The organism is Pseudomonas sp. Pc102 (assembly GCF_018408275.1).
GTDB lineage: Bacteria > Pseudomonadota > Gammaproteobacteria > Pseudomonadales > Pseudomonadaceae > Metapseudomonas > Metapseudomonas tohonis.
Map to the genome: position 1 here is coordinate 2,251,359 of NZ_AP021905.1, position 109,190 is coordinate 2,360,548.

120 protein-coding genes, 2 tRNA genes and 3 rRNA genes (2 of these 125 cut by a window edge) are annotated in these 109,190 nt (G+C 64.5%); 77 read left to right on the plus strand and 48 right to left on the minus strand.

The window, feature by feature from the left end:
• Both PHLH3_RS10380 and PHLH3_RS10385 read left to right on the plus strand, forming a co-directional pair.
• Positions 1–1,295: the 3' portion of an ATP-binding cassette domain-containing protein gene (locus tag PHLH3_RS10380; RefSeq protein ID WP_213629128.1), read on the plus strand. It extends 391 nt beyond the left edge of the window; 1,295 of the gene's 1,686 nt are visible here — the last part of the coding sequence; its start codon lies beyond the left edge, outside the window; the stop codon is at positions 1,293–1,295.
• Positions 1,288–2,697, plus strand: a complete 1,410-nt coding sequence (locus PHLH3_RS10385; protein WP_213629129.1) for an HlyD family type I secretion periplasmic adaptor subunit — start codon at positions 1,288–1,290, stop codon at positions 2,695–2,697. Before PHLH3_RS10380 ends, PHLH3_RS10385 begins: the two co-directional genes overlap by 8 nt.
• A 150-nt stretch (positions 2,698–2,847) precedes the next feature.
• Here the strand turns inward: PHLH3_RS10385 and PHLH3_RS10390 are convergent, their stop codons facing one another.
• The 3 genes from PHLH3_RS10390 to PHLH3_RS10400 form a co-directional block, all read right to left on the minus strand.
• Positions 2,848–3,405, minus strand: a complete 558-nt coding sequence (locus PHLH3_RS10390; protein WP_244863009.1) for a 2OG-Fe(II) oxygenase — start codon at positions 3,403–3,405, stop codon at positions 2,848–2,850.
• A 124-nt stretch (positions 3,406–3,529) separates the two neighbouring features.
• On the minus strand, positions 3,530–4,102 hold the full coding sequence (locus PHLH3_RS10395; RefSeq protein ID WP_173179444.1) for a cysteine dioxygenase family protein: 573 nt from the start codon (positions 4,100–4,102) through the stop codon (positions 3,530–3,532).
• Between the two features lie 157 nt (positions 4,103–4,259).
• Entirely contained in the window at positions 4,260–5,162 is a 903-nt protein-coding gene (locus tag PHLH3_RS10400) for a DMT family transporter (RefSeq protein WP_213629130.1), read from the minus strand.
• Positions 5,163–5,287: 125 nt separating this feature from the next.
• Between PHLH3_RS10400 and PHLH3_RS10405 the strand changes: the two genes are divergently transcribed.
• Positions 5,288–6,619, plus strand: a complete 1,332-nt coding sequence (locus tag PHLH3_RS10405) for a PLP-dependent aminotransferase family protein (RefSeq protein WP_213629131.1) — start codon at positions 5,288–5,290, stop codon at positions 6,617–6,619.
• A gap of 67 nt (positions 6,620–6,686) precedes the next feature.
• Here PHLH3_RS10405 and PHLH3_RS10410 read toward each other — a convergent pair whose 3' ends face one another.
• Positions 6,687–6,872 (minus strand): carbon storage regulator, encoded by a 186-nt coding sequence (locus PHLH3_RS10410; protein ID WP_173179450.1) that lies wholly within the window; start codon positions 6,870–6,872, stop codon positions 6,687–6,689.
• Between the two features lie 694 nt (positions 6,873–7,566).
• Here PHLH3_RS10410 and PHLH3_RS10415 point away from each other — a divergent pair.
• The 5 genes from PHLH3_RS10415 (at position 7,567) to rrf (ending at position 12,751) form a co-directional block, all read left to right on the plus strand.
• A 16S ribosomal RNA gene (locus tag PHLH3_RS10415) occupies positions 7,567–9,103 on the plus strand.
• Positions 9,104–9,198: 95 nt separating this feature from the next.
• Positions 9,199–9,275 (plus strand) — tRNA-Ile (locus tag PHLH3_RS10420).
• Positions 9,276–9,302: 27 nt separating this feature from the next.
• Positions 9,303–9,378: transfer RNA gene (locus PHLH3_RS10425), tRNA-Ala, on the plus strand.
• Between the two features lie 234 nt (positions 9,379–9,612).
• Positions 9,613–12,504, plus strand: a 23S ribosomal RNA gene (locus PHLH3_RS10430).
• A 131-nt stretch (positions 12,505–12,635) separates the two neighbouring features.
• Positions 12,636–12,751, plus strand: a 5S ribosomal RNA gene (rrf, locus tag PHLH3_RS10435).
• The 16S, 23S and 5S rRNA genes sit together here with 2 tRNA genes alongside, the layout of an rRNA operon.
• A gap of 333 nt (positions 12,752–13,084) precedes the next feature.
• Here the strand turns inward: rrf and queD are convergent.
• From queD to PHLH3_RS10560, 25 genes are all read right to left on the minus strand, one after another.
• Positions 13,085–13,441 (minus strand): 6-carboxytetrahydropterin synthase QueD, encoded by a 357-nt coding sequence (queD, locus tag PHLH3_RS10440; protein ID WP_043247051.1) that lies wholly within the window; start codon positions 13,439–13,441, stop codon positions 13,085–13,087.
• A 63-nt stretch (positions 13,442–13,504) separates the two neighbouring features.
• Positions 13,505–13,717, minus strand: a complete 213-nt coding sequence (locus PHLH3_RS10445; protein ID WP_213629132.1) for an AlpA family transcriptional regulator — start codon at positions 13,715–13,717, stop codon at positions 13,505–13,507.
• A gap of 50 nt (positions 13,718–13,767) precedes the next feature.
• Positions 13,768–13,908, minus strand: a complete 141-nt coding sequence (locus tag PHLH3_RS10450) for a hypothetical protein (protein WP_213629133.1) — start codon at positions 13,906–13,908, stop codon at positions 13,768–13,770.
• Positions 13,908–14,459, minus strand: a complete 552-nt coding sequence (locus PHLH3_RS10455) for a hypothetical protein (RefSeq protein ID WP_213629134.1) — start codon at positions 14,457–14,459, stop codon at positions 13,908–13,910. The genes PHLH3_RS10450 and PHLH3_RS10455 overlap by 1 nt, the downstream gene beginning before the upstream one ends.
• Positions 14,456–14,695 carry a hypothetical protein gene (locus PHLH3_RS10460; protein WP_213629135.1) on the minus strand — a complete coding sequence of 80 codons (240 nt, stop codon included), beginning with the start codon at positions 14,693–14,695 and terminating at the stop codon, positions 14,456–14,458. The genes PHLH3_RS10455 and PHLH3_RS10460 overlap by 4 nt, the downstream gene beginning before the upstream one ends.
• A gap of 199 nt (positions 14,696–14,894) precedes the next feature.
• Positions 14,895–15,932 carry a hypothetical protein gene (locus tag PHLH3_RS10465; RefSeq protein ID WP_213629136.1) on the minus strand — a complete coding sequence of 346 codons (1,038 nt, stop codon included), beginning with the start codon at positions 15,930–15,932 and terminating at the stop codon, positions 14,895–14,897.
• Entirely contained in the window at positions 15,929–16,126 is a 198-nt protein-coding gene (locus PHLH3_RS10470; RefSeq protein WP_213629137.1) for a hypothetical protein, read from the minus strand. The genes PHLH3_RS10465 and PHLH3_RS10470 overlap by 4 nt, the downstream gene beginning before the upstream one ends.
• Positions 16,123–16,797 (minus strand): hypothetical protein, encoded by a 675-nt coding sequence (locus tag PHLH3_RS10475; RefSeq protein ID WP_213629138.1) that lies wholly within the window; start codon positions 16,795–16,797, stop codon positions 16,123–16,125. Before PHLH3_RS10475 ends, PHLH3_RS10470 begins: the two co-directional genes overlap by 4 nt.
• Before the next feature lie 48 nt (positions 16,798–16,845).
• Positions 16,846–17,427 carry a hypothetical protein gene (locus tag PHLH3_RS10480; RefSeq protein WP_213629139.1) on the minus strand — a complete coding sequence of 194 codons (582 nt, stop codon included), beginning with the start codon at positions 17,425–17,427 and terminating at the stop codon, positions 16,846–16,848.
• A 76-nt stretch (positions 17,428–17,503) separates the two neighbouring features.
• Complete coding sequence (locus PHLH3_RS10485; RefSeq protein ID WP_213629140.1) at positions 17,504–17,953, minus strand: single-stranded DNA-binding protein; 450 nt, start codon at positions 17,951–17,953, stop codon at positions 17,504–17,506.
• Positions 17,950–18,780, minus strand: coding sequence for a hypothetical protein (locus PHLH3_RS10490; protein ID WP_213629141.1), 831 nt, complete (start codon positions 18,778–18,780; stop codon positions 17,950–17,952). Before PHLH3_RS10490 ends, PHLH3_RS10485 begins: the two co-directional genes overlap by 4 nt.
• Positions 18,777–19,586, minus strand: a complete 810-nt coding sequence (locus tag PHLH3_RS10495; RefSeq protein WP_213629142.1) for a PD-(D/E)XK nuclease-like domain-containing protein — start codon at positions 19,584–19,586, stop codon at positions 18,777–18,779. The genes PHLH3_RS10490 and PHLH3_RS10495 overlap by 4 nt, the downstream gene beginning before the upstream one ends.
• Positions 19,587–19,771: 185 nt before the next feature.
• Positions 19,772–19,951, minus strand: a complete 180-nt coding sequence (locus PHLH3_RS10500) for a hypothetical protein (RefSeq protein WP_213629143.1) — start codon at positions 19,949–19,951, stop codon at positions 19,772–19,774.
• Between the two features lie 3 nt (positions 19,952–19,954).
• A complete protein-coding gene (locus PHLH3_RS10505) occupies positions 19,955–20,218 on the minus strand; it encodes a DUF551 domain-containing protein (protein WP_213629144.1) in 264 nt (87 codons plus the stop codon).
• A gap of 249 nt (positions 20,219–20,467) precedes the next feature.
• Positions 20,468–20,968 (minus strand): hypothetical protein, encoded by a 501-nt coding sequence (locus PHLH3_RS10510; RefSeq protein WP_213629145.1) that lies wholly within the window; start codon positions 20,966–20,968, stop codon positions 20,468–20,470.
• Positions 20,965–21,204, minus strand: a complete 240-nt coding sequence (locus tag PHLH3_RS10515) for a hypothetical protein (RefSeq protein WP_213629146.1) — start codon at positions 21,202–21,204, stop codon at positions 20,965–20,967. The genes PHLH3_RS10510 and PHLH3_RS10515 overlap by 4 nt, the downstream gene beginning before the upstream one ends.
• A complete protein-coding gene (locus tag PHLH3_RS10520; RefSeq protein WP_213629147.1) occupies positions 21,201–21,404 on the minus strand; it encodes a hypothetical protein in 204 nt (67 codons plus the stop codon). The genes PHLH3_RS10515 and PHLH3_RS10520 overlap by 4 nt, the downstream gene beginning before the upstream one ends.
• A gap of 2 nt (positions 21,405–21,406) precedes the next feature.
• On the minus strand, positions 21,407–21,718 hold the full coding sequence (locus tag PHLH3_RS10525) for a hypothetical protein (protein WP_213629148.1): 312 nt from the start codon (positions 21,716–21,718) through the stop codon (positions 21,407–21,409).
• Between the two features lie 289 nt (positions 21,719–22,007).
• Positions 22,008–22,298, minus strand: a complete 291-nt coding sequence (locus tag PHLH3_RS10530; RefSeq protein WP_244863010.1) for a hypothetical protein — start codon at positions 22,296–22,298, stop codon at positions 22,008–22,010.
• Positions 22,299–22,337: 39 nt separating this feature from the next.
• Positions 22,338–22,571 carry a hypothetical protein gene (locus tag PHLH3_RS10535; RefSeq protein ID WP_213629149.1) on the minus strand — a complete coding sequence of 78 codons (234 nt, stop codon included), beginning with the start codon at positions 22,569–22,571 and terminating at the stop codon, positions 22,338–22,340.
• 224 nt (positions 22,572–22,795) lie between these two features.
• Positions 22,796–22,939 carry a hypothetical protein gene (locus PHLH3_RS10540; protein ID WP_213629150.1) on the minus strand — a complete coding sequence of 48 codons (144 nt, stop codon included), beginning with the start codon at positions 22,937–22,939 and terminating at the stop codon, positions 22,796–22,798.
• Between the two features lie 73 nt (positions 22,940–23,012).
• Positions 23,013–23,213, minus strand: a complete 201-nt coding sequence (locus tag PHLH3_RS10545; RefSeq protein ID WP_213629151.1) for a hypothetical protein — start codon at positions 23,211–23,213, stop codon at positions 23,013–23,015.
• Between the two features lie 4 nt (positions 23,214–23,217).
• Positions 23,218–23,667, minus strand: coding sequence for a TerB family tellurite resistance protein (locus PHLH3_RS10550; protein ID WP_213629152.1), 450 nt, complete (start codon positions 23,665–23,667; stop codon positions 23,218–23,220).
• A 342-nt stretch (positions 23,668–24,009) separates the two neighbouring features.
• Positions 24,010–24,369 carry a hypothetical protein gene (locus PHLH3_RS10555; RefSeq protein ID WP_213629153.1) on the minus strand — a complete coding sequence of 120 codons (360 nt, stop codon included), beginning with the start codon at positions 24,367–24,369 and terminating at the stop codon, positions 24,010–24,012.
• Entirely contained in the window at positions 24,362–25,033 is a 672-nt protein-coding gene (locus tag PHLH3_RS10560) for a LexA family transcriptional regulator (protein WP_213629154.1), read from the minus strand. The genes PHLH3_RS10555 and PHLH3_RS10560 overlap by 8 nt, the downstream gene beginning before the upstream one ends.
• Positions 25,034–25,141: 108 nt before the next feature.
• On the opposite strand from PHLH3_RS10560, the gene PHLH3_RS10565 reads away from it, so the two are divergent.
• The 29 genes from PHLH3_RS10565 (at position 25,142) to PHLH3_RS10705 (ending at position 49,549) form a co-directional block, all read left to right on the plus strand.
• Positions 25,142–25,315 (plus strand): Cro/CI family transcriptional regulator, encoded by a 174-nt coding sequence (locus PHLH3_RS10565; protein WP_213629155.1) that lies wholly within the window; start codon positions 25,142–25,144, stop codon positions 25,313–25,315.
• A 2-nt stretch (positions 25,316–25,317) separates the two neighbouring features.
• Positions 25,318–25,629, plus strand: a complete 312-nt coding sequence (locus tag PHLH3_RS10570; protein ID WP_213629156.1) for a CII family transcriptional regulator — start codon at positions 25,318–25,320, stop codon at positions 25,627–25,629.
• Between the two features lie 34 nt (positions 25,630–25,663).
• Positions 25,664–26,545, plus strand: a complete 882-nt coding sequence (locus PHLH3_RS30335) for a hypothetical protein (protein ID WP_348529843.1) — start codon at positions 25,664–25,666, stop codon at positions 26,543–26,545.
• Complete coding sequence (locus PHLH3_RS10580) at positions 26,542–27,342, plus strand: hypothetical protein (protein WP_213629157.1); 801 nt, start codon at positions 26,542–26,544, stop codon at positions 27,340–27,342. The genes PHLH3_RS30335 and PHLH3_RS10580 overlap by 4 nt, the downstream gene beginning before the upstream one ends.
• Positions 27,339–27,500: a hypothetical protein gene (locus PHLH3_RS10585; protein ID WP_213629158.1), complete on the plus strand. Its 162-nt coding sequence runs from the start codon at positions 27,339–27,341 to the stop codon at positions 27,498–27,500. The genes PHLH3_RS10580 and PHLH3_RS10585 overlap by 4 nt, the downstream gene beginning before the upstream one ends.
• Complete coding sequence (locus PHLH3_RS10590) at positions 27,493–27,708, plus strand: hypothetical protein (RefSeq protein WP_213629159.1); 216 nt, start codon at positions 27,493–27,495, stop codon at positions 27,706–27,708. Before PHLH3_RS10585 ends, PHLH3_RS10590 begins: the two co-directional genes overlap by 8 nt.
• Positions 27,701–28,114: a recombination protein NinB gene (locus PHLH3_RS10595; RefSeq protein WP_213629160.1), complete on the plus strand. Its 414-nt coding sequence runs from the start codon at positions 27,701–27,703 to the stop codon at positions 28,112–28,114. Before PHLH3_RS10590 ends, PHLH3_RS10595 begins: the two co-directional genes overlap by 8 nt.
• Positions 28,114–28,725, plus strand: coding sequence for a recombination protein NinG (locus tag PHLH3_RS10600; protein WP_213629161.1), 612 nt, complete (start codon positions 28,114–28,116; stop codon positions 28,723–28,725). Before PHLH3_RS10595 ends, PHLH3_RS10600 begins: the two co-directional genes overlap by 1 nt.
• A 333-nt stretch (positions 28,726–29,058) precedes the next feature.
• On the plus strand, positions 29,059–29,391 hold the full coding sequence (locus PHLH3_RS10605) for a hypothetical protein (RefSeq protein ID WP_213629162.1): 333 nt from the start codon (positions 29,059–29,061) through the stop codon (positions 29,389–29,391).
• A gap of 4 nt (positions 29,392–29,395) precedes the next feature.
• Positions 29,396–29,596, plus strand: a complete 201-nt coding sequence (locus PHLH3_RS10610) for a hypothetical protein (protein ID WP_213629163.1) — start codon at positions 29,396–29,398, stop codon at positions 29,594–29,596.
• Positions 29,593–31,209, plus strand: coding sequence for a portal protein (locus tag PHLH3_RS10615; RefSeq protein WP_213629164.1), 1,617 nt, complete (start codon positions 29,593–29,595; stop codon positions 31,207–31,209). The genes PHLH3_RS10610 and PHLH3_RS10615 overlap by 4 nt, the downstream gene beginning before the upstream one ends.
• Positions 31,206–31,451 (plus strand): hypothetical protein, encoded by a 246-nt coding sequence (locus tag PHLH3_RS10620; RefSeq protein WP_213629165.1) that lies wholly within the window; start codon positions 31,206–31,208, stop codon positions 31,449–31,451. Before PHLH3_RS10615 ends, PHLH3_RS10620 begins: the two co-directional genes overlap by 4 nt.
• Positions 31,448–32,284, plus strand: a complete 837-nt coding sequence (locus tag PHLH3_RS10625) for a hypothetical protein (RefSeq protein WP_213629166.1) — start codon at positions 31,448–31,450, stop codon at positions 32,282–32,284. Before PHLH3_RS10620 ends, PHLH3_RS10625 begins: the two co-directional genes overlap by 4 nt.
• A 183-nt stretch (positions 32,285–32,467) precedes the next feature.
• Complete coding sequence (locus PHLH3_RS10630; protein ID WP_213629167.1) at positions 32,468–33,331, plus strand: phage capsid protein; 864 nt, start codon at positions 32,468–32,470, stop codon at positions 33,329–33,331.
• A gap of 36 nt (positions 33,332–33,367) precedes the next feature.
• Positions 33,368–33,892, plus strand: coding sequence for a hypothetical protein (locus PHLH3_RS10635; RefSeq protein ID WP_213629168.1), 525 nt, complete (start codon positions 33,368–33,370; stop codon positions 33,890–33,892).
• Between the two features lie 60 nt (positions 33,893–33,952).
• A complete protein-coding gene (locus PHLH3_RS10640) occupies positions 33,953–34,534 on the plus strand; it encodes a hypothetical protein (protein ID WP_213629169.1) in 582 nt (193 codons plus the stop codon).
• Positions 34,534–36,699, plus strand: coding sequence for a hypothetical protein (locus tag PHLH3_RS10645; protein WP_213629170.1), 2,166 nt, complete (start codon positions 34,534–34,536; stop codon positions 36,697–36,699). Before PHLH3_RS10640 ends, PHLH3_RS10645 begins: the two co-directional genes overlap by 1 nt.
• A 7-nt stretch (positions 36,700–36,706) precedes the next feature.
• Complete coding sequence (locus PHLH3_RS10650; RefSeq protein ID WP_213629171.1) at positions 36,707–37,153, plus strand: GNAT family N-acetyltransferase; 447 nt, start codon at positions 36,707–36,709, stop codon at positions 37,151–37,153.
• Between the two features lie 2 nt (positions 37,154–37,155).
• Positions 37,156–37,644 carry a hypothetical protein gene (locus tag PHLH3_RS10655; protein WP_213629172.1) on the plus strand — a complete coding sequence of 163 codons (489 nt, stop codon included), beginning with the start codon at positions 37,156–37,158 and terminating at the stop codon, positions 37,642–37,644.
• The gene (locus tag PHLH3_RS10660; protein ID WP_213629173.1) at positions 37,644–39,680 is read left to right on the plus strand and encodes a hypothetical protein; all 2,037 of its coding nucleotides are present in this window, start codon (positions 37,644–37,646) and stop codon (positions 39,678–39,680) included. Before PHLH3_RS10655 ends, PHLH3_RS10660 begins: the two co-directional genes overlap by 1 nt.
• A complete protein-coding gene (locus tag PHLH3_RS10665; RefSeq protein WP_213629174.1) occupies positions 39,677–41,596 on the plus strand; it encodes a hypothetical protein in 1,920 nt (639 codons plus the stop codon). Before PHLH3_RS10660 ends, PHLH3_RS10665 begins: the two co-directional genes overlap by 4 nt.
• On the plus strand, positions 41,596–44,154 hold the full coding sequence (locus PHLH3_RS10670; RefSeq protein WP_213629175.1) for a hypothetical protein: 2,559 nt from the start codon (positions 41,596–41,598) through the stop codon (positions 44,152–44,154). The genes PHLH3_RS10665 and PHLH3_RS10670 overlap by 1 nt, the downstream gene beginning before the upstream one ends.
• On the plus strand, positions 44,154–44,480 hold the full coding sequence (locus tag PHLH3_RS10675) for a hypothetical protein (RefSeq protein ID WP_213629176.1): 327 nt from the start codon (positions 44,154–44,156) through the stop codon (positions 44,478–44,480). Before PHLH3_RS10670 ends, PHLH3_RS10675 begins: the two co-directional genes overlap by 1 nt.
• The gene (gene terL / locus PHLH3_RS10680; RefSeq protein WP_213629177.1) at positions 44,470–46,089 is read left to right on the plus strand and encodes a phage terminase large subunit; all 1,620 of its coding nucleotides are present in this window, start codon (positions 44,470–44,472) and stop codon (positions 46,087–46,089) included. The genes PHLH3_RS10675 and terL overlap by 11 nt, the downstream gene beginning before the upstream one ends.
• A 27-nt stretch (positions 46,090–46,116) precedes the next feature.
• Positions 46,117–48,024: a glycosyl hydrolase family 28-related protein gene (locus PHLH3_RS10685; RefSeq protein WP_213629178.1), complete on the plus strand. Its 1,908-nt coding sequence runs from the start codon at positions 46,117–46,119 to the stop codon at positions 48,022–48,024.
• A gap of 37 nt (positions 48,025–48,061) precedes the next feature.
• Positions 48,062–48,388, plus strand: a complete 327-nt coding sequence (locus tag PHLH3_RS10690) for a hypothetical protein (protein WP_213629179.1) — start codon at positions 48,062–48,064, stop codon at positions 48,386–48,388.
• Positions 48,385–48,591, plus strand: coding sequence for a hypothetical protein (locus tag PHLH3_RS10695; RefSeq protein WP_213629180.1), 207 nt, complete (start codon positions 48,385–48,387; stop codon positions 48,589–48,591). The genes PHLH3_RS10690 and PHLH3_RS10695 overlap by 4 nt, the downstream gene beginning before the upstream one ends.
• A complete protein-coding gene (locus PHLH3_RS10700) occupies positions 48,588–49,094 on the plus strand; it encodes a hypothetical protein (RefSeq protein ID WP_213629181.1) in 507 nt (168 codons plus the stop codon). Before PHLH3_RS10695 ends, PHLH3_RS10700 begins: the two co-directional genes overlap by 4 nt.
• On the plus strand, positions 49,091–49,549 hold the full coding sequence (locus tag PHLH3_RS10705) for a DUF1353 domain-containing protein (protein WP_213629182.1): 459 nt from the start codon (positions 49,091–49,093) through the stop codon (positions 49,547–49,549). Before PHLH3_RS10700 ends, PHLH3_RS10705 begins: the two co-directional genes overlap by 4 nt.
• On the opposite strand, the gene PHLH3_RS10710 is transcribed toward PHLH3_RS10705, so the two are convergent.
• On the minus strand, positions 49,534–50,736 hold the full coding sequence (locus tag PHLH3_RS10710; RefSeq protein ID WP_213629183.1) for an integrase arm-type DNA-binding domain-containing protein: 1,203 nt from the start codon (positions 50,734–50,736) through the stop codon (positions 49,534–49,536). The two genes, PHLH3_RS10705 and PHLH3_RS10710, sit on opposite strands and share 16 nt — an antisense overlap.
• A 282-nt stretch (positions 50,737–51,018) precedes the next feature.
• Complete coding sequence (gene norR, locus PHLH3_RS10715) at positions 51,019–52,572, minus strand: nitric oxide reductase transcriptional regulator NorR (protein ID WP_213629184.1); 1,554 nt, start codon at positions 52,570–52,572, stop codon at positions 51,019–51,021.
• A 154-nt stretch (positions 52,573–52,726) separates the two neighbouring features.
• Between norR and hmpA the strand changes: the two genes are divergently transcribed.
• From hmpA to PHLH3_RS10730, 3 genes are read left to right on the plus strand one after another with little or no spacing between them, the layout of a single operon-like run.
• A complete protein-coding gene (gene hmpA, locus PHLH3_RS10720; RefSeq protein ID WP_213629185.1) occupies positions 52,727–53,908 on the plus strand; it encodes an NO-inducible flavohemoprotein in 1,182 nt (393 codons plus the stop codon).
• Positions 53,909–53,960: 52 nt separating this feature from the next.
• A complete protein-coding gene (locus PHLH3_RS10725; RefSeq protein ID WP_213629186.1) occupies positions 53,961–54,206 on the plus strand; it encodes a transmembrane sensor/regulator PpyR in 246 nt (81 codons plus the stop codon).
• The gene (locus PHLH3_RS10730; RefSeq protein WP_213629187.1) at positions 54,193–55,383 is read left to right on the plus strand and encodes an NnrS family protein; all 1,191 of its coding nucleotides are present in this window, start codon (positions 54,193–54,195) and stop codon (positions 55,381–55,383) included. Before PHLH3_RS10725 ends, PHLH3_RS10730 begins: the two co-directional genes overlap by 14 nt.
• 3 nt (positions 55,384–55,386) lie before the next feature.
• Here the strand turns inward: PHLH3_RS10730 and PHLH3_RS10735 are convergent, their stop codons facing one another.
• The 3 genes from PHLH3_RS10735 to PHLH3_RS10745 form a co-directional block, all read right to left on the minus strand.
• A complete protein-coding gene (locus PHLH3_RS10735) occupies positions 55,387–55,644 on the minus strand; it encodes a DUF5329 domain-containing protein (protein ID WP_244863012.1) in 258 nt (85 codons plus the stop codon).
• Positions 55,604–56,530, minus strand: coding sequence for a hypothetical protein (locus PHLH3_RS10740; protein ID WP_244863013.1), 927 nt, complete (start codon positions 56,528–56,530; stop codon positions 55,604–55,606). Before PHLH3_RS10740 ends, PHLH3_RS10735 begins: the two co-directional genes overlap by 41 nt.
• Positions 56,531–56,596: 66 nt before the next feature.
• On the minus strand, positions 56,597–57,676 hold the full coding sequence (locus PHLH3_RS10745; RefSeq protein WP_173180168.1) for a patatin-like phospholipase family protein: 1,080 nt from the start codon (positions 57,674–57,676) through the stop codon (positions 56,597–56,599).
• 223 nt (positions 57,677–57,899) lie between these two features.
• Here PHLH3_RS10745 and PHLH3_RS10750 point away from each other — a divergent pair, with 223 nt between their 5' ends.
• The 5 genes from PHLH3_RS10750 (at position 57,900) to PHLH3_RS10770 (ending at position 61,048) form a co-directional block, all read left to right on the plus strand.
• Positions 57,900–58,208: a PepSY domain-containing protein gene (locus PHLH3_RS10750; protein WP_213629189.1), complete on the plus strand. Its 309-nt coding sequence runs from the start codon at positions 57,900–57,902 to the stop codon at positions 58,206–58,208.
• Complete coding sequence (locus PHLH3_RS10755) at positions 58,208–58,522, plus strand: PepSY domain-containing protein (RefSeq protein WP_173180166.1); 315 nt, start codon at positions 58,208–58,210, stop codon at positions 58,520–58,522. Before PHLH3_RS10750 ends, PHLH3_RS10755 begins: the two co-directional genes overlap by 1 nt.
• On the plus strand, positions 58,522–59,190 hold the full coding sequence (locus PHLH3_RS10760; RefSeq protein ID WP_173180164.1) for a response regulator transcription factor: 669 nt from the start codon (positions 58,522–58,524) through the stop codon (positions 59,188–59,190). The genes PHLH3_RS10755 and PHLH3_RS10760 overlap by 1 nt, the downstream gene beginning before the upstream one ends.
• Positions 59,187–60,506, plus strand: a complete 1,320-nt coding sequence (locus PHLH3_RS10765) for a sensor histidine kinase (protein WP_213629190.1) — start codon at positions 59,187–59,189, stop codon at positions 60,504–60,506. The genes PHLH3_RS10760 and PHLH3_RS10765 overlap by 4 nt, the downstream gene beginning before the upstream one ends.
• A 65-nt stretch (positions 60,507–60,571) precedes the next feature.
• Complete coding sequence (locus PHLH3_RS10770) at positions 60,572–61,048, plus strand: DUF3429 domain-containing protein (RefSeq protein WP_213629191.1); 477 nt, start codon at positions 60,572–60,574, stop codon at positions 61,046–61,048.
• On the opposite strand, the gene PHLH3_RS10775 is transcribed toward PHLH3_RS10770, so the two are convergent.
• The 5 genes from PHLH3_RS10775 to PHLH3_RS10795 form a co-directional block, all read right to left on the minus strand.
• Complete coding sequence (locus PHLH3_RS10775) at positions 61,028–61,552, minus strand: AAA family ATPase (protein WP_213630503.1); 525 nt, start codon at positions 61,550–61,552, stop codon at positions 61,028–61,030. The genes PHLH3_RS10770 and PHLH3_RS10775 overlap by 21 nt on opposite strands.
• Entirely contained in the window at positions 61,549–62,112 is a 564-nt protein-coding gene (pnuC, locus tag PHLH3_RS10780; protein ID WP_213629192.1) for a nicotinamide riboside transporter PnuC, read from the minus strand. Before pnuC ends, PHLH3_RS10775 begins: the two co-directional genes overlap by 4 nt.
• Positions 62,113–62,151: 39 nt before the next feature.
• The gene (locus PHLH3_RS10785) at positions 62,152–62,691 is read right to left on the minus strand and encodes a hypothetical protein (protein ID WP_213629193.1); all 540 of its coding nucleotides are present in this window, start codon (positions 62,689–62,691) and stop codon (positions 62,152–62,154) included.
• Positions 62,692–62,791: 100 nt separating this feature from the next.
• Entirely contained in the window at positions 62,792–63,406 is a 615-nt protein-coding gene (locus tag PHLH3_RS10790; protein WP_213629194.1) for a hypothetical protein, read from the minus strand.
• A gap of 8 nt (positions 63,407–63,414) precedes the next feature.
• Complete coding sequence (locus tag PHLH3_RS10795) at positions 63,415–65,046, minus strand: methyl-accepting chemotaxis protein (protein ID WP_213629195.1); 1,632 nt, start codon at positions 65,044–65,046, stop codon at positions 63,415–63,417.
• A gap of 243 nt (positions 65,047–65,289) precedes the next feature.
• Here PHLH3_RS10795 and PHLH3_RS10800 point away from each other — a divergent pair, with 243 nt between their 5' ends.
• Positions 65,290–66,120: an undecaprenyl-diphosphate phosphatase gene (locus tag PHLH3_RS10800; RefSeq protein ID WP_213629196.1), complete on the plus strand. Its 831-nt coding sequence runs from the start codon at positions 65,290–65,292 to the stop codon at positions 66,118–66,120.
• A 95-nt stretch (positions 66,121–66,215) separates the two neighbouring features.
• The gene (locus PHLH3_RS10805; protein WP_213629197.1) at positions 66,216–67,190 is read left to right on the plus strand and encodes an alpha/beta hydrolase; all 975 of its coding nucleotides are present in this window, start codon (positions 66,216–66,218) and stop codon (positions 67,188–67,190) included.
• Between the two features lie 187 nt (positions 67,191–67,377).
• On the opposite strand, the gene acnA is transcribed toward PHLH3_RS10805, so the two are convergent.
• Positions 67,378–70,119, minus strand: coding sequence for an aconitate hydratase AcnA (acnA, locus tag PHLH3_RS10810; RefSeq protein ID WP_213629198.1), 2,742 nt, complete (start codon positions 70,117–70,119; stop codon positions 67,378–67,380).
• A 214-nt stretch (positions 70,120–70,333) separates the two neighbouring features.
• On the opposite strand from acnA, the gene rlmM reads away from it, so the two are divergent.
• Together rlmM and tusA are read left to right on the plus strand one after the other, a co-directional pair.
• Complete coding sequence (gene rlmM / locus PHLH3_RS10815; protein WP_213629199.1) at positions 70,334–71,389, plus strand: 23S rRNA (cytidine(2498)-2'-O)-methyltransferase RlmM; 1,056 nt, start codon at positions 70,334–70,336, stop codon at positions 71,387–71,389.
• A gap of 88 nt (positions 71,390–71,477) precedes the next feature.
• Positions 71,478–71,717: a sulfurtransferase TusA gene (gene tusA, locus PHLH3_RS10820; RefSeq protein ID WP_021216828.1), complete on the plus strand. Its 240-nt coding sequence runs from the start codon at positions 71,478–71,480 to the stop codon at positions 71,715–71,717.
• A gap of 160 nt (positions 71,718–71,877) precedes the next feature.
• On the opposite strand, the gene PHLH3_RS10825 is transcribed toward tusA, so the two are convergent.
• The gene (locus PHLH3_RS10825) at positions 71,878–73,275 is read right to left on the minus strand and encodes an MATE family efflux transporter (RefSeq protein ID WP_244863014.1); all 1,398 of its coding nucleotides are present in this window, start codon (positions 73,273–73,275) and stop codon (positions 71,878–71,880) included.
• Positions 73,276–73,555: 280 nt separating this feature from the next.
• On the opposite strand from PHLH3_RS10825, the gene pdxB reads away from it, so the two are divergent.
• Positions 73,556–74,698, plus strand: a complete 1,143-nt coding sequence (pdxB, locus tag PHLH3_RS10830; protein ID WP_213629200.1) for a 4-phosphoerythronate dehydrogenase PdxB — start codon at positions 73,556–73,558, stop codon at positions 74,696–74,698.
• Between the two features lie 71 nt (positions 74,699–74,769).
• Here pdxB and PHLH3_RS10835 read toward each other — a convergent pair whose 3' ends face one another.
• The gene (locus PHLH3_RS10835) at positions 74,770–74,946 is read right to left on the minus strand and encodes a PA1571 family protein (protein ID WP_213629201.1); all 177 of its coding nucleotides are present in this window, start codon (positions 74,944–74,946) and stop codon (positions 74,770–74,772) included.
• Between the two features lie 194 nt (positions 74,947–75,140).
• Between PHLH3_RS10835 and PHLH3_RS10840 the strand changes: the two genes are divergently transcribed.
• From PHLH3_RS10840 to PHLH3_RS10865, 6 genes are all read left to right on the plus strand, one after another.
• On the plus strand, positions 75,141–76,280 hold the full coding sequence (locus PHLH3_RS10840) for an ATP-NAD kinase family protein (RefSeq protein ID WP_213629202.1): 1,140 nt from the start codon (positions 75,141–75,143) through the stop codon (positions 76,278–76,280).
• A gap of 292 nt (positions 76,281–76,572) precedes the next feature.
• Positions 76,573–76,971, plus strand: coding sequence for a GFA family protein (locus PHLH3_RS10845; protein ID WP_213629203.1), 399 nt, complete (start codon positions 76,573–76,575; stop codon positions 76,969–76,971).
• 2 nt (positions 76,972–76,973) lie between these two features.
• Entirely contained in the window at positions 76,974–77,552 is a 579-nt protein-coding gene (locus tag PHLH3_RS10850; protein ID WP_213629204.1) for a DUF1287 domain-containing protein, read from the plus strand.
• A gap of 50 nt (positions 77,553–77,602) precedes the next feature.
• Positions 77,603–78,043: a thiol-disulfide oxidoreductase DCC family protein gene (locus PHLH3_RS10855; protein ID WP_213629205.1), complete on the plus strand. Its 441-nt coding sequence runs from the start codon at positions 77,603–77,605 to the stop codon at positions 78,041–78,043.
• Between the two features lie 72 nt (positions 78,044–78,115).
• Positions 78,116–79,888, plus strand: coding sequence for an ABC transporter transmembrane domain-containing protein (locus PHLH3_RS10860; RefSeq protein ID WP_213629206.1), 1,773 nt, complete (start codon positions 78,116–78,118; stop codon positions 79,886–79,888).
• 114 nt (positions 79,889–80,002) lie between these two features.
• Positions 80,003–81,019 (plus strand): saccharopine dehydrogenase NADP-binding domain-containing protein, encoded by a 1,017-nt coding sequence (locus PHLH3_RS10865; RefSeq protein ID WP_244863015.1) that lies wholly within the window; start codon positions 80,003–80,005, stop codon positions 81,017–81,019.
• Between the two features lie 153 nt (positions 81,020–81,172).
• Here PHLH3_RS10865 and PHLH3_RS10870 read toward each other — a convergent pair whose 3' ends face one another.
• Both PHLH3_RS10870 and PHLH3_RS10875 read right to left on the minus strand, forming a co-directional pair.
• Positions 81,173–81,454 carry a pyrimidine/purine nucleoside phosphorylase gene (locus PHLH3_RS10870; protein ID WP_111262861.1) on the minus strand — a complete coding sequence of 94 codons (282 nt, stop codon included), beginning with the start codon at positions 81,452–81,454 and terminating at the stop codon, positions 81,173–81,175.
• Between the two features lie 89 nt (positions 81,455–81,543).
• Positions 81,544–82,092 (minus strand): exonuclease domain-containing protein, encoded by a 549-nt coding sequence (locus tag PHLH3_RS10875; RefSeq protein WP_213629207.1) that lies wholly within the window; start codon positions 82,090–82,092, stop codon positions 81,544–81,546.
• Between the two features lie 120 nt (positions 82,093–82,212).
• Between PHLH3_RS10875 and PHLH3_RS10880 the strand changes: the two genes are divergently transcribed.
• On the plus strand, positions 82,213–83,085 hold the full coding sequence (locus tag PHLH3_RS10880; protein ID WP_213629208.1) for an NAD(P)-dependent oxidoreductase: 873 nt from the start codon (positions 82,213–82,215) through the stop codon (positions 83,083–83,085).
• Positions 83,086–83,133: 48 nt separating this feature from the next.
• On the opposite strand, the gene PHLH3_RS10885 is transcribed toward PHLH3_RS10880, so the two are convergent.
• Positions 83,134–83,475: a DMT family protein gene (locus PHLH3_RS10885; protein ID WP_043247147.1), complete on the minus strand. Its 342-nt coding sequence runs from the start codon at positions 83,473–83,475 to the stop codon at positions 83,134–83,136.
• Positions 83,476–83,627: 152 nt separating this feature from the next.
• On the opposite strand from PHLH3_RS10885, the gene PHLH3_RS10890 reads away from it, so the two are divergent.
• From PHLH3_RS10890 to PHLH3_RS10900, 3 genes are all read left to right on the plus strand, one after another.
• Entirely contained in the window at positions 83,628–85,793 is a 2,166-nt protein-coding gene (locus PHLH3_RS10890) for an alpha-glucosidase (RefSeq protein WP_213629209.1), read from the plus strand.
• 144 nt (positions 85,794–85,937) lie between these two features.
• On the plus strand, positions 85,938–86,213 hold the full coding sequence (locus PHLH3_RS10895; protein WP_213629210.1) for a YkgJ family cysteine cluster protein: 276 nt from the start codon (positions 85,938–85,940) through the stop codon (positions 86,211–86,213).
• Between the two features lie 46 nt (positions 86,214–86,259).
• The gene (locus tag PHLH3_RS10900; RefSeq protein ID WP_213629211.1) at positions 86,260–86,874 is read left to right on the plus strand and encodes an START domain-containing protein; all 615 of its coding nucleotides are present in this window, start codon (positions 86,260–86,262) and stop codon (positions 86,872–86,874) included.
• A 214-nt stretch (positions 86,875–87,088) separates the two neighbouring features.
• Here the strand turns inward: PHLH3_RS10900 and gltA are convergent, their stop codons facing one another.
• On the minus strand, positions 87,089–88,378 hold the full coding sequence (gene gltA, locus PHLH3_RS10905; RefSeq protein ID WP_111262869.1) for a citrate synthase: 1,290 nt from the start codon (positions 88,376–88,378) through the stop codon (positions 87,089–87,091).
• A gap of 361 nt (positions 88,379–88,739) precedes the next feature.
• Between gltA and sdhC the strand changes: the two genes are divergently transcribed.
• The 12 genes from sdhC (at position 88,740) to PHLH3_RS10965 (ending at position 103,021) form a co-directional block, all read left to right on the plus strand.
• The gene (gene sdhC, locus PHLH3_RS10910) at positions 88,740–89,114 is read left to right on the plus strand and encodes a succinate dehydrogenase, cytochrome b556 subunit (protein ID WP_111262870.1); all 375 of its coding nucleotides are present in this window, start codon (positions 88,740–88,742) and stop codon (positions 89,112–89,114) included.
• Positions 89,108–89,476 (plus strand): succinate dehydrogenase, hydrophobic membrane anchor protein, encoded by a 369-nt coding sequence (sdhD, locus tag PHLH3_RS10915; protein WP_111262871.1) that lies wholly within the window; start codon positions 89,108–89,110, stop codon positions 89,474–89,476. Before sdhC ends, sdhD begins: the two co-directional genes overlap by 7 nt.
• Positions 89,477–89,479: 3 nt before the next feature.
• Complete coding sequence (gene sdhA, locus PHLH3_RS10920) at positions 89,480–91,252, plus strand: succinate dehydrogenase flavoprotein subunit (protein ID WP_213629212.1); 1,773 nt, start codon at positions 89,480–89,482, stop codon at positions 91,250–91,252.
• Between the two features lie 26 nt (positions 91,253–91,278).
• Complete coding sequence (locus PHLH3_RS10925; protein ID WP_111262889.1) at positions 91,279–91,986, plus strand: succinate dehydrogenase iron-sulfur subunit; 708 nt, start codon at positions 91,279–91,281, stop codon at positions 91,984–91,986.
• Between the two features lie 248 nt (positions 91,987–92,234).
• Positions 92,235–95,066, plus strand: a complete 2,832-nt coding sequence (locus tag PHLH3_RS10930; protein WP_173179517.1) for a 2-oxoglutarate dehydrogenase E1 component — start codon at positions 92,235–92,237, stop codon at positions 95,064–95,066.
• Positions 95,067–95,110: 44 nt separating this feature from the next.
• The gene (gene odhB / locus PHLH3_RS10935; protein WP_213629213.1) at positions 95,111–96,340 is read left to right on the plus strand and encodes a 2-oxoglutarate dehydrogenase complex dihydrolipoyllysine-residue succinyltransferase; all 1,230 of its coding nucleotides are present in this window, start codon (positions 95,111–95,113) and stop codon (positions 96,338–96,340) included.
• A gap of 89 nt (positions 96,341–96,429) precedes the next feature.
• Positions 96,430–97,866: a dihydrolipoyl dehydrogenase gene (gene lpdA, locus PHLH3_RS10940; protein WP_111262875.1), complete on the plus strand. Its 1,437-nt coding sequence runs from the start codon at positions 96,430–96,432 to the stop codon at positions 97,864–97,866.
• Positions 97,867–98,070: 204 nt separating this feature from the next.
• Complete coding sequence (sucC, locus tag PHLH3_RS10945) at positions 98,071–99,237, plus strand: ADP-forming succinate--CoA ligase subunit beta (RefSeq protein WP_111262876.1); 1,167 nt, start codon at positions 98,071–98,073, stop codon at positions 99,235–99,237.
• Positions 99,237–100,124 (plus strand): succinate--CoA ligase subunit alpha, encoded by an 888-nt coding sequence (gene sucD, locus PHLH3_RS10950; protein WP_111262877.1) that lies wholly within the window; start codon positions 99,237–99,239, stop codon positions 100,122–100,124. Before sucC ends, sucD begins: the two co-directional genes overlap by 1 nt.
• Before the next feature lie 277 nt (positions 100,125–100,401).
• Positions 100,402–101,715, plus strand: coding sequence for a branched-chain amino acid transport system II carrier protein (gene brnQ / locus PHLH3_RS10955; RefSeq protein ID WP_213629214.1), 1,314 nt, complete (start codon positions 100,402–100,404; stop codon positions 101,713–101,715).
• 167 nt (positions 101,716–101,882) lie between these two features.
• Positions 101,883–102,635 (plus strand): DUF599 domain-containing protein, encoded by a 753-nt coding sequence (locus tag PHLH3_RS10960; RefSeq protein ID WP_173179511.1) that lies wholly within the window; start codon positions 101,883–101,885, stop codon positions 102,633–102,635.
• On the plus strand, positions 102,632–103,021 hold the full coding sequence (locus PHLH3_RS10965) for an MAPEG family protein (protein WP_173179509.1): 390 nt from the start codon (positions 102,632–102,634) through the stop codon (positions 103,019–103,021). Before PHLH3_RS10960 ends, PHLH3_RS10965 begins: the two co-directional genes overlap by 4 nt.
• A gap of 103 nt (positions 103,022–103,124) precedes the next feature.
• On the opposite strand, the gene PHLH3_RS10970 is transcribed toward PHLH3_RS10965, so the two are convergent.
• Positions 103,125–103,415 carry a hypothetical protein gene (locus PHLH3_RS10970; RefSeq protein WP_213629215.1) on the minus strand — a complete coding sequence of 97 codons (291 nt, stop codon included), beginning with the start codon at positions 103,413–103,415 and terminating at the stop codon, positions 103,125–103,127.
• A 130-nt stretch (positions 103,416–103,545) separates the two neighbouring features.
• Positions 103,546–103,779, minus strand: coding sequence for a hypothetical protein (locus PHLH3_RS10975; protein WP_213629216.1), 234 nt, complete (start codon positions 103,777–103,779; stop codon positions 103,546–103,548).
• Positions 103,780–103,916: 137 nt separating this feature from the next.
• Between PHLH3_RS10975 and PHLH3_RS10980 the strand changes: the two genes are divergently transcribed.
• The 5 genes from PHLH3_RS10980 to PHLH3_RS11000 all read left to right on the plus strand — a co-directional run.
• Positions 103,917–104,372, plus strand: coding sequence for a PaaI family thioesterase (locus tag PHLH3_RS10980; protein WP_173179504.1), 456 nt, complete (start codon positions 103,917–103,919; stop codon positions 104,370–104,372).
• The gene (locus tag PHLH3_RS10985; protein ID WP_111262884.1) at positions 104,369–104,812 is read left to right on the plus strand and encodes a PaaI family thioesterase; all 444 of its coding nucleotides are present in this window, start codon (positions 104,369–104,371) and stop codon (positions 104,810–104,812) included. The genes PHLH3_RS10980 and PHLH3_RS10985 overlap by 4 nt, the downstream gene beginning before the upstream one ends.
• 47 nt (positions 104,813–104,859) lie before the next feature.
• Positions 104,860–106,107, plus strand: a complete 1,248-nt coding sequence (locus PHLH3_RS10990; protein WP_213629217.1) for an MFS transporter — start codon at positions 104,860–104,862, stop codon at positions 106,105–106,107.
• Between the two features lie 135 nt (positions 106,108–106,242).
• The gene (gene htpG / locus PHLH3_RS10995; RefSeq protein ID WP_213629218.1) at positions 106,243–108,147 is read left to right on the plus strand and encodes a molecular chaperone HtpG; all 1,905 of its coding nucleotides are present in this window, start codon (positions 106,243–106,245) and stop codon (positions 108,145–108,147) included.
• Positions 108,148–108,253: 106 nt separating this feature from the next.
• Positions 108,254–109,190, plus strand: a protein-coding gene (locus PHLH3_RS11000; protein WP_213629219.1) for an IS3 family transposase whose coding sequence is annotated in 2 segments (ribosomal slippage) — positions 108,254–108,617 and positions 108,617–109,190 — 1,224 coding nt in all (it continues 286 nt past the right edge of the window). Because the reading frame shifts where the segments join, the coding sequence is not laid out codon by codon here.

The window sequence follows — 109,190 nt, forward strand, 5'->3', positions numbered from 1 at the left end:
TGGTGACCCTGCTGGATACGCCCTTCGCCTTCGTCTTCGTGGTGGTGCTGGGCATGCTCAGCCCCTTCCTCGCCGGCATGACGCTGCTGGTGATGGCCGGCGTGGCGCTGGTCTCCCTGCTGGCCCAGCGCCGCCTGCGCGAGCCGATGGAGGCGCAGAGCCGCATCGCCATCCAGATGGCTGGCTACCAGCACAACCTCACCGCCGGTGGCGAGATGGTGCGGGCCTTTTCGGCGGCCGATGCGCTCAAGGAAAAATGGCGGGCCTGCGCCGACGACCAGGCCGAGCAGCGCGCGCAGCTCAACCGCCTGCAGAACACCATGCAGAACGCCAGCTACGCCGGGACGCTGATCCTGGGCATGGTGATCATGGGCCTGGGCGCGCGCCAGGTGCTGGCGGGCAACCTCGATGTCGGTTCGCTGATCGGGTGCAACATCCTCGCCAGCCGGGCCCTGGCGGCACTGACCCGGGCGCTGGGCCTGGGCGAGCAGATCGGCCGCGGCCAGCGCGCCCTCGACCTGGTGCGCCAGCTCTGCGCCATCCCCCGCGAGCGCGCCGAGGGCGTGCGCCTGGGGCAGATGCAGGGTGCCCTGCGTTTCGAAGACATGGCCTTCTCCTATCCCAAGCAAGCGGTGCCGGTGCTGGAGCACTTCGACTACCAGCTGGAGGCCGGCACGGTGCTGGCCTTCACCGGTGCCAACGGCAGCGGCAAGAGCACCATGGCGCGGCTCCTGGTGGGCCTGCTGGAACCTCTGCGCGGGCACCTGCTGGTGGACGGCATGGACCTGCGCCAGGCGGACCCGCAATGGTGGCGCCGGCAGGTGGCCTACCTGCCGCAGGAGCCGCAGTTCTTCGACGGCACCCTGCGCGAGAACCTCTGCGTGCTGGCGCCGGATACACCGGACGCGCGGGTGCTGGAGGCCTGCCGCGAGCTGGCCGTGGGCGCCTTCGTCGAAGGCGGTGCCGAAGGCCTCGGCCTGGCGCTGCGCAACGGCGGCGCGAACATTCCGCTGGGCATCCGCCGGCGCCTGGCGCTGGTGCGCGCGGTGCTGGGGGAGGGGCGCCTGGTGGTGCTGGACGACCCCACCGAGGGCGTCGATGCCGAGGGCTGCAAGGCCATCGCCGCGCTGCTCAGCCGCCTGGTGCGCGAAGGCCGCACGCTGGTGGTGATGAGCAACGAGCCCTTCATTCTCGGGGCCGCCGACGTGGTCATCGACCTCAACCAGAAGCCGGTGCCGCGCGTGCTGCGTGAACCCGCCCGCGAGCCCGCTCAAGCAGGAGCCAGCCATGTCTGAGAACAGCTTGCCCCTGGACGACCAGCCGACCCGCCTCGGCCTCGCCGCCGATCGTGTGCTGGGCGCCTTCGAGAACAACCCGGTGCTGCGCCGCCTGATCGGTATCTTCCTGCCTGGCAGGGGCGATGCGCTGCCGGGGGACGAGCTGCTGGGCAGCCGCCTGACCATCCGCCTGCTGGCGTTGCTGCTGGGGACGTTGCTGCTGTGGTCGGCGCTGTTCACCCTGGACATCGCCAGCCACTCCACGGGCGAGGTCGCCTCGATGGGGCAGACCAAGCTGGTGCAACACCTGGAGGGCGGCATCGTCCGGCGCATCCTGGTGCGCGAGGGCCAGCGCGTGGCCGCCGGCGAGCCGCTGGCCGAAGTGGAGCGCGTGGCGATGCTCTCCGAGGGCCGCGAGACCGAGGCGTTGCTGGGGTCGCTGCGCATCCGCGCCATCCGCCTGGAAGCGCAGCTCGCCGGTGCCGATGCCATGCAGGTGCCGGAGGAGCTGGCCAAGGATTACCCCGAGCAGGTGAAGGTCAACCGCGACCTGTTCATCGCCCAGAAGAGCCGGCTGGGCAGCCGCTACGAGGAGCAGCAGCAGAAGATCCTCCAGCGTGATGCCGAGGAGAAGGAACTCAAGGCGCGCAGTGCGCACCTCAACGCCAAGCTCAAGCTGCTGCGGCAACAGATCGCCATCAGCGAGAAGTTGATGAAGGAAGGCCTGGCCAACCGCTACGAGCACCTGGAGCTGCTCAAGGACGAGGAGCAGTTGCGCGGCACCCTGCAGGAAACCCAGGCCTCCCTCGGCCGCGTACTGGCGGCGCAGCGGCAGGAGCAGGCGGCGCTGACTTCGCTGGATTCCGGCGGCAACGAGGAGCTGCAGAAGGAGCTGGCGGAAGCGCGTCGGCAGATCACCGAGCTGCAGGAGCGCCTGCGCAAGTTCTCCGACAGCCGCGAGCGGCAGGTGGTGCGCTCGCCCATCGAGGGGGTGGTGATGACCCTGCAGGTGGTGACCGAGGGCGGAGTGATCCAGCCCGGCGGCACGCTGATGACCCTGGTGCCGGCCGATGAGCCGCTGATGATCGAGACCCGCCTGCCGGTGGGCGACATCGGCATGGTCAACCCGGGCCAGCAGGCGCGCATCCAGCTGGTGTCCTCGATCGCCCGGGGCTTCCAGCCGATCGATGGCGAGGTGGTGGACATCAGCCCGGACTCGGTGCTCGACGAGCAGAAGGTGCCGTACTACCGCGTGCGCATCCGCCCGGCGCAGGACGCCTTCGTCCACCGTGGCACGCGCTACCCGCTGCTGCCGGGCGTGCCGGTGAGCGTCGCGATCCTCACGGGCGAGCGCTCGCTGTTCAACTACATCGCCGGCCCGCTCACCGATGGCATGCATCGGTCGTTCAGCGAGCCGTGATGGGGATTTGAGGAGCCGCAGGTGCAAGGCCGGCGGCTCGGTGGCGATGGGTTTCGCGGGGCTCTACCCATCCTGCGGCGAGCTCGGAGGATGGGGCGGGCGGCGCTCCCGAGCGGAGCGAAACCCATGCTGCCTGAGGTCCTGTGGCGATCAGGGCAGGCGGCGGTACATCACGTCGGTGCGCAGCACGTATTTCACCCCGGACCTGATGGTGGCGCCCTGGTGCATGACCGGGTGGGGGAAGACCAGGAGCATGCCGGCCTCGGGGCGGATGCGGTCTTCGTCGCGGAACTGGGTTTCGCCGCCCTCGTAGTCGTCGTTGAGGTAGAGCAGGAAGGTCAACTGGCTGAGCTCGTCCTGGCTGCGACGGTAGAAGCCGTCCCGGTGCCATTTGAAGTACTGCTCGGGCGTGTAGCGGTAGAAGCGGAAGCGCTCGTTCAGCCCCACCAGCTCCCATTCGTTGTCCAGGCAGGCCGGCAGCCAGGGGCGCGCGCGCTCCAGCAGTTGCGCGGCCAGTGCCGGGTCATCGAAGAGGATGCGGTCGTTGTTGCGGATGTTCTTGTGGATCTCATGCGCGCCATCACGCATCTGGATGGCCGCCTCTTCGTAGCCCATGGCTTCGCTCATGCGGATATGGGCCTGGCATTCCTCGCGGGACAGAAAGCCCCGGATGAGAAAGCGAGCGACGCCGAGATCGGTCTTTTCCATGTTTCCCTTCCTTGTCGGGGCCTGGCCCTCGTTCCTCTATGGCACGGCCTCGGGCCGCCGGCGGATGCTAGGGGCGCGGCGGGGTGCTTGTCGAGAAGAGGACGAGGGCGCTGTGATGCGCTTTCTATCGTGCCGCGTTGTGTTCGACCTCGGTGAGCTGGCGGGTGCCGGAGGCGAGGTCGTAGACGTGGAAGTTGTGCATCAGCCGGCCGTAGAGGTGCAGGCTCACGGCACGCGGGCGCCCGCCGGGCACGCCGGTGATGTGGATGTGGTCGGGGTTGGGCACGAAGCTGGTGACGGCGCCGGGTGGCAGCAGGAGGGTGCCGCCGCGTGCCAGTTCGATGCCGTCGTCGCGGTCGTTGGCGGAGGAGGTGCAGATGAAGGTGTGTTCTTCCAGCATGCCTTCGAGGATGCCGACCACGCCCCAGCTGCCGTGGTCGTGCACGGGCGTCCACTGGCCTGGCAGCCAGACGATGGCGTAGAGCGAGAGCTCGTCGTTCGCGGCGCGGTGGATGAGGTTGCGGGCGTAGTGCGTGGGGTCGCTGCGGTAGTGCTCGGGTTCGAGGAAGCCGGGCGCGTTGTGCAGCAATTCGGCCATGACGGGCGCGAGGGCGGCGACGCAGTCGCAGGGGGAGGCTTGCTGGTGGCTCAGTTCGGTGGCGTGTTCGATGAAGCGGTTCAAGGCGGTCTTCGGCATGTGCGGCACCCTCCAGTGGTTGCTCCCGGCTTGTGGCCGGGGCCGAAACGGTCGCCGCCGGTAGGGCGACGACGGGTTTGCGGGCGGGACGCCGGGGTGGCCGGCGCGCCTCCGGACTCACTGTAGACGCTTTGCGACGCGCCGCCCGGGGAGGGATTCAGCGAGCGAAGCGGCGCGCGCCGGCGACGCAGAGGATCACCGCGAGGGTGACGCCGAGCATGGCGGGGCTGACCCGCTCGTGGAGCAGCCCGGCGGCCAGCGCCAGGCCGAAGAAGGGCTGCAGCAATTGCAGTTGGCCGACGGCAGCGATGCCGCCCTGGGCGAGGCCGCGGTACCAGAAGACGAAGCCGATCAGCATGCTGAACAGCGACACGTAGGCGAGGCTGGCCCAGGCCGGCGCGCTGAGGGTCGCGAGGGTCGGCGGCAGCAGTGCCACGGTGAGCAGGAGCATCACCGGTAGCGACAGGACCAGCGCCCAGCAGATCACCTGCCAGCCTCCGAGCGTGCGCGAGAGTCTCGCGCCTTCTGCATAGCCGAACCCGCAGACGACGATGGCCAGCAGCATGAGCAGGTCGCCCCGGGGGGAGGCGGTCAGCCCCTGTGACAGCGCGAAACCCACCACCAGCAGGCTGCCCAGTACCGAGAATGCCCAGAAGGCGGCAGGGGGTCGTTCGCCACCGCGCACCACGCCGAATAGGGCGGTGGCCAGGGGCAGCAGGCCGAGGAAGACGATGGAGTGGGCGGAGGTGACGTATTGCAGGGCCAGTGCGGTGAGCAGCGGGAAGCCGAGCACGACGCCCAGCGCGACGACGACCAGGGGCAGCAGTTGCTGGCGGTTGGGCCGCCGCTCGCTGGATAAGAGGAGCAGGCTCAGGGCGAGAAGCCCGGCGATGCTGGCGCGGGCGACGGTGAGGAAGGTGGGGTCGAGTTCCTGCACGGCCACGCGGGTCGCCGGCAGCGAGCCGCTGAAGATCAATACGCCGATGAAGCCGTTGATCCAGCCACGGGTGGCGTTGGCCTGGGTTCGGGAGGCGGTGAGGGGCGGTGTGCTGGCTTTCATCCTGGGCGCTCGTCGCGGGTCGCTGGGGGCCGCTGGGTTGGCCTTTTCGGGCGCTGCGCGGCTTGATGAGACGGATGCTAGGAGCAAGAATCAGCACAATCAAAATATTGTCATGGATACATCCGATGCCTCGTTCGCGCTACAAGACCCTGGTCGATGCGTTTGCCGCTGATATCCGCGCAGGGCGCCTGCTGCCGGGGGCACGCCTGCCGACCCATCGCCAGTTGGCGGCGCAGGAGGGGCTGGCGTTGGTCACGGCATCCCGGGTGTATGCGGAACTGGAGGCGATGGGGCTGGTGAGCGGGGAGACGGGGCGCGGGACGTTCGTCAGGGAGGTGTCGCTGCCGCCAGGGCTGGGGGTGGACCAGCAGGATGTCGAAGCCGGGATGGTCGATCTCAACTTCAACTACCCCTCGGTGCCGGGGCAGGCGGAGCTGTTGCGCACCGCGTTGCGCCAGCTGGCGCTGAGCGGGGACCTGGAGGCGTTGCTGCGTTACCAACCCCACGGCGGGCGTTTGCACGAGCGCGCGGTGATGGCGCGTCATCTGCTCTGCCGGGGGCTGAGGGTGGCGGCGCAGCAGGTGCTGATCGTCAATGGCGCGCAGCACGGGCTGGCGGTGGCGATGATGGCGCTGCTGCAGCCGGGGGATGTGGTGGCGACGGATGCCCTGACTTACCCGGGCTTCAAGGTGCTGGCGGAGGCGTTGCGGGTGGAACTGGTGGCCATCCCCTGTGGTGCGGCGGGGCCGGATCTCGAGGCGCTGGCGCGACTCTGCCGGGAGAGGCCGGTGCGGGTGCTGTATACGATGCCCACGCTGCACAACCCCTTGGGCTGGGTGATGGCGGCCGAGCAGCGGGAGCGATTGGTGGCGATCGCGAGACGCCATGATCTGCGCATCATCGAGGACGCGGCCTATGCCTTTCTCGTCGAGGACGCACCGCCGCCATTGGCTGCGCTGGCGCCGGAGCGGACGGTCTATGTCTCGGGGTTTTCGAAGAGCGTGGCCACGGGGTTGCGGGTCGGTTTCATGGCGGCGCCCGCATCCCTGGTGGCGGGGCTGGAGCGCACCATCCGCGCGACCGCCTGGAATACCGCTGGCGTGCTGACGGCGATTGCCTGTGGCTGGGTGGAGGACGGCACCGTGGAGCGGCTGGAGTCGGAGAAGCGCGAAGACGCCCGGGCACGGCAGGCGCTGGCCGGTGAGCTGCTGGCGGGGCTGCGCGTTGTGCGTCATCCCGATTCGTACTTCCTCTGGCTACCGCTATCCGAGGATGCCCGGGCCGACCAAGTGGCGATGGCGCTGATGCGTGAGCAGATCTCGGTATCGACCGCCGAGCCTTTCGCGACGTCCGCCCAGGTACCCCATGCGCTGAGGCTGGCATTGGGGTCTGTGGGAATGGGGGCGTTGCGCGATGCGCTGGTGAAGGTGCGCTCCACCGTGGAGGCCTTCACCTAGCCAGGCTCATGACGGCGGAGGAGGAGGGTGTGCTGCGTACTCTATCGCCTTCTATATATAGAGGGACTCAGCAGGTGCTCGATTGCTGCCGTTCCTTGCAGATGCGCTCGTAGATCTCTTCGCGGTGTACGGCGACATCCCGGGGGGCTTCGATGCCCAGCTTGGTCTGCGAGCCCTGGGTGGCGATCACTCTGACGACGATGCCATCGCCAATCTGGAAGTGCTCACCGACTTCGAATGTCAGCTCGTGCATGGAGGTTCCTCTTGTATAGGGCTGTGCCGGGGTGGCAAACGGTTCGGACCTTTGAGTAGCAAGTCGGCCATCGGTTCAGCGATTCGTTCGGCAGAGGCTCCAGGAAGCGGCGGCTGTCGCACTCTGGGGCGGTCTCGCGAAAAGATTTCAATAAAGTGTTGACGTGCCGTTTCGTATCCCTATAATGCGCACCACTTCCACAGCGGAATCCAAGAAAAACCTCTTGTAAATCAATAGGTTAAGTAACTGGAGGGTGGTCAAGCCAAGGTTTGATCGGTGCGGTGGAAGGGTGGTGCCGGGCTGGTTTCAGGTATCGCCGGTTTCGCTCGGGTGACTCCGAAAGAAACTGAAAAAGAGGTGTTGACAGCGAGTTTGAACGCTGTAGAATTCGCCTCCCGCTGATGTGAAGCGAAAGAATCACTGAGGCGCAAGTTGTTGAGTAGAAAGAAGAAATTCTTCGAAAAACAGCTTGACAGAAAGAAAGGCTGCTGTAGAATGCGCGGCCTCGGTTGAGGCGAAAGACTTGATCGAAATTGCTCTTTAACAACTTGAATCAAGCAATTCGTGTGGGTGCTTGTGATGTAAGACTGGTAGTCGACTGATTATCAGCAACACAAGTAACACTCGTGAATTCGAGAGTTTATTTGCGATTGCTGAGCCAAGTTTAGGGTTTTCTCAAAACCCAAGCAGTATTGAACTGAAGAGTTTGATCATGGCTCAGATTGAACGCTGGCGGCAGGCCTAACACATGCAAGTCGAGCGGATGAGTGGAGCTTGCTCCATGATTCAGCGGCGGACGGGTGAGTAATGCCTAGGAATCTGCCTGGTAGTGGGGGACAACGTTTCGAAAGGAACGCTAATACCGCATACGTCCTACGGGAGAAAGCAGGGGACCTTCGGGCCTTGCGCTATCAGATGAGCCTAGGTCGGATTAGCTAGTTGGTGAGGTAAAGGCTCACCAAGGCGACGATCCGTAACTGGTCTGAGAGGATGATCAGTCACACTGGAACTGAGACACGGTCCAGACTCCTACGGGAGGCAGCAGTGGGGAATATTGGACAATGGGCGAAAGCCTGATCCAGCCATGCCGCGTGTGTGAAGAAGGTCTTCGGATTGTAAAGCACTTTAAGTTGGGAGGAAGGGCAGTAAGTTAATACCTTGCTGTTTTGACGTTACCGACAGAATAAGCACCGGCTAACTTCGTGCCAGCAGCCGCGGTAATACGAAGGGTGCAAGCGTTAATCGGAATTACTGGGCGTAAAGCGCGCGTAGGTGGTTCAGCAAGTTGGATGTGAAAGCCCCGGGCTCAACCTGGGAACTGCATCCAAAACTACTGAGCTAGAGTACGGTAGAGGGTGGTGGAATTTCCTGTGTAGCGGTGAAATGCGTAGATATAGGAAGGAACACCAGTGGCGAAGGCGACCACCTGGACTGATACTGACACTGAGGTGCGAAAGCGTGGGGAGCAAACAGGATTAGATACCCTGGTAGTCCACGCCGTAAACGATGTCGACTAGCCGTTGGGATCCTTGAGATCTTAGTGGCGAAGCTAACGCGATAAGTCGACCGCCTGGGGAGTACGGCCGCAAGGTTAAAACTCAAATGAATTGACGGGGGCCCGCACAAGCGGTGGAGCATGTGGTTTAATTCGAAGCAACGCGAAGAACCTTACCTGGCCTTGACATGCTGAGAACTTTCCAGAGATGGATTGGTGCCTTCGGGAACTCAGACACAGGTGCTGCATGGCTGTCGTCAGCTCGTGTCGTGAGATGTTGGGTTAAGTCCCGTAACGAGCGCAACCCTTGTCCTTAGTTACCAGCACGTTATGGTGGGCACTCTAAGGAGACTGCCGGTGACAAACCGGAGGAAGGTGGGGATGACGTCAAGTCATCATGGCCCTTACGGCCAGGGCTACACACGTGCTACAATGGTCGGTACAAAGGGTTGCCAAACCGCGAGGTGGAGCTAATCCCATAAAACCGATCGTAGTCCGGATCGCAGTCTGCAACTCGACTGCGTGAAGTCGGAATCGCTAGTAATCGTGAATCAGAATGTCACGGTGAATACGTTCCCGGGCCTTGTACACACCGCCCGTCACACCATGGGAGTGGGTTGCTCCAGAAGTAGCTAGTCTAACCGCAAGGGGGACGGTTACCACGGAGTGATTCATGACTGGGGTGAAGTCGTAACAAGGTAGCCGTAGGGGAACCTGCGGCTGGATCACCTCCTTAATCGAAGACATCAGCTTCTTCATAAGCTCCCACACGAATTGCTTGATTCACTTGCGAAAAGCGATTGGGTTGTTAGACCCGAGAGTAAGACGATTGGGTCTGTAGCTCAGTTGGTTAGAGCGCACCCCTGATAAGGGTGAGGTCGGCAGTTCGAATCTGCCCAGACCCACCAATTGTCATGGGCGTGGCAGGTCTTCGAGGGGCCATAGCTCAGCTGGGAGAGCGCCTGCTTTGCACGCAGGAGGTCAGGAGTTCGATCCTCCTTGGCTCCACCATCCACTCTTAAATCGCTGAAAGCTCAGAAATGAGTGCCTTGAGAATGGCATTGATTTCTGGTCTTTGCGCCAGAACCGTTCTTTAAAAATTTGGGTATGTGATAGAAGTAGACTGATTAATCTCTTTCACTGGTGATTAATCAAGTCAAGGTAAAATTTGCGAGTTCAAGCGCGAATTTTCGGCGAATGTCGTCTTCACGTTAGAGACAATAACCAGATTGCTTGGGGTTATATGGTCAAGTGAAGAAGCGCATACGGTGGATGCCTTGGCAGTCAGAGGCGATGAAAGACGTGGTAGCCTGCGATAAGCTTCGGGGAGTCGGCAAACAGACTTTGATCCGGAGATCTCTGAATGGGGGAACCCACCTAGGATAACCTAGGTATCTTGTACTGAATCCATAGGTGCAAGAGGCGAACCAGGGGAACTGAAACATCTAAGTACCCTGAGGAACAGAAATCAACCGAGATTCCCTTAGTAGTGGCGAGCGAACGGGGACTAGCCCTTAAGCTTCTTTGATTTTAGCGGAACGCTCTGGAAAGTGCGGCCATAGTGGGTGATAGCCCTGTACGCGAAAGGATCTTAGAAGTGAAATCGAGTAGGACGGAGCACGAGAAACTTTGTCTGAATATGGGGGGACCATCCTCCAAGGCTAAATACTACTGACTGACCGATAGTGAACCAGTACCGTGAGGGAAAGGCGAAAAGAACCCCGGAGAGGGGAGTGAAATAGAACCTGAAACCGTATGCGTACAAGCAGTGGGAGCCCACTTTGTTGGGTGACTGCGTACCTTTTGTATAATGGGTCAGCGACTTATTTTCAGTGGCGAGCTTAACCGAATAGGGGAGGCGTAGCGAAAGCGAGTCTTAATAGGGCGTCTAGTCGCTGGGAATAGACCCGAAACCGGGCGATCTATCCATGGGCAGGTTGAAGGTTAGGTAACACTGACTGGAGGACCGAACCGACTACCGTTGAAAAGTTAGCGGATGACCTGTGGATCGGAGTGAAAGGCTAATCAAGCTCGGAGATAGCTGGTTCTCCTCGAAAGCTATTTAGGTAGCGCCTCATGTATCACTGTAGGGGGTAGAGCACTGTTTCGGCTAGGGGGTCATCCCGACTTACCAAACCGATGCAAACTCCGAATACCTACAAGTGCCGAGCATGGGAGACACACGGCGGGTGCTAACGTCCGTCGTGAAAAGGGAAACAACCCAGACCGTCAGCTAAGGTCCCAAAGTTATGGTTAAGTGGGAAACGATGTGGGAAGGCTTAGACAGCTAGGAGGTTGGCTTAGAAGCAGCCACCCTTTAAAGAAAGCGTAATAGCTCACTAGTCGAGTCGGCCTGCGCGGAAGATGTAACGGGGCTCAAACCATACACCGAAGCTACGGGTATCACGTAAGTGATGCGGTAGAGGAGCGTTCTGTAAGCCTGTGAAGGTGAGTTGAGAAGCTTGCTGGAGGTATCAGAAGTGCGAATGCTGACATGAGTAACGACAATGCGAGTGAAAAACTCGCACGCCGAAAGACCAAGGGTTCCTGCGCAACGTTAATCGACGCAGGGTTAGTCGGTCCCTAAGGCGAGGCTGAAGAGCGTAGTCGATGGGAAACAGGTTAATATTCCTGTACTTCTAGTTACTGCGATGGAGGGACGGAGAAGGCTAGGCCAGCTTGGCGTTGGTTGTCCAAGTTTAAGGTGGTAGGCAGAGTGCTTAGGTAAATCCGGGCGCTTAATGCTGAGAGCTGATGACGAGTCGTCTTTTAGACGATGAAGTGGTTGATGCCATGCTTCCAGGAAAAGCTTCTAAGCTTCAGGTAACTAGGAACCGTACCCCAAACCGACACAGGTGGTTGGGTAGAGAATACCAAGGCGCTTGAGAGAACTCGGGTGAAGGAACTAGGCAAAATGGCACCGTAACTTCGGGAGAAGGTGCGCCGGTGAGGGTGAAGGACTTGCTCCGTAAGCCCATGCCGGTCGAAGATACCAGGCCGCTGCGACTGTTTATTAAAAACACAGCACTCTGCAAACACGAAAGTGGACGTATAGGGTGTGACGCCTGCCCGGTGCCGGAAGGTTAATTGATGGGGTTAGCGCAAGCGAAGCTCTTGATCGAAGCCCCGGTAAACGGCGGCCGTAACTATAACGGTCCTAAGGTAGCGAAATTCCTTGTCGGGTAAGTTCCGACCTGCACGAATGGCGTAACGATGGCGGCGCTGTCTCCACCCGAGACTCAGTGAAATTGAAATCGCTGTGAAGATGCAGTGTATCCGCGGCTAGACGGAAAGACCCCGTGAACCTTTACTGTAGCTTTGCACTGGACTTTGAGCCTGCTTGTGTAGGATAGGTGGGAGGCTTTGAAGCGTGGACGCCAGTCTGCGTGGAGCCATCCTTGAAATACCACCCTGGCATGCTTGAGGTTCTAACTCTGGTCCGTCATCCGGATCGAGGACAGTGTATGGTGGGCAGTTTGACTGGGGCGGTCTCCTCCTAAAGAGTAACGGAGGAGTACGAAGGTGCGCTCAGACCGGTCGGAAATCGGTCGTAGAGTATAAAGGCAAAAGCGCGCTTGACTGCGAGACAGACACGTCGAGCAGGTACGAAAGTAGGTCTTAGTGATCCGGTGGTTCTGTATGGAAGGGCCATCGCTCAACGGATAAAAGGTACTCCGGGGATAACAGGCTGATACCGCCCAAGAGTTCATATCGACGGCGGTGTTTGGCACCTCGATGTCGGCTCATCACATCCTGGGGCTGAAGCCGGTCCCAAGGGTATGGCTGTTCGCCATTTAAAGTGGTACGCGAGCTGGGTTTAGAACGTCGTGAGACAGTTCGGTCCCTATCTGCCGTGGACGTTTGAGATTTGAGAGGGGCTGCTCCTAGTACGAGAGGACCGGAGTGGACGAACCTCTGGTGTTCCGGTTGTCACGCCAGTGGCATTGCCGGGTAGCTACGTTCGGAAGAGATAACCGCTGAAAGCATCTAAGCGGGAAACTCGCCTCAAGATGAGATCTCACTGGGATCTTGAATCCCCTAAAGGGCCGTCGAAGACTACGACGTTGATAGGTTGGGTGTGTAAGCGCTGTGAGGCGTTGAGCTAACCAATACTAATTGCCCGTGAGGCTTGACCATATAACACCCAAACAATCTGACGATTGTTGTTATAAGGTGAAGTCGACTTAGCCGAAAATTGGCCAGAACTTGCAAAGCCTTATCACATACCCATTCGGGGTCGCGTCCCAGACGATACCCCAACCGAATTGCTTGACGACCATAGAGCGTTGGAACCACCTGATCCCATCCCGAACTCAGTAGTGAAACGATGCATCGCCGATGGTAGTGTGGAGTTTCTCCATGTGAGAGTAGGTCATCGTCAAGCACCTATACCAAACCCCCGATCTTCGCAAGAAGGTCGGGGGTTTGACTTTGCGCCTGAGAAAATCCGCCGGGCGATGTGAGGTGTCTGCGGCGCTGGCTTGGAACAACCCTTGATCCAGCCAGGTGCAGCGGCAACGGCTCGCCGGGGCGACTGTAGGGGCGACTTGCGCCGCCAGGCAGATCTTAGGGCTGCTATTTCGATGGACCCTCATGGTTAACCTTGGAACAGCCCACGGAAAGAAGTCCGGGCTATACAGGCAGTGTGATCGACAGGAACTGCGCGCAACAAAAAGGCCACCCTAGGGTGGCCTTTTGCATTTATGCAGCAGAAGAATCAGTCGCCGCGATACTCGCACCCACTGGTGCAGGTCTCATGGATGCGCACCCGGGAGAGCTCCGGAAGCAGCGGCTTGAGCTGTTGCCAGATCCACTTGGCGAGCACTTCGCTGGTGGGGTTCTCCAGCCCAGGGATGTCGTTCAGGTAGTTGTGATCGAGCTGCTCATAGAGCGGCTTGAAGATCGCCTTGATCTCCGAGAAATCGCGTATCCAGCCGGTATAGGGATCGACTTCGCCTTCGATGTAGATGGCGACGCGGAAGGAGTGGCCGTGCAGTCGCCCGCACTTGTGGCCGGCGGGGACATGGGGGAGGCGGTGAGCCGCCTCGAAGATGAATTCCTTGAACAGTTCCATGGGATAGCCTGAAGTGCAGAGGTGAAGCGGGGGAAGGCATCCGTGCCCTATGTGATGTACTGATCAGTGTACTGATTGGTCGCTGCTGGCGGTCGGATTGGCCATCCATTCGACGATGTCCGATTGCCGCCAGGCCACGGAGTTGGTGCCGATTCTAACCTGTTTCGGGAACGTCCCGTCGCTCATTCGGCGGTAGACCGTGGCGCGACCGAGGCCAGTGATGTCCATCACGTCATCGATGCGCAGGAATCTGTCGATATGCGGTGCTGCTGACATAGAAATACCTCCCCGCCGGTATCCGGCAGGCTGTGGTGGGGTAGGGGGGGTTACTGCGGGTTCTGGTCTTCGGTGAAATCCATCAGAGCCGGGTGCGGAATGCTGTCGTGAACGATCACGCCATCTTCATCTGCGGGGAGAAAGCGGCCACAAACGACGCACCAGTAGCCGTCTTCACTCGGATCATCCATCACTCCCCCTCCTCAGCCTGGCGGGTGGAGAGGAGCGCGCGGAACTTGTCGAGTACTGGATCGACGTAGTTGTCTAGGAAACGCGCGCGACCCGGGTAGCAAGCCTGCACGATGTGAGGCTGAAGGTTTGTCAGCATGGCTTCCGCGAACCGCACGGCGTCAATCCACTCCCTCGGCACGCTTACCGCGTCGGGCTGCTGGGGTGGGAGGGCGTAGAGCGGAATGCAACGCCTGCCAGTCGTGCTCTTAGCTATAGCTCCACTTCGACCAGTCTTGACACGCTCCATGCCTATTTCGCTGACGAATCCGAAAGGCTCCTGCCCCCTGATCGCGGCGAGCTCGGCGCGGAGCTGGTCGCGTTCGGCCTGCAGGGAGTCGCTCTCGTCGAGGAGGGACAGCACCAATTCGCCGCTTGTCTCTTCTTGCCAGATATCGTCGATCGCATTGAATGCAAGGAAATCGTCGTCGTCATCGGTCTTGATGTACTTGTCCGATGCGGCAATCCATTGCAGTGCCAGTTTCCGCAGTTCTACCTTGTTCACATCGCTCATCGGTCGTTCTCCTGGGGCTGGTTGCGCATGAAGTCCGCCATGTCGCCCATCTGCGCGACGATGGCGGCCTCTTCTTCGGCGTGCGCTGCGGTGAGCTTGGCCTTCTGCTTCTGGCACCGAGCGCAATCGACTCGTGCCCATTCGCCGCTTAGGTTGCTGGTCCAGCCGAGCCAGGTTCCGCAAGGGGCAATTTCGGCATCATCCGGAAAGCCCCACGGGTAGAAGTGCGTCTTCACAGGTCGTTCTCCTGGGGCGGGGTGGGCTCCGAGCAGGTGCCGTCATAGCATCCGTACTCATGGCAGACGGTCTTGTCGCAGATCCTGCGCCTCCCGGTTCCGCCACAGCGCGAACAGTTGGGAGAGTCGTGACAGCAAACGACAACCGAACCGACTGGGCCTACAGCGCTGCTTCCGGCGTCCTGAACATAGTGCTCGCTCATTCGGATTCCCCTTGGCTCGGCGCTGCCGGTTGCTCGGACTGGATGCGTTTGATCTCTTCGGCCGCGACTTCCCACCATGCGGCCCCATGGGCTAGGTATAGGGTCAGCATCCAGTGAATCACCGCAGCCTGTTCGTTCTCGGACTTCCGATTGATCTCGGTACCGCCGAGCCGCAGAACCTGCGCGATATGGCTGCATCGGAAGTTGGGGCGGCCCAATATTTGGAGCAGGTGCTCATCCATGTCCGGGATAGCGAAGACAGCCTGCTGCTGTTCGGATGCAGGCGGGGTGGGGGCGGCGGCGAGCATGGCGCGGTATCCGGCAATGAAGACGCCGCAGGGGCCGACTCCGCCCAGGTAGGCGTCATTCGCAGCAGAGCACGCGGCGTTGAAGGCTTCGGTGTCCTCCTTAGGGACCAGATACCATCTGTAGCCCTCCGGCACCCCAGCAGCAGGCGGTGCAGCGAGCATCTGCTTTAGATCGTCTGCAAACATAAGAAGCTGAGGGCCGCTCATGGCGGCACCGGGAGTAGTAATCCCCGCTGCTTCGATACATTCGCCTAGCGCAGTGGCCAGAAGGCGGATTTGATGTGCCGTTTCTTCAGCAGCAGGCGGGGCGGAGAGCGCGGCCGCAGCCCAGCCCATCAGACCGGCGTCGAGTGGGCGACACCCCTGGTGCTGTTCGAACAGGATGCGCTGCAGCTCCACGGCCTCGGCGGCGTCCTTGCGGCGGGTCTCGCGGGCGGTGTCGGTCTGGCAGGGACAGGACCGCGCGGCCACGATGCGCTCGTGCTGGGCGACGATTGCCGCGACTGCTTCGGTGATCGACTCGCGCTCGTAGTAGGCGTCCTTAACGTGTTCCAACGCGACCGCTTCCAGGTCGCCGGCTTGCTGCTCCCCCTGCACCTGCGCGGCGGGAGGGGTGGCACTGGCCATGTCCCAGACTTGCCGGGCCATGTGCTTCACGTTCGTCCAGCCGTTCTCTACGACGGACGCATAGGCCTTCTCGAAGGCTTCGTCTTTTCCATTGCTCACGATTTCTTCTCCTGCCGCTCATAGTCGGCGATGAATTCGGTAATCAGGACGCTCAACTCCATGGCGCCGATGGACGAGTGCGTGCCTACGTAGCGGTTGGCGCGCTTCAGCAGGGCGATGGAGTGGGCGAGGGGATGCGTGCAGGCCTGGGCATCAATGCGCCGCTGCACGGCGGATTCGGAGAGGCCGGTCATGGCTGAATCCTCCGAAAGCTAATCGCCCATACCCAGGGGTTGGCGTCCCAGCTGCCGGCGCCGTTGATGGCCCCCCAAAGGTCTTGGAAGCGCTGGCGGGCGTAGCCAGGGATTGAGGTGTTGGTCTGGTCGACGCCCTCGGCCAGGGCCTGCTCATCGCTGATGTCCTGTAGGCGCTCCACGCGCACGTCGGTGATCTCCAGCAGGATGCGGGAGGCCCAGCGGGGCATGTGGATGCTGGGGCGGTGGCGCCAGATCTTGTTCGGTTCTGCTGCGGAGTAAGCTCCGTTGCGCAACCCGGTCGGGTAGTGACGGTTGGGCTCGTTCGGCGGGGTGCCGTCGGCTGAATAGACAATCCGCTTGCTGCCGAACCAGGCACCGGTGTCGTCTTCCGGGTAAGTGGCCTGCCAGTCTCCAGCCTGCCACCAGCTTTCCCGCACCCACAGCCGGTCTCCGGGTTGGCCGTAGGGGCAGAAGTCGGTGGCCCCGAAGGCCTCCGGCATTTCACGGTTCACCTGCTGCCACTGCGCGCGCGTCATCGTCTCGCCAAGACGATCAGGGTCGATGCCCTTCACCACTCGCCGGGTAGCCCACTTCAGGTCGGCCAGGATGGATCGGACCGAGCTGCCAGAGAAAATGATCGGGCGCTCTTTGCGCTGAATGTCGGACACGTTTCTTCCCTCCAGCGCAGTGCGCAGAGTAGGTGGGGATGGGGTGGGTTAGGCTGTGAGGCGGTGTTCTACGGAAGTGCGGCGCGCCAGCTCAACGAGCCATTCAGCCAGGGCGGCTGGAGTGTGTTCGCGCTCGGCCTTGGTGATCGACGGGAGGCGCGGGTAGCTCTTGGTCGGCCTCACGCAGTGGGTTGGTCTTCCAGGGCGTCGGGGCATCGGCGGCAGGTCACTGGGCTGGCAACCTACGATGTAGAGCCATGTCGCTTTCTCGGCCCTGTGGCCCCAGTGGAACTGCTCAATCTCGATTGTCCAGCCGCCGTACTCGTCCGGGAACTCGTTGGGGTGAGGGAGACGGCAGTGGTTGAACAGCGAGCTTTCTGCCGGGTGCTCCAGCACGCCCCCCCACATGCGGACTTGCTCTACTGCCCAAGGTCCGAGTGCCTTCTCGTCGGGGCGTCCTTTGGCGAACTGCCGCAGTCTTCCCCACGTCCGGCATGGCGGATGCGCCACCACTGGAGATCCGCCACACCAGGTCCTGGCATCCCTGTCGATGTCGTACACGTCGCATCCGGGCAGCGTCTTGTAGATGCTGTCCGCACGAGCGAACAGCACGGCCACAGGTTTTGTCATGCTTTCTCCAGGTCGTCCTACTCCATTCCGCTGGTGCGGATGGATGGGGTGGGAGGGGCTGATTAGGCCCCTTGGGTCAGAATGGGATTTCCGAGTCGAAGTCTGAGTAGTCCGGCTCTTTCTGCGGCACCTGCTGCTGAGGCTGGCGCGATGCCTGCCGTTGCGGCACCTGTTGGTCGCCCTGCGGCTTACCGCCGAGCAGCTGCATCTGGCCGTTGATGTCGACGACGATCTCGGTGGTGTAGCGCTTGACGCCGTCCTTCTCCCATTCGCGGGTGCGCAGGGTGCCTTCGACATAGACTTGCGAGCCCTTGCGCAGGTACTCGCCGGCGATCTCGGCGAGGCGGCCGAAGAACACCACGCGGTGCCATTCGGTACGCTCCTGTTGCTGGCCGGTCTGCTTGTCCTTCCAGCTTTCGCTGGTGGCCAGGGTGACGTTGGTCACGGCGTTGCCGTTGGGCATGTAGCGGACTTCGGGATCGCCACCACAGTTGCCGACGAGGATTACTTTGTTGACGCCTCTCATGCCTGTGTCTCCTGGCTTGCTGCGCTCAGTGCGCGATTGAGGTCTGCGGACTCGCCGTCAGTGGACTTGATGGAGAAGAAGTCACCCACCGCCGCCTGCCCGTTCTTGATGCTGTTGTAAACGCCGCGAAGGGTCGCGATCTCCTCGGGTAGGATCTCGTCCAGGCTTTTGTTGAGGTAGGCGCGGAGGTGTTTTTCGGTGACGCCTTGCTGAGAAAAGGCATCGACCAGCGCGCGCACACGGTCCGCCAGCGGCAGGCTAGTATCACCAGCCAGAGTCTTGCGGCACTGGTTGACAGCGGCCTCCACGAGATCAGGCGGGAGGATTGCCAGCAGGCGCGAGCGAAGGCGTCGCCCGCCCATGTTGGCTGTCAGCTCGTAGATGTCGCGCTCTTCGGTAAGAACCTGGGCGCCTCCCTTCTTGTCGCGAAGGTGGCGAACCGTGAACTTCTGCGACGAGTAGGTGTTCGTCTCAAGGTCCCAGGCATAGGCCTCCATTTCGCTGTTGCCTTGCTGGCGGCTCAGCTCCCGGATGCCGTACTCAATGTTCCCCCAGCAACGCGCAAGCTCTTCGGCCAGGCGGATGGATGGTCCAGATACGGTCTGGCCGCCTCTCGGATAGGCATACTCGCCAGATGCAGCCAGGCTGGGGCGGCTGCACGAACTCATGATCTTGCTGTATGCCAGCGCCTCGTCACGTGGGAATTTCTTGGCCAGGATCAGCTTGCCTTGGGCTTCAGTGACTGCCCGGCTTTGCTCGATGTTTACCGTGCCCTGATTGACGTGCTCCGCCATGCCGCGCGGCGCAAACGGGTTGATATCGGTCATATTCTTTCCTTTGCCCAGTAGGGCAGAGATAGCGTCTCAATGGCTGGCCACTCGTTGTGGCGCAGACAGTCGGCATACGTTGAAAGGTCGCGCCGGTATTCGGATCGCCCGGCACTTTTGGCTTCGGAATCCATGGTGAAAAGCCGGACCGGGTACTTGCCGCAGTCAATGCTTGTGCTGACCACCAAGAACACGAACGCTGCTGGCGGCTCTCCGAAGTGCGCGGCGTAACCGTCGCTGTAGAAGCTGTCCTGCACGTGGTATCGGTAGTCATGGAAGTAGCGAACGAAGCGGGCCATGTCTGCCGTGGTTTTCAGGTCGAGTAGCCAGCCAAGCGCTGGAACGGTTTTGTCTGGCCGGCAACGACACAAAACCCCTTCGCGCTCATCCTTCCAGTAGATGCTTGCCTCAACATCCCCGGCGGTCTCGATCAGCCAGCGCGCATGCGGATGGGCCATTACGCTTTCGCGGATCAGCAGGAGTTGGCGTCCTTGCTCTGCTTCCAAGGAGGTCCTTCCGCCAAGCTGCGCTTCGAACTCCGCCCAGGCAGCTTTGCCGGCGGTAGTGCGTCTGTCACACACGGGGCCAACTGCGTATTCCTGGTGGAACCTTTCAGGCTCAAGCAAGAACGCGTGAGTGGCGTCTCCGAAGTCCAATGCGCTGGCTTTCTCTGGGTCTTCAGGGGCTGCCTTGTTCCACTGGAACAGAGCAGGTGCCTTGGCGATCAGATCAAGCTGCGATTTAGACACGCCTTCTCCGCCGTGGTACGCCCCATTGCTGAGGTCACGGTAATAACCGGGCTGCATGACTATCTCCTGCGCATCCCTACGCGGGGCGCATGTGAAGGGGTGGGGTAGGGTGGGGATGCCCGGCGCAACCCGGGATAGGTACTCTGCAGAGTCCATTTACCGCCGCCGTACGAGCAACGGACCTATTCACTCAATCCATCAGGATCTCTTGCGGCTCTCTTGAGCTTCATCCCCATAACTCGTTACCGCTGCGATACCGGCGCCTCAGCGGTGATGTGGCCGGCGATCATCGGCGGGACTGGCTGCTCGGCAGTGATCTCGCCGCCAAGGGAAATGACGATGAGCAGGCCGGTGTAGAGGCACATGCCGGCTAGGAAGCTGCGCCAGATGACGACGCGGCGGGCTCGTTGGTAGCGGGTCATGGGTCATTCCTCAGCACTGGGTATAAGCCAAGTTGGACGATGCGGCCTAAGCAACGGGCGCCAGTGGGTAACCTGCCAATCGCTACGGAAAGGCTCTTCGTTCTCCCAGCCCATCCAAACCAATCCATCCGGCTCGTCGCTGTTGTTGAAGTCTGCGAATCTGCCGGCAGTGGCAACGCCTTGTTTGCTGAGGTTCTTCACAAGCCAGACCTCAACATCAACCTCGGGCTCTGGCAGCCGTTCCCGGCAATCGATCCAGCCATTCATTTGCCAACCTCCCTCAGCCTCAACCCAGCCCGCGCCATGTCGCCCTGGGTAGTGATTCCGTGTTCTGCCAGCCATTCGATGGCGGCGGTTATGGTGGGGAAGGTCATGGTGAAGTCCTCCAGTAGCACCCGAGGCCGATGCGTATCCAGCGGGAACCATCCTTGAACGGGATGTATCGCCAATAGGAGCCACCAGCCCATGCAATGCGGCCGATCACGAAGTCGAAGTAGTCTTTCGGTGCGCGGATGCTCATACGGCCTCCTGCTTGCGGTAGCCGGCGTCGTAGACCGCCGCAGGACCGCCAGAGTCGTACAGCTGCTCGATGTCTTGCAGCGCTTCATCCAGCTGCTTCTGCGCGATCTGCTCAGCGGTGAGGATGGGGCGGAACTCCAAGTCGTCGACGTACCCGAATCGCTCGCTGCAACTCTCTGAGTCGTAAACAATTCGATGCTTACCGACAAACAGGACAGTGCATTTTTCCCATTCGGATCGATGTAGTTCAGGGTTGAACACCTCACACACCGTCCCCACCGGAGGCAGGCCGTCGCCGGTCCAAGCTGAAGAGGATGTAGCAGGGCAAGCGATGGCTTCTAAATGCACTTCGAACAGTGCGATCAGTAAGTCGGGGTCGAGCGCGACGCGTTCACCTCGCGCGCTCATTTCTTCCAGTGCTGCCGCAAGGCTAATAGGCGCCGCAGCAAACTCGCAGGCGTCGTAAATTGCGGCAACTGCCTCGTGGTAAGCGTTCATGCTGCAGCCCTCTTCAGTCCATCGTTGTGCTCTTCGCGCAGCTCCTGCCGGCGGTTCTTGACGGCGGCCCGGAGCGTTGCGGTGAAGTCGTCCAGCTGTTCGGTGGTGATCAGACTGAGCGCGTAGGCCATCTGGATCAGGCCCTCGCCGAACTGGTGATCGGGGTATCGTCCGGTGCTCTGCTCGCGGATTTCGCTGGCGATCATCTCGACCGCCTTGTTCTCTGCCCAGGTCATGCTGCATGCTCCTGCTCGCGGATCAGCTGGTAGTAGATGTGGCGCAGTTCGCGCAGGTCATGCAGGGCCAAGGCGGACTTGCTGACATCTTCGGGACCCGTGCCGGTCCATATCTCCATCGACTCAGGGTTGCTATCAGCCCATGCGTCGCACTCGGTGGCGAACGGCTCCAGGGCCTCGATCAGGCGCTTGGTGTTCATGATTAACCCCTTGCCTTGGCGATGGCGGCGCGAGCTGCCTGCATCTCCCGGAACTCGACATCTTCCAAGTACTCTTGGTCGTGCCATTTCAGGTCCGGGTAGATGTAGTCCCACTGCTTTACAACTGCCTGAAGCGCCTCAAGCAGATCGGGCGCCGACGCAATCAGGTTGCGATCAGTCCCGAGCTCGCCAGCAAGAGCAGCCAGCGCCACGCGATAGCATTCAGCGTCGGTGCGCCCAGACTCTTCAGAGCGATATCCGGAATCAGCCTTAATCTTGAGGGTGTACTGCGCGTTCTTGGTCGTGCTGCTCATCTCGTTCTCCTGTCGTTCGCCGACACTCAGATGCCCCCGCACAGCAGCAGGCCGGCTGATCCGTTGGGATGGCCTGGCGGCAGGGGCATTTGGGTGTGGGCGGAAAAGAAAGCCCCTCCTGCGAGGGGCGAAGTGGAGGGATCGTCAACTAGTGCAAAAATTGCCTTAGTTCAAAGGGTGGGGATGCCCTGTGCTTATCTCAGAGTGTCGACCCGTCAGTACGGGTCCAGCAGCGCCGCTCGTGCAGCGCATTCACCCCCATTGAAGGGTGCCGTCCTTGGCGGGGAAGTCAGTCGAGCGGGGCGAAATCTCGGTACGCCGCCGGTGTTGCGAATTTCTGGCCAGTCCTTTCAAGGCAGGCGTAGTCCCACAGCTCGGGGGCAGTTGCCAGTCGGTAGCCTTGCAGCTGGGCGAGCTCTTCGCGCTCAAAGCGCTGGATGCGCTCCTGAACCTCTTGCTCGGTAGGGAAGCTGCCGAAGCCGAGCCCGATGGTAGCCACGCCAAAGGCGCCCTCTCCGTCGGTGATGACGACCTTCATCTCGGCCTCAATCGGGAACTTCACGGATCGATCTTCATTCATCTCACTCTCCTATTGCCCTGCTACCGGCAGGGCGGCGGGTTAGGCGGCAATCACTCGACCTTCTTCCAAATCGCCTGGGCTCGCTACGCACCAGCCCTGTCCGTCCATACAGGCATTCCCTTTGTAAGTTACGTCCATCGACCAGCAATCTCCTTGCGGGTCTATGTGGTGACAAACAAATGAACGGCCAATCATCACAAGTGCACTGTTTTCCGGGAAAAACTCATCAGCATTTGCAGGCTTGTAAGCTTTTCCAATTTCAAAGCTGCTCATGTCCTTCCTCCGTTCTGCCCTATCGGGCTGTGGTGTGGCTGCATGGGTTGGGTGATCTGCTGCGTCTCCTGTGCTGCGTCTAGCGCGTTACGGGACCGAGAAACAGCGTTGCCCTTCACTGACCACCTTGCCGGCGCCGGCTCGTGGTCGCGTCAGATCACCCACCCATGCATCCTCTCTGCATCCCGCTGCACCCTGTCGCCAAGGTGCAGAAGTGATGCCCGTCAGAGCCGTTCCAGAAGCTTCGCGATGCCCATAACCAGAAGGATCAGGCCGCCGATGGCCAGAACCACCGCCAGGCCACCCCAGAAGGGCGCCGTCACCCACCACCAGCTCCAGTTGATGACTCCGCAGAGCTTCAGGATCACGAAGGACACTCCCAAGAGGCCCAATACCCCGATGCCTCCGCTACTGTTACTCGAACTTGCCATTGCCTAACCCTCACTGAACTATGCGCAGCTCGCTGCGCGGAACCCATCTCTCGTCCACCTTCACCATGCAGCCGATGAAGGCTGCATAGCGCGTGTCTCGACCTGTCTGGTAGCCATACCAGGAGCAAGCGCCCCAGGAAAAAGCCCTGGCTACCAGCCACAGCAGAGCGAAGGCGACGAAGATCAAGAAAGCGATCTTTCGCCACTTCATGGCGTCAGACCTCGATGCCGTAGTCCTGCGGGCGCAGGCCGAAGTGCAGGCCGATCTCCTTCAGAACCGTCAGCTCGGAGCCCTCGAGCTCGCCGTCGCTCTGCGCGATAGCGATCATGTTCACGAAGGCCTCCTCGGCATCGGCCTGGACGTTCTTCACGTCGGCCAGCTCTCGCTTGATGGCCAGGCGGCCGACTTGGAAGTTGGCATTCAGCTGGGCGGTGAAGCGGTTTATGGTGTCGGTGATCTCGCTGCCGAAGTGGGCTAGGTTGGGATTGGCGCGGATCAGCTCGTCCAGCTTGCTGACCTCTGCCGGCTCGATTTCGCCGTCTGCAGCTGCGATCAGGAGGCCGCCACCGACGATGGCCTGCATCAGGTCGCGGTTTACTACCTTCTTCATCTCGGCCTGGGCGTTGCCAGTGTGTTTGCCGAGCAGTTTTTTCAGTCCGAACATGGTGAATCCTCTTCTTTCTGGTTGGGGTACATCCCAAAGCGCCCGCGTTGGCAGGCGCTTCAGTGATCGTTCCCCGCAAACCTCCGCGCCGATTACCGGTGGCGGACGCATTGCGTCTTGCGGTGTCGTCCACAGGATTCAAACGCCGTCCGGCACCTGTGGATCTCTGCGAGTTGTTAAAGAGCGGTGGCTTTCGCCTGGGCCGTCGTTTCCGGCGGCGTTGGGGTAAATTTAAGTTCACTGAAATTTGAAGTCAAGCGCACTGAAAGAATATTTTTCAGTGGACTGAAATTGGCAGGCAAGAAAAAGCCCGCCGAGGCGGGCTTATGGTTCAGATTTTGGTCAATCCTCTGAGGCGCGCTGAGCCTTCTTGAGCTCTTCCCTCATGAGCTCTACAGCGGGCCTAAGGCGATCCACCTCTGCTCTGTAGTAGCTAACGTCCTTCTCAGTCTTCTGAAGGTATGCGATGCCGCATGCGCCAACTGCAATCATCCCTGCAAGGTAGTAGCTGAGCCCCTCATACAAGACGCCTGCTACGCCGACGCCACCGACAACCATGGCAATCATCGCCAGGTATGTGAATGCATCTCGACGCCCCTTACCGCCATAGGCGCGCTCGATAAGATCTGTAAGGCGCTTATCTTCTGCATCAAGCTCATTACGCAACGCCTCAAGCTCAAGGGCTGAAATGCGATCAGTCAATTCCGCCACCCCTCCACACAACGCGCCCAATCACCTCGACCGAGCGCAGGCCCTCATCGGTAACAGGCTGGTCCGGATACCTGGTCTTGTCTTGGTTGTCCGAGCGAATCAGCCAGCCGCCTGTGATGTCGCGGATCAGGCGCTTGATGATGACCTCGCCGTCCGCCGTCAGAAGAGCATACATCCTGCCGCTGCCTGGCGACCTCTGCGCTTCGTCGATCAGCAGCACGTCACCATCTGACAGCGTAGGCCAGTTGCTGTCGCCGCTGTTGTAGAGCACGGCGAGATTCGCATCTTTCAAGCCAATGCGGCGCAGCCAGTCCTTTTTGAAGGCGAGCCCGCCCTTGACCTCTACGTGGTCATTGAGATAGCCGCGACCGGAAGAGCCCTTGGCCGTGTACTGCGGGATGATGGCGTAGTCGTCGGCGCTCAGCGCGCCCTCGACCTCCTCATCTCTTTCAGGTCCGGTGCCTAGGGCAATCCACTCAGCCCGGAAGCCAGTCGCCTTTGCTAGCGCGAAAACGCTCTCCGCCTTGAGTGTCTTGATTTCTCCGCCAATCCATTGGCTGATCGAGGAAGGCTTTACGTTACACAGTGCAGCAATCTCGATCTTTTGCTTTCCGCTCAGGGCGATAGCCCTTGCGATCCTTTCGTTCATGTTCATGGAAACAGGTTAAGCCACCTGAATTTAAGTAGGTTAAAAGTTAAGTGACCTGTTGCGCGGTTAATTTCAGTGTGCTGAAATCTGTTCATTGCCACGAGAGGACGCGCAATGAACATCACCGAAGCCATCAGCCATTTCGGCTCGAAAAAGAAGATCGCCGACGCCCTCGGCATCCATCCGAGTGCCGTAACTCAGTGGGGTGACTCCATCCCCGAGGCCCGGCAATACCAGCTGCAGGTCATCAGCAAGAACAAGCTGAAGGCCGGCCAGAAGGCTGCCTAACCATGGGAGCCAGCCAATTAAGCCCTGACATGGACGCAAGGGCACGGGAGTTCGAATCGGTGTTCTTGCAGCGCCTTGTTTCCGTCGGCCAGAAAACCGTCGCGGACGCAATCGGCGTGAGCGAGTCGACCGTGAGCCGGTGGAAGGAAGGCGAAGTCGAGCGCTGGTGCAAGGTCATTGCGCACCTTGGCCTGCAGCTCGTCCCGGACTCTGCAGTGCTGGTGAGCGCCGAATACCTCAGATCGATTGAGACCCTGGCAGAACTGGGGTTGAAGGCAGAGAAGAAGCGGCCCGGGCCGCTGGGATGGGATTGATATGGCACGAGCACGCAACATCAAGCCGGCCATCATGGCCAACGAAGACCTGGCAGAGCTCCAGCCGATGGAGCGCTTGCTGTTCATTTACCTGTGGATGCTGGCTGACCGCGAGGGGAGGCTTGAGGACCGTCCGAAGCGGATCAAAGCCGAGGCCTTCCCCTACGACGATGCCCATGTCGACGACATGCTGGACAACCTGCAGTCAGCCGGATTCATCATCCGGTACGCCGTCGATGGCAAGCGCTTCATCCAGGTGCACAACTTCACCAAGCACCAGCGCCCGCACAACAACGAGACAGCCAGCGACATCCCGCCGATGGAGCAAGGTCTTACTCCATCTGAGAAGCCCGAGATAGAGCCTGTTCAAAGCGATTCCAACCAAGGTGAACAGGACTTTCAACCAAGGGAGGAAGCACTTCGCTCTGATCTTCTGATTCCTGATTCTCTGATCCCGGATTCGGGACTCTCCGCCGAGCCGAGCTCGCCGGCCGTGGTCGACCTGGCTGACCACGAGCACCGCCGCAAGCCTCGCAAACCCGTCGACACCGAATGCCAGGAAGCCTGCCGGGCGGTGTGGAACGCCTACGCCGATGCCTACCACGGGAAGTACGGGGTCGAGCCGCTGCGCAACGCCAAGGTCAACGGCCAGGTCAAGCAGTTGGTTGCCCGCATACCCAGGGCGGAAGCCCCTTCCGTGGCCGCGTACTACCTGACCCTGAACGACCAGTTCTACACCCGGGGCATGCATGAGTTCGGCCTGTTGCTGAGCCGAGCCGAGGCGATCCGCACGCAGTGGGCCACCGGACGCCAGATGACCGCCACCAGGGCCCAGCAGATCGACCTCTCGCAATCCAACCGCAGCACCGCCGACGAAGCGCTGGAGATCCTCCGCCAGCAAGGACGGTTCGCATGATCGACCAATCGCAACTTCCGAAGCTGGTGGCGACCATCTGCGCAACTGCCGACTCACTGGGTACCCAGATCACCCCGGCAGCCGCGGCGATGATGGCCAACGACCTGGCAGGCCATGACTTCGACGCCGTGTGTCTGGCCCTCGCCGAGTGCCGCCGAACGCTGAAGGGGCGCTTTGCCCTGTCGGACGTGATTACCCGGATCGCTGCGCGTGACGGGCGCCCCAGTCGAGATGAGGCGTGGTCCATCGCCCTGAGCAGCCAGGACGAGTCGGACACCGTGGTGATGACGCCCGAGATTCAGCTGGCTCTGGCTGCAGCACGGCCTGTGCTGGACATCGGCGACAAGGTCGGTGCCCGCATGGCGTTCCTGTCGGCGTACGACCGGTATCTCGAGGAGGCGAGGGCTGATGGCTCGCCGGTCACGTGGCTGGTTTCGCTTGGATTCGATCCTCAACGCCGAGACGTGGCGATTCGCTCGGCGGTGCAGCTGAAGCGCCTGCCGGCTGAGAAGGCCCAGTTGTTCCTCGAGCAGATCCTTGACGCGCCAGTCACACAGGACGGCGCCGCCATTGCCGGACTGCTCTCGTCCGATGCCCCGAAAGTCGCAGCCACTCCCGCAGTGCGATCGAAGCTGGCAGAGATCCGCAAGGGAGTCCTGGCCGCAAAGGGTCGCAAGGAAGAGCTCCGATCGGCTGAAACCGCTACCCGTCGGGCCGACTTCGAATCACGTCTTGCCGAGCACATGCGCCTTGTCGCGTCGGCAGAGCAATCCCAAGCGAGAGGTGCCGCCAAATGATGCCCCGCCGTGTCCGCGCCAACCTGGCGCGCGTTCTCCTGACCTTCCTCCTGATAGCTGTTTGCCTGGCACTGGCAGCGGTGGGCAATCCCTTCCTCGCCCTGGCCATCTTCGTGCTGTGCGGTATGGGGCTGAAGCCGGAGGTGCGCCATGGCTGACAAGGCTTGGCTATCCAGAATGGGCAAGACTCGGCTTGGCACCTTCACGCTCCTGACCGCAGGCTATGGGGTGTCCATGATTTTCCATGGCGTGACTGATGCGGTGGAAAGATTCACCGCTGCCTGTGTCTTTACCGCCATCCCCCTGCTGATGAATTGGCTCTTCTGTCTCCTCCACTCACTCGGCGAGGAGAGCGACCATGGCTGACCGCGTATTCCGCATCCAAGGCGCCATTGGCCTGAAGACTGCCTTCCGCGCCGCCTACGACCTGGCCCAGTCACTCATGCGCAACGAGGGCACCGGCTACGAAATCGTCCTGCGCCCCCTCAAGTCCAAGCGTTCCATCGACCAGAACAAGCGGTATTGGGCCCTCCTGCGCGAGTTGTCCGCCATCGCCTGGGTCGACGGCAAGCAGTACGACGATCAGGTCTGGCACGAGCAGTTCCGCCGCTGGTTCATCGGCTGCGAAGAGACCCGCCTGCCCAGTGGTGAGGTAGAGCTCCACGGCATTAGCACCACGACCCTGACCGTTCAGGAGTTCACGGACTACATGACCCGAATCGAACAGTGGGCCGCCGAGCAGGGCTGGCCGGTGATGCAGGAGGCCGCGTGATGCAGGCCAAGTCGCGACCTAAGAAGTGCCGCCACTGCCGGCAGCAGTTCACGCCCGCCCGGTCAATGCAGATCGTGTGCAGCCCTGCCTGCGGGCTGGGGCTCGTCAAGGCCAAGCAGGAGCGCGAACGCAAGGCACTGGACAAGATCGAGCGCCGGGAGATCCGCACAGCCCGGGAGCGACTGAAGCGCCGTGGCGACTACATGCGCGAGGCTCAGCAGGCTTTCAACGAGTTCATCCGCATTCGCGATGAGGGCAAGCCCTGCATCAGCTGCGGCCGCAATGACGGCGAGGTGCGTGCTCAGGTCGTAGGCGGTTCATGGGATGCCGGCCACTACCGCTCCGTAGGCGCCTGCATCGAACTCCGGTTCGAACCACTCAACTGCCATCGCCAGTGCAAGCAGTGCAACCGGGACAACTCGGGCAACCACGTGGAATACCGGATCAACCTGGTCAAGCGCATTGGGCAGGAGCTGGTCGATTGGCTGGAAGGCCCTCACGAGCCACGTCGCTGGACCATCGAGGACCTGAAGGCGATCAAGGCGGATTTCAGGGCGAGGAGTAGGGCGCTCAAGGTCGAATCTTCGCGCGCGCGCACGTTTGGGGGGTGAGCTATGGGGGCAGCCGTCGCAATGCGGGTGGACTGGTTCCGGGTTATCGCAGACCTGAGGCGGTGCGGGTACTGCGCCCAGGCCGTCGCGGACGTGGCCGGGGTCGGCAAGGCCACGGTGATCGGGTGGAAGCAGGGGGCTGAGCCGTCACACGCGACCGGCGAGCGGCTGATTGCTTTCTGGTCCTCCTCCACTGGGTATCGCCGGGACCTACTGCCAATGACTGAGATCGAGGTCTCCGCATTCAGGGCAAGAGCCTGAAATAGTCGGGAAACCGACCACCAACAGGCATGACTCTGGCCTCCGTTGCAGCCATCGCACCGGAGAAGCCAGATGCCCGCCCCCGAGAACCTCGACACCCAGACCCCCGGCGAGAACGTCGCCCAAGAAACCGCGCCCCAGTACGCCGCCAGGCACAAGGGCGGCGGCAAGTGGCTCGTTGTCGATGTGCATGGCGCCCAAGTCGGTGCGTTCACCGGCACCAAGGACGAGGTCGCAGCCGAGGTAGCCCGCCTGCTGAGTGGTGGCCTGCCGATGGTTGCCGAAGAGCCTGCCGTCGCGGAAAAGCCCAAGCAGCCCGCCGCCCAGGCCATCGACCCCAAGACCCTCAAGGCCCCCGTGCTCACCGCTGAAGGCTGGGTCTGCCCGGCTCCGAAGGAGGGCTGACGCCATGGGATCGAAGAAGCCCAAGACCGTCCAGCAGCCTGACCCGCAGATCGAGGCCCAGAAGGCAGCCGAGGAGGCCGCCCGCAAGGCCAACGAAGAGGCCGCCGCCAACAAGGTGCGCCGCCGCGGTTCCAGTCTGCTGTCCTCTGGCGGCGCTGCTGGTCAGTCCGTGATCTCCCAAGGCAAGAGCACCCTCGGATCATGACCCTTTCCGCCGACCAGATCGTCAAGCAGCTGAGCACGCTGAAGTCGCTGCGCAACCCGCACGAGCAGGTCTGGCGGGATTGCTACGACTACACCCACCCAATCCGTGGCTCGGGGTTCTACTCCGACATCATGACCGCCGACGAGGCGCTGCGCCGAAAGGCCAGGCTGATCGACTCCACCACCACCGAGGCGGCCCGCGTGCTGGCCTCCGCGATCATGGGCGGCATGACCCCGGCCAACTCCCTGTGGTTCGGCCTGGACGTAGGCCAGGAGAGCGAGGACGAGCGCCGCTGGCTGGATGATGTGTCCCGCGTCATCTGGGAGAACATCCACGGCAGCAACTTCGACAGCGCCGGCTTCGAGGGCCTGATCGACGTTGTGGACGTGGGTTGGTTCGCGCTCTACATCGACGAGGACCGGGAGAAGGGCGGCTACAAGTTCGAGCTGTGGCCGATCTCTGGCGTGTACTGCGCCGCGTCCACCGCCGGCGGGATGATCGACACCGTCTATCGCGAGTTCAAGCTGACCGCCGAGCAGGCCGTCAACGAGTTCGGCGAGGACAACGTCAGCGAGAACACCCGCAAGTTGGCCATGGAGAAGCCTTCCGAGATGGTCTGCTTCGTCCGGTCCATCTACCCGCGCAGCACCTACGTGGTCGGCGCCAGGCTGGCCAAGAACCTGCCAATCGCATCGTGCACCGTTGAGGTCGAGGCGAAGAAGATCGTCCGCGAGTCCGGATACCACGAGATGCCTGTCGTGGTGCCGCGCTGGATGCTGATCCCGGACAGCGTGTACGCAGTCGGCCCCGTCATGGATGCGCTGCCTGACGCCCGCACGCTCAACGAGTTGGCCCGCATGGACCTGGCCGCCGGTGACCTGGCCATCGCCGGCATGTGGATCGCCGAGGACGACGGCGTGCTGAACCCGCGCACCGTGAAGGTCGGCCCGCGCAAGATCATCGTGGCCAACTCCGTCGACTCGATGAAGCCGCTACAGTCCGGTGCGAACTTCCAGTACAGCCAGGAGAAGATGAATTCGCTCCGGGCAAGCATCCGCAAGATCCTGATGGCCGACCAGCTCCAGGCCCAGGACGGCCCGGCCATGACCGCGACCGAGGTGCACGTCCGCGTCGCGCTGATTCGCCAGCTGCTGGGCCCGGTGTATGGGCGCCTGCAAGCCGAGTACCTGCAACCCCTGGTCACTCGCTGCTTCGGGATCGCCTACCGCGCCGGCGTTCTGGGTGAGGCCCCCGAGTCGCTGGCAGGCCGCAACTACAGCGTCCGCTACGTCAGTCCTCTGGCCCGCTCGCAGAAGCTAGAAGAGGTCACGGCCATCGATCAGTACGTCGCCGGCTGTGCGGCGGCAGCGGCGGCCCAGGCGCAGGCCGGCCAGGCTCCTACAGCCATGGACAACGTCGACCTCGACGAGGCTGCGCGCTTCCGTGGTGAGGCGCTTGGCGTGCCCAGCTCCGTGATCCGCAGCAAGGCCAGCGTCGAGCAGATCCGCAAGCAGCGCGAACAGGACCAGCAGGCAGTCCTTGAGCAGCAACAGCAGATGCAGATGCAGCAGCAGGCCATGCAAGTTGGCGCCAAGCAGGCAGGACAGCAATGACCGAACTCACCAACGAGCAGCAGGACGAGCTGTTCAAGCGCGTATTCGAGGATCACCACGAGGGCCGGATCGCCCTGGAGATCCTGATCAATCGCTTCGCCCGCAACGCCGTCACGGTCGGCGGGATCGACGCGATCCTGAAGACCTACATCCAGGCCGGCAACCGTGAGGTGCTGGACCACATCCTGCTCCGCATCGACCGCGCCAACGGCGCACATGTCACCGAAGAGGAAGACGCATGAACCACTTCATCCACCGCATGCTTGGCCATTACCTGATGGATGCAGCCACCGATGGCGGCGATGGCGGCGGCCAGCAAGAAGGCACCCAGGAGCCACAGGGCTCCGTCCTGAGCCAGGGCGCCAACCAGGACTTCATTCCCGAGAAGTACCGCGTCACCGGCGCCGACGGCAAGCTTGACCTGGAGCAGTCCAGCCGCAAGCTGGCCGAGTCGTACAAGCACCTGGAGACCCGCATGGGCTCCGGTGATGCCCCGCCCAAGTCGTTCGAGGAGTACGCGCCCAAGATCGATATCGCTGACTTCAACTGGGACGAGTTCAAGGCCGACGAGGTGACCCAGTCGTTCCTGAAGGGCGCGCACGCCAAGGGCATGACCAACGCTCAGGTCGAGTTCGCCGTCGATCACTTCGTCAAGAACGTGGCCCCTCAGCTGCTGGCTGGCAATGCCCAAGTCACCGCCGAGGAGGCAACCTCACAGCTGCGCGAGGCGTGGAAGTCCGACCAGGAGTTCACCGCCAACCTGCAGGCGTCTCACCGTGGCCTGGTCGGATTCGCCAACCCAAGCGGTCTCGGCACCGCGGCAGCGCTCGAGGCCAAGTTCGGCAACGACCCCGACTTCATCGCCTTCATGGCCAACATTGGGCGCGAGATGCGTGAAGACGTGTCGCCGAGCCAGGGCGCTCCGGTCGACAGCGCCGACTTCGCCGTGAAGACCTCCGAACTTCGCCAGCAGCTGCAAGACCTGCCGGCCCACGATCCGAAGCGCGTCACCATCCAGCAACAGCTGGACGCCCTGTACTCGGCCCGCTACGACAAGAACTCCCGCTTCAAATAGTCGGGAAACCGACCAAATCCTCCAGTGATCATCGCAGGCATCCCAGCAATGGGCCGGCCTGCGGTGGCGCGCAGATACCCGGCAATGCCCCGAGGCTGCAGCGCCGATGCAAGCCAGGACTTTCAGGCCCGGACACCCGGACACCCTGCAGGCAACTGACCTCATTGCATTGGAGCAGAGACCATGTCCCAGCAGATTACCGAAGCGTTCGTTCAGCAGTTCGCTGACAACTTCAAGCACGTCGCTCAGCAGAAGATGAGCCGCCTGGAGTCCTGCGTCACCATCGAGCCCAACATCGTGGGCATGTCCAAGTCGATCAACCGTCTCGGCCAGCGTACCGCCCAGCGCCGAACCAGCCGCCACGGCGACACCCCGATCAACGATCAACCGCACAGCACCCGGTTCGTGGACCTCTACGACTGGGAAGACGGCGACATGGTCGACGATCAGGACAAGATCCGCATGCTGGTCGATCCGACCTCCGAGTACGTCAACGCCATGGTCGCCGGCCTGAACCGCGCCAAGGATGACGTGATCATCTCGTCCCTGGGCGGCAGTGCTCGCGCCACTTCCGGCGGCATCATCCTCCCTTCCTCGCAGAAGATCGCTGTCGGCGGCACTGGCCTGACCAAGGCCAAGATCATCCAGGCCAAGAAGATCTTCCGCGCCAACGAGGCGGACGAAGAGGCCGGCGAAGAGCTGTACATGGTGTACAGCGCCACCGCCCTGGCCGACATCCTGGCCGACACCACCCTGACCAGTGCCGACTTCCTGGCCGGCCAGATGCTCCAGTCCGGCACCCTCAAGGGCAAGTGGATGGGCTTCAACTGGATCCCCTCCGAGCGCTGCCCGAAGGCGTCCACCACTCGCTACCTCTACGCCTTCGCCAAGTCCGGCGTCGTGCTGGGCAAGGGCAAGGAGATCACCACCAAGGTCGGCGAGGACCCTGGTAAGGGCTTCAACGTTCGCGTCTACGCCAAGATGTCGATTGGCTCCGTGCGCGTTGAGGAAGAGAAGGTCGTCGAAATCGCAGTGAACGAGCCGTAACAGGCTCGCTCCTCATAACGGACACAGGAGAACATCATGGCCGTTGTAAACGTGAAATCCACTGCGGTGACTGCAGGCGATGCCTTCCCGCAATCCAACATCTCCCAGCGCATCTCCGGTGGCCGTCTGCGCGAGCGCGTCGGTTTCGCCGAGGCTGCGAACGGCGATTCCATCGGTTCCACCTACCGCCTGGCGCGCGTCAACTCCGGTGACCGCATCTCGCGCGTGCTGCTGTCCAGCGACGCGATCACCACCTGCGCGGGCGATATCGGCATCTACGACATCGCATCGGTGAACGCCGGCGCGGTGGTGGACGCTGACTTCTTCGGCTCTGCCGTGTCGCTGGCCACTGCCCAGGTGAACACCGACATCACCCACGAAGCGGACCCCGCTGACGCTGGCGCCGGTTTCGGCCTGGCCGACGTGGAGAAGCAGCTGTGGCAGGCCCTCGGCCTCGCTGCCGACCCGGGCAAGTGGTACGACGTGGCGGTCACCCTGACCGCCGCCGCTGCATCCGCCGGCACCATCGCCCTCAAGGTCCAGTACGTCGACGGCAACTGATCGTCATGCATGTGATTCAGCCGGGGCCCTGCGCCCCGGTTTCTTTGTACGGAGCGACCCATGGCCACTGGCGTATCCATCTGCTCTAACGCCCTGCTGATGCTTGGCGCCCAGACGATCAACTCGTTCACCGACTCGGACAACATCGACCGGGCGAAACTCTGCTCGAACCTCTACCCGACAGTGCGCGATGACCTGATCCGTGCGCACCCGTGGAACTGCTGCGTCAAGCGCATCCGACTGGCTCCAAATGCCACTGCCCCGGCGTTCGGTCTGGCATACGCATTCCAGATGCCATCCGACTGCATCCGAATCATGGAAGTCACCAGCCGCAACTATCAGATCGACTACAAGGTCGAGGGCCGATCGATCCTGTGCGACGAAGCTGCAATCGACCTGCGCTACGTCTTCAAGAACCAGGACGAAAGCACCTGGGACTCATCCCTGGTTAGCCTGGCAACCCTCGCTATGGCGGCGCGACTGGCCTACTCGGTCACTCAGTCGGCCAGCATGGAGCAGTCGCGCATGCAGGAATTCCAGATGGCGCTTCGCGTGGCCAAGGCCGTTGATGGTCAGGAGGAGCCGCCGGAGACCATGGGTGACGAGCGTCTGCTGGCTGCCAGGATGGGGGGTGGCTGGTAATGCCGCGCCTGACCCTGATTCAGACCAACTTCACCGCCGGCGAGATATCGCCGAGGATGAAGGGGCGCGTGGACATCGCCCGCTACCAGAACGGCGCAGAGGTCATGGAGAACTGCTGGCCTGTCGTGCACGGCGGCGCATTCCGGCGTAGCGGCACGCTGTTCTCCTCCGAGACCAAGACATCGGCCAAGCGCTCCCGCCTGATCCCCTACGTGTTCAACAAGTCGCAGGCGTTCATGATGGAGTTCGGCGACCTGTATGTGCGGTTCTATAACCCTGACGGGACGCAGATCAAGGTAAGTGGTACACCGGTTGAGGTCGTGAGCCCGTACACGGAGGCGATGTTGTTTGACATCGACTACGTCCAGGGCGCCGACACGATGTTCATCTTTCACCCGTCCGTGCCGGTGTACCGCCTGCGCAGGGTGAGCAACACCGAGTGGAGCCTGTCGCCGGCGCCGTTCGTGGTGACGCCGTTCGACGAGATCGGCATTCGGTTCTCCACAAGCCTGAGCATCTCAAACCCGGCCATTGGCACTGTGCGGACTCTCACCTCTGCGGTGAATGCGTTCAAGGCCTCTGATGTTGGGCGCGAGGTCTGGTCTGGCGCCGGTGTGGCCAAGATCACCGGGTTCATCTCGGCAACCTCCGTTTATGCAGACGTGACCGTCGCGTTCGCGTCTGGGAGCACGTCGAACTGGGCCATCAAGAACTCGCCGCAGGCCCAGTGCACCCCGTCTGCGAAAGACCCTGTAGGGGCGAACATCACGCTGACCCTGAGCGCTGCCGGCTGGCGCACCGACGACGTCGGCAAGTTCGTTCGCATCAATAGCGGCCTGGTCGAGATCACGTCCTATTCCACTGACACAGTGGTGTCCGGGAACATACGTACCGCGCTGTCTGCCGCCGTCGCGTCGCCGGCCAACGCCTGGTCGCTGGAGTCTGCCGTCTGGAACGCTACGGACGGATACCCGGGCACCGGAACCCTGCACGAGCAGCGCCTGGTCTGCGCGGGCTCCACCGGATACCCGCAAACCATCTGGATGAGCAAGACCGGCGAGTCGCTGAACTTCGAGCTGGGGACCGCTGATGACGCCGCCATGTCGTTCACGGTTTCGTCCGACCAGATCAACCCCATCAGCCACATGGCGCAGATCAAGGCCCTGGTTGCGCTGACCTATGGCGGCGAGTTCTCCCTGTTGGGCGGCGTGGAAAAGCCCATCACCCCGACCAATATCCAGGTGAAGAACCAGAGCACTTACGGGTGCAGCCGCGTCAAGCCGGTTCGGATCGGCAACGAGCTCTATTTCATCCAGCGATCAGACCGAAAGCTGCGGGCCATGGCCTACCGCTACGACTCGGACGCCTACGGCGCTCCGGATATGTCTGTGCTGTCCGAGCACATCACCGAGAGCGGCGTCGCTGACATGGCGTACCAGCAAGAGCCTGAGTCGATCCTGTTCCTGGTGCGCAATGACGGAGTGATCGCCACCCTCACCGTTGACCGCGACCAGGATGTGATCGGATGGGCGCGCCAGACCACTGACGGCGCATTCGAGTCTGTTGCGGCAATCCCTACCGTCGATGGCGAGCAGGTTTGGTGCATTGTCAAGCGCAACATCGACGGCGTCGAGAGGCGTTACGTTGAGCGATTCACCGGCGGCGTCAACGTTGATTGCGGCCTTGCTCTGAGCAGCCCATCAGGCCAGGCAACCTGGACCGGGCTAGACCATCTCGAGGGGGAGCTTGTCGACATCGTGGCCGACGGCGTGCCGATGCAGCAAGCCACTGTTACAGGCGGCTCTGTCACCTTGCCGCGCACCGCCAAAGCTTTGCAGATCGGGCTTCACTACAAGACGACAGTCAAGACCCTTACCCCGGAAGTAGCCGGCAGCACCGGTACGGCCCAGGGAAACAGGATGCGCATCAGCGAGGTAACCCTGCGCTTCCTCGATACCATCGGCTGCAAGGTGAGCGGGCAGACTATCGCATTCCGTAACTTCGGATCCGATGTGCTTGACCAGCCTATACAGCCATTCACGGGCGACCACCGCATAGAAACCCTTGGCTGGGATGTCGGGCGCGCCCAGCTGACTATCGAGCAGGACCAGCCCCTGCCTTTCCAATTGCTCAGCGTCATCAAGAAATTCACCTTTAACGACTGAGGTCGCCATGATCAGGACCGCCACTCACGACGACATCCCTCGGCTGATCGAACTGGGAACCTTGCTGCACGGCATCAGCAGCTACGCCAAGGTCAGCTTCGAGCCGGAGAAGGCCGCCAGATTCCTGGGCCATCTGATCGATGACCGCGGCGGCGTGGTGTTCGTGTCCGAGAAGGATGGACTTGTGGTGGGCGGCCTGGCTGGAGGCCTGACCGATGAATGGTTCAGCAGCGAGCTGGTGGCCTACGACTACAGCATCTTCGTGGAGCCTGCGCACCGGAACGGCTACATCGCCATCAAGCTGCTGCGCGCGTTCGAGGCGTGGGCCAAGGCCATGGGCGCAGTTCGTGTGCACATGGGCATTGGCACTGCGCTCCATGTCGAGGGCACTACCAGGCTCTATGAGGCCCTCGGCTTCTCGTTCTTCGGCCCTATGTTCGTGAAGGAGCTTTGATCATGGCAGTAGGAGCAGCAGGAGCTGCCGCATATGCCGCCCTGGCTGCGGCAACGGCGGTATCCGTTTACTCGTCCGTCCAGTCCGGCAAGCAGGCTCAGGCCAACGCGAACGCCCAGGCTGAGCAGGCCGCGCTCGACGCCCAGACTGAGCGCTCCGCTGCCGTGGTGCAGGCCGAACGCATCCGCAAGCTGGCCCGCCTGCAGAACAGCGAGGCGAATGCCGCCCTGGCCGCCTCCGGCGTTGACATAGGCGAGGGAACGCCGATCAACATCAACCGCGAGATCACGCAGAACGCCGAGGAGGATGCGTCCATGACGATCTTCGGCGGCGCAAACAGGGCCCAGCGCCTCAATACCGACGCATCGAACTACCGCCTTGCCGGTGCGCAGGCCAGGAGCAGCGCCAACATGCAGGCAGCAAGCACCCTGATCTCGTCTGGCTCCCAAGCATATAGCGGCTGGCGCAGCAGCGTAGGAGGCACGGCGTAATGGCACAGATCCCACTGGGCAGGTTCGCTGCCCCCAATGTGGTGCCGACCCCCGAACAAGGTCGTGTTGTCACCGGCCCCGACTCGACGCGCGGCTTGCAGCAGGTGGCCGCCACGGCGATGAACGTCGGCAGCGATATCCTCGACCGTCAGAACCGCGAGAACCAGGCCCTGGCCCGGGTGAAGGCGTCGAATGCCATCATCGACCGCGAGTCGCAGCTCAAGGCCATCTCCTCGGACATTGAGGAGAAGATGCGCACCGGTCAGCTGGAGTGGGACAAGGGCGAGGAGGCCTACAACGCCGCCGCGTCGAAACTTGATCCGCTACAGGTCACAGGACTTGATCCTGTAGGCCAGGGCGAGTTGGCGAACTCCCTGAAGCGTCTGCAGGTTGGCGGCCTGGACCGTATTCGCGCGGCCACCCTCAACGCCCGTGTTGACTCCGCCAAGGCTGACATTGCGTCGCGCATGGACATGCTCGGGAAGGACGCTGCGCTGCCGGGCGCAGACATCAGCCAGATCAATGCCCGCATGGACGTCGAAGACATCGACCTCGTCGGTCGCATGGGCTACGGCGAGAAGTGGGACGCCATGAAGCAGGCCTTCAAGGACGAGAACTGGGCAACCCAGGCCACCCAGCGCGTGATCGGCGCCCGTGATGGGCTTGGCGAGTTGGAGCAGATCCGCACCGACCTGACCTCTGCCGACAGCATCTACGCCCGCAACCTGAGCCCGGACAAACGCAATCAGCTGCTGAACACCGTCACTGGGCGCATCTACCAGGTGCAGGCCCATCAGCAGCAGCAGGCCATGGCTCGAGACATGAAGGCCATGCGCACCCTGGCGCAGATGGACAAGCAGGCCGCCACCGGCATTCCGCCGAGCCCGGCAGAGCAACAGGCATGGCAGGCCAGCCTGGCCGGCACATCCTTCGCCGGCGAGTACAACGACCGGATCGAGCAGATGAACCAGGTGCAGCAGGTTCTCCGCCTGCCGCTCGACCAGCAACAGGCATTCATCCAGAACCAGCGCACGCAGCTCGCCACCGAGGGCGGGTCGGTTGCGCAGGCCACGAATCTCAACCGGCTTGAGACCGCGATCACCGAGAACATCAAGCGCGCCCGCGAGGAGCCGCTGGTCTTCAGCGCCATGCGCACCGGCACCCAGGTGGAGCCGCTGAAGCTTGAAGGCATCGCCACGCCCGACGGCCAGGCCAGTCTTCTGGCCCAGCTCAGCGAGCGCTTCGACACCGTCGCCGCGGTACGCCAACAGTTCGGGCCTGACGTGCAGCTGGTCCCATTCCTGCCGCAGGAGGCCGAGCTGCTGAAGGCGGCCATCCCGCAGATGGACGACAACACCAAGCTCCAGGTGCTTGGCACGCTATCCGCCGCAGCGCCGACGAGCCAGGCCTACAAAGGCGCCCTGACCGCGATCGCCGCCGATGATCCCAACCTGATGCTCGCCGGCCTGGCGCAGCACAACGACCTGAAGGGCCCGCCGGACGCCAAGACTGGCCAGTCAGTCAACGTCGCGCAGACCATCCTCACTGGCTCGAAGGTGCTGAAGGACAAGTCGTACCAGCTGCCGTCTGAGAAGGAGATGCGCGTCGCGTTCGATGATGCGGTTGGCGCATCGATCCCGGTCGGGACTCCTCAGCGAGAACAGGCATTTGGCGCCTACCGGGCCATCTATGCCGGCCTGGCACAGTCACGTGGCATCTCTGCCGAGGACGCGTCACTGGGCGGGATGGACCGTAGCCTTGCCGAAGAGACTGCACTGCTTGCCACCGGCGGCGTTGGCGAGCGCGGCGGCGCCAAGGTGATCAAGCCATACGGCATGAGCGACCGCGACTTCGATGACGCCGTGGACAAGCAGCTCCAGGGCCTGGCGGAAGGTTCCGGCATCTCCATTGATCAACTGGAGGACATGCCGCTCATGAAGGCGCCAGGCAGCGCTGGCTCCTACTACCTGCTGAACGGTACCGGCCCGCAGCTGAACCCGAAGACCAATGAGCCGATGGTGGTGATCATCCAATGAGCTGGTTCGACAGCAACCTCGACCAGGCGGAGATCGACAGCCAGAATCAGCGGCTGAACTTCAACGCCAACCTTCCAGAGCCCGGATTCTTCGCTGGCTCTCTCGACGCGCTTGGCTCCGGCCTGATCCGCGGCGGCGTTGAGGGCATCAACGCCGGCCAGTCCCTGCTGACCCAGGCCGCCGGCGCAGACCAGGCCATGAGCCTCGGCCTCAGCGGGATGGTGCTGGATGGCCAGGGGGCAGACGAGCAGCGCCGGCGCGTGGAGGAGGAGACTGACCAGGCGGCGAAGGAGATCGGCCAGCGCACTGCGCAGGCGGTCCAACTTCTGCGCCCCGACCCGGCCACAACCGGCATGGCGGGCCAGATCCTTAACGAGGCTGGCGCGATCCTGCCGCGCACTGTCGCCGCGGCATTGGTCGGCGGGCCGGTTGCTGGTGCTGTGGCTGCCGGCGCGCCGGCGGGCTACTCCGGCAAGCAAGTCGCCATGGCCGAAGGTATCGATGAGACCACGGCCAGCCTGAAGGGATTGATTGACGCCGGCACGATCGGCGTCGGGGCAGTGCTGCCGGCGGCGAAGTTCGTCAAGCCGCTGCTCGGCGACCTGGCCATCGCCGTTGGCGCGAACACGGGGCTTGGCATCGCCAGCCGGGCCGGCACCTCTGCGCTGCTGGAGGCCAATGGGTACACCGCGCAGGCGGCGCAGTACCAGGCATTCGACCGCACCGCCCTGGCCACCGACGTGATCCTTGGTGCAGCGTTCTTCGGCATCGGGCGCGCCGCGCTGCGCAGGCCCACCACTCAGCAGGTCGACGCTGCGCTGACCGAGCGCCTTGTCCAGCACGAGCTGACCGATACCGCCCCAGGCGCTCCGGCCACGCCGAAGGCGGCGATCACCCATCAGGAAGCCCTGCGCCTGGCCGTTGACCAGATCAGCCGAGGCGAACCTGTCCGCCTGCCGGAGAGCATCCACTCCGCTGAGTTCCTGCGCACCGCTGAGGAGGCGCCCGCCGTCGTCCCGCTGCGCACCGAGATCGAGGCGACAGCCCTGCGCGAGGAGCTGCCGGCAATTCGCGCCGAACTGGAGCGGCAGGCCGCCGGCGCCGCGCCCAACGTCAAGGATCTGCGTACCGAGTTGTCCGGAATCCAGCGCACCCTGGACGACCTCGACGCTACCTTCAAGGGCCGAGCCAAGGAGTTCCAGGGCCAGGGCATGAGCCGCAAGCAGGCCGAGAGCCAGGCCCGCCAGGCCATCGACGCAGAGCGCGCCCAGCTCCAATCCCGGCAGCAGGAGATCAACGGTGCACTCGATGCCAACCACTCCGCCGAGCAGGCGCGTGACGACCTTGCCGCCATCGACCGTGGCCAGCTTCCCGACCAGTTCCAGCAGAGGGTTACCGAGCGTGCCGCGAAGATCGAGCAGGGATTCCAGCGCAAACCGCTTGCCGGTCAGGTGGCAGAGGGCAACCGCCAGTTCAATCTGCGGCAGGCGGCCCAGCAGGAAATCACCCGCCTGCTCGACGAGATCGACCGCCTGGAGCCGCGCGTCGAACCGGTGCCGCTGGAGATCCCCGCGCGAGCGGTGAAAGCTGGCGAGCAACAGGGAGGTGCGCCAGCCTCTGCCGGTTCTGAAGGCGCTCCACAGCCGGCCAAGGGTGGTAGCGGCGCCGCTCCAGAGGCACGCCAGCCTGGCAGCGGCGCAGCTGCCGACCCGGAAATCGCCGTAGCCGACGAGATCATGGCCCGCGTCGACGACATCCAGCTGCCAACCGGCGCCATCGATGCTGACGGCAACCCGGTCACCGTGTCCGCCCGCGAACTGCTGGCCGAGAGCGACGCCGAAATCCAAGCCGCGCAGCAGGAGTCCCGGGGCTTCGCTGCTGCCGCCGCCTGCTTCCTGCAACGAGGTGAAGTCTGATGCGCCCAGAATGCGCCCAGGCCGTCGCACAAGCGATTGGCCGATCCCTGACCCAAGAAGAGCTGAAGGGCATCGAGGACCGCCTGCGCCGCAATATGCGCCAGTTGGCCCGCACCGATGCCGACTGGCAGAGCAAGAGCATCGCCGAGCGCATGTCCGAGGCGGCGAAGAAGTCCGCCGATGAGCTGGTCGCCGAGAAGCAGCTGAAGAAGAAGCGCGTAGCCCTGACGATCATGGCCCACGACCGGATCACCAGCTACATGGCTCGCTTCCCGGATCGCCCGCTCGAAGGGCTTGACCGCATGCTGGCCTTCTCCGCCGATGGCAAGAGCGGCATCCAGTCCATCGAGTCGGCCACCCGCGCCATCCGCGACGAATCCCTGTCCCGCATGCTCGACGTCATCGACCTGACCAAGGGCAAGTTCCTGGGCCTGCTGCAGGACAAGGCCGGGAACCTGGCGCTGGTGCGCGAACTCCACGGCGAGGACAGCGGCGTGCCGGCGGCCAAGGTGGCGGCCAAGGCTTTCCGGGAGGTGGCCGAATCCCTGCGCACGCGGTTCAACCGCGCCGGCGGCGACGTCGGCTTCCTCGAAGACTGGGCCATGCCGCGCGATCACAGCCAGGTCAAGGTAGCTCGCAGCATGAACGACTGGGTCGGCGACCATGTGCAATGGGCCGACCGGTCGAAGTACGTCAAGGAAGACGGCTCACAGATGAGCGACGCCGAACTGACCGAATTCCTCCAGCACGCCTGGAAGACCATAGCCACCGGCGGCATCAACAAGCTGGAGCCTGGCCGCGCACCGGTAGGCGCCGCCCGGGCGAACCGCGGCAACGAGTCCCGCCAGATCCACTACGCCAACGCCGAGGCCTTCATCGCCGCCCAAGAGAAGTACGGCGAGCGCAACCTGCTGGAACTGCTGGTAGGCCACATCGACGGCGCCTCTCGTGACATCGCCCTGGTTGAGGCCATGGGGCCGAACCCGAACCACGCCATGCGCTACTTCCTCGACATCGCCCAGAAGGAGCAGACCGAAAAAGCCACAGGGACTGGCTCTGCCAAGAAAGTGGCTGAGCGCATTGCGCGCCGGCGTGAGAGGATCGAGAGCCTGTATGAAGAGGTGGCTGGGACAAGGCCTCCGCCAGCATCGTCTGCCGTCGCCAACGGCTTCGACACTTACCGCGCCCTGAACGTGGCATCCCGCCTGGGCTCTGCTGTTCTGACATCGGTCACCGACCAGGGCACGCTCGGGCTGACCGCAGCTATCAACGGTATGCCGGTGATGAAGGTCTTCGCCAATGAGCTGCGCATGCTCAACCCGGCCAACGCAGCCGACCGTCGCCTGGCCATGCGCGCCGGCCTGGGCCTGAACCAACTGATCGGCAGCCTGAATCGGTTCGGCGCCGACGGCCTGGGCACGACTGAGGCTATTTCTGGCAGGGCTGCAAAGTGGTCGCAGACCGCCGCCAGCAAGATAATGCAGGTCAGCGGAATGAATGCCCTCACCTCAGGGGTTCAGAGAGCTTTCAGCGCCACCTACATGGACGTGCTCGGCGACATGTCGCGGCGCTACGACTCCATGGCGGCGATGGATGCTGCCGACCGATCCCGCCTGGAGGGGAGGGGAGTCACCGAGACGGATTGGCAGGTCTGGCGCCTGGCTCAACCCGAGGACTGGCGCGGCACTGGCGACACCGTCCTCACCGCCGGCAGCATCTACAAGCTCACCGACGAGCAACTGCGCGGCATCGCCCAGCAGGAAGGGATCACGCCTCAACGCCTGCGTGACCAGGCTGCCACCAAGCTACTGGGAACAGTCTTGGACGAGACAAGCATGGCAATCATCGAGCCTGGCGCGCGCGAACGTAGCTTGATGCAAGGGCCGTGGCGGCGGGGAACTCCGGGTGGTGAGATTGTTCGATCGTTCTGGCAGTTCAAGTCCTTCAGCGTGTCCATGATCATGCGCCACTGGGCGCGTGCCATGGCTCAGCCTGGCTGGGGCAAGGCCAAATACATCAGTGCTTTGATGGCTACCACCACAATTTTTGGCGGCATGGCCATCCAGATAGGAGAGTTGGCTGCGGGGCGCGACCCGAAGGACGTCACTGACGACGGCACCCTTGGGGTTCCTGGGCTGCGTTTCGGTATCGCCTCGATGCTGAAAGGTGGCGCTCTTGGCCTCTACGGCGACTACCTATTCTCCGACCAGTCGCAGGGAGGGGCGTCCCCGCTGGCGGCCATCGGCGGCCCTATCGCCGGCGACATCGAAGCGCTGTATCAGCTCAAGGACAACGCCGCCGCCGGCGAGGTGAACCAGACCGGCGGGAAGCTGGTGCGCTTCATCAAGTCCCACCTGCCAGGCGCGAACCTCTGGTACACCAAGGCCGCGACGGATCACCTGATCTTCAACCAGTTGCAGGAATTCTTCTCGCCCGGCTACCTGAAGCGGATCGAGCGGAGGGCGCGGAAGGAGTTCAACCAGTCGTTCTGGTGGAGCCCCGGCGACACGGCGCCCGAGCGGGCGCCTGACCTTGGCGCGGTACTGGGAGGCCGATGATGCGCGAAGACCAACGAGTGCGACTGAGCGAACTGCGCGATGAGCTGATGGAGACGGCTCTGCTTGATGCCGACCCGAAGCTCTGGACGGCTGCCGGCAAGGCTCCGGCGGACATGAGCCAGGAGGAGAGGGGGGACGCGTACTGGTGCCGGAAGCTGGCCGTGTCCACCGTGTCGCTGCTGACCAAGGTCCAGGGCATGCTGGAGACGCATGGCAAGCCAACCGCCGGCAACGGCAAGGACGAGGGCGACCTTGACCGGGAGATCCGCCAGGCGGAGAAAGAAGCGGCGGCCATGCTCGAGCGGGCCCAGTCGAATGTCCACTGAGCCCAAGGTCTCCCTGCTGGTCTTCTTCCTCATTTGGGCGAAGCGGATGCGCTGGGATGTGCCGGACATCCATGTTCAGGCCCTGGTGTGGCTGGAGGCCAAGGGCAATCTCGCCGTGCTGCGGTGCTTCCGGGGATTCGGCAAGTCCACCCTGCTGGCCATCTACAACGCCTGGCGCTACTACAAGAACCCGGCGTTCCGCATCCTGCACCAGTCCGAGTCCGACCCGACGGCGTACAAGACCAGCCGCGACACGCAGAACGTCATTCGCAATCACCCGCTGACCCGCCACTTGCTGCCGGCCAACCAGGGCACGGTCGAACAGTGGTGGGTGGAAGGGGCAGAGGACTTCCGTAACGCCTCCATGTTCGCCAAGGGCATCCTCTCGAACGTGACGTCTGCCCGGGCGGACGAGTGCCAGAACGACGACGTCGAGGTTCCGAGGAACATCGGCACCCCAGAGGCGCGCGAGAAGCTGCGCTACCGCCTGGGCGAGCAAACGCACATCCTGGTGCCCGGCGGCTCGAAGTTGTTCATCGGCACCCCGCACACCCACGACAGCCTGTACGACGAGGTCGAGAGCATGGGCGCCGACTGCCTGACGATCCGCATGTTCGGCCAGGAGCACCGCATCGAGGCCGCCACGCAGACGGCCTACGACGTGCCATTCGTTCCCGAGGTGGTATTCGCTGGGATCGGCAAGCACTCTCGCCTGCTGATCGATGGCATCGACTACCTGAAGACCAAGACCGGTATCGCTTTCTCATCGCCGCCCGGGGTGCTGGTGGATTGCTACGCCGGCCAGGCCTGGCCGAAGCGGTTTGACGCCGCGGAACTTGAGAAGCGCCGGCGCGAAACCCGCACGATCAACGAGTGGGACAGCCAGTACCAGCTGCACAGCAAGCCGGTTACCGAGGTCCGCCTGAACCCCGAGCGCATCCGCCCGTACAACCTGCAGCCCGAGGTCCGCACGGCTAACGGGGCGGTCGGCATGTTCCTCGGCAGCACGCAGATTGTCGGCGCCGTGGCGTACTGGGACTGCTCGCTGGGGAAGACCAAGTCGGATGCGTCGGCCTTCTCCCTGATGCTGACCGACCAGCGCGGCCAGCTGTACTGGCACGCCTGCGAGGGATTGGTCGGCGAGCTGGCGGAGTTCGACGCGCGCGATCGGATCATCGGCGGGCAGGTCATGCAGGTGCGCGACCTGGTAGTGAAGCTGCAAATCCCGTGCGTCACCGTCGAGGTGAACGGGCCTGGCGGGTTCGTGCCGAACATCCTGCGCCAGGCCCTGAAGGGCACGGGCTGCGCGGTGCGCGAGGAATTCAGCGTGCGCAACAAGCAGGAGCGAATCCTTGATGCCTTCGAGCCGGCGCTGTCCTCCCAGTTCCTCTGGGCCCACGTCGACGTGCTACGCGGCCCGCTGTGGGACCAGATGCGAGACTTCAACCCGGCACTGCGCGACCAGCCCGATGATTACCTCGATTCCGGCGCCGGCGCGATCCAGCAGACCCCCGTCAGGATTGGGCGAATAGTCGGGAAACCGACCGAGCACCGGCGCGACGATTGGCGCCCAAGCGCGGGCGTGCACGAGGTGCAAGTCGACTACTAGGCCCGCATCAACAGCGAGGCCTACGTCATGGCAGTCCCCCAGCAGCAGCCGTACATCACCTATGCTGCGAACGGAATAGCGGTCACCTTCACCATACCCTTCAAGCTGATCCTTGAGAGTGACCTGTCCGTCCAACTCGACGGAACTCCGATTACTTCCGGGTATGTCATAACCGGCCTTGGCAATGACACTTCCAGCATCACATTCTCCAGCGCCCCCAGCGGCTCGCTCTTGCTTCTGCGCGACATCCCGCTGGAGCGGAGCGTCGATTACCAAGAGCTAGGAGACTTCCTATCCAGCACGGTCAACTTCGACTATGACCGGATATGGATGGCGCTTCAGGGGCTGAATTCATTCGTGTTTGGGGCGGTTCGCGCGCCTTTCCCAGAATCAATCCCTGCGATGCCGTCCGCCGCCGATAGGGCGAATAAGCTTCTGTCGTTCGATGGCTATGGGAACCCCAGCGTTTACTTGCCGGCGGCCGATAGCTCTACAGCGCTTCGGATGGATCTCGCCAACGAGTTGGACCCCGCAAAGGGGGTCGCTCTTGTGGCAAGAAGCGGCCAGGTTGTTGGATCAATCGCAGAGCTGCGTTTGCTCTTGTCTGGAAGCGCCTCAAGGCATGCGTTTGTGCTTGGCTACTACCAGGCCGGCGATGGTGGAGGCGGCGCATACAGCCTGGATGCTGCGGATACATCGACGGCGGACAACGGCGGAACCGTTATCGTGGCCGCAGACGGCGGTCGATGGAAGATGGCAGTTACTGGCGAGGTATCTATCAAGCAGTTCGGCGCCAAGGCTGACGACACGACCGACGCTGGCCCGGCCATCAACGCATCGACCTCTGCGCTTGGGTATGCGTTTGTTCCAGCCGGCACGTTTCGCATCTCCACCAACATCAACATCGGTACCGGCCACAGACTGTACGGTGCTGGCAGGTCTGCAACGATAATTAATTCAGTCACTCCCGGTAACTCTATCGTTGTTGCCGCTAACGCCGAGTACTGGTCTGTCAAGAGCTTGCGCCTAACCAGGCCTCTCGGCAACTACGGGACCTCTTCCGGCAAAAATGGTATTCACTGCAACGGCTATGTGCAGCTTGCTCACATTGACGACGTCGAGGTGTTCAGGCACTGGCGAGGCCTAAACCTCGGCCCTACCTCCTATTCGTTCGTGTCGAATTATCTGGTCGACAACAACTACGACGATGGTATTCACGTCGAGGGAACCGCGACCATCGGCGCTATGCAGTGGACTTTCTTCAAGGGCATCAGCCAGCGCAACAACGGTTGCGGGATGAAGTTCCAGACCGTGGCAGGTCCTTCCGGCGCCAGCATGGGCGACCTGGTTAGCGTCAGCACCTACGGCAATAAGATTGACGGCATCGCGTGGATCGGCCTTTCAAGCTGTCCTATCAACGCCATCAGGGTGCGCGGCGCATTCGTCGGCGAGGAAGGGCGCCACGGCATCCACATGGACACCTACGGAGTGTCTACGCACATGCTGGCGGATGTTTTCTCAGAAATATGTGGCACGCTGCCGTGCGGCGTAGACAGCGGCACGCCAGCAACTAACCAAGGGCGTGGTTTCAACATCACCGCCAACCAGCAGGAAGTCATTCTTACTGGATGCAACGCCATCGGTAACAGCTGGTCCGGCCTGGTGTCGCAATGCCCGCGTCTGACCGTCACTGGTGGCTCTTACCGCCTCAACGGCGTGGCTATGCTGGCCGGAGAGCGCAACGGCATCCAGCTTGAGGCCGGCTCCGGCAGCATTACCGGTCTGCGCGCCAACGGCAACAAGGGATATGGAGTCTTCCTGCAGAACGATAATCACCAGATCGTCGGGTGCAATCTTTTGGAAAACGTGACGGCTGCAATTGGCGCAGCGGTGTCGCTGACCGTAACCATCGACAGCGCGAACCGCAAGGCTTAGCGCTTATTGAGAGCCGCGCAACAACATAAGGATTGGTATGAGCGAACAAACTGAAGGGCGCAGGCATTGGCATCTGGATAAATCGGTCTCCATTAGTCACATCCTTACGACCGTTGTGCTTCTGCTTGGCGCCCTCAAATTCTCGTTCGACATGGAAAAGCGGATCGCTCTGTTGGAGGCCAATACAAACGTACAGACATCGGCTCTTACCCAGTTGCTCGACAACCAGCGGCGTACTGATGCGCGCCAGGACGCGGAAATTGATGCCATCAAGCGCCAGGCCCGCGAGGACTACATGGACCTCGGCAAGAAGATGGAGCGGCTCATCGACTACAACCAGCGCGCGATCCGGAGCAGCAAGTGAAGCTCGTCCCGTACTGGCGAAACGCCTGGAAGCTGGTCAGCGTTCAGCTGATCGCGCTGATCACCATCCTTGGCGGCCTGCGCGAGGCCTCGGAGTACCTGCAGCAGATCCTCCCGCCAGAGCTCTACCTCAAGGTGAACGCCGGCCTGGCCATCTGCGCCCTGCTGGCGCGCCTCATCCATCAGCCGAAGGTGACGAAATGACCCTGCACGATCTGCGGTTGACGGTGATCATCCCGGCCATGACCATTCTGCCGGTGAAGATGACCGGGCGGCCTGCAGAGTTGCAGCTGCTCGCCACAACCCTTCAGGAAGACCCAAAGCAGCGCCGCCGGCAGTGGCCGACCGGCCCGGCAAGGGGGCTCTGGCAGTTCGAGCAGGGCGGCGGCGTGAATGGTGTCCTGCGCCACAAGAGCACGCGACAACATGCCGTCACGTTGTGCGATGCGCGCGGCGTCCGCCCTGTTGCTGAGCTTGTGCACGCACGACTCGAGCATGACGACATCCTGGCCGCGGGGTTTGCCAGGCTGCTGCTCTGGGCTGACCCTCTGGCTCTGCCGGCGCCCGGCGAGGTTGAGGCCGGCTGGCAGCTGTACCTGCGCACCTGGCGCCCTGGCGCATACAGCCGCGGCGACGACCAGGAGAAAGCCGAGCTACGCCGGCGCTGGAGCGAGAACTACGCCAGGGCCATGGATGCCATGGCATGACCTTCCCCCACTTCGACGCGCCTCTCGACACGCGATACGATCGTGAAGCCAGCGAAGTCCTCGGCGCCGACCACTGGCGCATCCTGACTCCGTTTCGCCTGATGCTCAGCGACCGCCAGTGGGCCGCGGTGCCTACTGGAATCCTCACAGACGGCGGCAGCATCCCCCGAGTCATGCACGGCATCATCCCGCCATGGGGTAAGTTCGGGCAGGCCTACGTGATGCACGACCAGCTGTGCGAGTACCTGTCGCTGACGGTTGATGGTAGGCCAAGCCCTATTGCAAGGGTGCGCTGTGACAGCCTGCTCTACGTTGGGATGCAGGTTCTTGGCGGCACGCCGGAGGAGATCGCGGCAGTTCAAGCAGGCGTCGACCTGTTCAGGAATGCCGCCAGGGTGACGCGCCCGAGTAACCGGGCGCTGAAGCGGAAGCTGGAAGCTCAGTGGCTGCCCTGATCAACCAGGTCCGCCCATTCCTGCATCATGGCGCGCCGCTGCTCAAGGTAGGTCGCATGGTTGTAGGTGTCGCGGATCACGCTGGGATCTGCATGAGCAAGCTGCCTTTCGATCCAATCCCGGTTGAAGCCGCGGCCATTCATCTCCGTTGAGAACATGTGCCTGAACCCATGTGGCGACTGCTTGCCGCGCAATCCGGCCGATGCCATAGCATCTGTCGCGTAGTTGACGCCGATGGGCTTCTGGCTGCTCCATGCGCCCGGGAAAACGAACTGGCCGCCAGCGGAGAGCGGCATCATGCCCTTGATCAGCTCAATCGCCTGCGCTGGCAGAGGCATCACGTGATCCCTGCGCATCTTCATCCGGTCGGCAGGAATCGTCCATGTGGCAGCCTCGAGATCGACGTCTTCCCACTGGGCCAGCCTCGCCTCGCCAGGCCGGCAGGCGGTGTAGATCATGAGCATGAGCGCGCCTCTGGCCGACATGGAGAGCGGAGCCACGCGAATGGCGTTCATCACGTCGCAGAGCGATGAGGCGTCGACGAATGGCCGGTGGTTGTAGGTGCCTGCCTTCTCCGTGACCTCGTGCATTTCCGCTGTAGGGTCCGCATCCAAATCGCCTGTCGCTATGGCGTAGCGGAAGATCTGGCCCATCCACTGTCTGGTCTTGACCGAGGAAGTAATTGCGCCTCGTCTCTCTATTCGCCGGATGATCGAGATGACATCGGCCCTTGTGATGGCCCGGATGTTGAGCCTGCCGAGGCTTGGCAGAACGTCGTTATCCATGGCGATGCGGATGCCCTTCAAGGTGCCTGGCGAAAGCTTCCCCTTCTTGTTCCTAGCGCCGTCGGCCTGGCGGAATGCCGTCCACTCCTCATAGACCCGCTTGAATGTTCGCTCCTGCGCCTCCGCCACGGATGCCTTCGCCGCTCGGCGCGACTCCCTTGGGTCTCGTCCTGATGCAACTTCCTCCCGGGCCTCGTCTCGGCGCTGCCTGGCCTCCTTCAGGCCGACATCGGGGTACACGCCAAGGGAGATTCGCGCCTGCTTGTTCAGCCAGGTGAACCTGAAATGCCAGCTCTTCACCCCGGACGGGGCCACGTAGAGAGTGAGTCCGAGGCTGTCGGCCAGGGTGTATGCCTTCTCCTTTGGCTTGGCTTGCCGTGCTGCTGTGTCAGTCAGTGCCACCAGTACATCCTTGGTTGTGATTGTTCGATGTACTGCATGATGTACTGAATTTTGCGGGATTGGAATAAACCACTTGAGACGCCATGGGAATAAAATGCCACGCAGGCGGGGGCCTTTTGGCGGTGCGTGGCATGTCAGGGGAATAGGCGAGATTTCCCAGTGGAGGCCTTGAACAGTTCCACGAATGACGCTCTGAAGATGACGGCCCGGTACCGGCCTGGAAGGGGCGGGAGTTTATCAGTTCCCCCCGCCCTTTACCGCTGACCGGACGAGCCGCCCCTGTCACTTGATGCCCAGACGCTTGGCCAGGCGTAGCAGGTTGGCGCGATCCAGCCCCAGCTCCCGGGCCGCTGCCGCCCAATTGCCTTCATTGCGTTCCAGTGCCGCGGTCACCAGGCGCTGTTGATAATGATCCACTGCCGTACGCAGATCGCCGATCGAGACTGGCTGCTCTTCCTCGATCGCCTCATCCGCCTGAACGTGGGCCCCTGCTCGTGGCAAAGCCAGGTCTGCCGCCGTCAGGGTCAGGATTCTTGGCCTATCCGGCTGCGCCACCCTTGCCTTGAGCCCGGCCCGTCCGATCAGGTGTTCCAGCTCACGCACGTTCCCGGGCCAGTCGTAGCCGAGGAGGGCGGCTTGCGCATCCTGGCTCAGCCTTAGGCTGCGCAGTCCCAGCTGGGCACGGTTGTTCTCGAGGAAATAGCCCGCAAGCAGCAGCACATCGCGGCCCCGGTCGCGCAATGGCGGCACGCGCATGGGATAGACGCTGAGACGGTGATAGAGGTCGGCGCGGAAGCGGCCATGGCGCACCTCCTCGGCCAGGTCCCGGTTGGTGGCGGCGATCACCCGAACATTGACCCGATGCTCCCGATCAGATCCCACCCGTTGCAACTGGCCGCTCTGCAATACCCGCAGCAGCTTGGCCTGGATCGCCAGAGGCAGCTCGCCCACTTCATCCAGGAACAGGCTGCCGCCATTGGCCAGCTCGAACTTGCCACGCCTGTCACCCACGGCGCCGGAGAAGGCGCCACGCACATGGCCGAACAGTTCGCTCTCCACCAGGGTGTCCGGCAGGGCCGCGCAGTTGAGGCTGATGAGCGGCTGGTTGCTGCGGGGAGACCTGGCATGGATCGCCTGGGCCACCAGCTCCTTGCCGACGCCCGTCTCACCGCTGATCAGCACCGTCAGCTCGCTGCCACCGACCACGGCGATCTCCTCCACCAGCGCCTTGTGCGCGGCGCTCTGGCCGATCATTTCCTGCGGCCGCGCCTGCCCGGCGGCCTGGCGATAGACCTCCGCACGCTGCTGTTCATCCGCCGCCAGGCGCTCCAGGCCATGCATGCGCTCGGCGGCCTTCACCGTCGCCGCCGCCAGTACGGCGAAGTTCTCCAGGGTCTGCAGGTCCTCGCTGGAGAAGCGCGCCGGGTTCAGCGCGTCCAGCGTCAGCAGGCCCCAGGGGCGATCATCGAGGAACAGCGGGCAGCCCAGGCAGTCGTGCACCTCCAGGTGTTCCAAATGCCCTTCCACCAGGCCGTCATACGGGTCGGGCAGATCGCAGTCGGCAGGGAAGCGCGTCGGTCCGCGATTCTCCAGAAGTGCCCGTAGGCGTGGGTGCTCGCTGACCTTGAAGCGCCGCCCCAAGGTATCCGCGCTCAAGCCGTCCACCGCAAGGGGCACCAGTTGCTCGCCTTCCAGTCGCAGCAGCGCGGTCGCGTCGCATGGCAGCAGATCCCGCAGCGCGCCGAGAAGGCGGCGATACCGCTCCGGCTCCGGTAGATCGCGGGACAGGTCAGTGACCAGGGGGATGAGCGTCTGCAGCAAAGAGGGAGTTGTCATATTGACTTCTTGATGTCGGATTGACTCGGAGAGAATTGTAGTCAGAAAAACTCGTTAATTCATAAGTAGCTGATTCATAAGAAATAAAAATGTGGCACGGGAAATGAAGTACCCAGGACGAGATCCAGACCACCTAGAAAAACGGAGTCCAACCATGCTGTCCAGCCAAGTGCGTGCCATCGTCAAGTCCACCGTCCCCCTGCTGGAGACGGGGGGCGAAGCCCTGACTACCCATTTCTACAAGATGATGCTCACCGAATACCCGCAGGTCCGCCCGCTGTTCAACCAGGCTCACCAGGCCAGCGGCGACCAGGCCCGCGCCCTCGCCAACGGCGTGCTGATGTACGCCCGCCACATCGACCAGCTCGAGGTCCTGGGCCCGCTGGTCAGCCGCATCGTCGCCAAGCACGTCGCCTTGCAGATCCTTCCCGAGCACTACCCGATCGTGGGGGACTGCCTGCTGCGCTCCATCCGCGAGGTCCTGGGCGAGGACATCGCGACGGACGAGGTGATCGACGCCTGGGCCCAGGCCTATGAGCTGCTGGCCGGCCTGCTGATCGGCTCGGAAGAGGAGGTCTACGCCGCCAGTGCCGAGGCCCCCGGCGGCTGGCGCGGCGCACGTGGCTTCATCGTCAAGCGCAAGGTCGCGGAAAGCGAGGAGATCACCTCCTTCCACCTGGTGCCTGAAGATGGCGGCGCGGTGCTGGACTTCGCCCCCGGCCAGTTCATCGGCCTGCGCCTGGACATCGATGGCGAGGAGGCACGCCGCAACTACTCCCTCTCCGCAGCCGCCAACGGCCGCTCCTACCGCATCAGCGTCAAACGCGAGCCAGGCGGCAAGGTTTCCAACTTCCTCCACGATCGTGTCGGCGAAGGTGACCGCATCGAACTGTTCGCGCCGGCCGGCGACTTCGTGTTGCGCCCCGGCAGGAAGCCCCTGGTGCTGATCACCGCCGGCGTCGGTATCACCCCTGCGCTGGCCATGCTCGAAGTGGCGCAACACAGCGATCGACCGATCCACTTCATCCACTGCGCGCGCAACGGCGCGGTCCACGCCTTCCGTGACTGGGTGGAGAACATCGCCGCCCAGCGCCAGAACTTCCACCACTTCGTCTGCTACAGCGAGCCGTCCCGGAGCGATCGTGCCGACGCCACCGGCTTCCTCACCCTCGATCGCCTGTCGGGCTGGCTACCCGCCGAGCGTGACCTGGACGCCTACTTCCTCGGGCCCAAGCCCTTCATGGCCCAGGTGAAGAAGCACCTGAAGACCCTGGGCGTACCCGACGGGCAATGCCACTACGAGTTCTTCGGGCCTGCCAGTGCCCTGGACAGCTGATCGACCCCGCCCGGCGCTCACGAGGCGCCGGGCCTTGAACGAGGAAACCACCATGACCTTCTTCAACTCCCCCGATGCTCTTCTGCGCTTCGCCAACCAGGTGCTCTGGATCGGCCTGGTCATGCTGCTGGTCGGCATCCTCTGCGGCTATCTGCTCGACCAGTTCTTCGGGCTGCTGCCGCTGATCGCCTTCCACGGCATGGTCATCTTCGGGCCGACCCTGCTGAAGCTCGGCTATGTCATGCGCCTCACCGCCCAATACCAGCTGCACAAGGAGGCGCTCCATGCAGTTGCGTGACCGTAAACGGGAACTGGCCATCGCGCCGCTCTGGCGCCTTGGCTTCCGTCCCTTCTTCCTGGCTGGCGGGCTCTTCGCGCTGATCGCCATGGCGTTCTGGATCGTGGCGCTGACCGGCCACCTCGGCACCTGGCAACCGGCTGGTGGCTGGCTGGCCTGGCATCGTCACGAAATGCCTTTCGGCTTCGGCATCGCCATCATCGCCGGCTTCCTGCTCACTGCCGTGCAGAACTGGACGGGCAGGGCCGGGCTCTCCGGGCGCCCGTTGATGGGGCTCGCAGCCCTCTGGCTCGCCGCGCGCCTGGCCTGGTTGCTGGAGGCGCCGCTGCTCGTGCTGATTCCCCTGCAGGTCGCCTTCCTGCCGCTGCTGGCCTTCGTCATCGGCCGCAGCCTCTGGCAGGTGCGCCAGCGCAACAATTATCCCGTGGTGGCCGTGCTGCTCCTGCTCGGCAGTGCCGATGCCCTGGTGCTGGCCGGCCTGGCAGGGGGCGAGGAGGGTATGCAACGCCAGGGCGTGCTCGCGGCGATGTGGTTGATCGCGGCACTGATGGGCCTGATCGGCGGGCGGGTGATTCCCTTCTTCACCCAGCGCGGGCTGGGGCGCACCCAGCAGGTGAAGGCCGTGCCCTGGCTGGACCGCGCCACCCTCGGTTGCGCGTTGCTGGTGGCGGTGCTGACCGCCTCGGGCGTTGCCCTGGAAGCCAGAGCCTGGATCGCGTTGCCATTCGCCTGCCTGGCCCTGGGCAACGCCGTTCGCCTGGCGCGCTGGTACGACGCGGGCATCTGGCGCGTGCCGCTGCTCTGGTCCTTGCACCTGGCCTTCGCCTGGCTGGTGGTGGCGCCCCTCGGCCAGGCGCTCTGGCACCTGGGGCTAACGAGCAATGCGAGCCTGCCGTTGCACGCGCTGGCGGTCGGGGCGATGGGTGGGTTGATCCTGGCGATGCTGGCCCGCGTCAGCCTGGGCCACACCGGCCGGCCGTTGTCACCGCCGAAGACGATGGGCATCGCCTTCGCACTGGTCAACTGCGGAGCGCTGGCGCGGGTGTTCCTGCCGGGGCTGCTGCCCAGCGTGGCGCTACCCCTGGCGGGCGTCTGCTGGCTGGGCGCCTTTGCGCTGTTCCTCGGGCACTACGCGCCGATGTTCTGCCATGCGCGGGTCGACGGCCAGCCTGGTTGAGGTTCAGGGCCGGGCGGTGCGCAGGCGCGCCAGCTCGGCCTTCAGCCATTCCGCGGAGAGCTGTTCCTGGCCGTTGCAGCGCACCTTGTAGGGCTTGCCGCTCATGCTGCTCTCGGTGGCGGCGCGGGCGATGAAGTCCTCGCTGGAGTCGACCAGGCCCTTCTTCTCCAGGTAGTCGAGCTTCTTCTGCAGGTGATCGCGGGCTTCGGTCGCCGGGTACTCACTGCCGTTGCGGATGAACAGGCAGCCACTCGACGCCACGAACCTCAGCAGCCCCTCGATCTCCTGCTGGCTGCGTGCGTCCGGCGCCGCCTGGCTCGGGTTCATCGCAAGCAACAAGCAACTGGCGCAGATGGCCTGCCAGGTAACGGTGAAAACGCGCATCTTCCCAATACTCCATATGGCTCAGGGGGGTGTGCCGCTTGTACCAGGGGCCGACCGGCATGGCACGGTCCTCCTGCACGACGGCGGTGTAGTTCTGCAGGGGCCGCAGCGGGTAGCCGAGTGGGTCCGCCGGGGCGTAGACGTTCAGCCAGCGCGCCTGTTCGCGCACCCGCTCCTCCAGGCAGTGGCCGGGGAAGCGGATGGGCTGGACGGGGTCGTAGGCGAAGGTGAACAGCGGGATGTTGCAGCCGAAGGTGACCAGCCCGGCGAGGGTCTCCAGCGCGATGAAGGGGTCGCGCGGGCAGCTCGGGGTGTCGTTGAGTTTCTGCTGGTCCCAGACGAAGTTGGAGAAGATGTGTCCGCCGAGGGAGTGCGCGAGCACCACCAGCGGCGTATTCGGGCCCACCCGGGCGCGCAGGGCGTTGAGGCCGTTGCGCAGGCACTGGTGCACTTCTTCGTAGGTGGTGTCGTAGGCCTGGCTGACCTTGCGATAGCCGCTGGCGTCGCCGAGGAACAGTGTCACCGCCTCGCGCAGCCAGCGCCAGGTAACCGGTTCGCGCTCCAGGCGATCGAGGTAGGCCTGTTCGCGCTTGTCCAGCACGCTGGCCCAGTAGAGGCTCTGGAAGGCGATCTGTTCGGCGTCGCTGCCCAGGCGCTTGCGCAGGCCGCGGATCAGGCCCTGGGCGAAGCCGTGCTGGCCGTCGTCGTCGCGCAGGTCCTGCTGGTTGCCAATGCCATGGATGATGGCGACGGCGAGCTTCATCGGTTCTCTCCCTGAATCGTCGCGCGGCAGCCTACCCCGAGGCAGGCCGCGCGGCAATCGGGCCGATCAGAGCGGCTGCAGGCGTTCGGCCAGGCGGCCGCCATCCACCAATTCGAGGAATTCGTCACCGAGGCGCTGGCTCTCGCTCATCGCCTTGCGCCAGTAGCGTTCGCGGCCCGCGTCGTCACCCAGGTAGCGGGTGAAGTCCTTGCGGTCCGGCAGCTTGCCGTGGGGCAGGGTGGCCAGGTACTCCCGCGAGGGGGCGAGCAGCAGCACGTCCTGCAGGCGCACTGCATCGCCACGGCGCCAGGGCAGGCCCTTGTCGAACCAGCCGGGGATCACCTTGTCGGTGAAGTGCGGGTAGAGCACCACGCCGTCGCCGCTGTAGGGCAGGTCGAGGTGGTAGTCGAGCAGGCCGCCGTCGCGGTAGGTGCCGGGGCCGGCGCCCGGGATGTCGCGCACGCCTTCCATCACCATGGGGATGGAGCCGGAGGCCAGCAGGGCGTGGCGGAGGTTGCCGGCGTCCAGGGCCAGGCAGCGCGAGGGGAAGTCCTCCAGCGCGGCCAGGGGCGGGGCCAGGCGGCTGTCATGCAGGATCACCCGCTCGAAGTGCCGGGCCAGGCGCGGGCGCCCCAGCAGGTTGGAGCCGATCACCGAGCCCAGGCCGAGCCCCAGCGCACCACGGCGGTCATGGGCGAGCAGGCCGTGGCTCTTCACCACCACCACGTTGAGGCGGTAGTGCGGGTTGCTCAGTACATGGGCGTCCTGGCCTTCCAGCAGGTGGTCGAGCATCTGCGCGCAGAGGCGGCTCACCTCGGCCATGGTCACGCCCTTGGGGAAGCGTTGCGCGGTGTACAGCTCGCCCAGGCGGCTGATGCCCTTGGCGGCGTCCGGCAGGCAGGCGCTGGCGAAGCGCCAGGAGCCGATGGAGGCGCCGATCAGCGAGCGCTCCTGGGGCGCGCGGGGCAGCCAGTCGCCGAACAGCGCCAGGTCCAGTCCCTGGATGCCCAGCGCCTTGGGGCCGCCGGCAGCGCCGGGGAGGATCTTCACGTCGGCCGGCTGCAGGCCGCGCTCGCGGATGCGTGCCAGGGCACGGCTGCCTGCGCGCAGGGTCAGGGCGGGCGACTTGATGTGGATGGCGCTCATGGGGGCCTCCGAAAAAAGCGAGGCAGCGATTATAGTGGCCCGCGCCGCCAGTCCAAGCGCCTTCATCCTGTGAATGATGCATCCATGCCGAGTCCGGGGAGTGATTGGCGGGATTCGGGGTATCGATGGCACCGACCGGAGCGGCCGGAAATTCAGCTTGAGTTAATTGGCCTTCGCTAAGGTGTACCCATCCAAGACAGATATCCCCACAAGGAGATGCACCATGAAAAAACTCACTGCCCTGCTCGCCGTCGCCACCCTCGCTGCCACCGCCGGTATCGCCCAGGCCCGTGACCTCGGCCCGGACGAAGCCCTGAAGCTGCGTGACGCCGGCACCATCCAGTCGTTCGAGAAGCTCAACGCCGCCGCCATCGCCAAGCACCCCGGCTCCACCGTCAACGAGACCGAGCTGGAAGAGGAATACGGCCGCTACATCTACCAGGTCGAACTGCGTGATCCCCAGGGCGTGCAGTGGGACCTGGAGCTGGACGCCACCAATGGCCAGATCCTCAAGGATCACCAGGACGACTGATGCGACTGATCATGCGCTACAGCGGCATCCTCGCCCTGGTCCTGGCGGTCTTCGCCCTCGAGGCGGTGGCCCGTGACCTGGACCAGGACGAAGCCCTGAAGCTCCGCGAGGAAGGGGTGATCATGCCCCTCGAACAACTGCTGCACCGGGCCCTGGGGTTGTACCCCGGGGCTCGCCTGCTGGAGGCGGAGCTGGAAGAGGAAGACGATGTCTATGTCTACGAAGTCGAACTGCTGACCACCGAAGGCGTGGTGCGGGAGCTGGAACTGGACGCCCGCGACGGGCGCATCCTGAAGGACGAGGAGGATGACTGATGCGCCTGCTGCTGGTTGAGGATCATGTGCCCCTGGCGGACGAGTTGCTGGCCGGGCTCGGCCGCCAGGGCTACGCCGTGGACTGGCTGGCCGACGGCCGCGATGCTGCCCACCAGGGCGCCAGCGAACCCTATGACCTGATCGTGCTGGACCTCGGCCTGCCCGGTCGCCCGGGCCTCGACGTGCTCCGCGAATGGCGCGCGGGCGGGCTGGCGACGCCGGTGCTGATCCTCACCGCGAGGGATTCCTGGGCCGAGCGCATCGAGGGCCTCAAGGCCGGTGCCGACGACTACCTGACCAAACCCTTCCACCCGGAGGAACTGGCCCTGCGCATCCAGTCGCTGCTGCGCCGCGCCCGGGGCCTGGCCAACCAGCCGCACCTCGAAGCGGCTGGCCTGCAGCTGGACGAAGGCCGCCAATGCGTCACCCGTGGCGGTGAGGAAGTGGACCTGACCGCTGCCGAGTTCCGCCTCCTGCGCTACTTCATGCTCCACCCGGGCCAGCTGCTGTCCAAGAGCCACCTGGCCGAGCACCTCTATGACGGCGAGACCGAGCGCGACTCCAACGTCATCGAGGTCCACGTCAACCACCTGCGGCGCAAGCTCGGGCGCAGTGTGATCGAGACCCGCCGTGGCCAGGGCTACCGCTTCACCGGTGCCACCGAGTGAGGTCCATCCAGCGGCAGCTCAGCATCGGCCTGGTGACCCTGTTGCTGGTGGTCGGGCTCTTGCTCGCCCAGGTGAGCCTGTGGCTGTTCGATGACGGCCTGCGCCGCCACCTCGAGGGCAACCTGCGCAGCGAGGCGGAAAGCCTGCTGGCCGCCCTGGTGCGCGGCCCGAAGGGCATCCAGCTGGACGAGCAGAAGCTCAACCCGGCGCATCAGCAGCCCTATTCGGGGCGCTATTTCCTGATCCGCATCGATGACACCCCCTGGCGCTCCCGCTCCCTGTGGGACGCCGAGTTCGCCATGCCCGAGCGCCCGGGCCTGACCGCCGAGCTGCTGCCCGGGCCCAACGACCAGCAGTTGCTCACCTACCGGGGCGACTACCGCCGCTTCGGCCGCCAGGTGAGCATTGCCGTGGCCCAGGACTACACGCCGGTACTGGACAGCTTCCGCCGCGTGCAGTGGACCGGCGTCGCCCTGGGTGTCGCCGCGCTCCTGCTGGTGCTCGCCCTGCAGCGCTACACGGTGCGCCGTGCGCTGCGCCCGCTGGAACGGGTGCGTCGACAGATCGCCCAGCTGCAGCAGGGCCAGCGCAGCGAGCTGGATGCCCGCGTGCCCCTGGAACTGGAGCCGCTGGTGGGCCAGATCAACCACCTGCTGGCCCATACCGAAGACACCCTGCGCCGTTCGCGCAATGCCCTGGGCAACCTTGGCCACGCACTGAAGACGCCCCTGGCGGTGCTGGTCAGCCTGGAGTCCCGCGACGAGTTGCGTGAGCACCCGGAGCTGCGCGCCGCCCTGGCCGAGCAACTGGAGCAGATCCAGCAGCGCTTGTCCCGCGAGCTGGGCCGCGCGCGCCTGGCCGGCGAAGCCTTGCCAGGGGCGCATTTCGATTGCGATGCGGAGTTGCCGGGGCTGTTCAACACCCTGTCGATGATCCATGACAGCGGGCTCGACCTGGACTGGGATGTCGCCCCCGGCCTGCGCCTGCCCTGGGATCGCGAGGACCTGCTGGAGCTGTTGGGCAACCTGCTGGACAACGCCTGCAAGTGGGCGGAAACCCAGGTGTTGCTGTCCATCTCCCTGCAGGCCGGCGGTTATCGCCTGAGCGTCGACGACGACGGCCCCGGCATCGCCGAGGAGCAGCGCGAGACGGTGCTCGACCGGGGCTCGCGGCTGGACGAGCAGGTTGCCGGCCATGGCCTGGGCCTGGGCATCGTGCGGGACATCGTCGACGCCTGGGGCGGCCGCCTCAGCCTGGACAGCAGCCCCCTCGGCGGCCTGCGGGTGCGCATCGACCTGCCCGTGCCTCGCCGTTGACGGCGCACAATGCGGTTGGTATCAGGCCTGTCTAGTCTGAAGGCAACCCAACAAGGACCCGCCCCATGCATGCATTCGATGCTCCCCATCCGCCGCAACTGGCCCGGCTGCTCGGCTACGCCGGGCTGGTGCCCTTCGTCACCGGTGCACTCGGTATCTGGCTGACCCCGATCGGTTGGCGCCCCCTGGTACTGGCGGCGTTGCTGGACTACGCCGCCGTCATCCTCGCGTTCATGGGTGCCATTCACTGGGGGCTGGCCATGCGCGCCGGCCAGGACGACACTCGCGCGCGCCTGCAACTGGGCCTTTCGGTGATTCCCGCATTGTTCGGCTGGGTCGCCATCGCCGCCGGGCTGCCCACCGGCCTGGCGGTGGCCGTGTTCATCCCGGCTTTCATCGGCCTTTACCTGGCCGACCTGCGTGCCGTGCGCCTGGGCCTTGCACCGGGCTGGTACCCGGCCCTGCGCCGGCCTCTGACCATCGGCGTCGTCACCAGCCTGCTGGTGGCCTGGGGCGGCCTGCTATTCGGCCAGCCAGGCTGACACCGTGGCCAGCGCCGCGTCGCGGCGCTCGGCCCAATTCCCCGTCACCACCACGTAACGCTGCCCCTGTGCCTTCAGCCACGCCTCGCTGGCGTGGAAGAACGCCAACCGCTCGGCCAGCGCCGGCTGGCAGCGCTGCCCATCGCCCACCCAGGGCACGCCTTCCGGGCTCAGCAGCAGGTGCAGGTCGTAGCGGCGTTCGGCCAGGGCCGTCTCCAACCAGGCCGGGCAGTCGCCGAACAGCGTGCGGCTCCACAGGATGTTGCTCAGCAGGTGGGTATCCAGCACCAGCAGCGCCGGCCGCTCGGCCCGCGCCGCGTCCTCGTGCTGCAATTGCCCCCGGGCGATCAGGGGGATGTCGGCGTAGCAGGTGTCGCGCTGCTGCTCGTCGATGAACTCGCGCACGTACTCCCCCACCACCTGGCCGCCGAAGCGCGTAGCGATCTCGCCGGCCAGCCAGCTCTTGCCGCTGGATTCGGGCCCCGCCAGCACCACCACCTTCATGCCGGGCTCGCCTGCGGTTGCCGCCATTGCCGCCAGCCGTGCACGGCCAGCAGCGTGAACAGCGCGTAGAGCGCGGCGGTCAGGTACAGCGCCTTGCTGAGGAACAGGCCGACGAAGATCACGTCCACCACTATCCACAGTGTCCAGCATTCCAGGCGCTTCTGCGCCATCCACACCTGGGCCACCAGGCTGAACGCGGTGAGGGCGGCGTCCAGCCAGGGCGCGGCGGCGTCGGTGTGGGTAGCCATCAGGTAGCCCAGGCTCAGGCTGCCGGCGGTGCCGAGCGCCAGGCCCAGCAGCAGCCCGCTGCGTGCCAGGCGCGTCACCTCGCGGCCCTCGTGGCGCTCGCCGCCCCGGGTCCACTGCCACCAGCCGTAGAGCTGCAGCACGGCGTAGACCACCTGCAGCAGCATGTCGGAGTAGAGCTTCACCTCGAAGAAGATCCAGGCGTAGATCAGCACCATGGCCAGGCCGATGGGCCAGCACCAGCGGTTCTGCCGGGTGGTGAGCCAGACGGCGAGCACGCCGAGCGCGGCGGCGAAGAGTTCAAGTGGCGACACGGGCGACCCTCGTGGAAAGAGCCGCCGATTGTAGCGGCTTCAGCCGGCGGCGGGCGCCCTGGCCGCCAGGCGTTGCCGGTCCTGGCGCTCGCGCTCGGTGCCCAGGTACGGCTCGCGGGTGCCCAGCAGGTGGTCGAACCAGGGCCGGGTCACGCACCAGTTGGCGTGGGGGTTGGGGCCCATGTGGTGGTCGTAGTGCCAGGGCAGGTGGTGGCGCGCCCAGTCCGGGTCCTCGTGCGAGCGGCGGTGGGTGCGGTAGTAGTTCGCCGCGCCGTACCAGAGGGTCGCGGTGAACCAGGGCGCCACCAGCCACAGCGGGCTGGCGGCCAGGCTCGCCAGCAGCAGCGCCCAGGCTTCCTTGCCCTGGGCGTGCCAGCCCAGCGGGAAGCGCTCGTAGCAGGGGTCGCGGAAGGCGTGGCGGCGGGCGTTGCCGTGGTGTTCGTGGAAATGGAAGCTCCAGAAGCGCCCGCGCACCCGGCCCAGACCGTGGAGCACGTACTTGTGGAAGAACCATTCGATGAAGTTGGCCAGGAGCAGGCCGGCGATGATGCTCAGCGGGGCTTCGAGGTACCAGGGCATGGCAACGGAATCCTTGGCGGGTCGTGATCCGACTCTAGCCAGGAGGAGGGCGCCCGGTCTTGTCCGTGCTGCCCGGTTCGCCGGGCATCCGGGACAAGCCTCAGCAGACTAGGCTGTCGGCCTGGCGGTAGAGGATCAGCAACTTGCGGGTGATGCTCTGCTGGATGTCGTCGCGCTCGAAGGTGGAGAGGTGTGGCAGCTTCTGCACCTGCAGGCGGTGCAGGTGGATGTAGGGCATCTGCTGGTCGAACTCGCGCAGGTCGCCCTTCATAAGGATCGGCAGGAAGACGTCGCCGCGCTTGCGCTGATTGCTGATGATCTGCGCCAGTGCCGGCTTGAAGGGCATGGTCTTGGGCTTCGGGCCGCCTTCCTCGATGCGCGTGCTGAGCAGCAACCCCGGCTTGCCGAGGACCACGCCGGGCAGCACGAAGAGGCCGGTCTTGAGCACCGCGGCGGCCTCGATCCCGTGCAGGGTGTCGTGGAAGGCGTAGGGGTTGGGCAGCACCACCATCTTGCGCCCGAGGTCGGCGGGGAAGTGCAGGCTGTAGTTGGTGTACAGCTGGCGCGTGGACTCGGAGTACACGCACAGGCGGTTCTCGAACAGGCGGATGAAACGCTCGGCCAGCTCGCGACGGGCGATGCTGTCCAGGTCCCAGATCAGGTCCTGGTTCTGCTGCTGGCCGAGGTCGACCTCCTGGTGTTCCATGTTGCCCATGCCGGTCCTCAAACGCGGAATTGTCTCAGCAAGCGGTTCAACTGCTCGGCCAGTTGGCTGAGCTGCTGGCTGGCGGCGCTAGTCTGCTCTGAAGCCATCGCGTTGTCATGGGCCAAGCTGGCTGCCTGGGTCACATTCTGGTTGATGTCCTCCACCACGTGGGACTGCTGCAGGGTGGCACTGGCGATGGAGGCGTTGAGCCCGGTGAGGTTGCGCAACGACTGGGCGATCTGCCCGAGGCTCTCGCCGGCCTGGCTGGCCTGCTCCACGGTCAGCTGCGAGGCGCGGCTGCTTTCGTTGATCACCTTCACCGCCGCTTCGGAGTTGCCTTGCAGGCGCTCGATCATGCCGTGGATCTCGGCAGTGGATTTCTGCGTGCGCTGGGCCAGCAGGCGCACCTCGTCGGCGACCACGGCGAAGCCGCGGCCCTGCTCGCCCGCGCGGGCGGCCTCGATGGCGGCGTTGAGCGCCAGCAGGTTGGTCTGCTCGGCGATGGAGCGGATCACTTCCAGGACGGTGCCGATCTGCGAGCTTTCCTCGGCCAGCGAGCGGATCACCTCCACGGCCTGGGCGATGGTGTCGGAGAGCTGGCCGATCTGCCGCAGACTGGCGGAGATATTGCTCTGGCCGAGGCGCGCCTGGTCTTCGGCGGTGCGCACCTCGCTGGCGGCGTGCTCGGCGTTCTTCGCCACGTCCTGCACGCCGTAGGTGACCTCGTTGATGGCGGTGGCCACCAGCTCCATCTGCTGGGATTGCTGCTCGCTGTGGCGCTGGCCATTGCTGGCGATGCCGCCCAGGGAACCGGCGGCCTGGTCCAGCGCGCCGGCAGCGTCCAGGGATTGGCGGATGACCCCGCGCAGCTTGCTGGTGAAGGCGTTGAAGTGCCCGGAAAGCGCGGTGATCTCGTCGCGACCCTGGCCATCCAGCGAGCTGGTCAGGTCACCTTCGCCGCTGGCGATGTTGGCCATGGCCGCCACCACGTCCTGCAGCGGGCGGGTGATGCTGCGGGCGATCACCACCACCAGCACCGCCATGATCAGGGCGATCACCAGGCCGATGAAGGAGGCGCGCAGGGCCTGGGACCAGAATTCCTCCTGCATGTCGTCGATGTAGATGCCCGAGCCGATCACCCAGCCCCAGGGCTGGAACAGTTGCACGTAGGACACCTTGGGCACCGGGTCGCTGGCGCCCGGCTTCGGCCAGCGGTAGTCGACGAAGCCCGCGCCCTTGCTGCGGGCCACGGCCACCATGTCGTTGAACAGCGGCTTGCCATCCGGGTCCTTGTAGCCGGAGAGGTCCTGCCCCTCCAGCTTCGGGTTGGTCGGGTGCATGACCATGCGCGGGGTCAGGTCGTTGATCCAGAAGTAGTCGTTCTTGTCATAGCGCAGCGCGCGGATGGCCTGCATGGCCTGCTTCTGCGCCTCTTCGCGGGGCAGGGTGCCGGCCGCTTCCTGGGCCTGGAAGTGCTGCAGCACGCCGGCGGCGGTCTGCACCACGTGCTGGGTCTTGAGTTCCTTGCCATGCAGCAGGTCGCTGTGGATCTGCTGGAGCATCGCCATCCCGAGAACCACCAGCATCGACACCGCGACGACGAGGATCAGCCAGAGACGGCGGCTGATGGGCAGACTGCGAAGGTTCATGGTCGGGGGCTCCTGACTCGTTATTGTTCTGCGGCCGGATTTCGCGCTCCTGCGCGGTCGTTGCCGCGCGCGAATCCACAGCATGTCTGATAGCATTTCGGCATTCGGCCGGCAAACCTGATGCAGATCGTCGGCCGGGAACCCGCGTCCTTGCGGCTGGTCTCAGCCGCGCACGGTACCCGCCCGGGCCACACCACACACTTTTGCGAGCAGGCCGCCACTGGGCGAGCCTTGGGAGAACCAATGGATTTTTGGACGGCCTTTCAGGCTCTGATTCTGGGCGTAGTCGAAGGCCTCACGGAGTTCCTGCCGATCTCCAGCACCGGCCACCAGATCATCGTGGCCGACCTGATCGGCTTCGGTGGCGAGCGCTTCCAGGCGTTCAACATCATCATCCAGCTCGGCGCCATCCTCGCCGTGGTCTGGGAGTACCGGCGCAAGATCTTCGACGTGGTGGTGGGCCTGCCCCGCGAGCGCAGCGCCCAGCGCTTCACCGGCAACCTGCTGGTGGCCTTCTTCCCGGCGGTGATCCTGGGCGTGGCCTTCGCCGACCTGATCCACCACTACCTGTTCAACCCCATCACCGTGGCCACGGCGCTGGTCATCGGCGGGGTGATCATGCTCTGGGCCGAGCGTCGCGATCACCTGATCCAGGCCGAGACGGTGGACGACATGAACTGGAAGCAGGCGCTCAAGGTGGGCCTCGCCCAGTGCCTGGCGCTGGTGCCCGGCACCTCGCGCTCCGGCGCCACCATCATCGGCGGGCTGCTGTTCGGCCTGTCGCGCAAGGCGGCCACCGAGTTCTCCTTCTTCCTCGCCATGCCCACCATGGTCGGCGCGGCGGTGTACTCGGGCTACAAGTACCGCCACCTGTTCCAGCCCTCCGACCTGCCGGTGTTCGCCCTGGGCTTCGTGGTCTCCTTCATCTTCGCGATGATCGCCGTTCGCGCGCTTCTCAAGTTCATCGGCAACCACAGCTACGCGGCCTTCGCCTGGTACCGCATCGGTTTCGGCCTGCTGATCCTCGCCACCTGGCAGTTCGGGCTTATCGACTGGGCCACCGCCCAGGGCTGATGAGTCCCGGGCATTCGCGGCATCGATAAAGGCACGCCCCCGGGCGTGCCTTTGTCATAGTGGGCGCCTGTACCGCTACGGATTGAGGAAGGCCCATGAGCGCGCTCGAACATCGCCTGCTGGAGGTCAACGGCATCCGCCTGGGGCTGTATTGCGCGGGCCCCGAGGATGGGCGGCCACTCTGGCTGCTGCACGGCTTCCCCGAGTGCTGGCATTCCTGGCGCAACCAGATCGAGCCGTTGCTGGCCGCTGGCTACCGCGTACTGGTGCCGGAGATGCGTGGCTATGGCAGCAGCAGTGCCCCGGACGATCCGGCGGCCTATGACCTGATCACCCTTTGCGGCGACATTCAGGCCGCCATGGATGCCCTTGGCCAGCACGAGGTTTGCGTCATCGGCCACGACTGGGGCGCTCCGGTGGCCTGGCACCTGGCGCTGCTGGAGCCGTTGCGGGTCAAGGCGGTGGTCGGCATGGCGGTGCCTTTCGGCGGCCGCCCGAAGCAACCGGCGACCGAGGCGATGCGCCAGCACTTCGCCGGGCGCTTCAACTACATCCTCTATTTCCAGGAGCCGGGCGTGGCCGAGCGCGAACTGGATGCCGACATCCCGCGCACCCTGCGGATGATGATGCACAACAGCTCCGCCGCGGTGCCCCGGGACTTCTTCCTCCAGGACAAGCCCGCCGGCTCGACCCTGTTCGACGGCATGCAGGACCCCGGCCAGCTGCCGTCCTGGTGCGACGAGACAGCCTTCGCCGAGTACCTTGGGACCTTCGAGGGGCGCGGCTTCCACGGTGCGCTCAACTGGTACCGCAACTTCGAGCGCAACTGGCAGCGCACCGAGCCGCTGCAGGGCAGGCAGGTGCTGCAGCCCGCCCTGTTCCTGATCGGCGACAAGGACCCGGTCGGCACCCTGGAGGCATACGGCATCAAGGCCATGCCGCGCAGCGTGCCCGGCCTGGAGCAGCACGTGATCGCCGAGTGCGGGCACTGGCTGCAGAACGAAAAGCCGCGCGAGGTGAACGCCCATCTGCTGGACTTCCTGGCGCGGCACTATCCGAATGGCAACTGATCTGCGGGGGGGATGGGTGGGGGCGAATTCATTCGCGATTCTTCTGCACCGAGCCCATCGCGGTTGAAACCGCTCCCACAGGAGGGAGCGGTCTTGGGGCGACTGATGTCGTCCCTGCAGGATTGAGGAGGCTGTAGGGGCGAATTCATTCGCCCGCTTCTGAATGCGCCCCTACAGGACTCCCAGGTCAGCTGGCCAGCAACTGGCGCAGCACATAGTGGAGGATGCCGCCGGCCTTGAAGTACTCGACCTCGTTGAGGGTGTCGATGCGGCAGAGCACCTCGACCGTCTCGAGCGAGGCGTCCTCGCGGGTGATCTCCAGGGTCAGCGGCATGCGCGGGCGCAGTTCCACGCCGCTGAGGCCATGGATGCCGATCGTCTCCTTGCCGGTCAGGCCCAGGCTCTTGCGGTCGGTGCCGTCCTTGAACTGCAGCGGCAGCACACCCATGCCCACCAGGTTGGAGCGGTGGATGCGCTCGAAGCTCTCGGCGATCACTGCCTTGACCCCCAGCAGGTTGGTGCCCTTGGCAGCCCAGTCACGGGAGGAGCCGGTGCCGTACTCCTTGCCGGCGAAGATCACCAGCGGCGTGCCTTCGGCCTGGTAGCGCATGGCGGCGTCGTAGATGGCCAGTTTCTCGCCACTGGGCACGTGCAGCGTGTTACCGCCTTCCTCGCCGCCGAGCATCTCGTTGCGGATGCGGATGTTGGCGAAGGTGCCGCGCATCATCACTTCGTGGTTGCCGCGGCGCGAGCCGTAGGAGTTGAAGTCCCGGGGCTCCACGCCCTTTTCCCGCAGGTAGCGACCGGCGGGGCTGTCGGCCTTGATGTTGCCGGCCGGGGAGATGTGGTCGGTGGTCACCGAATCCCCCAGCAGGGCGAGGACACGCGCCTGGCGTACATCTTCCACCCGGGGCGGCGCACCGGCGATATCGGCGAAGAAGGGCGGGTGCTGGATGTAGGTGGAATCGGCCTGCCAGGCGTAGGTATCCGATTCGGGCACCTGGATGGCGCGCCATTTCTCGTCGCCAGCGAAGACTTCGGCGTATTCCTTGCGGAACATCGCGGTGTCGACCTTGGCGATGGCCTCGTTGATCTCCTGCTGGCTCGGCCAGATGTCCTTCAGGTACACCGGCTTGCCGTCCTTGCCTTCACCCAGCGGTTCGCGGCTGATATCCAGGCGCACGCTGCCGGCCAGGGCGTAGGCGACCACCAGCGGCGGGGAGGCCAGCCAGTTGGTCTTCACCAGCGGGTGCACGCGGCCTTCGAAGTTGCGGTTGCCGGAGAGCACCGAGGCCACGGTCAGGTCGCCCTGCTGGATGGCCTTCTCGATGGGCTCCAGCAGCGGGCCGGAGTTGCCGATGCAGGTGGTGCAGCCATAGCCCACCAGGTCGAAGCCCAGTTCGTCGAGGTACTTCGTCAGCCCGGCGGCGGCGAAGTACTCGGTCACCACCTTGGAGCCGGGCGCCAGGGAGCTCTTCACCCAGGGCTTGCGCGTCAGGCCCTTCTCCACGGCCTTCTTCGCCACCAGGCCGGCGGCCATCATCACGCTGGGGTTGGAGGTGTTGGTGCAGGAGGTGATGGCGGCGATCACCACGGCGCCGTCGCTGAGGCGGTGGGTGCGGCCCTCGTATTCGTAGTCCACCACGCCGCTCTGCACGCTGCCGCCCACGGCGGTGCCGCCGCCGCCCTCGCTGAGCAGGCGGCTGTCCTCCTTGGCGCTGGGCTTGAGTTGCAGGGTGATGAGGTCGTCGAAGGTACTGGCCACCTGGGTCAGCGGCACCCGGTCCTGCGGGCGCTTGGGCCCGGCCAGGCTGGCTTCTACCGTGCCCATGTCCAGGGACAGGCTGTCGGTGAACACCGGTTCCTCGCCGGCGCTGCGCCACAGGCCCTGGGCCTTGCAGTAGGCCTCCACTAGCTTGACCGTGGATTCCGGACGGCCGGAGAGGCGCAGGTAGCCCAGGGTGATCTCGTCCACCGGGAAGAAGCCGCAGGTGGCGCCGTATTCCGGTGCCATGTTGGCGATGGTGGCGCGGTCGGCCAGGGGCAGGTCGGCCAGGCCGTCGCCGTAGAACTCGACGAATTTCCCCACCACGCCCTTCTTGCGCAGCATCTGGGTGACGGTTAGCACCAGGTCGGTGGCGGTGATGCCTTCCTTGAGCTTGCCGCTGAGTTTGAAGCCGATCACCTCGGGGATCAGCATCGACACCGGCTGGCCGAGCATGGCCGCTTCCGCCTCGATGCCGCCCACGCCCCAGCCGAGTACGCCGAGGCCGTTGATCATGGTGGTATGTGAGTCGGTGCCCACCAGGGTGTCGGGGAAGGCGTAGGTCCTGCCGTCCTCTTCGCGGGTCCAGACGGTGCGGCCCAGGTACTCCAGGTTGACCTGGTGGCAGATGCCGGTGCCCGGCGGCACCACGCTGAAGTTGTCGAAGGCGTTCTGGCCCCAGCGCAGGAAGGCGTAGCGCTCGCCGTTGCGCTCCATCTCGATCTCGACGTTCTGCTCGAAGGCCTGGGGGCTGGCGAAGCGGTCGACCATCACCGAGTGGTCGATCACCAGGTCCACCGGCGAGAGTGGGTTGATCTTCTGTGGGTCACCCCCGGCCTTGGCCACGGCGTCGCGCATGGCGGCCAGGTCGACCACGGCAGGCACGCCGGTGAAGTCCTGCATCAGTACCCGCGCCGGGCGGTACTGGATCTCGCGCTCGGAGCTGCGGGTCTTCTGCCAGGCCACCAGGGCTTCGAGGTCCTCGCGGCCGACGGTCTCGTTGTCCTCCCAGCGCAGCAGGTTCTCCAGCAGCACTTTCAGAGACAGGGGCAACTTGTCGATGTTGCCGAGGCTCTTGGCGGCCTCTGGCAGGCTGAAGTAGTGATAGGTCTTGCCGTCCACCTCGAGGGTGCGGCGGCTGTTCAGGCTATCCAAGGAAGGCATTGGCATCTCCTTTGGGCCCATACGGCATGGGCCGATACAGGGGGCGGAACCCTGGAAAGCTAGCTCTACTTACCGGGTCTCGCCATGTTCTGGACCCCCGCTTCCGTGTGAGGGTTCCTTCTGTCTCATCACACTTGGCGTAGGATTTTTCCATCGATCACTGTGTGAAATCGGGCGCTTCGGCTCTATAGTGCGCGGCCAAGGAGACACCCCGATGAATAGCCTGTTCCTGCACTGCCGTCCCGGTTTCGAGGGCGAGGTGTGTGCCGAGATATCCGACCTGGCCGCCCGACTGGACGTGCCCGGCTATGCCAAGGGCAAGGCCAACAGTGCCTGTGCCGAGTTCATCTGCCAGGATGCCGACGGCGCCGAGCGCCTGATGCGCGGGCAGCGTTTCTCGCGCCTGATCTTCCCGCGCCAGTGGGCCCGTGGCGGCTTCCTGGCACTGCCGGAGACCGATCGCATCAGCGTGCTGCTGGCGCACCTGGTCGACTACCCGGTGTGCGGCAGCCTGTGGCTGGAGGTGCTGGATACCAACGAAGGGAAGGAGCTGTCGAATTTCTGCAAGAAATTCGAGGGGCCCCTGCGCAAGGCGCTGGAGAAGGCCGGGCGCCTGGTGGATGACCCGTCCAGGCCGCGCCTGTTGCTGACCTTCCGCAGCGGTCGCGAGGTGTTCGCCGGCATTGCCGAGGCGGACAACTCCGCGCTCTGGCCCATGGGCATCCCGCGCCTGAAGTTCCCCCGCGAGGCGCCGAGCCGCTCCACGCTGAAGCTGGAGGAGGCCTGGCACACCTTCATCCCCCGCGAGCAGTGGGAGACACGGCTCTCCGAGGACATGACGGGCGTCGACCTCGGCGCATCCCCCGGTGGCTGGACCTACCAGCTGGTGCGTCGCGGCATGCTGGTCACCGCCATCGACAACGGCCCCATGGCCGAAAGCTTGATGGATACCGGGCTGGTGCAGCACCTGATGGTCGACGGCTTCACCTTCAAGCCGAAGCAGCCGGTGGACTGGATGGTCTGCGACATCGTCGAGAAGCCGGCGCGCAACGCCGCGCTGCTGGAGACCTGGATAGGCGAGGGGCTGTGCCGCGAGGCGGTGGTCAACCTCAAGCTGCCGATGAAGCAGCGCTACGCCGAGGTACAGCGCCTGCTGCAGCGCCTGGAAGACAGCTTCCGCGAGCGCAGGATCAAGGTGTCCATCGCCTGCAAGCAGCTCTATCACGACCGCGAGGAAGTGACCTGCCACCTGCGTCGCCTGGACCGCTGAGGCCCCACGCCGGCCGTGCCGGGCATCGGCCGGGCTGGGCGCGCCCGGCGCTTTACGCCACAATGGCGACCTGTTCCTGGAGTACCCCATGTCCGATCAGCCTGATGCCATTCTCGATGCCACCGGCCTCAATTGCCCTGAGCCGGTGATGATGTTGCACAACAAGGTGCGCGATCTGCCGTCCGGCGGCCTGCTCAAGGTCATCGCCACCGACCCGTCGACCCGGCGGGATATCCCCAAGTTCTGCATGTTCCTCGGCCACGAACTGGTGGAGCAGGGCGAAGAGGCCGGTACCTACCTGTACTGGATCCGCAAGAAAGCCGAATGAAGCCCGCCCCGGATGCGAAGAAGCCCGCCTGATGCGGGCTTCTTGCTGTCTGGAGGCATGTCGGTGCGGTTCTCAGGCGGAGCCTCGCCTGCGCGGAGGGTGACGGGGCCCTGGGCGCGCGCCCGTTCCCCCCGTCACCCTCGCGGGGGCTCACTGGACCTCAGGCCGGCTCCGCCACGCCCAGACGCTCGCCCATGCGGATGCGCGAGCGTGCGCTGCGGGCGACGCGGAACGACAGCATCACCGCCGCCACCGTCAGGCCGACGATCAGCCCCTGCCACAGGCCGCGCGGGCCGGTGGGTTCGCCCAGCCAGTCGGTGAGCCCCAGCAGGTAGCCGACGGGCAGGCCGATGCCCCAGTAGGAGAACAGCGTCAGGACCATGGTCACCCGTGTGTCCTGGTAGCCGCGCAGGGCGCCGGCGGCGGTGACCTGGATGGCATCGGAGAACTGGAACAGCGCGGCGAACACGATCAGCGACGCGGCCACGGCGATCACCTGCGCATCCGGCGTATAGATGGCGGCGATCTGTTCGCGCAATAGCAGCATCAGGCTGGCCGAGAGGCAGGCGTAGGTCAGCGCCACGGCCATGCCCATGCCGGCGGAGAAGCGCGCATCACGCGGGGTGCCGCGGCCCAGGGAGTGGCCGACACGCACGGTCACGGCCATCGCCAGGGAATAGGGGATCATGAACACCAGCGAACTGAAGTTCAGCGCGATCTGGTGCCCGGCCACCACGTTGGCGCCGAGGCCGCCGATGAGCAGGGCGATCACCGCGAAGATGCTCGACTCGGCGAAGATCGCGATGCCGATGGGCAGGCCCACGCTCAGCAGGCGGCGGATCACCGCCCAGCGCGGTATCTCGAAGTGGGTGAACAGGCCGCTCGGCTTGTAGACCTTGGCGATGTTCACCCAGGCCAGCATGCCGAAGAACATCAACCACATGACGGTGCCGCTGGCCCAGCCACAGCCGACGCCGCCCATGGCCGGGAAGCCCAGGTGGCCGTAGATCAGCACGTAGTTCAGGGGGATGTTCAGCAGCAGCCCGCAGATGCCCAGCACCATGCTCGGGCGAGTGCGTCCGAGGCCGTCGCTGTAGCAGCGCAGCACCTGGTAGAGGGCCACCGCCGGCAGGCCGAAGGCGATGCCGTGGAGGTAGCCCATGCTTGGGATCACCAGGTCTTCTTCCACGCCCATCAGGTGCAGCACGGGCTCGGCAAACAGCAGCAGGCCGGCGCCGGCGATGCCGACCACCACGGCCAGCCACAGGGCCTGGCGCACCAGCGGGCCGATCTCGGCGTCCTGGCCGGCGCCATGGCGCTGGGCGACTTTCGCGGTGGTGGCCAGGAGGGTGCCGGTCATCAACAGGAACACCGGCACCCAGATGGAGTTGCCCAGGGCCACGGCGGCCAGGTCGCGGGGGCTGACGCGCCCTGCCATCACGGCGTCGACGAAACCCATGGCCGAGTGGGAGAGCTGGGCGATCATGATCGGCAGGGCGAGGGTGAATAGGGCACGCAATTCGCGACGGATACGGTCGAGGCGAGTCTGGATTGTCACGGGGGGTCTTTCCCTGGCTGTGAAGCGTTCACCGGTACGGCGGTGGCGTCCGTATTGCTTGTGGCCCACGGGGTGGGCATGCCTGGCTGCGATGGGCTCGCAACGGGCGCTGGCCTGGCCGTGGCAGGGGGAATGCCGGCGATAGAGGGCAGCGGAGGCGAAAGACCGCGTAGTCTACGCCTTGACGGCGCAGTCAGGAAAGAGGGGGCGATGCCTACCCGCGAGGCGACGCCGGGTGGGTGGATTCCGTAGAATGACCGCCTTGCCTCCGGAGAGCGCCATGCGAATCCTTGCTGACGAAAACATCCCCCTGGTCGACGCCTTCTTCGGCGCCTTCGGCCCCATCCGCCGCCTGCCGGGGCGGGCCATCGACCGGGCCGCCCTGGGCGATGCCGAGGTATTGCTGGTGCGCTCGGTGACCCGTGTCGACCGCGCCCTGCTGGAAGGCAGCGCGGTGCGCTTCGTCGGCACCTGCACCATCGGCACCGATCACCTGGATCTGGACGGGTTCGCCGAGGCCGGCATCGCCTGGTCCAGTGCCCCCGGCTGCAACGCACGTGGGGTGGTGGATTTCGTGCTGGGCAGCCTGCTGACTTTGGCCGAGGACGAGGGCGTGTCGCCGACGACCCGTACCTACGGTGTGGTCGGTGCCGGCCAGGTGGGCGGGCGCCTGGTGGAGGTGCTGCGCGGCCTGGGCTGGCGGGTGCTGGTCTGCGACCCGCCGCGCCAGGCGGCCGAAGGCGGAGACTATGTCGACCTGGAGACCCTGCTGGAGCATTGCGACGCCATCAGCCTGCATACGCCGCTGGACAAGGGCGGCGCCCACCCCACCCACCATCTGCTGGGCGCCGCTGAACTGGCGCGACTGAAGCCCGGCTGCTGGCTGATCAACGCCAGCCGGGGCGCGGTGGTGGACAACCCGGCACTGCGCGATGCGCTGCGCAGCCGGCCGGACCTGCGCGCGGTACTGGACGTCTGGGAAGGCGAGCCTGAGGTAGACCCGGAACTGGCCGCGCTGTGCCGTATCGCCACGCCGCACATCGCCGGCTACAGCCTGGACGGCAAGCTGCGCGGCACCGCGCAGATCTACCAGGCGTTCTGCCGTGCCCAGGGCCTCGAGGAAAGCGTGCATCTGGATGCGTTGCTGCCCGCGCCCTGGCTGCCTGAATTGACCCTGGACGCCAGCGCCGACCCGGTCTGGGCCCTGGCCATGCTGTGCCGCGCGGTGTACGACCCGCGCCGCGACGACGCCGACTTCCGCCGCAGCCTGGTGGGCGATGCCGCGCAGCGCCGCCTGGCCTTCGATACCCTGCGCAAGCACTACCCGGTGCGCCGGGAAATCGACGGCCTGCGGGTCCGGCTCCAGGGCGAGGCGCCGCAACTGGCGCAGTGGGTGAGGGCGCTGGGCGCCGAGCTGGCCTGATCACCGGCCAGGACGCTGGAATGAAAAGGCCCGGGCAGGTGCCCGGGCCTTCGGAGTGGAGCGAAGCGGGGTCAGGCCTGTTTGCGGGTGCTGACCGACTGCCTGTCCAGTTCCTTGCAGGCATGCTGGATCATGCCTTCGGTGATCGGAATCTCGCGACCTTGCGCGTCGATGATCGCGCCGCCAACGGGCTGCTGCGGTTGAAGTGGAACGACCCGGCGGGTGGTAGTGCTGTTCTGCAAGCTCATGGCCTGTCTCCTCATCAGGTGGTGCGCGCAGTCTAGGTCCCATAGATGAACGCGCAGTGACAGTCAGGCGCCAGTATTACGCCGTAAAGCAATGGGACCGGAGGGTATCTGCAGCGATTGTGCCAATCGCGCTGACCGTCCGGCCCCACAGGTTGACCCGCAGCGCGGGCCGAGAGTTCAGCGAAGAGGTTGGCATGTCGACATTCCGTATGGGCCTGATCATCAATCCCCTGGCCGGGCTGGGCGGCACGGCTGCACTCAAGGGCAGCGACGGTGTCGCCGCCGAGGCCCAGGCGCGGGGCGCCCTGCCTCGTGCCGAGGAGCGCACGCGCCTGGCGCTGGAGTCCCTGCTGCCCCTGGCGGAGCGCCTCGAATTCCTCACCTTCCCCGGCGCCATGGGCGCTGACCTCCTGGCGCGCATGGGTTTCCGTCATCGCCTGGTCGGAGCCCTGGAGGGTGCCACCAGCAGCGCCGCCGACACCCGCCATGCCGTGGTGGCGCTGCAGGAGGCGGGGGTGTCGCTGATCCTCTTCGCCGGGGGCGACGGCACGGCCCGGGACGTCAGCGCGGCTGCCCGTGAAGACCAGCCGGTGCTGGGCATCCCGGCGGGGGTGAAGATCCATTCCGGGGTCTATGCCATCAGCCCGCGCGCCGCTGGCGAGCTGGCGCGACGCCTGGTGGAGGGCGGGCTGGTGCGCCTGGCCAGCGGCGAGGTGCGCGACCTCGACGAGGCCGCCCTGCGCGACGGCAAGGTGGCGGCGCGCTGGTACGGCGAGCTGACGGTGCCGGTGGAGGGCCACTTCATGCAGCAGGTGAAGCAGGCGGGCATGGAGTCCGAGGAGCTGGTGCTGGTCGAACTCGCCGATTGGCTGGCGGACAGCTGGGAGGCAGGCGTGCGCTATGTCTTCGGCCCCGGCTCGACCCTGCATGGCCTGGCGGGCAACCTCGGCCTGGAGACCACCCTGCTGGGCGTGGACGTGATCGAGAACGGGCAGGTGATCGCCCGTGACGTCACCGAGGCCCAGCTGTTCGCGCTCGTGGATGGCCATCCGGCCTTCCTTCTGGTCACCGCCATCGGCGGCCAGGGCCACATCATCGGCCGCGGCAACCAGCAGATCAGCCCGCGCGTGCTGCGCGCCATCGGCCTCGAACGCCTGCGGGTGGTCGCCACCAAACGCAAGCTCGGCACCCTCGAAGGCCGGCCCCTGCTGGTGGACAGCGGTGATCCCCAGCTGGACGACGCCTTCCCCGATGCGGTGCGCGTCTGGGCGGGCTACAAGGAAGAGCTGCTGTACCCGCTGGGCTGGGGCGGCGAAGTCGACCCGGAGGCCTGACCGGCAGATGACTACAGCGCGCTGGGAACCGACCTAAAGCGCAAGCGGCGGGCGCCCCTGGCAATGCACCAGGCCGATCCTTAAGGTTGGCCGGGCCTGCCGATCCGGTGCTTCCACCCCCGGCGCATTCTCCTCAGGGCTTATGGTTGGGGCGTCGGGGGTGGAATCCCGGATCGGCAGGCTCCTTTGCACAGCTGAATACCCTTGGCCCGATGGCTCACACCATCGGGCATTTTCCGTTGCCTTCCGCTCCGCTACTCTTGCCGCTGCACACCTGTCCGAGGAGGGAAACATGGTCCAGGGTGGTTGCCTGTGCGGCGGAGTCCGCTTCGAAATCGAGGGTGAGCTGGCGCCGATCCAGATCTGTCACTGCAGCCAGTGCCGCAAGGCGCAGGGCACGCCCTTCGTCACCAATATCCCGGTGGACGAGACGCGCTTCCGCCTGCTCGCCGGAGCAGGGCTGCTGCGCGCCTTCAGCTCCTCGCCGGGCAAGCAGCGGGTGTTCTGCGAGCAGTGTGGCTCGCCCCTCTACAGCATGAGCGAGAAGGCCCCCGGCGTACTGCGCATCCGCGCCGGCCTGCTGGAAGGCGAGCTGGCCACGCGCCCCGCGAACCACGCCTACGTGGCCTCCAAGGCCAACTGGTGGGACATCGACGATGCCCTGCCGCAATTCCCACAAGGGCGAGGTTGATCATGTTCAAGCGACTGTTCTGCCTGTGCCTGCTGCTGGCCAGCCTGGGGGCCGAGGCAGCGGTGGATGCCGGGCGTCTGGTGGATTCGGCGCGTGCCCAGATCGGCGTGACCCTTAGCTACGACGCGGTCTACCGGCGCATCGCCTACCCCGGTGGCGACGTACCGCTGGCCACCGGGGTGTGCACCGATGTGGTGATCCGCGCATTGCGCGAGCAGGGCCTGGACCTGCAGAAAGTGGTGCACGAGGACATGCGCAGTCACTTTTCCGCCTACCCGCGCAACTGGGGCCTGAAGCGCCCCGACCCGAACATCGACCATCGCCGCGTGCCCAACCTGATGACCTGGTTCAAGCGCCAGGGCATGGCGCTGACCCCGAGCGACCAGGCCGCCAGCTATCGGCCCGGCGACATCGTCACCTGGGACCTGGGGCGCGGCCTGCAGCACATCGGCATCCTGTCCGACCGCACCGGTGTCGATGGCGCGCCGCTGGCGCTGCACAACATCGGGCGGGGCACACAGGAGGAGGACATCCTCTTCCGCTACCGGATCATCGGGCACTACCGCTTCGCAGAACGTTGAATCGGCGCCTGCTAGTATCCGCACCATCCTTTCCTGAGCGGGAGCGCGTGATGAGCGCCGATTCCTTTCCTCCCCACATCCAGCCCGGCGAACGGGTGGTGCTCTTCGATGGCGTGTGCAAGCTGTGCAACGGCTGGGCGCGCTTCCTGATCCGTCATGACCGCGAGCGCCTGTTCAAGCTGGCCTCGGTGCAATCCCCCGAAGGCCAGGCGATCCTGCGCTGGTATGGCATGCCCACCGACCACTTCGACACCATGGCCTACATCGAGGGGCGTGATCTGTTCGTGCGCTCCGACGCGGTGCTGCGCATCGCCCGCCAGCTGCCGTGGCCATGGCGCCTGGCCTCGGTGGCGCGCGTGGTGCCGGCGTTCCTGCGCGACTGGCTCTACGACCGCATCGCGCTGAACCGCTACCGGCTGTTCGGTCGCCACGAGGTCTGCCTGTTGCCGGACCCCGACCACGAACGACGCTTTCTCCACGCCGACCACTAAGCGGTTCCATGCCGCTGGCGCCGCGCCGGGAAAAACCGCAGAGTGGCGCCTCCTCCCGAACGAGTCCTCGCAATGGGTCTGCTTTCCTCTCGCCAGCGCAACGCCCTGCGCATGGCCGCGCGCTTCGTCGCTCCCTATCGCTGGCGGGTGATCGGTGCGCTGCTGGCATTGCTGTTCACCGCCGCCATCACGCTGTCGATGGGGCAGGGCATCCGCCTGCTGGTGGACCAGGGGCTGGCGACCCAGTCACCGCAAGCGCTGAACCATTCGATCCTGCTGTTCTTCGTCCTCGTGGTGGCCCTGGCGCTGGGTACCTTCAGCCGCTTCTACCTGGTGTCCTGGGTGGGTGAGCGCTTCGTCGCCGATATCCGCAAGCGGGTGTTCAACCACCTGATCGAGCTGCACCCCGGCTTCTTCGAAACCAACCGCGCCTCGGAGATCCAGTCGCGCCTGACCGCCGACACCACGCTGCTGCAATCGGTGATCGGCTCCTCGCTGTCCCTGGCGCTGCGCAACGGCATCATGCTGATCGGCGGCATCGCCCTGTTGTTCGTCACCAACCCCAAGCTGACCGGCATCGTGGTCGTCGCGCTGCCACTGGTGGTGGCGCCGATCCTCATTTTCGGCCGCCGCGTGCGCAACCTCTCGCGGCAGAGCCAGGACCGCATCGCCGATGTCGGCAGCTACGTCGGCGAGACCCTGGGGCAGATCAAGACGGTGCAGGCCTACAACCACCAGGCCCAGGACCGCGAGCGCTTCGGCCACACGGTGGAAGGCGCCTTCGACACCGCGCGCAAGCGCATCGCCCAGCGCGCCTGGCTGATCACCGTGGTCATCGTGCTGGTGCTCGGCGCGGTGGGGGTGATGCTCTGGGTCGGCGGCATGGACGTGATCGCCGGGCGCATCTCCGGCGGTGACCTGGCGGCCTTCGTGTTCTACAGCCTGATCGTCGGTTCCGCCTTCGGTGCCATCAGCGAGGTGATCGGCGAGCTGCAGAGTGCCGCCGGTGCCGCCGAGCGCATCGCCGAACTGTTGCAGACCCGCAGCACCATCAAGGCGCCCGAGAGCGACCTGCTGCGCCTGCCCGAGCGGGTCGAGGGCGAGCTGGAGTTGCGAGGCCTGCGGTTCGCCTACCCGACGCGGCCGCAGAGCCTGGCCATCGACGGCATCGACCTGCGCGTGCGCCCTGGCGAGACCCTGGCGCTGGTCGGGCCCTCGGGAGCCGGCAAGTCCACGCTCTTCGACCTGCTGCTGCGTTTCTTCGATCCCACCGAGGGCGAGGTGCGGGTGGACGGCCTGCCGATCCAGCGCCTGGACCCGGCCGACCTGCGTCGCTGCTTCGCCCTGGTGTCGCAGAGCCCGGCGCTGTTCTTCGGCAGCGTCGAGGACAACATCCGCTACGGCCGGCCCGCTGCCAGCCAGGCCGAAGTCGAGGCCGCGGCACGGGCGGCCCACGCCCACGAATTCATCCAGCGCATGCCCCAGGGCTACCAGACGCACCTGGGCGACGGCGGCATCGGTCTCTCCGGTGGCCAGCGGCAGCGCCTGGCCATCGCCCGTGCATTGCTGGTGGATGCCCCGATCCTGCTCCTCGATGAAGCCACCAGTGCGCTGGACGCCGAGAGCGAGCACCTGATCCAGCAGGCCCTGCCCGAGGTGATGAGCGGGCGCACCACGCTGGTGATCGCCCACCGCCTGGCCACGGTGCAGAGTGCCGATCGCATCGCGGTCATCGACCAGGGCCGACTGGTCGCCATCGGTCGCCACCAGGAGCTGGTGCTGAGCAGCCCGCTCTATGCGCGCCTGGCAGAGTTGCAGTTTTCCACGTCGAGAGAAACGGCCTGAGCGGCCTCACAGGGAGTCAGTGGTGAAAGATGGATTGAGGGTGCTGGTGCTGGGGGCTACGGCAATTTCGGCCGGTTGATCGTGCGGCGCCTGCGCAGTATCGGAGGTCTCGGCGTGATCGCCGCCGGGCGTGACCTGGCCAAGGCCCGGGCGCTGGCCGTGGAAACCGGTTGCGAGGCGGCACGCCTGGATATCGACCAGGCCGGGTTGGCCCAGGCCTTCGTCGAGCTGGGGGCCCAGGTGGTGGTGTCCACGGTCGGGCCCTTCCAGGGGCAGGACTACCGGGTCGCCGAGGCGGCGCTGGAGGCGGGCTGCCATTACATCGACCTGGCCGATGCACGGGCCTTCGTCTGCGGCATCGGCCGACTGGACGCCGCTGCCCGCGAGCGCGGCCTGCTGGTCTGTGCTGGCGCCAGCTCGGTTCCGGGGCTGAGCGCGGCCGTGGTGGACGAGCTGCTGCCGCGCTTCAGCCGGCTGGACAGCATCGAACACGGCATCAGTTCCTCGGAGAAGACGCCGGGGCTGTCGACCCTCGAAGCGGTGCTCGGCTACTGCGGCCGGCCGGTGCGGGTCTGGCAGGACGGCGCCTGGGGCTCGCTCCACGGCTGGCAGGGCCTGCGCCGGCACGCCTTCCGCGCGCCGATGGGGCCGCGCTGGGTAGGCGTTTGCGACATTCCCGACCTCGAACTCTTCCCCGTGCGCTACCCGGGCGTGCGCGACGTCAGCTTCCGCGCCGGCGTCGGCCTGCGTCTCACCCAGTTCGGCACCTGGGCGCTGTCCTGGCTGGTGCGCGGCGGGCTGGTGCGCAACGCCGTCGGCCTGGCGTCGCTGCTGCGCCGGGGGGCGGTGCTGGTGGAGCCCCTGGGCGACGGCCTCAGCGGCATGTTCGTGACGCTGCGCGGGCTGGATGGCGAGGGCCGGCCGCTGGTGCTCACCTGGGAACTGGTCGCCTACGACAACGATGGCCCCAACATCCCCTGCATGGCCGCCGTGGCGCTGGTGCGCAAGCTCGCCACGGGCACCCTGGCGGCGCGCGGCGCGATGCCCTGCATCGGCCTGTTCAGCCGCGCCGAGTACCTGGCGGAGCTGGAAGGCATGCGCATCAAGGTGGCGATCCGGGAAGGGGAGTAGCCGCGCTGGCTACGGCTCTCCGCAGGATGGGTCGGGCGGCGTTCCGCGAGCGAAGCGAAACCCATCAATGCGAAGCCCAGCCTCGTCTCTTGGGACCCGCATCGCACCCATAAAAAACCGGCCACTCGGGCCGGTTCTTCACCACATCACAACTCAGCGGTATTCGCAGAGGTACGCGGTGTCCTGGGCGACTTTCAACTGGAACTTGCTGTCGGCCGGCACGGTGAACTTGCTGCCGGCGGCGAAGGTTTCCCAGCTGTCGCTGCCCGGCAGCTTGACGGTCAGGGCGCCGGCGACGACGTGCATCACTTCCAGCTGGCTGGTGCCGAATTCGTATTCGCCGGGGGCCATCACGCCGATGGTGGCGGGGCCTTCGCTCATGCCGAAGGCGATGGATTTGACGGTGCCGTCGAAGTACTCGTTGACCTTGAACATGGCAGGGATCCTTGAGAGGGGTTGGAAAAAGGGCCCGCCAGTATGCCCAAGCCGCTTTGCAGCGTCACTAGGCAATGCGGCGGGGCGTTTCAGGAGGTCGCGGGGAGTACCAGGGGCAGCAGGCGCGCGGTGTTGCGTGCATCTTCCAGGGCCCGGTGCTGCTGGCCCTGGAAGCTGAGGCCGGCCAGTTGCAGCGCGGTGTGCAGGCCCACCGGCTGCTTGAGCTGGCGGACGCGGGCGAAGTGCTGCTTGAGGTTGAGATGGGGAATGGTGGCGAGGCGGCTGACCAATTGCTGCTGGCGCCACTCCTGCTCCAGCTGGCGGCGGTCGTAATCGCCCCAGCTGACCCAGTTGACCAGGCGTGGCTGGTAGTTCTGCAGCCAGCGTTCGAAGGTCGGCCAGACCTGCGCCAGCGGCGCGGCGCTGTCGACGCTGGCCTGGCTGATGTGGGTCAGCTGGCGGCAGAAGGTGGTCAGGCAGGGGCGACGCAATGGGCGCACGAAGCGCTGGAAATGATCCACCTCGCGACCGTCGGCGGCCACGACCGAGGCGCCGATCTCGATGATCTCCATGTCTTCCAGGGGCCAGCCGCCTTCCTCGGTCGTGGCCTCCAGGTCTATCACCAGCCAGTGCGGCATGGGGCTCTCCTTGGCGCTTGCGGGGTGTTGCGGCAACTTCCGGGCGAGTATGGAGGGGCTTTCGCGGCTCGGCAAACCGCGTGTTAGGCTTCCTGGGACTTGCACAGAGGAGGGTTTGAGATGGCGAAGGTGACCTTTATCGGGCTCGGCGTGATGGGCTTCCACATGGCCGGCCACCTGGCGTGCGAAGGGCACGAGGTACGCGTCTACAACCGCTCGCCGGAGAAGGCCTCGCTCTGGTGCGACGAATTCGGTGGCGACAGCTTCGCCACCCCGCGCGAGGCGGCGCAGGGCTCGGACCTGGTGATGACCTGCGTGGGCAACGACGATGACCTGCGCGCGGTGGTGCTGGGTGAGCACGGCGCCTTCGCCGGCATGCAGCCCGGCAGCGTGCTGGTGGATCACACCACCGCCTCGGCCGATGTGGCCCGGGAGCTGGCCGCCCTGGCCGCCGAGCGTGGGCTGGGCTTTCTCGATGCGCCGGTCTCCGGCGGCCAGGCGGGCGCCGAGAGCGGCATGCTGACGGTGATGGTCGGGGGGGAGCGCGAACTCTACGAGCGGGCGGCGCCGGTGATCGACAGCTACGCACGGATGACCCGGCTGATGGGCCCGGTGGGCAGCGGCCAACTGACCAAGATGGTCAACCAGATCTGCGTCGGCGGGCTGCTCCAGGGGCTTTCCGAGGCCCTGCATTTCGCCCGTCGCTCCGGGCTCGATGCGGCGGCGGCCATGGAGGTGATCGGCAAGGGCGCGGCGCAGTCCTGGCAACTGGAACACCGCCACCAGAGCATGCTCGAAGGCAAGTTCGACTTCGGCTTCGCCGTGGACCTGATGCGCAAGGACTTCGCCATCGTCTTCGCCGAGGCACAGCGCAACGGCGCGCAATTGCCGGTCACCGAACTGGTGGACCGCTTCTACGGCGAGATCCAGGCCGAGGGCGGCGGGCGCTGGGATACCTCCAGCCTGATCACCCGCCTCGAACCGCCGAAGTGAGCCTGGCGCGGTCGGTCGCAACGACCGCCGCGCCGCGCGTGAACGGCCTCAGGCGCGGAAGATGAAGTACACCGCGCCGAGCAGGCACAGGCCGGCCCAGAGGTAATCGAGCTTCAGCGGCTGCTGCATGAAGTAGACGCTGAAGGGCACGAACACCGCGAGGGTGATCACCTCCTGCATGATCTTCAACTGGCCGACCGACAGCGCCGTGTAGCCGATGCGGTTGGCCGGCACCTGCAGCAGGTACTCGAACAGCGCGATCCCCCAGCTGATCAGTGCGGCGATGATCCAGGGCTTGGTGTTCAGGGTCTTGAGATGGCCGTACCAGGCGAACGTCATGAAGACGTTGGACAGGGTGAGCAACAGGGCGGTTTGCAGCCAGACCGGCATGACGGTGACTCCGCGATTTAAGGGGGGGCGCGCCAGACTAAATGGCGGTGCAGGACAAGAAAAGGGGGCGAGCGATGCGCAGGTGGGTGAAAGGGACGGTGGCCATATTGCTGGCTGCGGCGGCGGGGGTGGCGGGATGGCAGGGGCTGCAGATGTGGAAGCAGCGCGCCGTGCTGGCCGAACTGGTGGTGCCACCGGCCTTCGCCGTACCCCGTGATTTCGATTTCGGTGACTACCGACTGGCCTGGAGTGGACACGGTCTGGCGCTGAGCCCGAAGGGCAACCCAGGCAAGCGGCTGTGGGCCACCGAGGGTGGCTTTCTCGCGGCCGGTATCGGCGAGGCCAGGGTCGAAGAGCACCGCGGTTCCTTGTTCGTAGACGAGCGCCGGAAGCTCCTCTGCCGCGAGCAGAGCCTGGACAGCTTCCAGGGGGCGGGCCAGCGGTTGGTGCTGCGGGGCCACCTGCGTTGCGCCGACGGTACCGTGAGCGGCTATGCCCTGGTGCTGGAGGCCGATGGCGGACGCGGTGTGCGCCTGGCCGTGGCCCTGGATGACCCGCGCCTCAACCGCCTCTACCTGAACTGGCAGCGGGACGCCGACGAACGCTTCTTCGGCTTCGGCGAGCAGTTCAGCGCCTTCGACCTGGCTGGCCGCCGTTTGCCCATCCTGGTGCAGGAACAGGGCGTCGGCCGCGGCCTGCAGCCCATCACCCTGGCTGCGGACCTCACGGCACGGGCCGGTGGCGACTGGACGAGCAGCTACGCGCCGGTGCCCTATTTCCTCACCTCGAAGTTGCGCGCCTTCTTCAGCGAATCCAGTGCCTACCAGGTGTTCGATCTGCGTGACCCGGCTCGGGTGGGCCTGGAGGTGCACGAAGGCAATCTGACCGCGCGCATCTACAACGGCGACAGCCCGGCCGCCCTGGTACGGGCTCACACCTCCGTGGTCGGGCGCATGGCGCCGCTGCCGGACTGGACCCAGCACGGCGCCATCCTCGGCCTGCAAGGCGGCACCGAGCGGGTGCGCGAGTTGCTGGCGCGCGTCGATGCGGCCGGTGTGCCGCTGGCCGGCGTCTGGCTGCAGGACTGGGTGGGCCAGCGCAGTACCACCTTCGGCAAGCAGCTCTGGTGGAACTGGACCCTCGACCCGCGCCACTACCCGCAGTGGCAGGCCCTGAGCGCCGAACTCGAGGCACGCGGCATTCGCACCCTGGCCTACGCCAATCCCTTCCTGGCGGACATCACCGAGAAGGGTGGCGAACAGCGCAATCTGTTCCGCGAGGCCCGTGAGCGCGGATTCCTGATGAAGGGGGCGGACGGCGCGCCGCTGGACCTGCTCAACACCAGCTTCAGTGCGGGGCTCGTCGACCTGAGCAGCCCCGAGGCGCGTCGCTGGCTCAAGGACGTGCTGCGCACGGAGATGCTCGGCCAGGGCTTTTCCGGCTGGATGGCCGACTTCGGCGAGGCGTTGCCCTTCGAGGCGCGCCCGGCCTCGGGCGAGGAGGCGGCCTTGCTGCACAACCGCTTCCCGGAAGAGTGGGCGCGGCTCAACCGTGAACTGGTGGAGGAGGTTGGCGGGGAAGGGGAGCTGCTGTTCTTCACCCGCGCCGGCTACAGCCGCAGCCCGGGCCTGACCACCAGCATGTGGCTGGGTGACCAGTTGGTGACCTGGGGCGCCCACGATGGCCTGCATAGCGCGCTGCTGGGGCTGCTCTCCGGCGGGCTTTCCGGGTTCGCCCTGAACCACGGCGATGCTGGCGGCTACACCACCATCAGCAACCCGCTGAAGGATTACCACCGCAGCGAGGAACTGCTGCAGCGCTGGGCGGAGTTCTCCGCCTTCACCAGCCTGCTGCGCACCCATGAGGGCAACCGCCCGGCGGACAACTCCCAGGTCTACGACTCGCCGGCGAGCCTGGCCCACTTCGCCCGTTGCGCCCAGCTGTTCGCCGCGCTGGCGCCCTACCGCAAGACGTTGATGGAGGAGGCGGCAGGTAGCGGGCTGCCACTGGTGCGTCCGCTCTGGCTGCAGTATCCCGACGATCCGGCGAGCCAGGAGTTGCAGCCGCGCAGCTTCATGCTGGGCGATCAACTGCTGGTGGCGCCTGTATTGGAGGCGGGCGTTGGGCGGCTGCAAGTGGCATTGCCGGCCGGGAGCTGGGTGCATCTGTGGTCGCGGACCACCTACCGGGCAGTGCCGGGCACACGGATCGAGGTCGCGGCGCCCATCGGCCAGCCGGCGGTGTTCTACCCGAAGGGCTCGGCGGTGGGCGAAGCGTTGCGCCGGGCGCTGCGGGAGCGGGGGCTCACTGGCTCCTGAGGCCGACGGGAGCGTACTGCGGGTTCGGTGGCGCCCATCAGGGTGAGGCTTTTGCTGGGCTGATTGGGGGATATCCCATTTATTCGGAGGCGCAGGTAGAATTCGCGCCCTTCATCGGCCGTGGCTTACAGAGAGGCCTCCGTCATGATCTGCCGTGCAGGCTGTGGCGCCTGTTGCATCGCGCCCTCCATCAGTTCTCCGATCCCCGGGATGCCCAATGGCAAGGCAGCGGGGGAGCGGTGTGTCCATCTTTCCGTCGAGCACCTTTGCGCGATCTTCGGCCAGCCAAGCCGCCCGAAGGTGTGCAGCGACTTCGATGCCGATCCTTTTGTCTGTGGCGACAGCCGGGAAGAGGCGATACGTTTGCTGGGCTGGTTGGAACAAGAGACGGCCGTGGCGGTCAGTCAATCTATCCAGTAGCCGTCCGGATGGACGACGGCTGGTCATCATAAGAAGGAGAACAAAGATGGTTTCGCTGCAACGAATCGCTATGATCTGCGGCTTCAGCGCGACGGCGCTGATGGTTGCTACTGCCCATGCCGAAGACTGGAAGTTGGCCAAGGACGAGGACGGCATCAAGGTGTACCTGAGCGAGGTGGCCGGTTCCAAGTACAAGGCCTATCGCGGGGTCGCCACCCTCAAGACCGACGTCGCCACCCTGCGTAAGCTGCAGGAAGACGTTTCCGGCTCCTGCGCCTGGATCCACGAGTGCGAGCAGCAGAAACTGCTCAAGTCGGAAGGCGCCGACAGCTGGACCTACACCCGCTTCAATACCCCCTGGCCGGTCACCCCGCGTGACTCGGTGATCCACGCCACCACCACCGAAGGTGCCGATGGCAGCCTGATCCGCACCCTCAAGGGTGAGCCCAAGTACCTGCCCGAAGAGAAGGGGTTCGTGCGCGTAGCGGCCGTGGAAGGGGTGTGGAAGTTCGTGCCCAAGGGCCCGGGCGAGGTGGAAGTGACCTATCAGGTGCACACCGAGCCGGGCGGCAGCGTGCCATCCTGGCTGGCCAACAGCTTCGTGGTCGATGCGCCGTTCAATACGATCAGCCACCTGCGTGAACGCGCCGAGAAGAAGTGAACGAACGGTCGTATTGAAAAGAGGCCCCGCGATGCGGGGCCTTTTCATTCGTGCGGCAGCCGGGGCGCGCCTTGCGGTGGCGAGAGGGAAGAGCCCGGTAGGCGCATCGGTGCGTGAACGGGGGCGTGGCGATAGTGGCCGCCAGCCTCGCATGCCTGGCTGGCGCCCATGAAAAAGCCCCGCGAGTGCGGGGCTTTTCCTGGAGCGGTACGTCTTACTTGCGCTTGTCGAGCGAGACGTAGTCGCGTTGCTCGTAGCCGGTGTACAGCTGGCGCGGACGGCCGATCTTGTAAGGGCTGGAGAGCATTTCCTTCCAGTGGGAGATCCAGCCGACGGTGCGCGCCAGGGCGAAGATCACGGTGAACATGCTGGTCGGGATGCCGATCGCCTTGAGGATGATCCCCGAGTAGAAGTCGACGTTCGGGTACAGGTTGCGTTCCTTGAAGTACGGATCGGTCAGGGCGATCTCTTCGAGACGCATGGCCAGTTCCAGTTGCGGATCGTTCGTGATCCCCAGTTCCTTCAGGACTTCGTCGCAGGTCTGCTTCATCACGGTGGCGCGCGGGTCGCGGTTCTTGTAGACGCGATGACCGAAGCCCATGAGCTTGAACGGATCGTTCTTGTCCTTGGCCTTGGCGATGAACTTGTCGATGTTCGAGACATCGCCGATCTCATCGAGCATGGTCAGTACCGCTTCGTTGGCACCGCCGTGCGCCGGGCCCCACAGGGCGGCGATGCCGGCTGCGATGCAGGCGAACGGGTTGGCACCGGAGGAGCCGGCCAGACGTACGGTGGAGGTGGAGGCGTTCTGCTCGTGGTCCGCATGCAGGATGAAGATGCGATCCATGGCCTTGGCCAGTACCGGGCTGATCGGTTTGATCTCGCACGGGGTGTTGAACATCATGTGCAGGAAGTTTTCCGCGTAGTTAAGGTCGTTGCGCGGATACATCATCGGCTGGCCCATGGAGTACTTGTAGACCATGGCAGCGATGGTGGGCATCTTGGCGACCAGGCGGATCGCGGAGATTTCGCGATGGTGCGGGTCGTTGATGTCCAGGGAGTCGTGATAGAAGGCGGAGAGGGCGCCCACTACACCGCACATGATCGCCATCGGATGGGCGTCGCGGCGGAAACCGTTGAAGAAGCTCTTCAGCTGTTCGTGAACCATGGTGTGGTTCTTGACGGTGCTGACGAACTTGGCCTTCTCCTCGGCGCTGGGCAGTTCGCCATTCAGCAGCAGGTAGCAGGTTTCCAGGTAGTCGGATTCTTCGGCCAGTTGTTCGATGGGGTAGCCGCGATGAAGCAGCACGCCCTTGTCGCCGTCGATGTAGGTGATCTTCGACTCGCAAGAGGCGGTAGACATAAAGCCAGGATCAAAAGTGAAGCGACCCGTGGAGGTCAGGCCCCGCACATCGATTACATCGGGACCTACGGTACCGGACAGAACGGGCAGCTCGACGGGGGCAATGCCCTCGATGATCAACTGCGCTTTTTTGTCAGCCATAGCGGCCTCCTATTTATGCTTGAAATCATCAGACAGCCCCCCACGCAGGGCCCGCACCACTATAGTGAGATAAATGCGAATGTCAATTTGAAGAAACCCATGTAGGAGAGGGGTTTGCGGGGTGTTTTTCGCTGAAAAAGGGCGCTATTTACGCCTTTTATATAAGGAGCGCAATCCGCTCTTAGGGGGAGGCCTTTCCGTTGTCATTAGTCAGCTAACTGTCTATACTCAGCGCCCGACTGCCAGGGGCCCTGAAGCCCGTATTCTGGAGGTCGGCACTCCCTTGGTGAGGGGTACCTGACCAGTGCACTTCCCGACAACTTGCCCTGATTGTTAGGGGCCTCAGTGTGAAAAAAAAGCCGTGAATAGCCAACGACCTGTAAACCTAGATCTCAGGACCATCAAACTCCCAATCACTGCTTACACGTCCATTCTCCACCGTATCTCTGGCGTCATCCTCTTCGTCGGCATCGCTGTGCTGCTTTACGCGCTCGGCAAGTCGCTGGCATCCGAGGAAGGCTTCGAGCAGGTGAAGGCGTGCCTGACCAGTCCGCTGGCCAAGTTTGTGATTTGGGGCCTGCTGTCCGCATTGCTTTATCACCTGGTCGCCGGTGTGCGCCACCTGGTGATGGATGCGGGTATCGGCGAGACGCTCGAGGGCGGCAAGCTGGGCTCGAAAATCGTCATCGCGATTTCCGCGGTGCTGATCGTGCTGGCGGGGGTGTGGGTATGGTAACCAATGTCACGAACTTCTCGCGTTCGGGCCTCTATGACTGGATGGCTCAGCGCGTTTCTGCGGTCGTTCTCGCGGCTTATTTCCTTTTCCTGCTGGGCTACCTCGTTGCGAATCCCGGCCTGACCTATGCTGACTGGCATGGTCTGTTCTCCCAGAACTGGATGCGCATCTTCAGCCTGCTCGGGCTGGTTGCTCTCGGTGTACATGCCTGGGTTGGCATGTGGACCATCTCCACTGACTACCTGACGCCGATGGCGCTGGGCAAGTGGGCAACCGTTGTGCGTTTCCTGTTCCAGGCAGTCTGCGGCATCGCCATGTTCGCGTACTTCGTCTGGGGCGTGCAGATTCTGTGGGGTATCTGATCCATGTCTAGCATTCGTACTCTTTCCTACGACGCCATCATCGTCGGCGGCGGTGGCGCTGGTATGCGCGCCGCGCTGCAATTGGCGCAGGGCGGCCACAAGACTGCTGTGGTCACCAAGGTCTTCCCGACCCGTTCTCACACCGTTTCCGCCCAGGGCGGCATCACCTGCGCCATCGCTTCGGCCGACCCGAACGACGATTGGCGCTGGCACATGTACGACACCGTCAAGGGCTCCGACTACATCGGTGACCAGGACGCGATCGAATACATGTGCTCCGTCGGCCCGGAAGCCGTGTTCGAGCTGGAACACATGGGCCTGCCGTTCTCCCGTACCGAGCAGGGCCGCATCTACCAGCGTCCGTTCGGTGGCCAGTCCAAGGACTTCGGCAAGGGTGGCCAGGCCGCCCGTACCTGCGCTGCCGCCGACCGTACCGGTCACGCGCTGCTGCACACTCTGTACCAGGCCAACCTGAAGAACGGCACCTCGTTCCTCAACGAGTGGTACGCCGTCGACTTGGTGAAGAACCAGGATGGCGCCGTGGTCGGCATCATCGCCATCTGCATCGAGACCGGCGAGACCGTCTACATCCGCTCCAAGGCCGTGGTGCTGGCCACGGGCGGCGCTGGCCGCATCTATGCGTCCACCACCAACGCCCTGATCAACACCGGTGACGGCATCGGCATGGCCCTGCGTGCAGGCGTGCCGGTCCAGGACATCGAAATGTGGCAGTTCCACCCGACCGGTATCGCCGGTGCCGGCGTGCTGGTGACCGAAGGTTGCCGTGGCGAGGGTGGCTACCTGATCAACGCCCATGGCGAGCGCTTCATGGAGCGTTACGCTCCGAACGCCAAGGACCTGGCCGGCCGCGACGTGGTCGCCCGTTCCATGGTCAAGGAAGTGCTGGCTGGCAACGGCTGTGGCCCGGACAAGGACCACGTGCTGCTGAAGCTCGACCACCTGGGCGAGGAAGTGCTGCACAGCCGCCTGCCGGGTATCTGCGAACTGTCGAAGACCTTCGCCCACGTCGACCCTGTCGTCGCGCCGGTGCCGGTGATCCCGACCTGCCACTACATGATGGGCGGCGTTGCCACCAACATCCATGGCCAGGCCATCACCCAGGATGCCAACGGCAAGGACACCATCATCGACGGCCTGTTCGCGGTCGGCGAAGTCGCCTGCGTATCCGTACACGGTGCCAACCGTCTCGGCGGCAACTCGCTGCTCGACCTGGTGGTATTCGGTCGTGCTGCCGGCCTGCACCTGGAAAAAGCCCTCAAGGAAGGTATCGAGCATCGCGGTGCTTCGGAAACCGACCTGGAGCTGTCGCTCAAGCGCCTGTCCGGCGTCAACGAGCGCAGCAGTGGCGAAGACGTGGCTCCGCTGCGTAAAGAACTGCAGAACTGCATGCAGAACTACTTCGGCGTATTCCGTACCGGCGAATACATGCAGAAAGGCATCGCTCAGCTGGCCGACCTGCGCGAGCGCATCGCCAACGTGAAGATCGCCGACAAGAGCCAGGCCTTCAACACCGCGCGTATCGAGGCGCTGGAACTGCAGAACCTTCTCGAAGTGGCCGAGGCTACCGCGATCGCAGCGGAGGTCCGCAAGGAATCCCGCGGCGCGCACGCCCGCGAAGACTTCGAAGATCGTGACGACGAGAACTGGCTGTGCCACACCCTGTATTTCCCGGGTGAGAAACGCGTTACCAAGCGCGACGTCAACTTCACGCCCAAGACCGTTCCGGCGTTTGAACCCAAAGTACGTACCTATTAAGGGTGGCTGATATGTCGCAAGCCAACATTCTGAAAGTCAGCGTTTATCGCTACAACCCGGACCAGGACGCTGCGCCCTTCATGCAGGACTTCCAGGTCGATACCGGCGGCAAGGACATCATGGTCCTGGACGTGCTGGCCCTGATCAAGGAGCAGGACGAGGGTTTCTCCTACCGTCGCTCCTGCCGTGAAGGCGTCTGCGGTTCCGACGGCATGAACATCAACGGCAAGAACGGCCTGGCCTGCATCACGCCGATCTCCGCTGCCGGCCTCAAGGGCGGCCAGCTGGTGATCCGCCCGCTGCCCGGGCTGCCGGTCATCCGTGACCTCGTCGTCGATATGAGCATCTTCTACAAGCAGTACGAGAAGGTGAAACCCTTCCTGCAGAACGACGCGCCCGCCCCGGCGATCGAGCGTCTGCAGTCCCCGGAAGAGCGCGAGAAGCTGGACGGTCTGTACGAGTGCATCCTGTGCGCCTGCTGCTCGACCTCCTGCCCCTCCTTCTGGTGGAACCCGGACAAGTTCCTCGGTCCCGCTGCACTGCTGCAGGCCTATCGCTTCCTGGCCGACAGCCGTGACACCAAGACCGAAGAGCGTCTGGCAGCGCTGGACGATCCGTTCAGCGTGTTCCGCTGCCGCGGCATCATGAACTGCGTGAGCGTCTGCCCCAAGGGTCTGAACCCGACGAAGGCGATCGGCCACGTACGTCACATGCTGCTGCAAAGCGGTACTTGATGCGCTTCATGCTTTACCCGTGACACCTGCGGCGCCGGTTTGCTTCCGGCGCCGCAGTAAAACCAGGACAGCAGCTCACAAAGCGGCGGTCCTTACTCGAAAATACATAGATGACCAGCAGGGGCAACCGGGCTGGTGCCCGGACTATCTGCGGGATCCTTGGTGGCTTTACCGAGTCGCTGTGCCAGGACTGTTGAAACCACGATGATTCCACGCCGGTGGTGTCCCCTTACCGAGGGTGACCAAGCATGCAAGAAAGCGTAATGCAGCGCATGTGGAACAGCGCCCACCTATCCGGTGGCAACGCTGCATATGTGGAAGAGCTCTATGAGCTTTACCTGCACGATCCCAACGCTGTGCCCGAAGAGTGGCGCACCTACTTCCAGAAGTTGCCGGCCGACGGCAACGCCGCCACCGACGTATCGCATTCTACTGTCCGCGACCATTTCGTCCTGCTCGCCAAGAACCAGCGCCGTGCCCAGCCCGTTTCGGCTGGCAGCGTCAGCAGCGAGCACGAGAAGAAGCAGGTCGAAGTCCTGCGCCTGATCCAGGCCTACCGCATGCGCGGCCATCAGGCGGCGACGCTCGACCCCCTCGGCCTCTGGCAGCGCAAGGTGCCGGCCGATCTGTCGATCAACCATTACGGCCTGACCGACGCCGACCTCGACACCACCTTCCGTACCGGTGAGCTCTACATCGGCAAGGAAGAAGCGACCCTGCGCGAGATCCATCAGTCGCTGCAGCAGACCTACTGCCGCACCATCGGTGCCGAGTTCACCCACATCGTCGATTCCGACCAGCGCAAGTGGTTCCAGCAGCGCCTGGAAAGCGTGCGTGGCCGCCCGGCGTTCTCCGCCGAAGTGCAGAGCCACCTGCTCGAGCGCCTGACCGCAGCCGAAGGCCTGGAAAAGTACCTGGGCACCAAGTACCCGGGCACCAAGCGTTTCGGCCTGGAAGGTGGCGAAAGCCTGATTCCGATGCTGGACGAGATCATCCAGCGCTCCGGCGCCTACGGCACTCAGGAAATCGTCATCGGCATGGCCCACCGCGGCCGTCTGAACGTCTTGGTCAACACCTTCGGCAAGAACCCGCGCGACCTGTTCGACGAGTTCGAGGGCAAGAAGGTCGAGGGCCTGTCCTCCGGTGACGTCAAGTACCACCAGGGCTTCTCCTCCAACGTCATGACCTCGGGCGGCGAAGTCCACCTGGCGCTGGCGTTCAACCCCTCCCACCTGGAAATCGTCTCCCCGGTGGTCGAGGGTTCCGTGCGCGCCCGTCAGGACCGCCGCAAGGACAAGGCCGGCGACAAGGTACTTCCGATCTCCATCCACGGCGACGCCGCCTTCGCGGGCCAGGGCGTGGTCATGGAAACCTTCCAGATGTCGCAGACCCGCGGCTACCGCACCGGCGGTACCGTGCACATCGTCATCAACAACCAGGTCGGCTTCACCACCAGCCGTCAGGACGACTCGCGCTCCACCGAGTACGCCACCGACGTCGCCAAGATGATCCAGGCGCCGATCTTCCACGTGAACGGCGACGATCCGGAAGCCGTGCTCTTCGTGACCCAGCTGGCCGTCGACTACCGCATGCAGTTCAAGCGTGACGTGGTCATCGACCTGGTCTGCTACCGCCGTCGCGGCCACAACGAGGCCGACGAGCCGAGCGGCACCCAGCCGCTGATGTACCAGCAGATCGCCAAGCAGCGCACCACGCGTGAGCTCTACGCCGATGCCCTGATCCAGTCCGGCGTGCTCGACAACGAGCGCGTGCAGACCAAGATCGACGAGTACCGCACCGCCCTGGACAACGGCCAGCACGTGGTCAAGAGCCTGGTGAAGGAGCCCAACAAGGAGCTCTTCGTCGACTGGCGCCCCTACCTGGGCCATGCCTGGACCGCTCGCCACGACACCCGTTTCGAGCTCAAGACCCTGCAGGATCTCTCCGCCAAGCTGCTGGAGATCCCGGAAGGCTTCGTCGTCCAGCGCCAGGTTTCGAAGATCCTCGAAGACCGCCAGAAGATGGGCGCCGGCGGCCTGCCGATCAACTGGGGCTACGCCGAGACCATGGCCTACGCCACCCTGCTGTTCGAAGGCCACCCGGTCCGCATCACCGGCCAGGACGTGGGTCGCGGTACCTTCTCGCACCGCCATGCGGCGCTGCACAACCAGAAGGACGCCGGCACCTACCTGCCGCTGCAGAACCTGTTCGACGGCCAGCCGAGCTTCGAACTATACGACTCCTACCTGTCCGAAGAGGCCGTGCTGGCCTTCGAATACGGCTACTCCACCACCACGCCCAACGCGCTGGTGATCTGGGAAGCCCAGTTCGGTGACTTCGCCAACGGCGCCCAGGTGGTGATCGACCAGTTCATCACCAGTGGCGAGCACAAGTGGGGTCGTCTCTGCGGCCTGACCATGCTGCTGCCGCACGGCTACGAAGGGCAGGGCCCGGAGCACTCCTCCGCACGCCTTGAGCGTTACCTGCAGCTGTGCGCCGAGCACAACATCCAGGTCTGCATGCCGACCACCCCGGCGCAGATCTACCACCTGCTGCGTCGCCAGGTGATCCGCCCGCTGCGCAAGCCGTTGGTCGTATTGACGCCCAAGTCCCTGCTGCGCCACAAACTCGCCATCTCCACCCTGGAAGATCTGGCCGAGGGTTCGTTCCAGACCGTCATCGGCGAGATCGACCCGATCGATCCGAAGAAGGTCGAGCGTCTGGTGCTGTGCAGCGGCAAGGTCTACTACGACCTGCTGGAAAAGCGTCGTGCCGAAGGCCGCGAAGACATCGCCATCGTGCGCATCGAGCAGCTCTATCCGTTCCCGGAAGACGACCTGGCCGAAGTTCTTGCCCAGTACAAGAACCTCAAGCACATCGTCTGGTGCCAGGAAGAGCCGATGAACCAGGGCGCCTGGTACTGCAGCCAGCATCACATGCGTCGTGTCGCGGCGGCCCACAAGAAAGGGCTGTTCCTCGAGTACGCCGGTCGTGACGCGTCGGCCTCGCCGGCCTGCGGCTATGCCTCGATGCACGCCGAGCAGCAGGAAAAACTGCTGCAAGATGCCTTTACTGTTTAACGCCTTCGCGCAGATAAAACCGAATTAGATAGGAACCCATACAAATGGCTATCGAGATCAAAGCCCCTACATTCCCCGAGTCGGTTGCCGATGGCACCGTAGCCACCTGGCACAAGAAGCCGGGCGAGGCCGTGAAGCGTGACGAGCTGATCGTCGACATCGAAACCGACAAGGTGGTGATGGAAGTGCTGGCCGAGGCCGACGGCGTCCTGGCCGAGATCGTCAAGAACGAGGGCGACACCGTCCTCAGTGGCGAACTGCTGGGCAAACTGACCGAAGGTGGCGCTGCCGCCGCCGCTCCCGCCGCTGCCGCCCCGGCTGCCGCTCCCGCTGCCCAGGCCGCCGCTTCGGCTGCCGGTGGCGACGACGCCATCCTCTCGCCGGCCGCTCGCAAGCTGGCCGAAGAGAACGGCATCGACCCGAACAGCATCGCTGGCACCGGCAAGGGCGGTCGCGTAACCAAGGAAGACGTGGTCGCCGCCGTCGAAGCGAAGAAATCCGCTCCGGCCGCCGCCCCGGCTGCCAAGGCTGCCGCTCCGGCCGCCGAAGCCCCGGTCTTCGCCGCGGGTGATCGCGTCGAGAAGCGCGTCCCGATGACCCGCCTGCGTGCCAAGGTCGCCGAGCGCCTGGTCGAAGCCCAGTCCACCATGGCCATGCTGACCACCTTCAATGAAGTCGACATGACCGAAGTCATGGCCCTGCGTTCGAAGTACAAGGACCTGTTCGAGAAGACCCACAACGGCGTCCGCCTGGGCTTCATGTCCTTCTTCGTCAAGGCTTCCGTCGAGGCGCTGAAGCGTTTCCCGGCGGTCAACGCCTCGATCGACGGCAACGACATCGTCTACCACGGCTACCAGGACATCGGCGTTGCCGTTTCCAGTGACCGTGGCCTGGTGGTTCCGGTCCTGCGCAACGCCGAGCTGATGAGTCTGGCGGAAGTCGAGAACGGCATCGCCACCTTCGGCAAGAAGGCGCGCGAGGGCAAACTGTCCATCGACGAGATGACCGGTGGCACCTTCACCATCACCAACGGCGGTACTTTCGGTTCGATGATGTCGACCCCGATCGTCAACCCGCCGCAGGCCGCCATCCTCGGCATGCACAACATCATCCAGCGTCCCATGGCCGTGAACGGCCAAGTGGTCATCCGCCCGATGATGTACCTGGCTCTGTCCTACGATCACCGTCTGATCGATGGCAAGGAAGCCGTCAGCTTCCTGGTGACCATCAAGAACCTGCTGGAAGACCCGGCTCGTCTGCTGCTGGACATCTAAATCAGTTGCAAGCCACACGCCGCAAGCTGCAGAACATCGCAGCCCGGCCCGTGGCTTGCCGCTCGAAGCTCGAGGCTTAGGAGAACGTTATGACCCAGAAATTCGACGTGGTAGTGATTGGTGCGGGCCCCGGCGGTTACGTCGCGGCCATCAAGGCAGCCCAACTGGGCCTGAAGACCGCCTGCATCGAGAAATACCAGGACAAGGACGGCAAGACCGCTCTGGGCGGTACCTGCCTGAACGTCGGCTGCATTCCGTCGAAGGCGCTGCTGGACAGCTCCTACAAGTACCACGAGGCCATCGATGGCTTCAAAATCCATGGCATCGAAGCCAAGGGCGTCAGCATCGACGTACCGGCCATGGTCGCGCGTAAGAACGGCATCGTTAAGAACCTGACCGGCGGCGTGAGCACCCTGTTCAAGGCCAACGGCGTCACCCTGCTGGAAGGCCACGGCAAGCTGCTGGCCAACAAGCAGGTCGAAGTCACCGGTTCCGACGGCAAGACCCAGATCGTCCAGGCCGAGAACGTGATCCTGGCATCCGGCTCCCGCCCGGTGGAAATCCCCCCGGCTCCCATCGACCAGGACGTCATCGTCGACTCCACCGGCGCCCTGGACTTCCAGGCCGTGCCGAAGAAGCTCGGCGTGATCGGCGCTGGCGTGATCGGCCTGGAGCTGGGCTCCGTATGGGCCCGCCTGGGTGCCGAAGTCACCGTACTGGAAGCCCTGGACAAGTTCCTCCCGGCCGCTGACGAGCAGATCGCCAAGGAAGCCCTCAAGGTCCTCACCAAGCAGGGCCTGAAGATCCGCCTGGGCGCCCGTGTCACCGGTACCGAAGTTAAGAAGAAGCAGGTCACCGTCAGCTTCACCGACGCCGAAGGCGAGCAGAAGCAGGTGTTCGACAAGCTGATCGTTGCCGTTGGTCGTCGTCCGGTCACCACCGACCTGCTGGCTGCCGACAGCGGCGTTACCCTTGACGAGCGCGGCTACATCTACGTCGACGACCACTGCAAGACCTCCGTTCCCGGCGTCTTCGCCATCGGCGACGTGGTGCGTGGCGCGATGCTGGCCCACAAGGCGTCGGAAGAGGGCATCATGGTCGCCGAGCGCATCGCCGGCCACAAAGCCCAGATGAACTACGACCTGATCCCGTCGGTGATCTACACCCACCCGGAAATCGCGTGGGTCGGCAAGACCGAGCAGTCCCTGAAGGCCGAAGGCGTCGAAGTCAACGTCGGCACCTTCCCCTTCGCGGCCAGCGGTCGCGCCATGGCTGCCAACGACACCACCGGCCTGGTCAAGGTCATCGCCGATGCCAAGACCGACCGCGTCCTGGGCGTCCACGTGATCGGCCCGAGCGCAGCCGAGCTGGTACAGCAAGGCGCGATCGGCATGGAGTTCGGCACCAGCGCCGAAGACCTGGGCATGATGGTCTTCTCGCACCCGACCCTGTCCGAGGCGCTGCACGAAGCGGCCCTGGCCGTGAACGGCCACGCGATCCACATCGCCAACCGCAAGAAGCGTTGAGAAATCAGCCGGGGATGCCGCGCCCTGTTGCGGCCTCCCCAGCGGATTCCTGACAGAAGAACCACGGCGGGCCACCCGTCGTGAGTCCCTCAGGGGCTCACCGCGGAAAGCCCGCCGGACTGCCTTCAGAAGCAGTCACAGGTGGCGCGGCACCACGAATGCAGCGCCGAATGGGCAATACCCAAACGAAGACGGTAGACAAGCATGAATCTCCACGAATATCAGGGTAAGCAGCTGTTCGCTGAGTACGGCCTGCCCGTATCCAAGGGCTTCGCCGTGGATACCCCGGAAGAAGCCGCAGAAGCCTGCGAAAAAATCGGTGGCAGCGAGTGGGTCGTCAAGGCCCAGGTCCACGCCGGCGGCCGCGGTAAAGCGGGCGGCGTGAAGCTGGTCAAGAGCAAGGACGACGCCAAGGCGTTCGCCGCCAACTGGCTCGGCAAGCGCCTGGTGACCTACCAGACCGACGCCAACGGCCAGCCGGTCAGCAAGATCCTGGTCGAGTCCTGCACCGATATCGCCAAGGAACTGTACCTGGGCGCCGTGGTAGACCGTTCCAGCCGCCGCATCGTGTTCATGGCCTCCACCGAAGGTGGCGTGGACATCGAGAAAGTAGCCCACGAGACTCCCGAGAAGATCCTCAAGGCCACCGTTGACCCGCTGGTCGGCGCTCAGCCCTACCAGGGTCGTGAACTGGCCTTCCAACTGGGCCTGCAAGGCGACCAGATCAAGCAGTTCACCCACATCTTCGTGAACCTGGCCAAGCTGTTCCAGGACTACGACCTGGCCCTGCTGGAAGTGAACCCGCTGGTGATCAAGGCCGACGGCAACCTGCACTGCCTGGACGCCAAGATCAACATCGACAGCAACGCCATGTACCGCCAGCCCAAGCTGCGCGCCATGCACGACCCGTCCCAGGACGACGCGCGTGAAGCCCATGCGCAGAAGTGGGAACTGAACTACGTCGCGCTGGAAGGCAACATCGGCTGCATGGTCAACGGCGCTGGCCTGGCCATGGGCACCATGGACATCGTCAACCTGCACGGTGGCAAGCCTGCCAACTTCCTCGACGTCGGCGGCGGCGCTACCAAGGAGCGCGTGACCGAAGCCTTCAAGATCATCCTGTCCGACAGCAACGTAGCTGCCGTACTGGTGAACATCTTCGGCGGTATCGTTCGTTGCGACATGATTGCCGAAGGCATCATCGGTGCAGTGAAGGAAGTCGGCGTGAAGATCCCGGTGGTCGTCCGCCTGGAAGGCAACAACGCCGAACTCGGCGCCAAGGTACTGGCCGAAAGCGGTCTGAACATCATCGCTGCGACCAGCCTGACCGACGCTGCCCAGCAGGTCGTCAAGGCCGCGGAGGGTAAGTAATGAGCGTCCTGATCAATAAAGACACCAAAGTAATCTGCCAGGGCTTCACCGGCTCGCAGGGCACCTTCCACTCCGAGCAAGCCATCGCCTACGGCACCAAGATGGTTGGCGGCGTGACCCCCGGCAAGGGCGGCACCACCCACCTCGGCCTGCCGGTGTTCAACACCGTCAAGGAAGCCGTGGAAGCCACCGGCGCCGACGCATCGGTGATCTACGTTCCGGCTCCGTTCTGCAAGGATTCCATCCTCGAAGCGGCTTTCGGCGGCATCAAGCTGATCGTCTGCATCACCGAAGGCATCCCGACCATCGACATGCTGGAAGCCAAGGTCAAGTGCGACGAGCTGGGCGTACGCCTGATCGGCCCGAACTGCCCGGGCGTGATCACTCCTGGCGAGTGCAAGATCGGCATCATGCCGGGTCACATCCACCTGCCGGGCAAGGTAGGCATCGTGTCGCGTTCCGGCACCCTGACCTATGAAGCCGTGAAGCAGACCACCGACGCCGGCTTCGGCCAGTCCACCTGCGTGGGCATCGGTGGCGACCCGATCCCGGGCTCCAACTTCATCGACATCCTGAAGCTGTTCCAGGAAGACCCGAAGACCGAAGCGATCGTCATGATCGGTGAGATCGGCGGTTCCGCTGAAGAAGAAGCCGCTGCCTTCATCAAGGCCAACGTGACCAAGCCGGTGGTGTCCTACATCGCCGGTGTCACCGCACCGCCCGGCAAGCGCATGGGCCACGCCGGCGCCATCATCTCCGGCGGCAAGGGCACTGCGGACGAGAAGTTCGCCGCCCTGCAGGACGCGGGTGTGAAGACCGTGCGTTCCCTGGCCGACATCGGCAAGGCCCTGGCCGAGCTGACCGGCTGGGAAGTGAAGAAGGCCTAAGGCTTTCCGATCTGAGCAAAGGCCACCTTCGGGTGGCCTTTGTGTTTTTTCGCGCCTGTTCTTCAGGCGACAGATAGTTAAGTCCTGTCGACAGGCTGATGCATGTCAGTGCCGGTAGGCTGAACAAATCGCTAGTCTTGCACCCCTCAAGCTCGCCAGGCTCCACAAGGGCAGGGAACGGGCACCCATGGTCGATCCCAAAACGGATGGATGACGTTTCCCGTACCCCGGGGAAACCCTCTGAAACTATGAAATTCTGCCTGTGGTATTCCTCCCTATGACTCGTTTGAAAGGCTCGGACCTCCTGGCCCTCGGCTTCATGACATTCGCGCTGTTCCTTGGCGCCGGCAACATCATTTTTCCGCCCAGCGCCGGCATGGCTGCGGGTGAAAACGTCTGGCGCGCCGCGCTCGGCTTCCTGCTCACCGGCGTCGGCCTGCCGCTGCTCACCGTGGTCGCCCTGGCACGTGTCGGGGGCGGCATGGACCGCCTCACCGCGCCGCTCGGCAAGGCTGCCGGCCTGGCCTTCGCGGTAGCCGTGTACCTGGCCATAGGGCCTCTTTTCGCCACCCCGCGTACCGCCGTGGTTTCCTTCGAGATGGGTGTTGCGCCATTCACCGGAGAAAGCGGCATCGCACTGTTCACCTACAGCGTGCTGTACTTCGGTGCCGTGCTCTTCCTGGCCCTGAATCCCGGCAAGCTGGTGGACAGCATCGGCAAGTTCATCACCCCTGTGCTGCTGGCGGCGCTGCTGGTTCTGGGCGGTGCCGCGATGAGCATGCCGGCCGGTCCCATCGGCAGCACCTCGCAGGCTTACCAGGCCGCGCCGCTGGTGGAAGGTTTCCTGCAGGGCTACCTGACCATGGACACCCTGGGTGCGCTGGTATTCGGCATCGTCATCGCCACGGCCATCCGCGACCACGGTGTCGAAGATGCCGGCCTGGTTACTCGCTACTCCGTCATAGCCGGGATCATCGCTGCTTCCGGACTGGCCGCCGTCTACCTCGCGCTCTTCTATCTGGGAGCCACCAGCCAGGGCATCGCCGGTGACGCACAGAACGGTGTACAGATCCTCACCGCCTACGTTCAGCACACCTTCGGCACCGTCGGCAGCCTGCTGCTGGCCGTGGTCATCACCCTGGCCTGCCTGACCACCGCCGTCGGCCTGCTGACCGCGTGCGGCGAGTTCTTCAGCCGCATCCTGCCGGTCTCCTACCGCACCGTGGTACTGGGGCTGGCCGCGTTCAGCCTGCTGGTGGCCAACCAGGGGCTGACCCAGCTGATCGCCTTCTCGGTGCCTGTGCTGGTGGGGCTGTATCCCCTGGCGATCGTCCTGGTGGCATTGAGCCTCTGCAATCGCCTGTGGCTGTCGTCGCGTCGCGTCTTCGTGCCCACGATGCTCGTTGCCCTCGTCTTCGGCCTCATCGACGGCCTGGGCGCTGCCGGCTTCAAGTCGTTGGTACCGTCCTTCATCGAGCACCTGCCGTTCTCCAGCCAGAGCCTGGCCTGGCTGCTGCCGGTGCTGCTGGTCCTGGTGCTGGCGGTTATCGCCGACCGCCTGGCGGGCCGCCCCGCCGTCGCGCCGGCCTGAGCCGCTTCGCACCCTTTGAGAGGCCACCTGCGGGTGGCCTTTTTCATGGCTGCCCCTGCCACCGCGCCTGGTTGAAAGCGGGTGCGGTGTTGCGTCGGTGACCGGGTGTCTTCCCCGGCGGCGTTGACGTCTACAGGGCGGTTCCCCTTATCCGCACCAGGCCACCCATGAACGACATTTCCGAGCTGATCGACTTCCACTACCTGTGGAACCTGCTGGCCATCCTCTGGTTCATCCTCTGCTGGGGTGGCTACACCCGCTACGCCACCTGGAAGGGCAGGGACACCCCGTGCCTCGCCTCGGTCATGCACCTGTATCGCGAAGACTGGATGCGCCGCCTGCTGCTGCGCGACAACCGCATCGCCGACGCCAGCGTGATCGGCAACCTGGAGCGCAACGCCTCCTTCTTCGCCTCCAGCACCCTCATCATCCTCGCCGGCGTGCTCACCGTGCTCGGCTCCACCGACCGCGCCGTCTCCATCCTCGCCGACCTGCCGTACGTCGAGCCCGCCAGCCGGGGCATCTCCGAGGTCAAGCTGCTGGCCATCGCCGTGGTGTTCGTCTACTCCTTCTTCACCTTCAGCTGGTGCATGCGCCAGTACAACTTCGCCGCCGTACTGGTGGGGGCGGCGCCGATGATCGGCGAGCGCAACGTCGGCGACCAGGAACGCAAGGACTTCGCCGTGCGCACCGCGCGGGTCATCTCGCTCGCGGCCAACCAGTTCAACCTCGGCCTGCGCAGCTACTACTTCGGCCTGGCCATGCTGGCCTGGTTCATCAACCCCTGGTTCTTCATGCTGATCACCGCAGGCGTGGTCCTGGTGCTGTATCGACGCGAATTCCACTCCGCTGTGCTAGAGGTGATGGTGTACACCCCGACGACACAGGCGGCGGAGCCGCCGAAGGAGAAAAACGAATGAGTATTCCGTTCTGGTGCGTGTTCTTCGCTGCCCTGCTGATCTACATCGCCAAGATTCCCGTGGCCAGGGCCATGAAGGAGGAGGGCGGCGGCTACGACAACCACCACCCCCGGGCCCAGCAATCCCGCCTGACCGGCTTCGGCGGTCGTGCGCTGGGGGCGCACCTCAACAGCATCGAGATCTTCCCGCTGTTCGCCGCCGGCGTGCTGATGGCCCACACCACCGACACCCGTGGCTGGCTGATCGACCTGCTGGCGCTGGTGTTCATCGTCTCCCGGGTGATCTACCTGTTCCTCTACTGGAACGACATCCACCTGCTGCGCAGCCTGGTATGGGTGGTCGGGCTCGTGTGCTGCCTGCTGTTGATGCTCAGCCCGGTGCTCTGACTCATCGTCACCCCCGCGCAGGCGGGGGCGACCGACTGGCACCCGGCAGATACGAGAAGGCCCGCATGATGCGGGCCTTTGCGTTGGGGGATGGAGCCTGGGGTCACTTGCCGTCGATGGCGTCCTTGGCTTCGTCGCCGGCGCCTTCCACCGCATCGCCGATGTCATCGGCGGCCTCTTCGGCCTTCTCGCCGGCGGTGGGTTCGTGACCGGTGATCGGGTCGGCCTTCCGTTCGGCCGCCTCGCCGCTTTCCTTCGCCGCGTCGCCCAGGGATTCCATGGCTTCGGATGCCGATTCCTTGGCCGCTTCCATCTTGTCTTCCGGGGTCTTTTCGCAGGCTGCCAGGCCGAGGGTCACGGCCAGGATCAGGGCATAGGGAAGGGGATTGAGCACGGTATGTCTCCTGGTTCTCTAGGGGCGGGATGAGTGGCCTCATCGCGTGCCGTTTGGAGCCCAGGCGTTTCGCTTTAGTTCCTCGAGTTGCCGCCAGCCCGCATGGCGCAAGGGCTGGCGGCTGCCGCTGTTACTGCTGGCCGCTGGGCTGGCCACCCTGCGGGGCGGCTTCCGGTGCGGTGCTCGGCGCAGCCGGGGTGGAGGGGGCCGGAGCCGGGGTCTGCGGGGCACCGCCAGGTGCCGGCTGGGTGGCGGCGGGCGGGGTTTCGCTCGGCTGGGCGGCCTTGTCGTCAGCGGGTTTGTCGCAGGCGGCGAGGCCCAGGCTCGCGGCGATCAGCAGGGCATAGGCATAGGACTTGTGCATGGGGGGTCTCCTTGGTCTCGGTTGTTGCACGACGAGCTTTCGAGTCCCCCTGTGCCCCGGAAGTTCAGCCGGATCGCCCCGGCGGCGGGCCGCGCTGTATCATGCGCGCCTTCACGCCAACGCCATGGAACCACCGGATGAGCGACAACCCCATTCTCGACAATGCCCAGCGCTTCCTGTCCGTGCTGCGCCACTGCCAGGTGCTCGGCCTGCGCGTGCACGATGCCGACAGCCGGGGCCTGACCCTGTGCCTGCCCTACAGCGAGCGGATCATCGGCAACCCGGAAACCGGCGTCATCCATGGCGGCGCCATCACCACCCTGATGGACACCACCTGCGGCATCTCCACCGTCTGCGTGCTCCCGGAGTTCGAGATCTGCCCGACCCTCGACCTGCGCATCGACTACATGCACCCGGCCGAGCCGAACAAGGACGTCTTTGGTTTCGCCGAGTGCTACCGCGTCACGCCCAACGTCATCTTCACCCGCGGCTATGCCTACCAGGACGACCCGGAGCAGCCCATCGCCCATGTGGTCGGTGCCTTCATGCGCATGGGCAAGCCCAGCCAGCTGAAGAAGGGGAGCGCGGCATGAAGCTCGATCTCGACGCCCTGGTACGAGAAGCCCACGAGAAGAACGACTACGACTCGCTGGTGTGCCTGATCCCCTACGCCAAGCTGCTGGGCATCGAATGCCTGCGCCTGGGGGAGGACATGGTGTTCCGCCTGCCGGCGAACAAGGACAACATCGGCAACCCGACCTTGCCGGCCATCCACGGCGGCGTGATCGCCGGCTTCATGGAGCACGCCGCGATGCTCCACCTGCTGATGTTCATGGGCATTCCACATTTGCCCAAAATCATCGACTTCTCGATAGATTACCTACGCGCCGGGCACTATCGTGACACCTTCGCCACCTGCCAGGTCTGGCGACAAGGCCGTCGCGTCGCCAACGTTGCCATCACCGCCTGGCAGACCAACCAGACCGAGCCCATCGCCACCGCCCGCGCCCACTTCAAGGTCGACGAACCCTGACCCGTGGCCGGGTGCGATACGCCCGGTCACGCACCAAGGAATCCTGGATGGATGCACTACTGATACTCGGCGGGCTGCTGCTGATCCTCGCCAGCCTCGTCTGGCTGGTCATGCTCGCCTTCGGTACCAGCCTGCTGTGGGGGATCGGCAGCCTGTTGCCGCCGCTCACCCTCGGCTACATCGCCGCGCACTGGCGCACCGCGCGCAAGGCGGTGATGCTCGCGGCCCTCGGCGTCATCCCGCTGATCGTCGGGCTGACCCTCCTGGCCAACCGCGACCCCGAGCGCCTGCACGCCCTGGTCAGCCTCGAATGGCTCAAGGGCGAGCGCAAGGCGCCGAGCGAACTGGCCATCGACCTGCGCGGCGAGCTCAACGGCCAGCCCTTCCAGCCCCAGCAGGCCGAGCTCATCGATGGCGTGCTCAGCCTGCGTGAAGGCCAGGACTTCTTCGCCCGCCGCGAGGTGAGCATCCGCCTGGGCCAGCAACCCGGGGACGAACTGCGCCTGGACGTGCTGCCCGAAGACGCCGGCAGCAAGCCCGAGGTCGAGATCAGCTGGCTGCTGCCCGAGCAGGAGCTGCCCGAGGCGCGACGCCTGGGCAGGGGCTACACCCTGCACCTGGACCTCAAGCGGCGCGGCCCGAACACCCTCGCCGGTGCCTTCCACCTGGTGCTGCCGCCGCAGTTCCACACCACCCTTAGCGGTGAGGTCGAGCTGTTCACCGACCGCCTGCGCTACCGGGACGGGCAGGTCGACCTGCGCCACGACTCCATGGACACCCTGCACTACGTCGCCCGCGACTACCTGCAGCGCCGTTTCGCCACCCGCCAGGTCGAAGTGGCACGGCTGCCGACCGCCAGCCTGCCCGCGCGCGAACTGGAGCTGGAAGTCGACGCCCGCATCGACGGCACCGCCCAGCGCCTGCCGCTGCAGTTCATCCGCAGCGACCTGCGCGGCTGGGCCATCCGGGGCGACCGCTTCCCGGCCTTGCCAGCGGTCGAATCCAAGCCCGAGACCGCCAGCGCCAAGGCCGAGGACGCCCCGGCCGAACGCACCTCGCGTCCGGCCGACCGGCGCCAGCGCTTCTCCCTGGAGCGCCTGCTGAACAACCCCAACCACTACCAGAACCTCGCCATGCGCGTGCAGACCCAGCGTGGCAGCCTGGCCGAAGGGCGCTTCAACGGCATCAACGGTGCCGGCCAGATCATCATCCGCCGCAACATCTCCGGGCAGGGCGAGGCCAGCTTCGTGCTGCGCCCCGAAGAGATCGCCCGCATCGAGCTGCTCGAGCCCTGACCCCCGCCGTCACGGCCGCCCGCCCGGGCGGTCGTCGACGCCCTCCATGCAAGCCCTTGAAATTGAACAGCAAGCCCCCATCTGGATGACATCCGCCGCAGTCGCGGCCTATATCATCCGTGGAGTTAGACGACCATGAGTGTGGAGACTCAAAAAGAAACCCTGGGCTTCCAGACCGAAGTGAAGCAACTGCTTCACCTGATGATCCATTCCTTGTACTCCAACAAGGAAATCTTCCTGCGCGAGCTGATCTCCAACGCCTCCGACGCAGCCGACAAGCTGCGTTTCGAAGCGCTGGCCAAGCCGGAGCTGCTCGAAGGCGGCGCCGAGCTGAAGATCCGCGTGAGCTTCGACAAGGACGCCAAGACCGTCACCCTCGACGACAACGGCATCGGCATGAGCCGCGATGAAGTCATCGCCCACCTGGGCACCATCGCCAAGTCCGGCACCGCCGACTTCCTGAAGAACCTGTCGGGCGACCAGAAGAAGGACTCGCACCTGATCGGCCAGTTCGGCGTGGGCTTCTACTCCGCCTTCATCGTCGCCGACAAGGTGGACGTGTTCACCCGTCGCGCCGGCCTCTCCGCCGCCGAGGGCGTGCACTGGTCGTCGAAAGGCGAGGGCGAGTTCGACATCGCCAGCATCGAGAAGGCCGAGCGCGGCACCCGCATCGTCCTGCACCTGAAAGCCGGCGAGGAAGAGTTCGCCGATGGCTGGCGCCTGCGCAACGTCATCAAGAAATACTCCGACCACATCGCCCTGCCCATCGAACTGCCGAAAGAGCACTACGGCGAAGAGAAGGACAAGCCGGCCGAGCCCGAGTGGGAGACCGTCAACCGCGCCAGCGCCCTCTGGACCCGTCCGCGCACCGAGGTGAAGGACGAGGAATACCAGGAGTTCTACAAGCACGTCGCCCACGACTTCGAGAACCCGCTGTCCTGGAGCCACAACAAGGTCGAGGGCAAGCTGGAATACACCTCCCTGCTGTACGTCCCGGCCCGTGCGCCGTTCGACCTGTACCAGCGTGAAGCGCCGCGAGGCCTCAAGCTCTACGTCCAGCGCGTATTCATCATGGATCAGGCCGAACAGTTCCTGCCCTTGTACATGCGCTTCATCAAGGGCGTGGTGGACTCCAACGACCTGTCCCTGAACGTCTCCCGCGAGATCCTCCAGAGCGGCCCGGTGATCGACTCCATGAAGTCGGCGCTGACCAAGCGCGTACTGGACATGCTGGAGAAACTGGCCAAGAACGAGCCCGAGCAATACAAGGGCTTCTGGAAGAACTTCGGCCAGGTCCTCAAGGAAGGCCCGGCGGAGGACTTCGCCAACAAGGAGAAGATCGCCGGCCTGCTGCGCTTCGCCTCCACCAGCGACGAAAGCGGCGAGCAGAGCGTCTCCCTGGCCGACTACATCGGCCGCATGAAGGAAGGCCAGGACAAGGTCTACTTCCTCACCGGCGAATCCTACGCCCAGGTGAAGAACAGCCCGCACCTGGAAGTCTTCCGCAAGAAAGGCATCGAAGTGCTGCTGCTCACCGACCGCATCGACGAGTGGCTGATGAGCTACCTCACCGAATTCGACGGCAAGCACTTCGCCGACGTGGCACGCGGCGACCTCGACCTCGGCAAGCTGGACTCGGAAGAGGACAAGAAGGCCCAGGAAGAAGTGGCCAAGGCCAAGGAAGGGCTGGTCGAGCGCCTCAAGGCCGCCCTCGGCGATGACGTCTCGGAAGTGCGCGTCTCGCACCGCCTGACCGACTCCCCGGCGATCCTCGCCATCGGCGAACAGGACCTGGGCCTGCAGATGCGCCAGATCCTCGAAGCCAGCGGGCAGAAGGTGCCGGACTCCAAGCCCATCTTCGAGTTCAACCCCAGCCACCCGCTGATCGAGAAGCTGGACAACGAGCAGGATGAAGAGCGCTTCGGCGAGCTGTCCCACATCCTCTTCGACCAGGCCGCCCTGGCCGCCGGCGACAGCCTGAAGGACCCGGCCGCCTACGTGCGCCGCCTGAACAAGCTGCTGGTGGAACTCTCCGCCTGAGGCGCGTGAAGCACCCCGGAAAGGCCCGCGTAAGCGGGCCTTTTTCATGGGCGTGTCCCGTCCTGAATAAGGTTTACACCTTCGCCCTTATTTCAGGAGAACCCCGATGGCAGAAGGTATCCGTCGCAGTCAGCGTGATTACACACAGGCTTTTAAACTGGCAGTGGTCGATCAGGTCGAAAAAGGCGAAATGAGCTACAAAGAGGCTCAGGCTCGCTACGGCATCCAGGGCCGATCGACGGTGCTGGTGTGGTTACGCAAGCATGGCCGGCAGGACTGGAGTCAGGGAGCTTCCATTCGATCCGCCAGGAGCAAGCCGATGTCCGAACCCAACCTGCCACTGACGCCGGAGCAGCGCATCAAGGAGCTGGAGCAGCAGCTGGAAGTCATGAGCCAGAAGGCCCAGTTCTTCGAGGCGGTCGTGACTGTACTGAAGAACGACTACGGCGTATCCGTTGTAAAAAAGCGTCCCGGCAAGTCCTCACGCAAAGGCAAGTCCCGGCGCTGAGCGTTAGCAGGGCTTGCCAGTTCATGGGCTTGAGTCGCCAAGCCTATTACCAGCGCAACCGCTCGGCGGACCGGCGTTCCGAGCAAGATTCGCTGATTGCCCAGGTCGTGCGTGAGGTACGGATGCGGCAGCCCCGTCTGGGAACGCGCAAGTTGCATTTTTTGCTGCAGGATCAGGCCAGGATCGCGTTCCATGTGGGTCGGGATCGCCTGTTTAGGGTGCTGGCGGAGCATCGCCTGCTGGTCAAACCCAAGCGGGCGTACCACAAGACCACCCACAGCTTTCACCGGTTCTATCGTCATCCGAATCTGCTCAAGCCAGGGCCACAGCAGGTGTTGCCCTGCGCCCCGGAACAGGTATGGGTGGCGGATATCACCTATTTGCCGAGCCAGAGCGGTCCGCTTTACCTGAGCCTGGTCACCGATGCCTATTCGCGCAAGATCGTCGGCCATCACGTCCACGACAGCCTGCATGCCGAGTCGGTGGCCCGAGCCTACAGCCAGGCGCTGCGGTACCGCACGACGCGGAACCCCCT

Bases quoted from the DNA above. Each gene is read 5' to 3' on its own strand.
- PHLH3_RS10985 (WP_111262884.1), top strand. From the start codon at position 104,369: ATGAAGCTCGATCTCGACGCCCTGGTACGAGAAGCCCACGAGAAGAAC.
- PHLH3_RS10610 (WP_213629163.1), top strand. From the start codon at position 29,396: ATGGGATCGAAGAAGCCCAAGACCGTCCAGCAGCCTGACCCGCAGATC.
- sdhA (WP_213629212.1), top strand. From the start codon at position 89,480: ATGTCTAGCATTCGTACTCTTTCCTACGACGCCATCATCGTCGGCGGC.
- PHLH3_RS10730 (WP_213629187.1), top strand. From the start codon at position 54,193: ATGCAGTTGCGTGACCGTAAACGGGAACTGGCCATCGCGCCGCTCTGG.
- PHLH3_RS10455 (WP_213629134.1), bottom strand. From the start codon at position 14,459: ATGAGCGATGTGAACAAGGTAGAACTGCGGAAACTGGCACTGCAATGG.
- PHLH3_RS10795 (WP_213629195.1), bottom strand. From the start codon at position 65,046: ATGAACCTTCGCAGTCTGCCCATCAGCCGCCGTCTCTGGCTGATCCTC.
- PHLH3_RS10635 (WP_213629168.1), top strand. From the start codon at position 33,368: ATGGCCGTTGTAAACGTGAAATCCACTGCGGTGACTGCAGGCGATGCC.
- PHLH3_RS10570 (WP_213629156.1), top strand. From the start codon at position 25,318: ATGGGAGCCAGCCAATTAAGCCCTGACATGGACGCAAGGGCACGGGAG.
- PHLH3_RS10875 (WP_213629207.1), bottom strand. From the start codon at position 82,092: ATGCCGCACTGGCTGGTGATAGACCTGGAGGCCACGACCGAGGAAGGC.
- PHLH3_RS10860 (WP_213629206.1), top strand. From the start codon at position 78,116: ATGGGTCTGCTTTCCTCTCGCCAGCGCAACGCCCTGCGCATGGCCGCG.
- gltA (WP_111262869.1), bottom strand. From the start codon at position 88,378: ATGGCTGACAAAAAAGCGCAGTTGATCATCGAGGGCATTGCCCCCGTC.
- PHLH3_RS10470 (WP_213629137.1), bottom strand. From the start codon at position 16,126: ATGACCGGCCTCTCCGAATCCGCCGTGCAGCGGCGCATTGATGCCCAG.
- PHLH3_RS10845 (WP_213629203.1), top strand. From the start codon at position 76,573: ATGGTCCAGGGTGGTTGCCTGTGCGGCGGAGTCCGCTTCGAAATCGAG.
- PHLH3_RS10675 (WP_213629176.1), top strand. From the start codon at position 44,154: ATGCGCGAAGACCAACGAGTGCGACTGAGCGAACTGCGCGATGAGCTG.
- PHLH3_RS10750 (WP_213629189.1), top strand. From the start codon at position 57,900: ATGAAAAAACTCACTGCCCTGCTCGCCGTCGCCACCCTCGCTGCCACC.
- PHLH3_RS10390 (WP_244863009.1), bottom strand. From the start codon at position 3,405: ATGGAAAAGACCGATCTCGGCGTCGCTCGCTTTCTCATCCGGGGCTTT.
- PHLH3_RS10560 (WP_213629154.1), bottom strand. From the start codon at position 25,033: ATGAACATGAACGAAAGGATCGCAAGGGCTATCGCCCTGAGCGGAAAG.
- PHLH3_RS10880 (WP_213629208.1), top strand. From the start codon at position 82,213: ATGGCGAAGGTGACCTTTATCGGGCTCGGCGTGATGGGCTTCCACATG.
- queD (WP_043247051.1), bottom strand. From the start codon at position 13,441: ATGGAACTGTTCAAGGAATTCATCTTCGAGGCGGCTCACCGCCTCCCC.
- PHLH3_RS10975 (WP_213629216.1), bottom strand. From the start codon at position 103,779: ATGCACAAGTCCTATGCCTATGCCCTGCTGATCGCCGCGAGCCTGGGC.
- PHLH3_RS10400 (WP_213629130.1), bottom strand. From the start codon at position 5,162: ATGAAAGCCAGCACACCGCCCCTCACCGCCTCCCGAACCCAGGCCAAC.
- PHLH3_RS10625 (WP_213629166.1), top strand. From the start codon at position 31,448: ATGAACCACTTCATCCACCGCATGCTTGGCCATTACCTGATGGATGCA.
- PHLH3_RS10595 (WP_213629160.1), top strand. From the start codon at position 27,701: ATGGCTGACCGCGTATTCCGCATCCAAGGCGCCATTGGCCTGAAGACT.
- PHLH3_RS10650 (WP_213629171.1), top strand. From the start codon at position 36,707: ATGATCAGGACCGCCACTCACGACGACATCCCTCGGCTGATCGAACTG.
- PHLH3_RS10615 (WP_213629164.1), top strand. From the start codon at position 29,593: ATGACCCTTTCCGCCGACCAGATCGTCAAGCAGCTGAGCACGCTGAAG.
- PHLH3_RS10760 (WP_173180164.1), top strand. From the start codon at position 58,522: ATGCGCCTGCTGCTGGTTGAGGATCATGTGCCCCTGGCGGACGAGTTG.
- PHLH3_RS10965 (WP_173179509.1), top strand. From the start codon at position 102,632: ATGAGTATTCCGTTCTGGTGCGTGTTCTTCGCTGCCCTGCTGATCTAC.
- PHLH3_RS10630 (WP_213629167.1), top strand. From the start codon at position 32,468: ATGTCCCAGCAGATTACCGAAGCGTTCGTTCAGCAGTTCGCTGACAAC.
- PHLH3_RS10485 (WP_213629140.1), bottom strand. From the start codon at position 17,953: ATGAGAGGCGTCAACAAAGTAATCCTCGTCGGCAACTGTGGTGGCGAT.
- PHLH3_RS10690 (WP_213629179.1), top strand. From the start codon at position 48,062: ATGAGCGAACAAACTGAAGGGCGCAGGCATTGGCATCTGGATAAATCG.
- PHLH3_RS10550 (WP_213629152.1), bottom strand. From the start codon at position 23,667: ATGTTCGGACTGAAAAAACTGCTCGGCAAACACACTGGCAACGCCCAG.
- PHLH3_RS10445 (WP_213629132.1), bottom strand. From the start codon at position 13,717: ATGTCAGCAGCACCGCATATCGACAGATTCCTGCGCATCGATGACGTG.
- rlmM (WP_213629199.1), top strand. From the start codon at position 70,334: ATGAATAGCCTGTTCCTGCACTGCCGTCCCGGTTTCGAGGGCGAGGTG.
- tusA (WP_021216828.1), top strand. From the start codon at position 71,478: ATGTCCGATCAGCCTGATGCCATTCTCGATGCCACCGGCCTCAATTGC.
- PHLH3_RS10450 (WP_213629133.1), bottom strand. From the start codon at position 13,908: ATGGATGATCCGAGTGAAGACGGCTACTGGTGCGTCGTTTGTGGCCGC.
- PHLH3_RS10530 (WP_244863010.1), bottom strand. From the start codon at position 22,298: ATGAATGAAGATCGATCCGTGAAGTTCCCGATTGAGGCCGAGATGAAG.
- PHLH3_RS10685 (WP_213629178.1), top strand. From the start codon at position 46,117: ATGGCAGTCCCCCAGCAGCAGCCGTACATCACCTATGCTGCGAACGGA.
- PHLH3_RS10990 (WP_213629217.1), top strand. From the start codon at position 104,860: ATGGATGCACTACTGATACTCGGCGGGCTGCTGCTGATCCTCGCCAGC.
- PHLH3_RS10930 (WP_173179517.1), top strand. From the start codon at position 92,235: ATGCAAGAAAGCGTAATGCAGCGCATGTGGAACAGCGCCCACCTATCC.
- PHLH3_RS10500 (WP_213629143.1), bottom strand. From the start codon at position 19,951: ATGACCCGCTACCAACGAGCCCGCCGCGTCGTCATCTGGCGCAGCTTC.
- terL (WP_213629177.1), top strand. From the start codon at position 44,470: ATGTCCACTGAGCCCAAGGTCTCCCTGCTGGTCTTCTTCCTCATTTGG.
- PHLH3_RS10495 (WP_213629142.1), bottom strand. From the start codon at position 19,586: ATGCAGCCCGGTTATTACCGTGACCTCAGCAATGGGGCGTACCACGGC.
- PHLH3_RS10705 (WP_213629182.1), top strand. From the start codon at position 49,091: ATGACCTTCCCCCACTTCGACGCGCCTCTCGACACGCGATACGATCGT.
- sdhD (WP_111262871.1), top strand. From the start codon at position 89,108: ATGGTAACCAATGTCACGAACTTCTCGCGTTCGGGCCTCTATGACTGG.
- PHLH3_RS10655 (WP_213629172.1), top strand. From the start codon at position 37,156: ATGGCAGTAGGAGCAGCAGGAGCTGCCGCATATGCCGCCCTGGCTGCG.
- PHLH3_RS10700 (WP_213629181.1), top strand. From the start codon at position 48,588: ATGACCCTGCACGATCTGCGGTTGACGGTGATCATCCCGGCCATGACC.
- PHLH3_RS10565 (WP_213629155.1), top strand. From the start codon at position 25,142: ATGAACATCACCGAAGCCATCAGCCATTTCGGCTCGAAAAAGAAGATC.
- PHLH3_RS10740 (WP_244863013.1), bottom strand. From the start codon at position 56,530: ATGAAGCTCGCCGTCGCCATCATCCATGGCATTGGCAACCAGCAGGAC.
- hmpA (WP_213629185.1), top strand. From the start codon at position 52,727: ATGCTGTCCAGCCAAGTGCGTGCCATCGTCAAGTCCACCGTCCCCCTG.
- PHLH3_RS10770 (WP_213629191.1), top strand. From the start codon at position 60,572: ATGCATGCATTCGATGCTCCCCATCCGCCGCAACTGGCCCGGCTGCTC.
- lpdA (WP_111262875.1), top strand. From the start codon at position 96,430: ATGACCCAGAAATTCGACGTGGTAGTGATTGGTGCGGGCCCCGGCGGT.
- PHLH3_RS10480 (WP_213629139.1), bottom strand. From the start codon at position 17,427: ATGACAAAACCTGTGGCCGTGCTGTTCGCTCGTGCGGACAGCATCTAC.
- PHLH3_RS10600 (WP_213629161.1), top strand. From the start codon at position 28,114: ATGCAGGCCAAGTCGCGACCTAAGAAGTGCCGCCACTGCCGGCAGCAG.
- PHLH3_RS10785 (WP_213629193.1), bottom strand. From the start codon at position 62,691: ATGCCCTGGTACCTCGAAGCCCCGCTGAGCATCATCGCCGGCCTGCTC.
- PHLH3_RS10585 (WP_213629158.1), top strand. From the start codon at position 27,339: ATGATGCCCCGCCGTGTCCGCGCCAACCTGGCGCGCGTTCTCCTGACC.
- PHLH3_RS10805 (WP_213629197.1), top strand. From the start codon at position 66,216: ATGAGCGCGCTCGAACATCGCCTGCTGGAGGTCAACGGCATCCGCCTG.
- PHLH3_RS10960 (WP_173179511.1), top strand. From the start codon at position 101,883: ATGAACGACATTTCCGAGCTGATCGACTTCCACTACCTGTGGAACCTG.
- pdxB (WP_213629200.1), top strand. From the start codon at position 73,556: ATGCGAATCCTTGCTGACGAAAACATCCCCCTGGTCGACGCCTTCTTC.
- PHLH3_RS10405 (WP_213629131.1), top strand. From the start codon at position 5,288: ATGCCTCGTTCGCGCTACAAGACCCTGGTCGATGCGTTTGCCGCTGAT.
- odhB (WP_213629213.1), top strand. From the start codon at position 95,111: ATGGCTATCGAGATCAAAGCCCCTACATTCCCCGAGTCGGTTGCCGAT.
- PHLH3_RS10835 (WP_213629201.1), bottom strand. From the start codon at position 74,946: ATGAGCTTGCAGAACAGCACTACCACCCGCCGGGTCGTTCCACTTCAA.
- norR (WP_213629184.1), bottom strand. From the start codon at position 52,572: ATGACAACTCCCTCTTTGCTGCAGACGCTCATCCCCCTGGTCACTGAC.
- brnQ (WP_213629214.1), top strand. From the start codon at position 100,402: ATGACTCGTTTGAAAGGCTCGGACCTCCTGGCCCTCGGCTTCATGACA.
- PHLH3_RS10645 (WP_213629170.1), top strand. From the start codon at position 34,534: ATGCCGCGCCTGACCCTGATTCAGACCAACTTCACCGCCGGCGAGATA.
- PHLH3_RS10590 (WP_213629159.1), top strand. From the start codon at position 27,493: ATGGCTGACAAGGCTTGGCTATCCAGAATGGGCAAGACTCGGCTTGGC.
- PHLH3_RS10385 (WP_213629129.1), top strand. From the start codon at position 1,288: ATGTCTGAGAACAGCTTGCCCCTGGACGACCAGCCGACCCGCCTCGGC.
- PHLH3_RS10545 (WP_213629151.1), bottom strand. From the start codon at position 23,213: ATGAAGTGGCGAAAGATCGCTTTCTTGATCTTCGTCGCCTTCGCTCTG.
- PHLH3_RS10980 (WP_173179504.1), top strand. From the start codon at position 103,917: ATGAGCGACAACCCCATTCTCGACAATGCCCAGCGCTTCCTGTCCGTG.
- PHLH3_RS30335 (WP_348529843.1), top strand. From the start codon at position 25,664: ATGGCCAACGAAGACCTGGCAGAGCTCCAGCCGATGGAGCGCTTGCTG.
- acnA (WP_213629198.1), bottom strand. From the start codon at position 70,119: ATGCCTTCCTTGGATAGCCTGAACAGCCGCCGCACCCTCGAGGTGGAC.
- PHLH3_RS10490 (WP_213629141.1), bottom strand. From the start codon at position 18,780: ATGACCGATATCAACCCGTTTGCGCCGCGCGGCATGGCGGAGCACGTC.
- PHLH3_RS10885 (WP_043247147.1), bottom strand. From the start codon at position 83,475: ATGCCGGTCTGGCTGCAAACCGCCCTGTTGCTCACCCTGTCCAACGTC.
- htpG (WP_213629218.1), top strand. From the start codon at position 106,243: ATGAGTGTGGAGACTCAAAAAGAAACCCTGGGCTTCCAGACCGAAGTG.
- PHLH3_RS10855 (WP_213629205.1), top strand. From the start codon at position 77,603: ATGAGCGCCGATTCCTTTCCTCCCCACATCCAGCCCGGCGAACGGGTG.
- PHLH3_RS10725 (WP_213629186.1), top strand. From the start codon at position 53,961: ATGACCTTCTTCAACTCCCCCGATGCTCTTCTGCGCTTCGCCAACCAG.
- PHLH3_RS10605 (WP_213629162.1), top strand. From the start codon at position 29,059: ATGCCCGCCCCCGAGAACCTCGACACCCAGACCCCCGGCGAGAACGTC.
- PHLH3_RS10745 (WP_173180168.1), bottom strand. From the start codon at position 57,676: ATGAGCGCCATCCACATCAAGTCGCCCGCCCTGACCCTGCGCGCAGGC.
- PHLH3_RS10800 (WP_213629196.1), top strand. From the start codon at position 65,290: ATGGATTTTTGGACGGCCTTTCAGGCTCTGATTCTGGGCGTAGTCGAA.
- PHLH3_RS10895 (WP_213629210.1), top strand. From the start codon at position 85,938: ATGATCTGCCGTGCAGGCTGTGGCGCCTGTTGCATCGCGCCCTCCATC.
- PHLH3_RS10870 (WP_111262861.1), bottom strand. From the start codon at position 81,454: ATGTTCAAGGTCAACGAGTACTTCGACGGCACCGTCAAATCCATCGCC.
- PHLH3_RS10410 (WP_173179450.1), bottom strand. From the start codon at position 6,872: ATGCACGAGCTGACATTCGAAGTCGGTGAGCACTTCCAGATTGGCGAT.
- sucC (WP_111262876.1), top strand. From the start codon at position 98,071: ATGAATCTCCACGAATATCAGGGTAAGCAGCTGTTCGCTGAGTACGGC.
- PHLH3_RS10775 (WP_213630503.1), bottom strand. From the start codon at position 61,552: ATGAAGGTGGTGGTGCTGGCGGGGCCCGAATCCAGCGGCAAGAGCTGG.
- PHLH3_RS10520 (WP_213629147.1), bottom strand. From the start codon at position 21,404: ATGAACACCAAGCGCCTGATCGAGGCCCTGGAGCCGTTCGCCACCGAG.
- PHLH3_RS10790 (WP_213629194.1), bottom strand. From the start codon at position 63,406: ATGGGCAACATGGAACACCAGGAGGTCGACCTCGGCCAGCAGCAGAAC.
- PHLH3_RS10505 (WP_213629144.1), bottom strand. From the start codon at position 20,218: ATGAATGGCTGGATCGATTGCCGGGAACGGCTGCCAGAGCCCGAGGTT.
- PHLH3_RS10660 (WP_213629173.1), top strand. From the start codon at position 37,644: ATGGCACAGATCCCACTGGGCAGGTTCGCTGCCCCCAATGTGGTGCCG.
- PHLH3_RS10900 (WP_213629211.1), top strand. From the start codon at position 86,260: ATGGTTTCGCTGCAACGAATCGCTATGATCTGCGGCTTCAGCGCGACG.
- PHLH3_RS10755 (WP_173180166.1), top strand. From the start codon at position 58,208: ATGCGACTGATCATGCGCTACAGCGGCATCCTCGCCCTGGTCCTGGCG.
- PHLH3_RS10670 (WP_213629175.1), top strand. From the start codon at position 41,596: ATGCGCCCAGAATGCGCCCAGGCCGTCGCACAAGCGATTGGCCGATCC.
- PHLH3_RS10535 (WP_213629149.1), bottom strand. From the start codon at position 22,571: ATGAGCAGCTTTGAAATTGGAAAAGCTTACAAGCCTGCAAATGCTGAT.
- PHLH3_RS10510 (WP_213629145.1), bottom strand. From the start codon at position 20,968: ATGAACGCTTACCACGAGGCAGTTGCCGCAATTTACGACGCCTGCGAG.
- PHLH3_RS10515 (WP_213629146.1), bottom strand. From the start codon at position 21,204: ATGACCTGGGCAGAGAACAAGGCGGTCGAGATGATCGCCAGCGAAATC.
- PHLH3_RS10525 (WP_213629148.1), bottom strand. From the start codon at position 21,718: ATGAGCAGCACGACCAAGAACGCGCAGTACACCCTCAAGATTAAGGCT.
- PHLH3_RS10850 (WP_213629204.1), top strand. From the start codon at position 76,974: ATGTTCAAGCGACTGTTCTGCCTGTGCCTGCTGCTGGCCAGCCTGGGG.
- PHLH3_RS10665 (WP_213629174.1), top strand. From the start codon at position 39,677: ATGAGCTGGTTCGACAGCAACCTCGACCAGGCGGAGATCGACAGCCAG.
- PHLH3_RS10640 (WP_213629169.1), top strand. From the start codon at position 33,953: ATGGCCACTGGCGTATCCATCTGCTCTAACGCCCTGCTGATGCTTGGC.
- PHLH3_RS10840 (WP_213629202.1), top strand. From the start codon at position 75,141: ATGTCGACATTCCGTATGGGCCTGATCATCAATCCCCTGGCCGGGCTG.
- PHLH3_RS10580 (WP_213629157.1), top strand. From the start codon at position 26,542: ATGATCGACCAATCGCAACTTCCGAAGCTGGTGGCGACCATCTGCGCA.
- PHLH3_RS10890 (WP_213629209.1), top strand. From the start codon at position 83,628: ATGTGGAAGCAGCGCGCCGTGCTGGCCGAACTGGTGGTGCCACCGGCC.
- PHLH3_RS10395 (WP_173179444.1), bottom strand. From the start codon at position 4,102: ATGCCGAAGACCGCCTTGAACCGCTTCATCGAACACGCCACCGAACTG.
- sucD (WP_111262877.1), top strand. From the start codon at position 99,237: ATGAGCGTCCTGATCAATAAAGACACCAAAGTAATCTGCCAGGGCTTC.
- PHLH3_RS10620 (WP_213629165.1), top strand. From the start codon at position 31,206: ATGACCGAACTCACCAACGAGCAGCAGGACGAGCTGTTCAAGCGCGTA.